This window comes from uncultured Oceanisphaera sp., assembly GCF_947495715.1.
GTDB classification, from domain to species: Bacteria; Pseudomonadota; Gammaproteobacteria; order Enterobacterales; family Aeromonadaceae; genus Oceanimonas; species Oceanimonas sediminis.
Genome location: NZ_CANLZU010000006.1, coordinates 1 through 115,343, shown reverse-complemented (window position 1 = coordinate 115,343; position 115,343 = coordinate 1). Strand labels below are relative to the sequence as shown.

Below are 115,343 nucleotides of genomic sequence, written 5' to 3'. Positions count from 1 at the left end.
TCGCCGTTCCAGGGTGCTGATGATCTCGAAATGCTCGCGAATTTCCTCGGCCGTGATGGTGGCCACCCAGGCGCCCCGATTGGGCTCTATGGTGACCATGCCTTCGGAATGGAGTACCTTCAGCGCCTCGCGCAGGGGGGTGCGAGAAATATCCAGCCGCTGACACAGCTCGGGCTCGTTGATGCGCTGGCCTTCTTTCAGCTCGCCTTCGATGATCATGGTGCGTACGCAATCGGCCACTTCCTCATGAAGGGAGCGACGACGCAGAGAATTTCTACCGTAACTATTAATAGGTGTAACCACAGTGCCCGCCTTTTTTATAATTTGTGTGCGGCTTACAACTTGTCAGCCGGGCAGCATAATACCTGCTGCATAAAAGCGCCATCTTCGGCCGTAGCCAGCGTGATCCCGATCGCGCCACGACCTCAGGCACCAAAGCCCCGGTGTACCGGGGCTTTAAATTACATAATATATAATTATGGCTTAATTGAAAAAATACTGCCCCAGTTTTTAATTTTGCTCGGGTCGGCGTCGGCCAGCAGCATGCCCTTCCACACTCCGGTAGAGACAGTGTCGTAGATGGGAATACCCAGTTCCTTTTCCAGTCTGGCTGCCACTCGGGCACCGCGCAGGTTGGTGCAGAAAATGGTGATGGCATCACATTGCTGCTCGGCGGCCACGGCACGTACCATTTCCTCAAGCGTTTCCTCGCTCACCTCGGAGAAGGAGAAGTTGCCCTTGTCGTTGAGATGACGCTCGGCCACACATTCGAAGCCGGCGGCGGCATAGGTGGCAATCACCTTGCTCTGCACATCGTGCAGGTAAGGGGTGACGAGGCCGAAGCGTTTAACCCCGGTCAGGTCGAACAGCTCGTTCAGCGCCAGCACCGAGGTGGTGGCCGGAATGCCGGTTTCCCGGGTGATGGCGTCACACAGAATCTCGTCATCCTGAAAACCGCGCCAGCCGGAGGAAGTGCCGCTCCAGGTGATGGACTGCACCTTGGCATCCGCCAGCAGCCGGGACGCCTGCAGGAAAGGCTCGTTGTCGAACTGGCTCAGGGCCTGCTCGGTCAGCGAAATCTCGGTCACCTTGAGGCGGCCGAAGTGGGCGCTGGTGTTGTCCACACCGTGCAGAATATCGGCAGTCACCGGCTCCAGACTGGTATTGGAAGACGGGGTCAGCACACCTAACAAAGTACGATCAGTCATCTTTTTCTCCTTGGAAAAATTTTCGATTTTTCAGTTAACAATCAATAACCCAGGGCATGCGGCAGGGCCGTCACGATTTCCGGGAAAAACCAGCACAACATCAACACCAGGTATTGCAGGGCAATAAAGGGCCAGACATAGCGCAACAGTTGGGACATGGGGATCTTGGCGATACCACACATCACGAACAGCAGCACCCCGACCGGCGGCGTCATCATGCCGATGACCAGGTTGAACACGAACAGAAAGCCGAAGTAGAGCGGGTCTATGCCGTAGGCCAGGGCGATGGGCGCAAACAGCGGCACCAGCATGATGTAGGCGGCGTTAGACTCCAGAAACATGCCCACTATCAGCAGCATCACCATCACCATGGCGAGGAACACCTCGGGGTTACTGGTAAAGCCCTGGATGAACTCCGACAACCGCAGCGGCAACAACTCTATGGTGAACAGAAAGGTCAGTGGCGTGGCAAAGGCGATCAGCGCACCGACGACCGCCGAGGTCAGCGCGGCGCGGAACATACAGCCCGGCAGCTCGCTCCAGCTCAGCTTGCGAGTGACCCACTTGCCGACGATAAAGGCATAGATCACCGCGATGGCCGCCCCTTCCGTGGCGGTGAAGACACCCCCGACGATACCGCCGATCACCACTACCGGCATCAGAATGATGGCCCCTGCCCGCTTGCCCTGGATCAGCAGATTCTGCCAGCTGAAGGGTTCACCGGTGGGCGCATACCCCTTGCGGTGCGCGATATAGCTGGCCAGGCCCATCATGCCGACCACCAGCAGAATTCCGGGCACCACACCGGCCATGAAGAGGCCGCCGACCGACACCGAAGATCCTGCCATCAGCGCGTAGACGATCATCGCCGCGCTGGGCGGAATAATGGGACCCAGGTTGGAGGCCGAGGCCACCACCGCCGAGCCAAAGCCCACGTCGTAATGCTTTTTCATCGACGGCATCATGGTGGTGCCCAGCGCACTGGCACCCGCCACGGCCGCCCCGGTCACCGAGGCCAGCCCCAGACCGGACAGCAGGGTGACATGGGCCAGTCCGCCCTTGACCCGCCCCACCACGGCGTTGGCGAAGTCGATGGTGCGCTGCATCACCTGACCGCCCACCATCAACTCGCCCGCCAGCATGAACAGCGGAATCGCCATCAGCGGAAAGGAGTTGACCGCGTGCATCATTCGCTGCGGCAATACCGACAGCTCGATACCGCTGTAGGCCAGGCCACCCAATGCCGCCAGACCGAGCGAAAACGCCAGCGGCATGCCGAGCAAGGCCAATATCAGAAACAACACTATGGCCAATGTAGTCATGAGACCTCCTCCTCGTTATCCGGCTCGCGCCAGGTGTCGGTACCCTGCCAGGCCATGAACAGCAGATGCAGCAAGGCATGGCCGCAGCTGAGCATCACCGGGAAATAGAACACCGAGGCGGTGACCGGCAGCGTTGGCATCAGCTCTTCCCAGGTGTCGATGGAGACCATTACCGCCTGGTAGCAGACCACCACCATCAGCACGCCACTGATCAACAACATGAGACGCGCCAGTCGCTCCTGCCATTGGGCCGGCAGCCGGTTGGTCAGCACATCGATGCCCACATGCACCCCCTGCTTGAGACCGTGGGGAATGGCCAGAAAGATGGCCCAGACGAAGGCCAGACGAGATCCTTCATCGGCCCAGTCGATGGACTCCGACAGCAGATAACGGCTGAACACCTGAGACGACACCAGCAGCACCATCACCGCCATGGTGGCCTGGATCAGCAGCATGGAGGCCCTGTCCACCCCCAGCAGACAGCGCCGTACAGACGCTGCCAGGGATGAGCTTGCTCCCGGCCCGGCAAGCATATCGGCATGCTCACTGTGGCCGGCTTTCATGACTTGGCTCCATCCAGTACCGCGTCAACCAGCTCGGCGCCGAGACGATCTTTCAGCTCTTCGACGATACCGGCGGTCTTGTCCTGCATGGCCTGATGCAGCTCGGGCGTCACCGCATTGAACTTCATGCCGGCGGCAATCAGCTCGTCCCGGGACAGGCTGTCTTCTTCGGCCGCCTTTTCACGCTGCCAGGCCACGGCCTTGGTCATGGCATCGCGCAGTACCTGTTGCTCGTCGTCCGACATGCGGTCGAACTTTCTCTTGTTGGCCACCACCACGATAAAGTCGAAGAAGTGGTTGGTATCGGTGAGATACTGCTGCACTTCGCCGAAGTTGTTCTTGCGAATGATGCTGAAGGGGTTTTCCTGACCGTCGATCACCTTCTGCTGCAGCGCCGAATACACCTCGTTGATACCCATGGACACCGGGCTGGCTCCCAGAGCACGGAAGCTCTTCAGGTGGGTTTCATTCGGCTGCAGGCGGATCTTGAGGCCGTCGAAGTCTTCGATGGACTCGATGGGCCGCACGCTGTTGGTGATATGACGCGCGCCCAGCTCCATGAAGCCGAGGGCGACGAAGCCTTTTTCGGCCAGTTTGTCGTTGAGCAGATCCCCGACCTCGCCGTCAATCACGCGAAAGGCGGTTTCCCGGTCTTTCAGTACAAACGGCAAACTGACCGCTTCCAGCTCGGGCACGGTGCGCGACAGGAAAGACACCCCAATCCAGGTCATGCTCAGCACGCCGGAGCGCACCTGATCGACATTTTCGGAGGCCCCGCCCAGCTGCATGGCCGGAAACAGATGCACCTTGATGTCGTTATCGGTCGCGGTCTCCACCTCCTGCTTGAACACTTCCATCGCCAGGCTGCTGGAATGGTCGGTGGCGAAGTTGCCGGCGACCCTCAGGGTGTCGGCGAGCACTGGTCCGCTGGCCAGTGCCGTGCCCAGCATGATCCCCAGCAGGCTTTTCTGAAAACGCTTTCCAAAAGGTTGTATATTGCTATCCATGGCTTACTCCCTTGGCTGTTAGTGTGGGTACGGCTAGATATTATTATGGATACATAATTATATATACATAAAATTAACAACCCTTCCTTCTGCATCCTGCCTCCCCAGACCATAAAAACACACAAGAAACTGATTTTATTGGTAATAAACTCAAACATCGCCATTTTTGGCAATATTAAAAAGTGAGATCCATGTTACATTTTTCGCCTGGCGATCCTGACTCGACTCATTTTTGACCTCCCCTGCTCGAATAACGCCGCTTTATTGATCTGTATCAGGTCTCAATATGAACCGGCTTATAAACTTATATATGAAATACAGCTTTTGATTTCTACGGTCATCATACACAGCGCCTCGCGCAGGGAGCATTCTATGAAACTGAGCAATATCGTTACCGCCTTGGGTTTTACTTTCGCCCTTTCCGCCCAGGCCGCCAGCCTGCCGGTAATAGACGCCGTCATGACCTCTCCGCCCATGGTGCCGCCGCCCATTCAGCGGGATCACGCCGCCAAACTGGTGGTGAAGATGGAAACCGTGGAAAAGGTGATGGAGATTGCCGACGGGGTGGAATACATGTTCTGGACCTTCGGCGGCTCGGTGCCGGGTCAGTTTCTGCGGGTGCGCGAGGGCGATGAAGTAGAGTTTCACCTGTCCAACCACCCCAGCTCCAAGATGCCTCACAATATCGACCTGCACGCGGTCACCGGCCCGGGTGGTGGCGCCGCCTCGTCCTTTACCGCCCCCGGCCATACCTCGGTATTCAACTTCAAGGCGCTCAACCCCGGGCTCTATGTGTATCACTGCGCCACCGCGCCGGTGGGCATGCACATCGCCAACGGCATGTATGGCCTGATCCTGGTGGAGCCGAAGGAAGGATTGCCGCCGGTAGACAGGGAATATTATGTGATGCAGGGCGACTTCTATACCAAGGGCGCCTATGGCGAACAGGGCCTGCAGTCGTTTGACATGGACAAGGTCATCAAGGAGCAGCCGGACTATGTGGTGTTCAACGGCGCCGTGGGTGCGCTGAATGGTGACAAGGCACTCACCGCCAACGTGGGCGAAACCGTGCGCCTTTTTGTAGGCAACGGCGGGCCTAACCTGGTGTCGTCTTTCCATGTCATCGGCGAGATTTTCGACAAGGTAAGCGTGGAAGGCGGCAATCTGCAGAACGAAAACGTGCAGACCACCCTGGTGCCTGCCGGTGGCGCCGCCATGGCCGAATTCAAGCTGGAGGTGCCCGGCAACTTCATTCTGGTGGATCACTCCATCTTTCGGGCTTTCAACAAGGGCGCGCTCGGTATGATGGCGGTAGACGGCCCCGAAGATAAAATCGTCTACTCCGGCAAGGTGGCTGAAAACGTCTACCTGCCCGAAGGCTCGGCGGTGCAGAGCATTCCCAACGGGCATCCCAAACTGGTTGCCAACAACAAGGACGACCAGTTGCTGTACGGCAAGCGCGTGTATGAGGCCAACTGTCAGGCCTGTCACCAGGCCGAAGGCCAGGGTATTCCCGGCGCCTTTCCTCCGCTGGCAGGCTCCGATTTTCTCAACGCCGATCCCACCCGCGCCATCGACGTGGTGCTGCACGGCCTGAAAGGTCCGATCAAGGTCAACGGCCAGGCCTTCGACAGCATAATGCCGGCCATGCGTCTCTCCGATGAAGATACCGCCAACGTGCTGACCTATGTGCTGAACAGCTGGGACAACAATGGCGGCGTCGTCACGCCGGATGAGGTGGCCAAACGCCGCGACGAAGGCAAGGCCATCATCATGGACGGGAGCGCCCACTGATGAGCCCGGTGCGGCTGTTGAGTCTGGCGGCGGTATCGATAACGGGTTTGTCGATGGCCGCCAGTCCGGTAACGGCGCCACAGATGGTCGAACTGCCCGGCGGGCTGGTTCGGCCGCTGTACCTTACCAAAGACAGCCCGCTCACTCCGGTGGCGCCATTTTGGCTGGACACCACCCCGGTCACCAATCGCCAGTTTGCCGACTTTGTACGCAGGCATCCGCGCTGGCAGCGCAATCGAGCAGTGGCGCTGTTTGTAGAGCCACAATACCTGAGTCACTGGGGGCCGGACGGCCCTCGGCCCGAGCAATTCGAACAACCGGTGACCCATGTGTCCTGGTATGCGGCCGGCGCCTATTGCCAGGCCCGGGGCAAGCGATTACCGACGGTGGCAGAGTGGGAGTTTGCCGCTCAGGCCTCACAGCGGGCCGCCAACGGCAGCCGTGAGCCGGGCTACACCCGGCGCATTCTGTCCTGGTATGCCCGCCCGGCCACGGCGACCCTGCCGAAGGTGGGGCAAAGCCCGGCCAACCACTGGCACATACAGGACTTGCACGGTCTGGTGTGGGAATGGACTCGGGACTTCAACTCCGGCCTGGTTACCGGCGAGTCCCGCGGTGACAGCGCCCTGGACCAGGGACTGTTCTGCGGCTCGGCTGCCGCCGGCAGCGCCGATCCGTCCGACTATGCCGCCTTCATGCGCTTCGGCTTTAGCTCCAGCCTGAAGGCGCCTTACACCCTGGGCAACCTGGGTTTTCGTTGTGCACAGGAGAGACCCGATGAGAGCACCGATGCTGTCGTTGAAATTGAAATTGAAGTTGACGTTAATAACGACGCTGTTGCTGACCGCCTTTAATGTTCAGGCCGCCCTGCCCGGCGACTCTATTTACCAGCTCAACAGCGATTGGCAAAACCGCCAGGGAAACAGCCTGAACATTCGGCAACTGGCGGGCAAGAAGCGGATAGTGGCGATGATCTATACCGACTGCATCACCGCCTGCCCGGTGATCGTGTCCGATCTCAAGTCGATACAGGCCGCCCTCGGCACCGAGCAGCAACAAGGGCTGGGCTTTGTACTGGTGTCGCTGACCCCGGCAAAGGACACGCCCAAAATCATGCGTCATTTCGCCAAAAAGAGAAAACTGGATGAGCACTGGACCCTGCTCAGCGGCAACGATGAACAGGTACGCACCCTGGCCATGGCGCTGAACATTCGCTACATGGGGCTGGCCGACGGTGAAGTCGCTCATTCCAACGCTATTACCGTGCTGGACGAACAGGGCCGGGTGCAACTTCAGCAAACCGGCCTGCCCGGCGGGCCCGAAGCGCTTATCGATAAACTGGGGCTTTAAACAAAGCGGTAAGCCTGTCTCTTGGTCACAAATCGTTGAGAATGACCGCCATGCGAAGCAGCAGCGCGGTTGCACTCCGCCGACACGCTTCAAGCCCATCCATGGGACGCTCGGCAAATGTCATCCCTAACATTTGGCGGTCGGCTTCGGCAATCCCCGCTGCTGCTTCGTGAAGCTGAGGTGCAGTCTGTCGAATACTGACAGCCAACCCGATGCTCAACACGGAGGGGGTTGTCAGTGGTGCTCACCGACGACTCCGAGCCTAAAAAGAGGCGGCTGGGATAGACTCAGCCGACCATCACATGACAGGTCAACAACGGCTCCTGCAATGCTGACACTCCCGCCATCCTTGGCGGTCGGACGTCATGTGCTGAGCGTCGCAGGGATGCGGTTTAGCGTGTCGGAAGAGGCTACCCAGTTGCCTCTGAGCATATTTTATGGACTGACAGACTTGTGACCAAGAGGCAGGCCACAAGCTTGCTTTTAGCCTTCCAGCTCGGCAATGCGCGCCTGTAGCCGGGCCACTTCCGCTTCCAGCTCGGTGATCCGCGCCTGCAGCTCTGCCTTCGGCTGATGTGAACCGGCACCGGCCGGTACGGCGGCTTCCAGTGAATAGTCGGTATCGCCAAACAGATGACCGTAACGCGAGTCGCGCTTGCCGGGCTGGCGTGGCAGCTTGATCACGAAGGGTCCCTTCTCGATCAGGCTTTGCAGGCAGTCGTCCACCTGCGACACATCCTTGAACTGATGCAGGCGCGGGGTACGACTGCGCAGCTCGCCCGGCGTCTGGGGTCCGCGCAGCAGCAGTTCGCTGACGATGGCCAGCTCGCCGGGGCCGAAGTGCAGATCCCCAAACTCGGTATTACAGAAGCGGTGCTGATATTTGGCGGCGCGGGCATTGAAGCCGGCGGTATTGTTGACCAGCCGCCGGGCAATCAGGGTATTGAGTACCGACTGTACCTCTTCTTCGTTGAGGCTCAGCACCGGATCGCGGTTGCTTTTCTGGTTGCAGGCGTTGACCAGTGAATTCAGGGTCAGAGGATACACTTCGGGCGTGGATACCTGTTTTTCGATCAGACAGCCGATAACCCGTTGTTCCAGAAGCGAAAGCTGTTCCATGTACAGACTCCTTTGTTTTGCTTTCCAGACTACCGGACAAACCCCGAAACACCAACGACTACCGAGGCACGGGCCTCGATGAGTTGCGATACCAGTGCTGGTGGGAGGACCGATTAGCCCGGCCAGAAAAACCGGAAAACTGTGCACCAGCGCAGATTCTGAAAAAAAATCAGGCTACTCAGTACGTTGCCCCAGGCGATAAGACTAAAGTAGACGCCGTTTCAGACAAGATCATCACTAAGGGACCTAGTTGTATGAAAATCGCCCACAAGGTCGGCTTTGCCGCCGCCGCCGTGCTGCTGCTGACCGTCAGCATACTGTCATGGATGCAGCTTTCGCAGGTGCGTGACGCCCTGCGTAGCCAGACCGCCGCTTCCATCAATGAAACCAGCTCCACCCTCGCCAGCCAGATAGAAAACTGGCTCAACGCCAAACTCAAGCTCATCGACATGATGGCCCAGAATATCGACGGCCAGTTCAGCCCCGAGCAGGTACAACAGGTATTCGACACCCCGCTGTTGAAGGATGAATTTCTGCTGATATTCGGTGGTCTGGAAAGCGAGAACGGCCGCCGTATCACCAACGACCCTGGCTGGAACCCTACCGGTTGGGATGCGCGCCAGCGCCCCTGGTATTCGGTGGCCATGCAGGCCGAACGGGCCGTGCTGACCGAACCCTATGCCGATGCCGCTACCGGCGAGATTCTGATCTCGGCGGTATCCAGAATCAGCGCCAACGGCCGGCCCCGCGGCGCCTTTGGCGGCGATCTCAGCCTGCAATCGGTGGCCGATGCCATTAATGTCATCGACTTCAACGGTGCCGGCTATGCCTTTCTGGTGGCCGACAACGGCCACATCATTTCTCATCCCGATGCCGAGCTGAACGGTCAGTCACTCGAAACATTGTTTGAAGGACAGCGCCCGGCCTTTACCCCTTCCATCAGCAACTATTCACTGAACGGCGAGCCGCACTGGGTGTCTTTTACCCCGCTGACCCACTTGCAGGGTGCCAATTGGTACATAGGTGTGGTGCTGGATGAAGCCACGGTGATGGCCAAGGCCGACAGCCTGCAATGGCAGGCACTGCTGATTTCGGTACTGGGCGTGCTGATAAGCCTGGTGCTGCTGATCCTGCTGATGACCAAGCTGCTCAAGCCGCTCAATGGCCTGCACCAGTCGCTGAAAGACATCAACGGCGGCCAGGGCGATCTGACCAAGCGTCTTCCCATTATGCATCGTGATGACTTTGGTCTGGTGGCCGGCGAATTCAACGGTTTTCTGGCGCACTTGCAGAAGCTGATCGGTGAGGTGATGGACAGCTCGCACAAGCTGAAAGCCAGCATCAACGACACCTCGGGCCAGTCGGAACAGGCCGAAAACCAGTTGCAGGTGCAACTGCAGGAGCTGGATCAATTGGCCACCGCCATGCATGAAATGGCCGCCACCGCCACCGAAGTGGCGCAGCATGCCCAGCACGCGGCCGAAGCCGCCAATGCCGCCAATCAGGAAACCGAGCAGGGCGCCCTGGTGGTGTCTCGCTCCACCCAGGCGGTAGATAGGCTGGCCGCCGACATGGAAGACACCATGGCCTCGGTGAACGAGCTGGCTCAATTGAGCCGTAATATCGAGTCCATTCTGTCAGTGATCTCCGGCATTGCCGAGCAAACCAATCTGCTGGCACTGAATGCCGCCATTGAAGCGGCCCGGGCCGGCGAGTCGGGCCGCGGCTTTGCGGTGGTAGCGGATGAAGTGCGCTCGCTCGCGTCACGCACCCAGCAGTCCACCCAGGAAATCGGCAACATGATAGAGCAACTGCAGAACGGGGTGCGGCTGGCGGAAAACAAGATGAAGCAGAGCCAGACGCTGGCGGCACAGACCTCGGTGGATGCCGCCGAAGCCAACGAGGTGCTGGCCCGCATTCGCGACGCCATCGGCCGCATCAACGACATGAATCTGCAAATCGCCACCGCGGCAGAAGAACAAAGCGCCACCAGCGAAGAGATCAACCAGAACACCACCAACATCCGCGACATCAGCCAGCACGTGGCCACTGGTGCCGTGGCGCAGGTAAAACACTGCCAGGGCATGCTTGAACAGATGCAAAAGCAGAATAACCTGCTGGGCGAGTTCAAGGTCTGATCCCACCTGCTATCCACCGGTTATAAAGGCGCCTGCGGGCGCCTTTTTCTTTCCCCGGCAAAAACGGCATACTGGGCGCAAGCCTAATCATCGAGGAGCATGAAATGTTAATGGAGTCTGGTAAAGCGGCGCTGATGGTGGTGGATGTGCAGGAAAAACTGCTGCCGGCCATTGATGAAAGCGAACGCCTCGGCGCCCGTATTGAATGGCTGATCTCGGCCTGTCATACCCTGAATACCCCGATACTGTTTACCGAGCAGTATCCGCGCGGTCTGGGCCACACCCTGCCCGCCCTCACCGCACTGGTGGAGCAGCCCGAAGTGGTGGAGAAAATGCACTTTTCGGTGGTGGCCGCCAACTGTCGGCCCGCGCACTGGCAGCAGTATCAGCAGGTGATTGTGTGCGGCATGGAAACCCATGTCTGCGTGCTGCAAACCGTGCTGGAACTGCTGAAGGAAGGCAAGGAAGTGTTTGTGGTGGCCGACGCCGTGGGCAGCCGCAGCGAAGAAAACCGCCAACTGGGGCTGCAACGCATGCGCGATGCCGGCGCCCAAATCGTCAGCCGGGAAATGGTAATTTTCGAGCTGATGCACCAGGCCGGCACCGAGGCGTTCAAAACGGTCAGTAAACAGTTTCTGCGCGGCGAGCAGCCTTAACTTATTGTGAGGGGTGAGACGTAAGGCGTGAGGAGTCATACACTTTCCTCCTCACCCCTCACTCCTAACGCTTTACGCTTTTTTGTCCCAAATCCCTTCTTCCAGCTGGCGATGCAGCTCGGGATACTTGCTGGCATCGAAAGAGGGCACCTTGCCCAGCTTGCGCTGGTCGTTATAATCCCGCGCCAGCTTCACCACCACCCCCGACAGCAACAGAATCGCCGCCAGGTTGGTCAGTGCCATCAGGCCCATGGAGGCATCGGCCATGGCCCAGATGGTGGGCAGTTCGCCCATGGCACCGAACATTACCATGCCCAGCACGAACAGGCGGAAAATCAGCAGGCCGCCCTTGTGACTGTGCTCCAGGAAGATCAGGTTGTTTTCCGCATAGGCGTAGTTGGCTACGATGCTGGTGAAGGCGAAAAACAGAATCGCGATGGCGATAAAGGTATTACCCCAGTCACCCACCTCGTGGGACAGCGCCCGCTGGGTCAGCTCGATACCGGTAATGCCGGAGCCGGGCTCGAACTGGCCGGACAGCAGAATGATCGAAGCGGTACAGGTACAGATAACGATGGTATCGGTAAAGACCCCCAGCATCTGCACATAACCCTGAGACGCCGGGTGCGGCGGATACGGCGTGGCCGAGGCCGCGGCGTTGGGCGCAGAGCCCATACCGGCTTCGTTCGAGAACAGACCGCGCTTGATGCCGTTCATCATCGCCTGGGAAATGGCATAACCGATGGCGCCGCCACCAGCCTGATCCAGACCGAAGGCCGACTTGACGATAAGGCTGAACACGCCCGGCAGCTCGGTGATATTCATCGCCACCACCACCAGGGCAATCAGCAGATAAGCCAGTGCCATGACCGGCACCACCAGCTCGGCAAAGCGAGCGATGGAGCGCAGCCCCCCGAAGATGATCACCCCGGCCATCAACACCAGCGCGACCCCGGTAGCCCAGTCGGGAATACCGAACGCCACGTCCATGGCGGCACTGATGGAGTTGGCCTGTACCGCATTGAATACCAGACCGAAGGCGATGATCAGGAAGATGGCGAACAGCACGCCCATCCAGCGCATCCCCAGGCCTTTTTCCATGTAATAGGCAGGGCCGCCGCGATAGTTGCCGTCTTCATCCTTGACCTTGTACAGCTGGGCCAGGGCACTTTCCGCAAAGGCGGTGGACATGCCGATCAGCGCAATCAGCCACATCCAGAAAATCGCGCCCGGACCGCCCAGATACAGGGCAACGGCTACCCCGGCCAGGTTACCGGTGCCGACTCGGGCCGCCAGACTGGTACAGAGTGCCTGAAAGGAGGAAATACCCGCCGCATCGGATTTGCGGCTGTGCTTGAGCACGGAAAACATGTGACCGAAATGGCGAAACTGAATAAAGCCCAGCCGCAGGGTAAAGAAGATTCCCGCCCCCAACAGCAGGTAAATCAGTATGGTGCCCCAGAGCAGGTCGTTGATAAAACCGATAATTGCGTCCATTAATATGTCTCTGCTTGCTTCAAATGATGAACCCCGCCCGACCGTTAGTCCGGGCCCCGGATCCGCAGCGCACGGAATCTAGCACAGGCAGGAAAAATAGCCATGTGATCCCGATCACACCAAAACATTACCGAGGGCAAAAAAGCGATTAAAACAGCAATAAATACACATAAAAACGAAGTTAATAAAACAAAAAACCAACATTAAGTTGTTTTTTAAAACATAAACCTACTATAAAAATGAACACAAAAACAAGATTCATACAAACCCCGTTCTTGGTGCCGATCGCGGTTGCCGACTTGAAGAGTAAGGCATCCGTTCTGCCGGCTTGATCCCCTGCTTTATTTTGGTGCCCCGAATAAGGGATACTGTGGCACTCTTTCTACAAGCCGACCAGACAAAGGATCCTTTCCCATGGCCGATAAACTGACTCAACTGAGAGCCTTGACTACCGTGGTTGCCGACACCGGCGACATCGAAGCCATCCGCAAGTACCAGCCCCAGGATGCCACCACCAATCCTTCACTGATCCTGAAGGCCGCCCAGATCCAGGAATATCAGCCGCTGCTGACCGAAGCCGTCGCCTGGGCCAAGTCCCAGAGCCGGGATGCCGAACAACAGCTGCTTGATGCCTCCGACAAGCTGGCGGTAAACATCGGTTGCGAGATTCTCAAGCTGATCCCCGGCCGCATGTCTACCGAAGTGGATGCTCGGCTGTCGTTTGATACCGAGGCCAGCATTCAGAAAGCCCGCCACCTGATTGAGCTGTACCAACAGGCCGGTGTGGGTCGCGAGCGCATCCTGATCAAGCTGGCGTCCACCTGGGAAGGCATTCGTGCCGCCGAAGTGCTGGAAAAGGAAGGCATCAACTGTAACCTGACCCTGCTGTTCAGCTTTGCCCAGGCCCGCGCCTGTGCCGAAGCCGGCGCCTATCTGATCTCGCCGTTCGTGGGCCGCATCCTCGACTGGTACAAGCAGAACACCGCTCAGAAAGAATACACTGCCGAGCAGGATCCGGGCGTGCTGTCGGTGACCCAAATCTATGACTATTACAAGGCGCACGGCTACAGCACCGTGGTAATGGGCGCCAGCTTCCGCAACATCGACGAAATCCTGGAACTGGCCGGCTGCGACCGCCTGACCATAGGCCCCAACCTGCTGGAAGAACTGAGCCAGGCAGAAGGTGAAGTGGTTGCCAAGCTGCAGGACAAGGGCGCCACTCAGCCCCGCCCCACACCCATGACCGAAGCCGAATTCCGCTGGGAACAGAACCAGGACGCCATGGCCACCGAAAAACTGGCCGAAGGCATCCGCAACTTCGCCATCGACCAGGGCAAACTCGAGACCATGCTCAAGGCCATGCTGTAAGGCATGAGCTAAAACATGCGTTAAAACAGGGCTCGGCTGCGTAGTTCGCACCGACAACCATGAGCTGAACAGCAAGAGACCGGCGTTAATTGACGCCGGTCTCTTTTTTGTAATCGCAGTGTAACAACAGGATTCTATTTTATAACTGCATGTGATATATCCGAATGTGACTACAACTGATAGCCAACAGGAGGGAGCCCCATGGAAAGGAGCAGCTTCGATCAGGAATTTGTGGTTGAACGGTCCTCACGTAAATCACGTGAGCCTGCCAAAAAGCGCAAGTGGCGGGAAATAGAAGCATTACAGGACCAAAAGCGCTTACAACAAGAACTTCAGCAACTCGACTGTACCTTCGAATTCGAAGACATGGCGGCAGAGCTTGAACTGTAGAACACGGTAAATAAGTCATAATGATTCGTCAGGCGCCCTCGGGCGCCTTTTTGCGTTTGGCCCCCCTGAAATATTCTGCAACAAACCTGCACCGAGCCTGCTTTTGCCCCTCCCCCTTGACAGCAGAGATACAGGCACAACAGCGGATCTTCGCCAGGGGGAGGTTGGGAGGGGGTGTCATGCCGAGATTCTGCAGAAACCCCTCCCTGCCCTCCCCTTGCCTTGCACCCCACAGTGGCTCTGCCAAATTCGAGGCTAAGGGGAGGAAGCAAAGCGGCGCCGGCTTTCAAGTTCGGCGCCGCTCTGCCCCTCCCCCTGACTGCGGAGATACAGGCACAACAGCGGATCTTCGCCAGGGGGAGATTGGGAGGGGGTGTTGGTTACGGCTGTTCGACCGTTGCGGGCAGGCACCAGTCGATGGGTGATTTGCCCTGTTCTCGCAACAGTTCATTGGTACGGGAAAAATGCCGGCAACCGAAAAAGCCCCGATAGGCAGACAGCGGGCTGGGGTGAGCGGCGGTCAGTACATGATGGCGGCTACGGTCAATCATGGCGCCTTTTTTCTGGGCGTGGCTGCCCCACAGCAGAAACACCACCCCTTCCCCCTCATCGTTGACCGCTTTGATCACCTTGTCGGTAAAGGTTTCCCAACCCAGTTTGGCATGGGAGTGGGCCTTGCCCTCCTCCACCGTCAGCACCGTATTGAGCATCAACACCCCCTGCTCGGCCCAGGACTCCAGGTAACCGTGTTCGGGCGCCTGAAAGCCGGGAATGTCGCTGGCCAGCTCTTTATACATGTTGCGCAACGACGGCGGCACCCGCACGCCGGGCAGTACCGAGAAGCACAGACCATGAGCCTGATTGGGTCCGTGGTAGGGATCCTGCCCCAGCATCACCACCTTGACGCTGCCCGGTTCGGTATAGTGAAAGGCGTGAAAAATATGCTGCTGCGACGGATAGACAGCCTTGCCGGCGGCTCGTTCCTGCTCGACAAAAGACATCGCCTGCTGAAAATAAGGCTGCTGTTGCTCATGATCGATGAGCTGGTTCCAGGTCTGGGGCATGGGAATTCCGTTAACGACAAATTTGTAAGGCCGAATTTATTCGACCCCAGCGGCAGAAGCAAGCCGGGGCTGGTCGATTCAAATCGAGCCGGGACACCCATCTCTCGACGGAATAATCGAGCTGGGACACCCATCTCTCGACGGAATCAATTGAGCCTCAAATTATCCAAATTTGGGATGGGTGTCTCGTTTCGCCATCCAGATTTGAGATGGGTGTCCCTTTTCACCCCCCCTCACACTTCAATGCGCGGCCGAATAAGCCCTTCCTGCATCGCCGTGGCGACCAGGGTACCGTCCCGGGTGTAAAAATGCCCCTGCACCAGGCCGCGGCCGGCAATGGCGCGCGGGCTTTCCATAACATAAAGCACCCAGTCATCGAAGCGAAAGTCCTGATGAAACCACATGGAGTGATCGATGGTGGCCACCTGCAGTTCGCGTTCCCAGAACGAGTGGCCATGGGGCATGAGCGCCGTGGGCAGAAAGTTGAAGTCCGAGGCATAGGCCAGCAGGTATTTGTGAATGCGGGGATCGTCCGGCAAGCGGCCGTTGGCCTTGAGCCAGATATGGCGCACCGGCTCGGTTTTTTCCGGCTGCATCGGATTGACGTAATTAACTTGCCGCATCTCTATCGGCTTTTCGGCCAACAGCTTGTCTTTGAGTCGATCCGGAATAAAACGGGACAGGGCCTGGATGCGTTCACTCTCGGGTGTCAGCCCCTCGGGCCCGGCCACGTCGGGCATGGCGGCCTGATGCTCGAAACCGGCCACCGGTTGCTGAAACGAGGCGGTCATGTAGAAAATAGGCTTGCCGTATTGCAGCGCCTGCACCCGGCGGGTAGAGGTGGTTTTGCCGTCGCGGATATTTTCCACGTCGTAGATAATCGGCTTGTTGACGTCGCCCGGGCGCAAGAAGTAGGAGTGAAACGAGTGCACCGGCCGCTCCGGCTCCAGGGTATATTTGGCCGCCGCCAACGCCTGGCCCATCACCTGACCGCCAAACACGGCACCAAAGCCCAGATCCATGCTCTGGCCACGATAGAGGCCATCGTCCAGCGGCTCCAGCGCCAGCAGCGTCAATAAATTATCCAGTGCCTGACTCATGGTCTGTAACCTGTTAATTCTACGGGGCTTATACGTTAGCACAGGCAGATAATACCAGGGTAGCGGCCTCGACTACACGTACGGCTGGTGAAGAAAAGTAACAAGAAAAAAGGGCAGCCAATGATTGGCTGCCCTTCAAGGTGTCGTCGGTTTGCTCCTTAAACCTGATTGCTCCCTGCATTCCCTGACCTGACGCTTCCCGTGTCTTCCCCTTCCCGTTCCATCGGGCTGTTCCTGCATCATCCTGATATGGTGGCATCCTGCTACCAGCGCCTCCTTCCGGGAGGTATTCCCTGCCGCATCCTGCGGTTGTCCTCTTGGCCATCCGGGCCGGGTCCTGGTGCCATCCTGGCTGTCTGGCGTTCCTCGCCATCCTTTGCCGCGTTACTCCTGTAACCGCAACGTCCCTGCTCCCTGTTCCGGCTTCTTGCCGGTGATCCCTGAAGGCTTCCTGCCAGTCCACTTCCTGTGTGCCAGCTGCCTTGCTGTTGATAAACATAATACGAGATCCGCCGCCAGGCTCAATGCGCCCGGCAGTAACTTCCACTGCACACAAAACAAACAAAAAATAAAAATTCATTTCTATCAATATCTTGCATTTAATCATGAGCCGAAGCCGGTAACACAAACCGCCTTATCCTAGCGCTGATTGAGAGATCTCTTACAAGATGTAGGGGAAATGGCGTTTCGGCCGTAACAAGGGGATCGCGTCTAGTCGCACCGGCCACTCGGTTTACTGTACCGATGACACCAATCCGGATTACCGCCTGCTCGGGAATGACGGCAAAAGAGAGCCTAGAGAGCTTGGTGGGACACCCATCTTTCAACTCGCTGTCACAACCAGATTTGGGATGGGTGTCCTTTTTCATTTGGCTGCTGCGGGTGAATTTGAGGTGGGTGTCCCTTTTCGGTTTTCAGTCGTCCAAAATGAAACATGCCGGGACAAGCCCGGCATGACATACAGAGTACTGAGAGAGTACCGAGTGACGCTTTACTTCATCATCTTCGCCTTGAGGGCGGCGAAGTCGGCGGGGATGGTACCGTTGAGGGGCTCCATGGCCAGGTGCTTGGCCAGCGGACCCGGCAGCGGAATGTCCTGCCCCAGGATCTCGTCGACGTTTTCCTTGAACTTGGCCGGATGGGCGGTACAGAGGAAGATACCCACTTCGTCCTTGCCGCGTTCCTTGTTCAGCAGATCCCAGCCGATGGCACCGTGGGGCTCGCACAGATAACCCTGTTCGAACAGGCGCTTGAGGGCGTCTTTGGTCTGCTCGTCGTTAAGCGCACCGGAGGCGATGTCGGCCAGATTCCAGCCCTTGACCCGGCACAGCTCTTCCACTCGCGGCCAGTTGTTGGGACGGCTCACGTCCATGGCATTGGACAGGGTCGCCACGGTGTTTTTCGGATCCCAGCTGCCGCTTTCGAGGTAACGCGGCACCGTGTCGTTGGCGTTGGTAGCGGCCATGAAGCGTTTGACCGGCAGGCCCAGCGCCTTGGCAATCAGACCCGCGGTCAGGTTGCCGAAGTTACCGGACGGCACGGCAATCACCGCCTTGTGACGCTGCTCGGCGGGCAACTGCGCCACCGCTTCGAAGTAGTAGCAGACCTGGGCCACCAGGCGGCTGATGTTGATGGAGTTGGCGGAGTTGAGGCCGACGGCGGCTTTCAGCTCTTCGTCGTCAAACGCCTGCTTCACCAGCGCCTGACAGTCATCGAAGTCGCCCTGCACCGCATAGGTGCTGATGTTGTCACCCAGGGTGGTGAACAGTTTTTCCTGCAGCGGGCTGATCTTGCCCTCGGGATACAGGATCACCACTTCTATGTTGGGCAGACCATAGAAGGCATGGGCCACGGCGGCACCGGTGTCGCCGGAGGTGGCGGTCAGAATGGTGATCTTCTTGCCGTCTTTGCTCAGGGTCGCCAGGCACTGGGCCATGAAGCGACCGCCGAAGTCCTTGAACGCCAGGGTGGGGCCATGGAACAGTTCCAGGGCGTAGGTGTGGTCGTCTACCTTGACCAGCGGCGCCGGGAAGGTAAAGGCGTGCTCCACCATGGCGGTGAGGGTGGACTCGGGAATTTCATCGCCGATCAGATGCTGCAACACGGCCACCGATCGCGGCACCAGTGGCAGCTCCAGCAGGGCGTCGATGTTGGCGATGGGGGTCAGGTTTTCCGGAAAAAACAATCCCTGACCACGACCCAGCCCCTGCTTTACCGCACCGGCAAAATCGATGGTTTCCGCGTTATCCTTGATGTTGTACAACTTCATAATTCTGTTCCTGTTACCCGAGCGCCTTCGGCATCGATTTTACAAATATGGCAGAAGCCATCCTGATTCTGAATAAAGTGTTCGGCCAGCCAGCCTTTCAGTTTTTCGGCCTGGCTCAAGTCCTTGAGCACGCAGAACACGGTGGGGCCGCTGCCGGAGATACCGGTGGCCAGCGCGCCCATGGACGCGGCCTGCTCGCGTACCGCATCAAAGCCGGGGATGAGCTGAGCCCGATAGGGTTCGGCAATCACGTCCTTGAGCATGGCGGCGGCCACCGGCTCCTGGCCGGTGTGGCTGGCATGCACAAAGCCCGCCAGCCGACGACCGTAGGTCAGGCAGTCCTGGCGGCGATATTGCGTCGGCAGTATGCTGCGCGCCGCCGAGGTAGACACGCTGATGCCCGGGTAGCACAGCACCCAGTACCAGTCGTCGAAGCTGGGCAGGGTCTGGCTGACCACGCCGGCATCGTCCAGCACCAGCTGCATGCCGCCAAAGTGGCAGGGGGCCACGTTGTCGTAATGAATGGATCCGGAGATCTGCCCTTCCAGCTCGCCCATCAGCAGCATCAGTTCATGCTCGCTCAGCGCCTCATCGTAAAAGGCGTTCAGGGCCACGAAGGCCGCCACTATGCTGGTGGCACTGGAGCCGAGGCCCGAGCCTACCGGCATGTTTTTTTCCAGCGTCATCACCAGCGGCTTGGGGCTGACGCCCTTCTGCGCCAGCGCTTTTTCATAGGCCAGATAGCAGTCGTAGACGATATTCTGTTTGAAATCGTCCGGCAGCTTGTGGGCAAAGGCGCCAATATTGTTCAGCGCAAAGTCGCCCTCGGTGTCGGCCACCAGTACCCGGTCACCCAGCAGGGTGCCGTCCAGCGGGGCCATGGCGGCCCCCAATATATCAAAACCCACGCTCACATTGGCGGTAGAGGCAGGGGCAAACGCAACAACACTCATTTAAATCTCCTGCTTCCAGTTATGGGTGCGTAACAGGTCGGCAAACACGCCGGCGGCGGTGACATCGGCACCGGCGCCGTAGCCACGCAGTACCAGCGGAATCGGCTGATAATACTGGGTGTAGAACGCCAGCGCATTTTCACCGTCTTTTACCTTGAACAGGGGATCATCCCCGTCCACCGCCTTGATGACCACCTTGCACCGGCCATTGTCTATTTCACCCACATAACGCAGCACCTTGCCGTCGGCGGCGGCCTGGGCCACCCGCGCCTCGAAGTAACCGTTGGCTTCGGGCAAACGAGCCATGAACTGTTCGATATCGCCGCTGGCATCAAATTCCGGCGGCAGCGAGGCTTCCACTTCGATGTCTTCCAGACTCAGGTTCATACCGGCCTCGCGGGCCAGGATCAGCAGCTTGCGCGCCACATCCATGCCGCTGAGATCGTCTCGCGGATCCGGCTCGGTAAAGCCGTTTTCACGGGCAACGCGAGTGGCATCGGCAAAGCTCATGCCTTCGTCCAGCTTGCCGAAGATGTACGACATGGAGCCGGACAGAATGCCACCAAACGCCTTGAGCTGATCGCCGGCGCGGATCAGGTTTTGCAGATTTTCGATCACCGGCAGGCCGGCACCCACGTTGGTTTCGTACAGAAACTTGCGATGGGTACGCTGGGCGGCCCGGCGCAGCTGGCGGTAGTAATCCAGGCTGGCGGTGTTGGCTTTCTTATTGGGAGTGACCACGTGGAAACCGGCCGCCAGAAAATCGGCGTACTGATCGGCCACGCCGTCGCTGGAGGTACAGTCCACCAGCACCGGGTTGATCAGGTGGCTGTCTTCCACCATGCGCTGCAGACGCGGCAGGTTAAAGGTCTCGGTGGCCTGCTCCAGGCTATCGCGCCACTCGTTCAGGTTGAGGCCATCGCGGTTCAGCGCCATCTTGCGGGAGTTGGCGATACCGACCACCCGAATGCCGATATCCTGCGCTTCCAGCACCGGCTGCTGGCGACGGATTTGCTCCAAAAGCGCCGCACCCACACCGCCACAGCCCACCAGGAACACATCGATAAAGCGACGGCTGGAGAAGAAGTTCTGATGACAGGCCTTGATGGCTTCGGTGGTCTTGTTTTTGTGGATGACCGCCGAGATGGAGCGCTCGCTGGACCCCTGGGCGATGGCCACTATGTTGATGGAAGCTTCGGCCAGTGCATTGAAGAAGCGCGCCGACACGCCCTTGACGGTGCGCATGCGATCGCCCACCAAAGAGATAATCGCCAGCTCTTCGATGATGTCCAGCGGCTCCAGTAACTTGTTCTTGAACTCGAGCGCAAATTCGTCGGCGATGGCTTTTTGCGCCTTCAGCTGATCGAAACTGTGAATACATAAGCTGACGCTGTATTCCGACGAGCTCTGGGTGATCAGCACTATGCTGACCCCGGCGCGGGACACGCAAGAGAACAAACGACCGGCCATGCCGACCATGCCCTTCATGCCCGGGCCCGAGATGTTGATCATGGTCATGCCGACCAGATCGGAGATGCCCTTGACCTGCTGATCGTCGTCACTGCACTCGGGGCCAATCAGCGAGCCTTCGCCCTGGGGGTTACCGGTGTTCTTGATCAGACAGGGAATATGAAACTGGGCGATGGGCGCTATGGTCTTGGGATGCAGCACCTTGGCGCCGAAGTAGGACAGCTCCATCGCTTCTTTGTAAGACAGTTGCTTGAGCAACTTGGCATCCGGCACCAGACGCGGGTCGCAGTTGTAGACGCCGTCTACGTCGGTCCAGATTTCGCAGCATTCGGCATCCACACAGGCGGCCAGCACGGCGGCGGAGTAGTCGGAGCCGTTACGGCCCAGAATGACGGTTTCGCCCTTATCGTTACCGGCGGTGAAGCCCGGCATCAGGTAGACGCAATCGTCACGCAGGCCCTGGTCGGCAAAACGCCGGCGGGAGACTTCGATATTGACGTGGGCTTCGAGGAAGCTGCCCTCGCCCAGCAGCATGGTCTGGGGCGTAATCACTTCCACCTGCTCGCCGCGCGCCTTGAGCAGCTCGGCCATGGTGGCAATGGACAGTGCCTCGCCCCGGCTCAGAATGTGCGCCTGAGTATTGTCCGGGCATTGCTGCAACAGGCTGACGCCCTGCAGCAGGCGCGCCAGCTGACCCAGCTCGCGATCGACCCGGGCCTTGAGTTCCTGATCGTCCAGTGACGCAAAGCGTGCCTTGAGACCGTCGATAATGGCATGAAAAATCTGTTCGATTTCCTGCAGTACCGGCGCCGGATCCAGACCGCGAATGGTCTGCTCTACGACCGCCACCAGATGATTGGTTACCTTGGCCGGAGCCGACAGAACCAGTGCCACCTGCGACTGCTGCTGGTTGTTGACCACGATATCGGCGACGTTGGTAAATCGCTCGCTGTTGGCCAAAGAGGTGCCGCCAAACTTCAAGACACGCATTCATTACTCCCTGTGTAAAACTAAAAAGCGTAAAACGAAAAAGCCCGCATCGGATGGGGACGCGGGCTTTATGATTCTAATCGATTTATCGTCAGCGCATCAGCCCGCCCCAGTGCCACCAGTGGTGGTACCGGTAATAATAATGGTGGTAATGCGGCTTGCACTCGGCAACATGACGAACAACCTCTAAAAGCGAATGGCATAGCAATACCGCGCGCGCCCTGGCTTGTCAACTTTCATCTTTGGCAGACAAGGCCCGTTCCAGGTCTTTATAAAGCAGATGCAACAGATTGAGGTCCCGCTGTTCCAGCATAGGCAGCCGGTCACCCACCCACTCAGCCAGTTTTTCCTGCTGAGAAACACCGATATTTTCAAATAATTGTTCTGTTTTTTGCTGCAACACCCTTAACTGAGTGTTTTCGGTCTGAAGGTCGGATTTTTCTTCGTTTTGTTCACTCAGGCCCTGACTGAATTCATAGGCATAAAGCATGATGGCCTGGCCCAGATTCAGCGAAGGATAACTCACTTTCAGCGGCAGATAGCTGATGATATCGGCCAATGCCAGATCCTCGTTACTTAAGCCGGATTCCTCGCAGCCGAACAGCAGCGCCACTTTTTGTACGCTTTTACTGTTTACCTGGGCGATGGCCTGCTTGGGCGTCAGGTAGTAGCGATACCGTCCCCGATTTCGGGCCGTGGTGGCAATGACCAGATCCATGTCGGCCAGCGCCGGTGCCAGCTCGTCGAAATATTCGGCCTGCTCCAACACCTCCTGCGCCCCATGCGCAACCCAGTGCGCCTTGTCCTGCTCATGCACCCGGCTGTTGACCAGCCGCATTCGGCCAAAGCCCATGGTCTTCATCGCCCGCGCCGCGGCCCCGACGTTTTCGGCTCGCGCCGGCGATTTAAGTACAAAATAAAGCTGCATGCCCATCTCCCAACAAAACGGAGCATATTGTCCCACAAATCCCCCCAGGGTGGGACACCCATCTTTCAGACCCGAAACCCGCTCCCACCATGGGACACCCACTTCGAACGCTGCGCCCCCGCCATGGGACACCCACCTTAAATTGCTCGTTTTTTAATCTAAATCTATATTTAAGTTCTGCTCTCGAAATGGATAATCGCATTATGACCCGCCCACGATCCGAGCTGGTATCACCCGATGAAACACCTTATTACCACTGTATCTGCCGCTGCGTACGACGCGCCTACCTGTTCGGTGAAGACCAGCAGACCGGCCAGAATTACAGCCATCGCAAACAATGGGTACTGGATCGCCTGCGCCAGCTGCAGTCCGTGTTCACCATCGATCTGTGTGCTTATGCGGTAATGGCCAATCACTATCATCTGGTTGTTCATGTAGATACCCAGGCGGCTCTGGCACTGGATGAGACTGCGGTCGTAAGCAGGTGGCGCAAATTATTTCGTCTGCCGGTATTGGTTGAACGCTATGTAGCGGGCTCGAAGGGTTCGAACGCGGAACAAGAGGCGGCAAAAGGTATTATCGCGCTGTGGCGTGAACGCCTGGCCGATTTATCCTGGTATATGCGATGCCTGAACGAGCACATTGCCCGCAAGGCCAACCTCGAAGACGAATGCACAGGGCGGTTCTGGGAAGGCCGCTTTCATTCGCAGGCGATTCTGGATGACGCCGGCTTGCTGACCTGCATGACCTATGTCGACCTCAACCCGTTACGCGCCGGTATCGTCAAACAGCCTGAGGCGTCCGCCGATGTCTCTTTACACCAGCGGCTACAGCAATACAAAGCAAACAGTGCTTCGACATCGGCTCCCCAAAAGGCGACTTCACAACCTCATTTACTCCCATTTGTCCGCGACCTTAAAGAGGACAAACGCAAGGGGATTCCCTTCGCTCTCGGCGATTACCTGGCCATGATTGATTGGGTAGGCCGGGTTCAATGCGAGGAACAACAAGGCTACATTCACTCCGATGTACCTCCCCTACTGGACAGAATGGGGCTTGATGCCGACAGGTTTCTGACCGCAGTGAAACCACATCAACTGTCACATGGCACCGTTATCGGCCATGCCTCGGCCAGAATCGCCTACGCACAACTGCATCATCGACGATGTGTTATCGGTCCCGTTATTTCCACCTGAGTTACCAGGTTACTGTTCGGTGATGACAACCAAGTACAGCCTTGCGACCTGTACCATCTCTGCTTCCTATCCAGCCCTTCGCCCTCCCATCATTCGCCATTTATCCGACTAAATTTCGGGATTGACGGTACAGAACCGCTGTTTCCAGCAGACGGTCGATCCAGACCGTCAAAAGTGAGCCAACAAGAGCAACAAAGGGCCACAAAAGGACAGCCACTTTTCAGAGATGGGTGTCCTTTTTCACTTTTTCATTGCTGATTAATTTGAAAGCAGCACCCACCGCTCAAAATCCAGTCATCCTCAACGACTCACCGGGCTACTTGTTGTAACGTTTGAAGTGGCTGTCCTTCTTCACTTTGTCCTTTTCACTCTTCTCACAATACAGGAGTACGCATGAGCAACAATGCCAGGGACATGGCCCGAATCATCATGATTCGGTTTAATGACTTTTATCGCTGCTTTCTCGATATCACTCAGGGAGCCCAGGCCAGATTCGAGCGCAAAGACTGGCCAGGCGTTCAGCAGGCCGGGCGACAGCGTATTCGTCTGTACGACCAGCATGTGAATGAGGCTGTGCAGGCCATTCGCCATCATAACGGCGGTGGCCCCTTGAGCCAGCACCAGCTAAAAGCCATCAAACAGGCATTTAATGATCTGCTGACCGAACATGCCAATCCGGAAATTGCCGAGTCTTTTTACAACTCGGTATATCGCCGCTCCTTTCGCCATCAGAACATTCGGGCAGAAAACCTGTATGTGCACGGCTTTGTTCATCGTTCGCCTTCGCCGGATCTCAGCCCTTGTTGTAGTACCTACCCCATCAAAGCGGGGGATGTGAACAAGACCTTGCGCCAGGTGCTGCAGGCACTGCAGCTCGACGTTCCGTTTCGGGATCTGGAGCAGGACTTACAGTACCTCGACCGCTATCTGCAGCAGTTTGGTCCGGCCGAGTTAAGTCACGGCAACGCCAGCTTGACTTTTATCAAGCACCTGTTTTTTCGCAACAAGGGCGCCTACCTCATCGGCCGGCTGGAATGCGGCAACAGCTGCCTGCCCTTTATTCTGCCCATACTGCATCATGAAGAAGGCGGCCTTTATCTCGACACGCTAATCCTCTCTAACGACGACGCTTCCATTCTGTTCGGCTTCGCCCGCGCCTACTTTATGGTGTGGTGCCCGGTACCGGCGCTACTGGTGCATTTTTTGCGGCCGCTGTTGCCCAACAAGGCCGATTACGAAATCTACAACGCCATCGGCTGTCAGAAGCACGGCAAAACCGAGTTTTACCGGAGTTTTCTGCAGCAGCTGCACCACTCGCGCGATCAGTTTGTGGCGGCGCCGGGAATAAAAGGCATGGTGATGCATGTGTTCACCCTGCCCTCTTATGATGTGGTGTTCAAAATCATCAAGGACAAGTTCACGCCGCCCAAAGATGTCAGCCACGACACGGTGCGCGCCAAATACCGGCTGGTAAAACAGCACGATCGGGTGGGCCGCATGGCCGACACCATGGAATTCACCAACTTCGAGCTGCCGTTGCATCGCATCAGCCCCGAATTGCTGGCCGAGCTGCAGCAGGTCGCGCCCTCCTTGCTCACCATCAAGGACGATACCCTGATAATCCGTCATCTTTACACCGAGCGGCGCATGACCCCACTCAACATTTATCTGGAGCATGCCACCGATCAACAGGTGGTTGATGCCATCGATGAATACGCCAACGCCATCAAGCAGCTGGCGACCGCCAATATCTTTCCCGGCGACATGCTGTTCAAGAACTTCGGCGTGACCCGTCACGGCCGGGTGATTTTTTACGACTACGACGAAATTGCCTACATGACCGAGTGCAACTTTCGCGACATTCCCGAGGCCCGCTACCCGGAAGACGAGTTCAGCGCCGAGCCCTGGTATTCGGTGGCCCCCAACGACATTTTTCCCGAAGAGTTCGCCACTTTTCTGCTCAGCAGCCCGCGCATTCGCGAGGCCTTCAAGCAGCAGCACAACGATCTGTTTACCGCCGGCTACTGGCGCCAGCTACAACAGAACATCAGCGACGGAATATTCGGCGACGTTTTCCCCTACCGGCGCAAGCGTCGCTTCCGGTATTTGTACTCATAAATGAAAAAGGACACCCATCTTTGAAAGATGGGTGTCCTGTCTAAGCTGAAAGATGGGTGTCCTACGTCAGGGCTCTACGTCAGGGCTCTGAAAGATGGGTGTCCCACGTCAGTGAGGGAATGGCGGCATATCACCATTCCCTATTCCTTAATCCCCTGTCCCAGTCTTTATAATTGCGGGTGACTCAGAGCCTCGCGGGCTACCAGGATGCCGTTGATATCGGCATAGAGGTAATCACCGGGATAGATAGTAACGCCGGCAAAGGTGACCGGCACATCCACATCCCCCAGGCCGCGCTTTTCGGTCTTCATCGGGCAGGTACCCAGCGCCTTGACGCCCAGGGCCATGCTGCCGATGGCACCGGCATCGCGAATCGCACCGTTAATTACCACCCCTTCCCAGCCATTTTCTACCGCCAGCTCGGCCAACTGGTCACCCATCAACGCCCGGCGCTGCATGCCGCCGCCATCCACCACCAATACCTTGCCGGTACCCGGCGTGGCCACCAGCTCCCGCACTCGGGAGTTATCCTCGTAGCAACGCACCGTGACCACCTGACCCCAGAACACATCCTCGGCACCATAATCTCTGAACAAGAGGTCCAGTATCTTTACCTTGTCGCCGTGTTCGTCACATAAATCCGGTAATAAATCCAACATCTTGCGCTCCTTAACGTTGTAATATCGCCCATTCGCTCCCGTTTTGCCCCACATCCTAGACAAGTGCAAAGCCGGGACTTTGCCTCAGACTAGCTCACCCTCGCGCCAGCCGAAAGACAGTCGCGTTATCAGCCTTCTTTATAACATTTGGCGGTATTTGTTAAAACTTTGCTTGACCTGGATCAGACAGCCCCCTAAAACTATTTAACATTATCGACTGCAAGCTGTTGTTATGCCCCTGTTAACTGTTAAAATAAGGCAACGTTAGGTAATGGACCTCTGTTCGTCCCGTCTGTCTATTTTTTGGGCGTGAAGCAGTAACTGCATGGGATGCAAATAAAAACGGCTCAAAGAAACAGGGCCACCGGGCCTTTGTCTTACCTCCCTAAGACGGTAGCGCAAGGCAAGGAAATGATGCGGTAGCGTGAACAAGCGACACCTCCCTTCCAACGCCGGTAACTGTTGAAACTGAATTCTATTTACATCTAAAAAACAGGTAGGCTCATGCAGACTCCTCACATTCTGATCGTCGAAGACGAATTGGTTACCCGCAATACCCTGAAAGGCATTTTCGAGGCCGAAGGCTACGCCGTACTGGAAGCCACCGACGGCGAAGAAATGCACAAGGCGCTGTCAGGTAACAAGATCAATCTGGTGATCATGGACATCAACCTGCCCGGCAAAAACGGCCTGCTGCTGGCGCGCGAACTGCGTGAACAACACAACCTGGCGTTGATGTTTCTGACCGGCCGCGACAACGAAGTCGACAAGATCCTGGGCCTGGAAATCGGCGCCGACGACTACATCACCAAGCCGTTCAACCCGCGCGAACTGACCATTCGAGCCCGCAATCTGCTGAGCCGTACCATGCAGACTCCGGAAGCACAGGAAGAAGAAAAGCAGGTAGAAGCCTACCGCTTCAACGGCTGGACCCTGGACATCAACAGCCGCGCCCTGGTCAGCCCCAACGGTGAAATGTTCAAGCTGCCGCGCAGCGAATTCCGCGCCATGGTGCACTTCTGCGAAAACCCGGGTCAGATCCAGAGCCGCGCCGAGCTGTTGAAAAAAATGACCGGCCGCGAGCTCAAGCCCCACGATCGCACCGTGGACGTAACCATTCGTCGCATTCGCAAGCACTTCGAGTCCATTCCCGACACCCCGGAAATCATCGCCACCATCCACGGCGAAGGCTACCGCTTCTGCGGCGACCTGGAAGGCTGATATAAAAACCCGCTTCGGCGGGTTTTTTTATATTCTGACCGTATAGCGATCGTTAAAGACCGCCAGATTTTACCTTGCCAGCCCGTCTGAAAATCACCCATACCTCCGTTAAGGTTTTCACTCAAATCATGGTATTATCCGCGCAATTTTTTGTATTGCAGGTTTACCCTATGCCAGTCATGCCCGTTTTTGTTATCAGCCTGAAAAGAAGCCAGGATCGCAGAGACTACATTGCTACCCAGTTACAGCAGCAGGGTATCGACTTTTCTTTTTTCGATGCAGTGGATGGCAGTGACAAAAGCAACCCGCTGCTGAAGCGTTACAATTACGCCAAACGCTTGTGGCTGACCAGCGGCAAAATGCCCACCAATGGTGAAATAGGTTGTTACGCCAGTCATTACTCGCTGTGGCAAAAATGTGTAGACATGAATCAGCCGCTGGTGGTGGTGGAAGATGACGCAAAAATCTGCCCCAACGCAGAACAAACTCTGAAGAGGGTGGCCGAAAAAATTGAACAGTATGGTTGCTTACGGCTAGAAACCGTGATCAGAGGCGAAACCATCCCCATGGAGGAAGCCGATCATTACCGCATCAGCTGGATGAGTGACAACTTCGGTGGTCTACGCGCCTATGCCCTTGCACCTTGGGCGGCAAAAAAACTGCTGAATGGCTCAAAGAGCTGGTCGCTACCGGTAGACAACTACTTGGGTGCCCCTTATTTTCACGGCATGGAGTCCTACCACCTGCATCCGGATTTTGCCGAAGATACCCGTCCGTTCGAAACAACTATCCAGTTTTATGACGAGGATAAAGTACCGTTTTATCGTAAACCCAGTCGAGAATTTTATTCCGCCTATCGAAAGCTAAGGCTTTACTTACACAATAAAAAATTCAAAAAAAACCTTAACCGCACGGGCTGATTGCATGTTTAATTTTAACAAAAGCACATTGTTTACCTGGCTGGAAACTCTCTTTTTGCTGAGCCCCTTAATCTGGACGATGTTCGGATTGTTCAATGTGCCAGATGGTAAGTCGGTACTCAGCCGGCTTATACCTCTAGTTGCAATATATTGTCTGTTTCGCTTCAAAGGCGAGTGGCGTAAAAACGTCGCCATCCCCGGCTTCAAAGTGTTCAGCCTGGCCAATATCGCCTTGTTTGTATTGTTCAGCCTGCAGCATCTGCTGGGCGGAGAAGAGTTCAGTTTTGCCCGAACCCTGCTGTTGGTTCAGCTTTACTTAACTGTGCTGCCCTGGCGTAACATCGCTATGAGCCACATAACAGCTATTGTAGCTCTGGGCGCCATGTTAACCGGCGCGGGATCGGCATATGAAGTAATGGTATTGAACATAGGTAGAGCCGGAGCCTTGGCATCCAACCCTATTCCCTATGCAACATTTGCTTCTGTATTGCTGATTAGTTGCCTGTTTTTCTTGTTCACCCTTAATAACGGTAAACGCCTTAGCACCCTATATATTGCAGGTGTTGCAGGTGCCACCACCGCCATTGTTTTCAGCGGTACTCGTGGCGCCTGGCTGGCGGTACTTGTTACCTTGCTGATGCTGGCCCTGCCCTTGGCCCGCAGGGCCACACCAAAGACATTACTCGCCACCCTGATAGCCAGCAGTTTACTGGCCAGCGGAAGTATTTACGCATTGGGGGACAAGCTGGAAAGACGATACCAGCAAACCAGTGCCGAATTTACCAACATCGCCAACAATAATATGAATACCTCCATCGGCATTCGACTGCAGTTATGGCAACGAGGCTGGAGCTACATCACACAGTCTCCACTGCTGGGCACCGGTACTGCCGGTTACCTTCATAAAATAGGACAGGACAAAAACGCCGGCCTTATCACTCCGTCTGCGGCATATCAGGCAAATGCTCATTTCCATAACCAGTATATCGACACCCTGGTGCGCACCGGTGCCCTTGGTCTACTTGCTCTGCTGGCTTGGATGCTACTGCCAGCCTGGCTGTTACATAAACAAGGGCACGGCGGCTTAAGAAACTGGGCCCTGGCCAGCACCGCCATAGTGTTGATTGCCGGCCTCACCGACGTACCCTTTCATCACACCCACATCATTTACTTCTACAGCATGCTGATGGGAGTAATATTGCTAACAGCACGTAAAAACAATGTGAGGTGTGAGGTGTGAGGTGTGAGGTGTGAGGTGTGAGGTGTGAGGTGTATTATAGGGTCGCATCCTTTCGACCATAGTGCCCTTACCGCCACGCTTTAATCTGTGCCAACAGCCCATTGGTAGCACCATCATGCGTGGTCGTTACCTCATCAGAGGACAAGTCGGTTATCAAACGGGCGGCCAGTTTTTTGCCCAGCTCCACGCCCCACTGATCGAAGCTGTTAATGTTCCAGAGCACGCCCTGCACAAAGGTTTTGTGCTCATACATGGCAATTAATGCGCCCAGATTATAGGGGGTCAGCTCGTCGCACAAAATCACCGTGCTGGGGCGGTTGCCGGGCATTACCTTGTACGGCGCCAAGTGAGCAATAGCCTCGGCGCTGTGCCCTTCCACAGCCAATTCAGCTTCTACCTGCTCACGAGACTTGCCAAAGGCCATGGCCTGAGCCTGGGCCAGCATATTGGCCAGCAGCTTGCGCTGGTGCTCGGGGTACGGGTAGGCAGAGCGGGCAAAGCCAATAAACTCTGCCGGCACCACTACACTGCCCTGGTGCAGCAACTGAAAAAACGCATGCTGGCCATTGGTGCCCACCTCGCCCCACACTACCGGGCCTGAGGCATGATCAACCGGCGAGCCGGCGTTGGTTACGCCCTTGCCGTTCGACTCCATGTTCAGCTGCTGCAAAAAGGCAGGAAAACGCTTTAACTGCTGGCTGTAAGGGAATACCCCTTCGCTCTGCAGCCCCAGCACATTGATGTTCCAGATGCTGAGCAGTGCCAGCTGCACCGGAATGTTGTGTTCAAACGGCGTGGTGCGCAGGTGTTCATCCATGGCGTGAGCGCCTGCCAACAATTGCTGAAAACGCTCAAACCCCACCGCCAGTGCAATAGGAAGGCCAATGGCGGACCACAATGAAAAGCGGCCACCCACCCAGTCCCAGAAACGGAACATGTTCGCTTCATCAATACCAAAAGCCGTAACCGCCTCGGTGTTGGTGGATACCGCCACAAAATGCCGGGCAATGTGCGCCTCACAGCCACAGGCCGACAGCAGCCAAGCCCGTGCAGCGCGCGCATTGGTCATGGTTTCGTCGGTGGTAAAGGTTTTGGATGAGATCACAAACAAGGTAGTGGTCGGGTCAAGATCAGCCAGCACACTACCCAGCTGGGCGCCGTCCATATTCGATACAAAGTGCGCGCGAAGGGCCAAACCCTGATAAGGCGCCAGCGCCTCCGTGACCATAGCAGGGCCAAGATCGGAGCCGCCAATGCCAATGTTTACCACATCCGTAATGGGCTGGTCACCAAAGCCGCGCCACTCGCCCGTATGCACCCGCTCGCAAAAAGCCCGTAACCGGGCCTGCTCCGCATGCACCTGGGGCACCACGTTCTCTCCGTCCAGAATCGCACTGGCACCCTCTGGCATACGCAACGCCGTGTGCAGTGCCGCCCGCCCTTCGGTATGGTTGAACAGGTTGTCGCCAAACAAAGCCGCTATGGCCGACTCCAGCTTCATGTCTCGCGCCAGCTCGCACAACAGAGCCTGCACCTCGCTCGACCAGTGCTGGCGAGACAAGTCCACCCTCATGTGTTCGCCAAAGGCGAAACAAAAACGCGAAAACCGTGCAGGATCCTCGTCAAAGCGCTGCGCCAGGCTTATCGCCTGCTCCTGCTGTTTAAGCTCCTGTAGCGCCATAAACCGTGGCTGCCGAATTAAAGACGTCATCCCAATCCCGTTATTTATTATTAAATTTTCATTGTGAGGAGTGAGGCGTGAGGCTTGGCGTAGGGTCGAACTCATTCGACCAGCAATGTGGCAATTAGGTTGGTCCAATAAATTGGACCTTACGCCAAGCCTCACCTCTCACTCGCTATCACCACCTCCGTCCCCGGCAGCAATTCACTCAACCTGGCCTGCAACGCCGCCTTGGCACCGGCCTCACCATGGATCAACCTTATCTGTTTCGGCGCTGGCACAATACCGGTGGCGAAGTTTATCAAATCCTGCTGGCCGGCGTGGGCCGAATAACCACTCACCTGGTGCACTTGCGCGCGAATGGTGAAACGTTCGCCGTCAAGCTCCACCCAGCCTTCTTTCGGCCCGTATTCCAGAATGTCCCGCCCCGGCGTGCCCTCGGCCTGGTAACCCACAAACAGCACATCGTTGCGCGGATCATTAAGCAACGCTTTCAGATAATTCACCACCCGGCCGCCGGCGCACATGCCGGAGCCCGCCAGCACAACGCAGGGCCTGTGGGAGCGGGCCAGGTAACCCACGGCATTAAGATGATCGTTATGGGAATTCACCACGGTTAACTGCTCAAACGACAGCGGATGCCGCCCCTCGCTTACCCGCTCCCGGGCCTCTTCATTCCAGAACGGCTTAAGCTCGCGGTAAAGCTGGGTAAAATTGGCCGCCAGGGGCGAGTCTACCACCACCTCCAGCTCGTTCCAGGGCAGCCCCGGCGCCGCCTGCTCGCCACCGAATTCGGCAATCAGGCTTTCCAGCTCATAAAGCAGGTCTTGCGTGCGCCCCAGGCTAAAGGCAGGAATAAGCAAGGTGCCGCCGTCTTCTAAAGCGTGCTCCACCGCCGCCTTCAGTCGCAGGCGGCGATCAATCCGGCTTTCGTGGTTTTTATCACCATAGGTGCTTTCCAGTACCAGAACATCGCAGGCTTGTGGCGGTGCCGGTGGCACCAGCAGCGGCGAATGAGGCGCGCCCAAGTCGCCGCTGAACACCACCTGCTGCCCAGCCACCTCGCACTCCACATAGGCCGAGCCCAGAATATGCCCGGCCCGCTGCAGCCGAATAGCAATGTTACTGCCTTCCACTTGCTGCCACTGGTCGTAGGGCAAAGGCCGCAGCTTTGAAGCCAGCAGCTTGAGCACCCGGTTAACAAGCTGCTCATTACGGGTAAAACCGATTTTAAGCGCATCTTCCAGCATGGCCGGCAGCAGCAGCGCCGAAGGCTGCGAGCAATATATGGGCCCCTTGAACCCCGCCCCCAGCAAATAGGGCAAGCGGCCTACGTGATCGATATGCACATGAGTAACCACCAGCGCCTTTATATGGTCAATATCAAAGTCGATGGCCAAATCATCCCGCCGTTCGGTGCCCTGAAAAAGACCGCAGTCGATAAGAATACCGGCACCATTCACCCGCAGCTCGTGGCAAGAGCCGGTGACACTATTTACCGCTCCGTGATGCAACAGCTCAATCCCTTGCTCGCTCATCAAATCACTCCTTTACCCTGAACTTGTTCCACGCACCAGTAGGGTCCAATTTATTGGACCAACTGTAGCGGCATACCGCACTATCGGTCGAATAAATTCGACCCTACAAAATGTCACCTCACGTTTTTAGAACCCTGGCCCGCCAAATACAAAAATGCCCGCAGCTGGTTCACAACAACGGGCATCAGGTATATGAGTGAACTAAATTACAGCTCCGCACCATGCTTACACCCGGCACCATACCAGTCTCCTCCCCTTTACCTCGCGCCAGCAGAATAACAGCGGAGTGCAACGCAAGGGGAGGGTTAGGGAGGGGTTACCGCACCAAGGCCACTACCGGTTTAACGTTATCGGCTTCAGCCGCTATCGGTACCGAAGAAGCAGCCGAAAAACTCGTCTGGCTCTCCTGCCACACCAAATCGCAAATACCGTCTTGCGGATTAAACGCCGTGGGCGCATTCAGCAGCAACTGACGAATTCGAGCCTGGTTGTAGTCTTCGCAGGCAGCATCCAAATCTTTCAGCAAAATGGCCATTTCATCCCAAGGTAAATGTACCTCGTTGGCAGTACGAATACGCGGGTGCGTCGTGGGCTGCTCATTACCGCCGATCAGCAGCTCTTCATACAGTTTCTCGCCGGGGCGCAGGCCGGTAACCTGTATTTCTATATCGCCATCCGGGTGCAGCTCGTCTTTTACATCGAACCCCATCAACCGGATCATCTTGCGAGCCAGCTCGATAATGCGCACCGGCTCGCCCATATCCAGCACAAACACATCGCCGCCCCTGCCCATGGCGCCGGCCTGGATCACCAGCTGGGCCGCCTCGGGAATGGTCATGAAATAGCGGGTAATGTCTTCATGAGTAAGGGTAATAGGCCCGCCGGCGCGGATCTGCCGCTTAAACAGTGGTACCACAGAGCCAGAAGATCCCAGCACATTGCCAAAGCGCACCATGCAAAAGCGGGTGTTACTCTGGCGCAACGCCAGCCCCTGCAACACCAGCTCGGCCAGACGCTTGCTGGTGCCCATGACATTGGTGGGGCGCACGGCCTTGTCGGTGGAGATAAGCACAAAGGTTTCCACCCCGCAGTTAATGGCCGCTTCCGCCGCCCGCCAGGTGCCGAACACATTGTTGCGCACCCCTTCCACCACGTTGTATTCCACCAGCGGCACATGCTTGCAGGCGGCAGCGTGATACACGGTGTGTACGCCAAAGGCCTGCATTACCGCCTCCAGCCGGTTTTGTCGCTGCACCGAGGCCATAATGGGCACAATGCGCACATCATAACCAGCATCTCGGCACATACCGTTCAGCTCCTGATCAATTTGATACAGGGCATATTCCGACATTTCAAACAGCACCAGGGTGGCTGGGCCCTGTTGCACTATTTGCCGGCACAGCTCGGAGCCAATGGAACCACCCGCGCCGGTAACCATTATCACCTTGCTGCGAATGTTGGCGCCAATCAACTCGGGAAAAGGCTCCACCGGGTCCCGCCCGAGCAAGTCTTCCACATTCACTTCGTGCAGCTCACTCAGCTTGGCCTTGCCACTGACCAGATCGGCCATGCCGGGAATGGTGAGCATATCCACTGGCAGGGATTCAAGGCTGTCTACAATTTCGCGGCGGCGCTGGCGGCTGATGCTTGGCATGGCCAACAACAGCTTGTGAGCACCAAAGCGCTCCACCAGCCAGGGCAGTTCGGCCGGGGAATAAACCGTTAACCCCTGCAACAGGGCCTTTTGCAGGCCGGGGTTGTCGTCCACAAAGGCCACGGCGCGATATTCGCTGCCATGGCTAAGCGAAGTATTCAGCTGCCGGCCGGAAGCGCCGGCACCGTAAATAATGACGGGGGTTTTCTGCTTTTTGGTGCTCTGGTTATAGAGCGCCCGGGCCGTGGTGCGGGCACCGCCACACAGCAGCAATGCCAGAGAGGCATAAATAACCGGCACAGAGCGGGGCAAAAAGGCGTTGAAGTAATAAGCCGCCAGCACCATGGTAACGGCCGACACCGCCACCCCGCCCATCATCACCACAGTAGCGTGATGCCCCAGGTAGCGCAGCACCGCCCGGTAAAGACCAAAGCGCACAAAACACAACAGCGTAACCGGCACCATGGTTGCCAGCACCAGCCAGTGCCGGAACGAGCCCAGCAGGCTGGAGCTGTCCAGCCGCAGCAGGTAAGCCGCCCAAAACGCCAGTGAAATAAACAGCGTATCCAGCAACAAGCTGATAATGCGCTTTACCGAGCGAGGCTGTTGAAACAACCAGTGAATGGCGTTATTCATATAACTCGAACCTCGTTAGTGTTGAGTGCTGAGTGCTGAGTTTTTAGTGTTGAGTAAGCTCATTTCTTAGAGCTCGATCTTAAGTTCATTTGAGTGTTTTTTACTATGGCAGTAAGCATCTTGATAAGCTCTTCACTCTGCTCAAGCAAACTCACAACATGTGGTTGGCTTTTATCTAAATAACCTGTTTCACAAAGCAAGTTCAGCCAATATTTTGTTTCTCTGGCTTCTTTGCTGGCAATGCTCATTTTGGCAACAAAATCAGCCCTGGACTGCCCAGCCTGAGCCTCGTTCACATTAGCACCAATAGAGGTGCCAGAGCGCAACAACTGCTTGGAAAGTACATACTCTCTCTGTTCTTTCGATAAATGCTGATACAACTTAACGATGCGAACAGCAAAAACAAACGATTTATCAAGCACATTGTTCACACCACCCCCCGAGTTTGAGTTATGAATGTTGAGTGATGAGTGATGAGTGATGAGTGTTTATTTTTCACTCAATATTCACAACTAAAAACTCAACACTAATATAACTCAACACTCAACATTAAAAATTCAACACTCACCGCCGAACCCGATCGCCACTGCCCTTGCCGGACACGGTAAGCAGTATGTAACGAAAATAATCCTTAACCGACAGCGACTGGATCATTTTTTGATCCGTCTCGGCCAGCAGCTCGGGGGTGGACATGTCAATTTCATTCACCTGTGCCAGGCCGGTAATGCCGGGGCGCACATCATACACACCGTGAGCAGCTCGGGCTCTCGTCAGCTCTTCCTGATTAAACAGGCCAGGCCGTGGCCCCACCAGACTCATTTCGCCTTTCAGCACATTCCACAGCTGAGGCAGTTCATCCAGCTTGGTACGACGCAAAAAATGACCAAAGGGCGTGATGGATGATGCACTTGCCAGGTGAGACGCCACAGAAGCGGTGTCTACTTTCATGGTGCGAAACTTAACCAAAGTAAACGGCTTTTGGTGCCGCCCTACCCGCACCTGACGAAAAATGGGGGAACCAGTATCAAACAGGCCGATAAGGGTTAGCAACACCAGCACCGGAAAGCCGCATACCAACCCCAGCAATGAAAACACAATATCAAACAACCGAATCATCAAAACACCTCTTTAATCCTTGCTCCACCGACAGCGGTGGCGTCCAGCCCAATACATTACGAGCCTTTGAAATATCAACCTGCAGCGAACCCAGCAAACGCTGAGCCATGGCTTTTTTACCCAGCATGGTAGCCCCCAACTGCAGCAAACCAGCCGGCACCGGCAACAACCGGCACGGTTTGCCAGCCGCCTGGGCAACGCCACGCAACAGCTCGCTGGTAGACACATCTTCCCCGTCGCCGGCCAGAAACACCTGATTGGCCGCTGCAGGATGATCAATGCAGGAGATAATGAGGTCAACCAGATTATCTAGCGCCACCAGCGAACGCCGGTTGTGAATGGCACCCAGAGGCAAAGGCAAGCCCTTTTCAACCCAGCGCATTAAACTGCCAAAATTACCTGGTGCATTGGGGCCATAGACCAATGGCGGGCGGATAATGATAATTTCTATCTCCGTTTCACGCTGAATCTCCCACAACCCCTGCTCTGCCTCCCACTTGGACTGAGCATAAGGGTCTGCCGGATTAGACTCATCATTCTCGGTGAAAGGGCGTGTATTAAGGTTTCCATTTACACCAATAGAGCTGATAAATATAAAGCGCTTCACGCTTGAAGCAGCTGCCTGACTCGCAAGGTTGAGCGTACCGTCCACATTGACACGGCGGTATTCCGCCAGCGGGTTAGCCACTTCGTCTTTCACGATATGGGCACGAGCAGCAACATGGATGACAACTTGTTGATTGGTCAAGGCGGTTGACCAGTCAGTAGCGTTGGTAATATCACCCACTACATTTGCCGCGCAACGATCAAAACCACTGGCAGCCCGTAATGCCGCAGTAACTTTGTACTCCCCATTCTCAAGCAACTGTCCCAACAATGCTTGCCCCACAAATCCCGTTGCCCCTGTCACCAAAATATTTGTTTGTACTGTCATGGTTCAAGTAGCTCCTGATAGATATCCATATGCTGCTCCACGATTTTTTCAATTGCAAAGGCTTCCACCGCCAGCACTCTGCCAGCGAGTCCCATTTTATTGCGAAGCTCAGGATCTTCAATTAATGCCTGAATAGCATCGGCCAACGCTACAGCATCTTTTACAGGTACAAGCAAACCGGTTACGTCTGGCGTGATCGCATCTCGGCAACCTGGTACATCAGTGGTGACCACAGCACGGCCACAGGCGGCGGCTTCAACCAAACTCTTGGGCAACCCTTCACGATAGGATGGAAGGCAAATAATATTGGCCGCTGCATATTGCGCTGCAATATCCTTACGATATCCCAACAGTTCGACCGCCCCCTCAGCCGCCCACTGGTCTAATTCCTGCTGGGTCACACTGGTTGGATTACCCGGATCAGGCGAACCAATGAGGCGCATTTCAACCGACAGGCCACGCTGTTTCAATAGTCTTGCTGCATTAACAAATTCAAGCACGCCTTTATCCTTGAGCAACCTCGCGGCCATAACTACAGTAGGATTACCTTTAGGTTCAGGCACAACCGGGTACTTATCTAGAATAACGCCAGATCCGCGGATTAGGCGTGCTTGTTGTGGCGTTAACACACCAATTTCACTCAGAAAATCTTTATCATCTGGATTCTGAAATATAACTAACGAATGTTTACCTGAAAGACCAAATTTAAGCATGCGCACTACGAGCGCCTTTCTGATCTTAGCAAAAAAAGACTGTGCTAAAAAAATGGTTCCTAACCCAGCTATTGCTGCAACAATATTATTTTTACCTGCCACTCTTGCAGCAATAGAGCCATATAAGGCAGGCTTTATAGTTACCAAGTGTATTAGAACGGGTGACAATACTTTAATTAACCTATAACAACAGACTATACTGTAGGCTTCATGTATAGGGTTTTCACCACCTCTTTTGATTGGTAACTCATGATATTCAAAGCCACATTCTTTTATTATAGAAACAGCTTCTTGATCTACCTCAGTTGTTATTGAAGACGCAACATGAATTTTAAAACCAGCGTCACAAGCCTTTTTAGCAATATGAAATCGATGCGACACAAAGTACTCAGGGGCATTAACTATAAAAAGTATAATATCTGTTTTTTCAATCAAGAGGCATTTACCCCACATTCTCAATATACCAGGGCATGGCTTTGGCGATGCCGTCCATAATGCGGTATTGCGGCGCATAGCCTAGCTTGCTGACGGCCTTGCCGATATCCGCCTGCGAATGGCGCACATCACCGGCACGAAAGTCCCGGTATACCGCCCTGGCTTCATAAGGCTTGCCATTTTCAGCCAGGGCAGACTGCAGTGCGTGAAACAAATCATTCAGTGTGGTGCGGTCGCCTACGGCCACATTATACACTTCGTTTTTAGCGTCACTCGGGGCAGTGGCTGCCAGCAGGTTCATCTGTACCGTGTTTTCAATAAAGCAAAAATCACGGCTGGTTTCACCATCGCCGTTGATGAATACCTCTTCCCCTTGGATCATGCTGGCAGTCCACTTGGGGATAACCGCAGCATAGGCACCGTTGGGATCTTGCCGTTTGCCAAACACATTGAAATAACGCAGACCAATGGTATTGAAACCATAGGTTTTGGCGAACACATCCGCATACAGCTCATTCACGTATTTAGTGACCGCATAGGGAGACAACGGCTTGCCGATGTTCTCTTCCACCTTGGGCAGTGCCGGATGATCACCATAAGTTGAGCTGCTGGCGGCGTAGGTAAAACTCTTAACTTTCGCATCGCGTGCAGCCACCAGCATGTTGAGAAAACCGCTGATGTTAGTGCCATTGGTAGTGATGGGATCATTGATGGAGCGCGGCACCGAGCCGAGCGCGGCCTGATGCAGCACATAATCCACCCCGGCACAGGCCTGGTGGCAATCATCCAGGTTACGGATATCTCCCTCAATAAAGCTAAAACCAGCCCACTGCTCCGGGGTAACCAGCTGCTGCACTTCATCCAAGTTGTGTTGGTGACCGGTGGCGAAGTTGTCAAGCCCCACGACCCGCTGATTAAGCTTGAGCAGGTGTTCAAGCAGGTTGGAGCCAATAAAACCGGCAACACCGGTAATCAACCAGGTTTTGGGGCTGGCAGGGAGAGTTTCAAGCAGTTGTGAATAGGCAGTCATCATTCATGCGCCCGCTTTTTTGTTGGAAATCGGGCGTCCTTATCAGGTTTACAGAAGAGATAGTTACAGGCGCAAATCGCTGGCATCAGCAGGCAAAATATACTTCAGATCATAAATTACATGTGTGGGCTTGCACAGGTCGCGGAGCTGCCCCACACCCATTTCGGCAAACTGCTTATGCGCAACCGCCATAATCACGGCATCGTACTCCGCCGCCTTGGGCTCAGTAATGGGCTTAATGCCATATTCGTGCTCGGCTTCCTGCGGGTTGATCCAGGGATCGTAGCAGTCCACCTGTACACCATAGTCCTGCAGCTCAGCGATAATGTCTACCACCTTGGTATTGCGCAGATCCGGGCAGTTTTCCTTGAAGGTTAAACCCATTACCAACACGCGGGCACCTTCCACATGAATACGCTTTTTAAGCATGGCCTTCACCAGCTGGCTGGCCACATAGGCCCCCATGCCATCGTTCAGGCGGCGACCCGCCAGAATGATCTCAGGATGATAGCCCACAGATTGCGCCTTGTGTGTAAGGTAGTAAGGATCCACTCCAATGCAGTGGCCACCCACCAGGCCTGGGCGAAACGGCAGGAAGTTCCACTTGGTGCCGGCGGCCTTGAGCACTTCTTCAGTGTCAATACCCAGCTTGTTGAAGATCAGTGCCAGTTCGTTGATAAGACCGATGTTCACATCGCGTTGGGTGTTCTCGATCACCTTGGCCGCTTCTGCCACTCTGATGGAGCTGGCCTTGTAGGTGCCGGCGGTGATGATGGAGCTGTAAAGTTTATCAACCGTTTCAGCGACTTCCGGCGTAGAGCCAGACGTTACCTTAAGAATAGTGGTCACTCTGTGCTCTTTATCACCCGGGTTAATGCGCTCAGGGCTGTAACCACAGAAAAAATCGCGATTGAACTTGAGGCCAGAAACCGCTTCAAGCACCGGCACACAGTCTTCCTCGGTGGCCCCCGGATAAACGGTGGATTCGTAAATCACGATATCGCCCTGCTTGAGCACTTTGCCGATGGTTTCACTGGCCTTGATCAGCGGGGTGAGATCGGGTTGCTTGTGCTCATTGATGGGCGTGGGAACGGTCACGATAAACACGTTGCAGGCTTTGAGGTCATCCAGCGAGCTACTATAGGACAGGTGCTTGGCCTCTGCCAGCTCCTGATCGTCCACTTCCAGCGTGCTGTCGTGGCCCTGTTGGAGCTCAGCCAGGCGGGCGGTATTGATATCAAAGCCCAAGGTGGGGTATTGCTTGCCGAATTCTACAGCAAGGGGGAGGCCTACGTAGCCTAGACCGATGATGGCGATGTGTGTGTTTTGCATAAATTTTAAATCCAAGCGCGAGAATGAATCTGAGTTGAAGAGTTATTTGGCGTCAATCAGCGAAACATACAGAGCGTAATAACGGCGACTGATCACATCCATGGTGAAATGTTCACGAATACGGCTGGCTGCAGTCTGCCCTAGTGCCTCTCTTTCTGCAGCAGGCAGGGATACCATGGCATCAAGCTTATCAGCGAATTTGTCAGGGGATGCAGCAGGCACCACCCATTCAGGGCTGTCCAACAGATAGGCGGCATCGCCCACATCTGTGGTGATACAGGGCAAACCCACAGCCATGGCCTCGCCCAGTACGTTGGGGAAGCCTTCGGTAACGGAATGCAGGCAAAAAATATCACTGGCTTGCAGGCAAGCGGGCACATCATTGCGCTCACCCAGCAGATAAAACGCATTTGCTTGCCCGGTTGCATCGATCAAGGCCATCAGCTGCGGGTTAGAGTGCTCAAGGTCACGCCCCACCAGCATAAACCTGACATCATTGTGCTGTGCCGCGACCTTGCCTGCCGCCTCAATAAACGTTTTATGGTCTTTGACCGGGTTATACCGACCAACGGATACCATCAGCGTGCAATCGTTGCTTATACCCAGCTCACCCCGAATGCGGGAACCGTTACTGCCTATGGGCAACAATTTATCAAGCTCGAACCCGTTGGGTATCACCTGCATTTTATTCGGTGCATAGCCAACGGTTTCATGCACCTTGCGGGATGCATCTGCCGCACACACAATCACACGCGGCAATCGCCCCGACAGCCAGGCACAGAGTTTACGGATCAGCAAAGTGACCTTACTGCCGCCTTTACGAATATCGGTACTGCGGATACACCAAACAAGATTACGAATGCCAATGCTGCGGGCCGCAAGGCCACCCAACAAATCGGCATGATACATCCAGGTATGCACAACATCGGGCCGCAGCGTCTGCAGCAATTTGCGCAATTTGAAAAAAGTTGCAGGGCCTTTACTAATCGAGGACATACCCAAGCAATGAACCGCTACACCCTGCTTGGCCAACTGATCTCCCAACACTCCTTTGTCGGTCAGCGAAATTACACTATGCTCGATGCCCGGCTGTTCACGGTGCGACTCGACCAAGCGCTTGAGCATCAACTCAGCGCCGCCGACATTCAAGCCTATGATAACGTGAACAACTTTCACTGCTTTTCCAGCCACGCCTGAAACATCAAGATACTCCATAGCTTACGCGCATGATCGCGTTTACCCTGTAGGTGCTCTGACCAAACACGTCGTACAACACTAGGGGCGAAGTAGCCTTCCTGTACCAAACGCTGTTCACTCAGCAGTGCTTCAGCCCAATCCCTTAATGGACCACGTAACCACTGCCCCAGCGGGACTGAAAAGCCTTTTTTGGGGCGTTCAATCATTTCACGCGGCACGTGGCGATACAGCACTTCGCGCAGTATCCATTTACCCACGCCATCACGTATTTTCATATGTTGAGGTATTTGCCAGGCCAATTCCACAACACGGTGATCCAACAAAGGAACACGAGTCTCCAGGCTGTTGGCCATGGCTGCACGGTCAACTTTTACCAGAATGTCATCGGTCATGTACTGGCCGGCATCCATTGCCATCATCCAGTGTTCGAAGCTATCGGTTTGCGGCCATTGCTCGGGGCTACTGATCCGTGTCGGGTGTGCTTGTCCACCGATAACCAATTGATCAGGGTTATCCCAGTGACTCATTAGAACGTGATAAAACTGCTCTTTGTCTTTAGCAGGCAAAACGCGCAAAAGCTTGGCGAGCTTATCCGGTAGCGGTAACCCGGATAGCAAGCGAAATGCAATTTGCCTGAGCGGAAAAGGCAGAACCTTTAATTTTCTCCATACACGCGGCGCAAATTGATAGGGGTTGTAGCCGCCAAAGAGTTCATCGCCACCATCGCCACTGAGCGCAACCGTGACATGCTGCTTTGCCATACGGCTGACCAGAAAAGTCGGCAACTGAGAGCTATCAGCAAAAGGCTCGCAATAGATATCAGGCAAACGCGGGACCAAATCCAGGGCATCCTGCGCACTGACATACAGCTCGGAGTGATCTGTTCCCAAATGCCGCGCCACTTCTTTGGCGTAGTCTGCTTCATTGTAACCCGGCTCATCAAAGCCAATCGCAAAGGTGCGAACAGGCTGCCTGGATTGCTGCTGCATCAGTGACACGACGGTACTGCTATCCACTCCCCCACTGAGGAACGCGCCCAAAGGCACATCGGCCAGCATCTGCCCGCTTACCGCTTGGCTAATTGCTTGCTCTAACAGATCCGTTGCTTGTGCATCTGTACCGCTGAACGAATTAGCCAACCCATTCTCAACAACCTGATTCAGCCGCCAATATTCCTTGGGTTGAACGTTCGCACGCAGCTGCCCTTTTTTGATTTGCACATACTGGCCAGCAGGTAATTTCTCAATACCCTGATAAATTGTATAAGGCGCAGGAATATAGTTATGACGCAACAACAGCGACAAAGCACCACGATCAATGTCCGCATTAAAATCAGGATGCGCTTTGAGTGCTTTTAGTTCAGAACCAAACAGTAAAGTATCACCACACCAGCCCCAGTACAGCGGTTTTTCCCCTAAGCGATCGCGCGCCAGCGTCAGTTGCTGTTCTTGCTTATCCCAAAGCGCCAGGGCGAACATACCCACCGTCGCCTGCAGTGTTTGCTCGATACCCCAGGTACTGAAGCAAGCCAGAAGCGTTTCAGTATCGGAATGACCACGCCAACTTGGTACGAAGCCTTGCGCCTCAAGCTGAGCACGCAATTCAAGGTGATTGTAGATTTCACCGTTGAACGCTATGACAAAACGGTCACAAACTGATGCCATGGGCTGATGTCCAGCGCGGGATAGATCGACTATGGCAAGTCGTGTGTGTGTAAGACCAACCCCCCGAACTTCATCCGACCAGTCGCCTCGTTCATTAGGACCACGGTGATTTAATGAAGATTCCATCCTATCAAGTATAAGACTTGTTTTGTGTGGATAATTTTCTTTCTTAGATAACAAAAAATAACCAGAAAAACCACACATCTAATTAACCTTTAAGCTTTTAATAGAGTTCAAAACACCACACTCCCTAGCAGGGCAAGATTACGAAAGCCCCAGCCCTGACAGGACTTGCGACAGGTAATCGGTATTGCGACTGGCCCGCTTCTGTTTGCGTTTGATGCCAGCCTTGAAGCTGGTATCACTGTTCAGGGCGTTGAATGCCATGTGACGAATGGCTGCCATGTTTTCACCTGCCTGCTCTCGGCGAATGCGGCAGTCATCTTCCCGCATGCCCACGTCCAGCCGCCAGTGCAACTGCGACTCGATTGACCAGTGTGAGCGAGTAGCCTCCAGCATTTCCTTCGGCGACAGCTGCGCCGAGCTAATGTAGTAGCGCACCGTAATATCCAGCTCTTTCAACGGCTGGCCACGCTCTTCCCGGATTGTCCCTACTATTCCCAGCGTTTTCAGTGCTGGCCACTCATATTCGAGATCACCCAGGATGGACAAATCTTCCACCACCAGGCTCAGCCGGGTTTCCTTCCGACCATGGCCGACTTCCTGAATGCTGTAACCGTTGGCGTCTTCCTGCTGGAACATGTCCATACGGAAGTAATCGTTGAAGGCAGCTTCCAAGCTGGGTTGATTACCTTTCACGGCCAGCAGGTAGTCAGCCCCCTTGTCGAGGATCTTTTTGGCTATCGCACGCTGACAGCCCATGGCATCGATGGTGACCAGGCAGCCACGAATGCTCAGCAGCCCCAGTAACTCAGGAATCGCGGTGATCTCATTGGACTTCTCACTGGTTTTCACCTGCCCCAGCACCACCTGATTGGCTGCACTGAAGGCAGACACCATGTGAATGGCCCCTTTACGTTTGCCCTTGTCATAGCTGCGCCGCAGGGTTTTGCCATCGATGGCAATCACTTCGCCCTCGGTCACGTCGTAGCAAGCCTGCATCCAGGACGCAAAGCTCTTCTGCAACTGCTTGGCCGACAGCATGCCCATCACTCGGGCAATGGTGTCATGCACCGGCACACCGTTCTCAAAATCACCATACTGGCGCAGCCAGTCGAGATGATCATGCCCGAAATCCTCGATGTCTTCCCAACCTTCTGCGCCGCCGATAACCGCCGCGACAGTCAGAAACAGGATATCCGCGAGCTTGTGCTCGATTTTCCACTGCTGACGTGGGTCTCTGATGATGGAAAGGTGGTCCAAAAGGCTGAGTTCATTCATGGCGATGATCTGCTGTTGAAAAGACAGCATATGATCACAGGGAGATCGGATCGTCAAAGCGATCCTTGAAAATCGACATTTTTCTTCAAAAAACGTGCGTTCCAGTGTACAAAGTGGTAGCTAGTATTCTAATTTTTACCCATCCGAGAGCCTTGCCACGCAAGAATTTTTCATGGTCTTCCCCTGGATCAACAACGCTCGTATCAAGCCATTCTGAGTGAACAGATGCATAATAATCATCCCATTGGGACTCGGCCTATAATCTTTGCTGGATTACCAGCGACAATCATATTATTTTCAACATCTTTAGTCACAACAGCACCCGCAGCTACTATTGCTCTATTGCCAATTGAAACTCCTGGCAATATAACAGCTCTAGCTCCAATCCATACATCATCACCAATAAAAACACTTTTTACACTTTGATTTTGCTCTCTCAGTAAAACATTTGGATCTTTATATTCATGCCCTCCCGTTAGTATCATAACTTGGGGACCAATCATAACATCATCACCGATTATCACCTCACCAAGTGTTGTAATATATGTACCCTCCCCCAGTCCTGAGTTTTTCCCTATGCTTACATTAGCACCACGACCGAAGTGAACACCTTTTGCTATATTTACATTACAACCTTGACTTCTAAATATATACCCACAGCAAAACCGCCTTAATGAAACACCAAGCTTTGTAAACGAAGCAGATGGCAATTTATTTGCAACGCCATAATAAAAAAATAAAGCCATATATCTAAACAATATCATCAGACGCACCATATAGAAATACTAACAAACCTTATAAAATTTCAATCGGCCAGAAAACACCATAAATAAGAAAAGAATTATATAAACAAGACTCCATTGAACAAACAAAGCCGGATCACTGTTTAAAAATAAAAATGGCATATATAATAAAAAAACAACACTAATAGCTATTGTAAATGGTGACTTAGAATAAGACATTGTGTTTGTTATCGTGGAGTCTATAAATTTAACTAAAAACCCGAGAAAAAAACCATAAACCAACAGAAATAAAACCCCGCCCTGATACAAAGAAAAAGCGATAACCCCTGGTGGCACCTCACTATCCCAAACCCCTCTTATTAAATATGTATTATAATAAGAGATGGAATCAACACCATCCATACCAATAAGTTTAAAAGGTTTTAAAATCCATAATAACAAGTCGGAAAAATAACGGCTTCCTATAGCATTACTATCAAGAATTACTTTCACACTCATATACTGGTGCGAGTACTCTTTAACAATTCCATCAAGAAAACTAATCTTACCTAAAGCTTCAGAAAAACTAAGGCCATTATCATTAAAAATTTGAAACAAAAAAACCTTACCAAACAAGCCTATAAAAATAGAAACAAAAAAAACAACTATCGAAATCTTAACTGGAAATTTATCATTCACCAAGTTATAGGAAAAAAGAAACAACATTAAAAACATTATAAGCCCCCCTCTGCCACCATCAACAAACAATTTGAAGAGGGTAAAAACCAATAAAATAAAAAAACAAACTTTAACAAAAAATATTTTTTTACCCCGCCCCTTGCCCATATTAATTAAAGCATAAAGAGCAGCTAAAACAATAAGACTATAATATGAAAACATGTTAATGAACGAAGCGAGATAACTTTTATTCTCTACATAACCACTTCTTATTCTTGAACTGTTCTCTAAAACAAATTGAATCCCACCATACATAGCAATAAATATGAAAAAACAAACCAACATAATAAAAGTCAAACCGACATAATATTTTACTTCAGCATTACGATAAAAAGAAAAATAAATAGATGACGATGTGGTAAACTTATAGCCAGAAATAAAAGAAACAAAAAAAACAAAAAAAATCAGGAAACTCTCAAAATAAAAAGTTCCCAAAAGTTCATAACTGAAGGCGCTAGAAATACCTAAATGATTGGTTTCAATATATAACGGCACAAACACATAAACAAAAGAAAGCTTAAGTAACATATGTTCGTACAGAAGAAGCTTCTTCCTAAGAGCAACTCTTTTATAAATATAAAAAGCTATAACAAAGAGAAATAGGACTCCAAAGATCCAATATGCCATATATTAAATCAACCCAACTTATGCATGATGATATTAAATATCACAAAAGGATTATTTTTTAATGAAGAAAATAACAACTCAAAAAATCTGACCATCTTATTATTTATCAAAGCCTGCTTTGCCATTAAAAGTTCATCCTCGGCCAGTTTACTATCTACTTCCTTTTTGAATTTACAAGCCGTTAACAAGTTAACCCCTTTATAAAGAGCATAGGTATTACGAAGATAACTTTCAAAACAAAGCCTTGTCTTGGTAACACCTCCATCATGCTCTCTATAAACCCCCATAGCCTCATCTGAAAAAAAACACAACCCTTTGCTAGCATTAAATAACGCTATAGCTTTATCACCACTTCTAATTGGACCATCAAAATAGTCTAAAAAATCAACAAATTCATTTCTGCAAAATATACTTAGTGTAGGTATAAATTGATTCTTCAGAACACTTTTAAAATCATGAGTCCCAAATCTCACTTTACTATATTTAGATTTAGCTTTTTTATTACATGTTGAATCAAGAATATCTACCAAATGTGTGTGCATCTGATATTCCAGATTATTTTCTAAAAAAGAATATTGCTTCTGCAGTTTATTGCAATCAGTCCAGAAGTCATCGCCTTCACACAATGCTATATATTTACCTTTTGATATAGGAAAAAGAAACCTAGGCGCTATAAGTCGAACTCCTTTAGAATATTGATTTTCCTCTTGAACTATCAATCTAATTATCTTCGGATATTTTTCCGCATACATCCTTATCACATCAATTGCACCATCAATTGAGGCATCATCATGTATTAACACCTCAAATGGAAATTCAGTTTTTTGCATTAGGAAACTACTAATTGCTTGACCTACATAATCTTTATGGTTGTAAGTAATGCAGCAAATACTAACTATAGGCTTATTTATATCACCTTTCCAGTTAGAAATTATTTCATCTTCGGTTGGCGAGGAACACAAATGAGCCCCCTCTAAATAAAGCTGAGCATTGTTAAACAAGGACTTTCCTCCTAATAACATCGCGCATGGATACGCCCATCGCTAAGCTTACGGCCATCAAGGTTGTTCCTACAAGCCATGCAAACTGAACAAATCGTGAACTATCGGCTGCTGGAAAATTGAAACTGGTTAAAGCCCAGACGGCTACCGCTGCGAAGATAACCCCAGGTAACACATCCTGTATCAGCCATTTAAAATGAAGCCCTGGTGCAAATCTGTGGTGAATGAAAGGTACCCATGCTACTAATGATAATATTCTGAAGCCCATCCAGATCCACGCTACGCCGATCGCACCATATTCAAAGGCCGCATAAAAAATAAGGGGAATGTTAATAATAATAGACGCCGTGTTATAGGCCACATGGTACTTAAGTAAACCGTAGGCGTATTGGAGGTAATACTGAAAGGAAATAATCGTCAGCAGACCACTACCAATAACAAACAGAGGTAAGATAGGTGCCGTCCATTTGGCAGCCTCCATATCTCCGGTCCAGACATACACGACTGTCTTGGGCAGCATGGCGATCACCAGTGTCACTGGCGCAATAACCGATATAACAAAACGGGTTGATCCCCTGTATAGCTCGAGCATGACCTCATCCTTTCCATCAGCCAGCAACGCAGTCATTCTTGGTAATATGGCTTTACTTACAGGGCCAGCAAGTAGTATTACTCCCGATGAGATAGTCGCTATAAGCGTGAAATAGCCGTATTCCCCTAACGTCAGCACCTTGGAGAGCAGAAGCTTATCCAACTGGGAAAGCAGCACCCAGATAACACCAGTGTAGCCGATACTTAGTGCAAACGGGGCAATTCTTTTCAGCTCCTTCCAAGAAAACCGTGCACTATTTAATACGCCGCAAGGCATTAACCGCCGAAGCTTTCTACGGATGAGAAAAACCTCAATAAGCACTACAGAGAGTTGAAAGTAGAAAAAGATCAGGATGTCGCCTTTTGTCCAGATCATCAGTAACAAAGAACCCGGGAAACGCAGGGTATTAATAAAAACATCTACCAGGCTCATCCAAACCTGCATCTCGTAGGCGTTTATTCCACTACGGTTTATTGATGACACCCAGCGGACACTAACAATCACGGCTATAATACCAATAGCCGTTGAAACCATAGAAGCTTCAAGTACTTCAAACGTCAACCAGTCAGAAGCTACCCATTCTCGTGACATAAAAAGTCCTGCCCCGACCAGTAACGCCATGAAAATAAAGGTAACTTCAAGGCTATTAACCACGGTTACTAGCCGAGCACCTTCTGATGGCTCACCTTTAAGCCGTGCAATTTCCCTAGACAGCGTTGGAGTCATCCCAAGATCCAGTAAGCTCATCCAGGCCTGAATCAACGTGAAGAAACCGACTAATCCATAAGCCTCTGCCCCCATGTGCTGAAGGTAAAAGGGAAGAATGAGAATGCCGATAAGACTTGTATATAACTGGCCGATATAATTGAATATTATATTTTTTTTTACTGAGGACACTTTAACTACCAACTTTAAAAGTTAATTTCCCGTCAAATATATTATGTATTTTCTTATTTTTCATATATCTCTACCTAAATAGCTACTTCTAATTCTGCTACATCGACCAGGGCAAGATTACACGCCCCCAGTCCTGACAGGACTTGTGACAGGTAGTCGGTATTACGACTCGCCCGTTTCTGTTTACGCTTAATGCCAGCCTTGAAGCTGGTATCACTGTTCAGGGTGTTGAACGCCATGTGAAGTATCGCTACCATGTTTTCACCGGCCTGTTCACGGCGAATACGGCAATCATCTTCCCGCATGCCTACGTCCAGCAGCCAGTGCAACTTAGACTCGATTGACCAGTACGAGTGGGTGGCTTCCAGCATTTCCTTGGGAGACAGCTATGCTGAGCTGATGTAGTAACGCACTTTCATATCCAGTTCTTTCACTGGTTGGTTACGCTCTTCCCGGATCGCAGCCACAATCCCCAAGGTTTTCAGCTCCGGCCACTCATAGGCCCCCAGGATAGAAAGATCTTCCACCACCAAGCTCAGCCGGGTTTCCTTCCGACCATGGCCAACTTCCTGGATGCTATAGCCGTTGGTGTCTTCCTGCTGGAACATTTCCAGCCGGAAGTAATCGTTGAAGGCGGCTTCCAGGCTGGGCTGATTACCTTTCACGACAAGCATGTAGTCAGCACCCTTGTCGAGCACCTTTTTAGCTATCGCTCGCTGACAGCCCATGGTATCGATGGTGATCAGACAACCCCGAATGCTCAACAGCTCCAGCAATCCAGGATTGGCGGTGATCTCATTAGTATTCTGTTTCAATCAAAATACATCCACGGGATCAGCCCGCACACCACGATCCCATAAACCAGCGCCAGTGGTAACCCGGTGCGCATATAGTCCATATAACGGTAATTACCGGCGCTGTATACCATCAGGTTGGTCTGGTAGCCGTAAGGAGTCAGAAATGATGCACTGGCGGCAAACGCAGTGGCCAGCAGCAGGGGTTTGGCATCTACCTGATATTGCTCGGCTATGGCTATGCCGATGGGGAATGCCAGTGCAGCGGCGGCATTATTGGTAATCAGCTCAGTCAGCAGCCAGGTGGTGAAATACAGCCCTACCAGAGCACCCCATACTCCCCATTGTTCAAACAGCGCCACAATATATGTGGCCATGCTGTTTGCCAGCCCGGAGTTCAGCATGGCCTGAGCGACACCTAGGGCACAGCCAATGATGAGCGCAAGCTCTACCGGTGCTCGCCGGCGAATTTCCGATGCAGATAATACGCCAAATGCAAGATAGGCCAACAACAGCAGCAACATGGCGTCCAAGAGGCTGAGTACATTGGCAGCAGCCAGCAACAGTGCTGAAAAGAACCCCGCTACTGTACAAGCACCACGCCATCCATTGCTCTGCTTGTTATCTGCCACACCACTGACCATAACAAAGTTGCGGGCAATATTGGGCCTGGCATTAAAGTCGTCTCCAACCGCCAGCACCAATACATCCCCCGGGCGTAATGCCAGATTGCCCAACCCTCCTGCCAGCCGTTGGCTGCCCCGGCGCACCGCCACCACGGCGGCGTCGAACTGGCTGCGAAAGGCCGCATCCCGAATGGTGCCGTTAACCAGAGTTGAAGACGGGCTTAACACCACTTCTACCAGATTACGCTGCAGCAAGCGGGATGGAGTATGAGCAAGTTCAAGGCCGGGTAGTGCCAGCAGTTTATGCACTTCGGCCATATTGCCGGAAAACACCAGTCGGTCTTCCGCCTGCAATATTTCGGTGGGCTTTACGGGTGAGATCAGGCTTCCGTTTCGCACCAGTTCAACCAGAAACAAGTCTTCAAGTTGTCTTAGCCCGGCCTCGGCCACGGTTTTTCCTGCCACGGGTGCGCCGGCGCACAGTCTGAACTCGGTAAAGTAATGCGCCTTGCTGCTGTGCTCCGATACACCATTTTCAGGCAGCAGCTTGTAGCACAGCAGCACCGCCAGCAGGCCGGCCACAAATACCGGAGCACCCACCAGAGTAAAATCAAAAAACGAAAATCCCGGCAGGCCGGCATTTCTGGCCAGGCCATCAATAATCAGGTTGGTTGAGGTGCCCACCAGTGTCAGCACACCGCCCAGAATGGCGGCATAAGACAGCGGGATCAACAAGCGGCTGGGTGCTATTGCCTTGTTACGCTTTATCGGCCCCATCAGGGTAGCCACCACGGCCGTGTTGTTGGTAACGGAAGACAACAGCCCAGCCCCGCTCATCAGCTTTAGCAGCACAGTGCGTTCACTGCCCTTCAGCAGCCAGCCGGCCAGGCCATGCACCAGACTGGTTTTCTCCAGTGCCAGTGAAGCGATCAACAGCAGAAAGAGGCTGGCCAGTGATTCATTCACAAAGTTCAGCAACAGCTGCTCTTTGCTGAGCAGACCACCGAAGTAAAAAATCAGCACGGCACCGCCAAAGGCATACAGCGGCCTGATGCGGGTAAACACCAGCGTACCAATCAGGCCGGTCAGCACACAGGCAACAACAGCTGCATTCATTCAGCAACAAAGCCCGACAAAATCCCCTTTTCTCTCAGTAAATTGATCACCGCGTCGGCGGCCTCATCGGCACTCAGACTGGTGGTGTCGAGGCGAATTTCCGGGTTTTCGGGCTGCTCATAGGCAGAGTCGATGCCGGTGAAGTTCTTCAGCTCGCCGCGGCGGGCTTTTTTATACAGCCCTTTCACATCGCGCTCTTCCGCCACATTGAGCGGGGTATCCACGTGCACTTCAATGAATTCACCGTCATCCAGCATTTCCCGGGCCAGGCGGCGCTCGGCGCGGAACGGTGAGATAAAGGCAGTGAGTACCAGCAGGCCGGCGTCGACCATCAGCTTCGATACTTCCGCCACCCGGCGAATGTTCTCCACCCGGTCGGCATCGGTAAAGCCCAGATCCTTGTTCAGGCCGTGGCGCACGTTGTCGCCGTCCAGCAGGTAGGTGTGGTTACCCTGAGCGTGCAGCTTTTTCTCCACCAGGTTGGCAATGGTGGACTTGCCGGCACCAGACAGGCCGGTAAACCACAGCACCGCCGGCTTCTGGTTTTTGGCAAGGGCGCGGGCGTCCTTGTTCACATCCACATGCTGCATGTGAATGTTCTGGCTGCGGCGCAGGGAGAAATTCAGCATGCCGGCGGCCACGGTATTGTTGCTCAGGCGGTCAATCAGAATAAAGCCGCCGGTGTCTTTGTTGCTCTGATAGTCATCAAAGGCAATGGCCCGGTCCAGACTGATGTTGCACACTGCAATGCCGTTCAAATCCAGCTTCTTGGCGGCCACATGCTCCAGAGTGTTCACGTTGACCTGATATTTAATATCGGTAATAGACGCGGTGACCGTTTTGGTGCCGATTTTCAGCAGATAGGGGCGGCCCGGCAGCATGGCGTCTTCGTGCATCCACACCAGGGTGGATTCAAACTGATCGGCGGTTTCCACCGGCACCTCGGCGGTGGAGATCACATCCCCCCGGGAGATGTCGATTTCATCTTTCAGGGTCAGGGTCACCGACTGACCGGCCACCGCTTCGGGCAGCTCGCCGCCGTGCACTACGATGCGGTCGACGGTGCTTTCCTTGCCGGAAGGCAGCACGCGAATGCGATCGCCGGGCTTGACCACGCCGCTGGCGATGGTGCCGGCAAAGCCGCGGAAGTCCAGGTTGGGGCGGTTTACCCACTGCACCGGCAGACGGAACGGCGCGCGCTGCATGCGGGTGTCGTCCACTTCCACGGTTTCCAGATAGCCCATCAGGGTGGTGCCGTGGTACCAGGTCATGTTCGGGCTGGGCTCAACGATGTTGTCGCCCTTGAAGGCGGACAGCGGAATGTAGGTGATGCTCTCCAGGTTCAGCTGTTCAGCGAACTGGGCGTAGTCTTCCTTGATGCTGTTGAAGGTGTCTTCGGAGTAATCCACCAGGTCCATCTTGTTGATGGCCACCACCACGTGGCGAATACCCAGCAGAGACATCAGGTAGCTGTGGCGACGGGTCTGGGTGAGGATGCCCTTGCGCGCGTCGACCATCAGAATGGCGGCATCGGCGGTAGAAGCACCGGTCACCATGTTGCGGGTGTACTGCTCGTGTCCGGGGGTGTCGGCCACGATGAACTTGCGCTTGTCGGTGGAGAAGAAACGGTAGGCCACGTCGATGGTGATGCCCTGCTCGCGCTCGGCGGCCAGGCCGTCGACCAGCAGCGCGAAGTCGATGTCTTCACCCTGAGTGCCGTACTTTTTCGAGTCGGCTTCCATGGCGGCGAGCTGATCTTCAAACAGCATCTTGGATTCAAACAGCAGGCGGCCGATCAGGGTGCTCTTGCCGTCGTCCACGCTGCCGCAGGTGATGAAGCGCAGCAGGCTCTTGTGCTCGTGTTGTTGCAGGTATTGCTCGATATCGGAGGCGATGAGATCGGATTGGTGCGCCATCAGAAGTAGCCCTCTTGTTTTTTCTTTTCCATGGATGCGGCGGAGTCGTGGTCGATCATGCGGCCCTGACGCTCCGAGGTCTTGGTCAGCAGCATCTCCTGAATAATGGCGGGCAGGGTATCGGCCTCGGACTCGACGGCGCCGGTGAGCGGGTAGCAGCCGAGGGTACGGAAGCGCACGTGCTTCATCATGGGCACTTCGCCGTCTTTCAGCGGCATGCGCTCGTCATCCACCATGATGAGGGTACCGTCGCGCTCGACCACCGGACGCTGGGCGGCGTAGTACAGGGGCACGATGGGAATGTTTTCCAGGTGAATGTACTGCCAGATGTCGAGCTCGGTCCAGTTGGACAGCGGGAACACGCGAATGGACTCGCCCTTGTGCTTGCGGGCGTTGTACTGCTTCCACAGCTCGGGACGCTGGTTTTTCGGATCCCAGCGGTGCTGCTCGGTACGGAAGGAGAAAATACGCTCCTTGGCGCGGGACTTTTCCTCGTCGCGGCGGGCACCGCCAAAGGCGGCGTCAAAGCCGTACTTGTCGAGGGCCTGCTTGAGGCCTTCGGTCTTGGTGATGTCGGTATGAATGGCGGAGCCGTGGGTGAAGGGGTTGATGTCCTTCTCAATGGCTTCCGGGTTGACGTGCACCAGCAGCTCCATGCCCAGCTTCTTGGCCATGTGATCGCGGAACTCGTACATTTCACGGAATTTCCAGCGGGTGTCCACATGCAGCAGCGGAAAGGGCGGTACCGAGGGGTAGAAGGCCTTCATCGCCAGGTGCAGCATGACCGCGCTGTCCTTGCCGATGGAGTAGAGCATGACCGGGTTGTCGGCCTCGGCCACCACTTCCCGCATGATGTGAATACTTTCGGCTTCCAGCCGTTGCAGGTGCGTCAGATTCATAACAGAAATCCAGATTAAAAAACAAAAGAAAAATTAAAAGCTAAACCTCAAGATATCTTTTTATAGCAAACTTAAAAACTTAGCAAAACTAGACTGGCTGACAGCATAAATAAGGTACAGACTCCTCTACTCATAAACACACTGGCAACATTTCAGAAAACACCAACACCTATTTCATTATTTAAAAAACTCATTTAATGCTGTAACTCGCAGTTTATATCAAAGTAAAAGAGAGTTAGCTCTCCCATTTGTGATATGCCCGTTCAGCTTCTGCCTGCGTGTATTCTTTCAAGCGCCAGCGGTTGGTGCTGGAGAAGCTTGCTTCACCTGTATATGCAGGGATCTTATCTTCGCTTATTCCACCCTGTTCAACCAGGCGGCGGGTAATTTCGTTGTAGTAGTGTTCAGGGCGCTGACAGAAGTCCTCATATTGCACCACCACCTTTTTATGCTCTGATAAGTCAAAGATAATCTGCTCTACCGAACGATGGATAATTTCTATTATTCTTTTAAATATTATAATTAAGAATAACTTCCCGGGTGCTTTTTATCTACAAATTGCTTTTATAAGTAAACTTACTTGAGCATCAGGGCAAGATTACGAAGAACCGGGCCAAATAAGGGCTTTCAGCTACTTCCTGACAACCAAATCATGTTGAAAGTGTTCTTTTTAGAGCTTTTTCTGTCCATAAACTGCTCATAACGGTGAATCGCAAGGAATTCTAAAACTTTTGCCCCTTTGGGGTCCTAATTTGGAAGCGATATTTCTCGCAAACCCAGTAAATCCGCAGGCTTTCGTAATCTTGCCCTGACTTGAGCATCCATGCTCAAGTAAGTCATTCAAGAAATTATGAAGTCTACAATTTTTTTCGGTGTATCCAGCTCATCGGCCTGATCATCCGAGATTGTCACTTCCGCTGCTTCGGCTACATCCATGATCAACAACATAAGCTCTAATGAATCAACCCCCAGGTCGACTAATTTTTGGTCCATTTTACTTTCGGACATCTGTAGCCCTAAAACATTTTTCTCCAGTTTAGAGTTAACAATCTTTATAGCTTCTTCACGGTTCATATTTTTACCTTTTATTTTTCATTTTACATATTTATAAATTGCTGTGCCCCAGGACAACCCCACGCCAAACCCTGACATAAGAATCACCTGTGGCAAATTATCAATCTCTTGTTCCAACAGCAACGGGATAGATGAAGAAACTGTATTACCTGTTTCAGACAGTTTTATAGGGGCTTTTTCAGCTGGAATTCCTGCTCTCTGGATGGTGTTTTCCAACATAAAACGACTTCCCTGATGCAGAAGAAAAAGCTCAATATCATCTGCCTCCAACTCTGCACTTTCCAGCACCTTCTTAATCTGTTTAGGTACGTCTTGCAAAGCAAAATTAAAAACAGCTCTACCATTCATTTCAAGAAGGTTATTATTTTTCTTCAGTGCCTCACTACCCGCTCCTTTGGTAGAGAACTTGGCGCTAGACAAGGTATAGCGAGGCGTATCACTGACCAGTGTCACTGAAGCCGCATCGCCGAAGAGCAAGCAGGTGTTTTTATCTTCTGGATTCAGAATTCGGGAGTAAGGATCACAAGTGAAAAGCAGACCTTTTTTCATACCATTTACTGCCATAAAAGACTGGATAACACTCAACCCATACACGTATCCAGAACAGCCCAAGCCAATATCGAAACAAGCACAGTCTTCAGATAAGTCTAGCTCAGCATGAATCAGCGCAGAGTTATGAGGTAATCCGCCTTTATCCGGATTTTGGGTACATAAAACCACACATTCAATTTCGGCCGGATCAATGTTTTCTTTTTCACATAATCTCTTGAAAGCTGCCACGCTTGCACTGACGACTGAATCCTCAGCCTCAAACCTCGGCAGTGTAGAGACTCCAATTTTCTGCTCCACAAACTCGCGCTCTGTCTCAAATTTCTCCGCTTGCAGCAAGTTGTCAACCCGCCCCCTCGGAAGATAACTGGCGACAGACTGGATTCCTAGCATAGCTGTTCGTCTGGGTGCTGAGTTTGTCATGAGAAGTACATATCTCCAATTTTCTGGTCATTAACCAGTACATCACTGCATGTCAGGCGAGCTCCTACCTGTTTGGTAATACGAAGCTCTACCTTATGTGGGACAGGAATGGGAAAACAACCATCATATCGAGAGAACACCCATTTTTTTGTATCATCAATACATGCCTGGTGCATCTTTTTACAGAGTGACACCAACAGTTCAATTAGATCCCCGTGATGAGGGTTTTCTTGCACAATACTCTTTTCCCCCAACACTGCCCCTCTGAAAACTTCTTTCTCATCAAACTCTTGCCGATCTGCTATCTCAACATCTGTCGCTTCATTAACACATAACGTAATAGTAACACCATTACTGCTGGTAATTTCTCCAATTACAGAGTCTTCTGTAGTTGGTATTCGTTCCTCCAAGGTACAGAGAGGGTTATGAATCATCTTTTTAAAATAAACATTGATCTTACCTTCAGCCAGGCCTCGTTGATCTGCCGACTGCACCAGCGCATTAAACAGACTAGTGCCCTGGACATAACTTCTGCTGCCTTTAAAAACAAACTTCAGCATTTCAGACATGAAGACTCCTAAATTATCGCTTTGGACCGGTTTTCAAGCCAACCATTCGCTTGGCGGGGTTCCCGAACATCGCATGCCTTGCATCGACACTTTTGACCACGACACTCCCCATGCCCAGTGAAGCTTTTTCTCCAATCACCAGGTTATCGCGAATAGTCACCCCCATCGCTATGGTGGCACCGGCATTAACCGTCGTGTGCCCGCCCAGCAAAGTACCAACCGACATCCAAACACCATCGTCCACCACCGCACCGTGACCAATGTTACACAGGTTGCCAATAATAACCTCATTGCCAATAAATGTTGGCGTCAAGATACCTCCAGCAACGACGGCATTAGCCCCTATCTCGGTATGATCACCAATAAATACTCCCGCCACATGTGGAAATTTAAGTAGCCGACCATCTTCGGCCCGGTAGACAGTGACACCATCACTGCCAATCACCACATTTTCCCGAACGACTGTATTTTCGCCTATACGAGTCCCCGCTTTCAAAACAGCACCAGCACAGATGATACTACCGGCTCCGACTTCGACTCCCGGCTCAATGACTGCGCTGCTTGCCACCTGAGCATCGTTTGATATAGTTGCTACTTTAGTGAAACCACGGCGATGGGCATCGAAACCTTCGGACTCAACCAGCCATTCCAATACTTCTATGAACGCAGCTCTTGGGTCAGGCACCTTGCAGAACTGATTAGATCCCTGAACCGTCTCATTCGGAATCTCGTCAATCAGGACTAACGACTCACTCAATGGCTTGCTTTTAGAAAACAGTTCCTGTGTAGAAAAAACTAACTGCCTACGGCCCCCGCTGCGCGAATCACAAGTACCTTCTAATAACACTTCGAGAAAACCGGCAAGTTTTGCTTCAAAAGAATACTTTTTCTCAAGGAAAGAAATTATTTGAGAAGAGGAAACTGGATTCCTGAAGAAGGCACCAAACGATGAAGCTTTCATTTATATACCCTCCATAACTTTTTCTGAAATACCGTCAACCTCTTTAGTGCTCAACCCAAAGTAAATCGGCAGGCATAATATCCGGCTGGCAATATCTTTTGAAATAGGTTGTTCTTGTTTACTCTCCAAGAAACCCATCGAATCCAGTGACGGATAAAAATATCGTCTGGCGAGCACACCATTTTCTTTTAGTGTGTCAGCCACACACATGCTCTGCTCTTCACTTTCAAACACGGTCGGAAAGTAGGCGTAGTTGTAATCCAGCGCATCTGGCCTGGCTTGAAGTTGCAGGCTGCTGGCTAGGGCTTGTTCATAGCGGTGCCACACTTTTTCACGGGCTGCCAGGTTTTCTTCTATTTCATCCAGTACGCACAGGCCCATGGCGGCTTGCAGCTCGTTCATTTTGGCGTTAATACCCAACTCTTCAATGGATTCCGGCCCGGACATGCCGAAATTGATCATCTTTTTGGCCCGCTCCAGATCTTCCTTGCGCTTGAAGATAATGGCTCCGCCCTCACCGGTGTGGAACAGCTTGGTGGCATGAAAACTGAGCGTGGCGGCATCGCCGTGCTTGAGCAGGCTCTCACCCTTGTACTTTACGCCAAAGGCATGAGCAGCATCGTAAATCACCTTGAGATTATGCTTTTGCGCAATGGCGTGGATGGCTTTCACATTACAGGCGTTGCCAAACACATGCACGGGCACAATCGCCTTGGTGTTAGGTGTAATGGCCGCTTCAATATTGGCTGGGTCCAGGCACCAGGTGTGTGGGTCTATGTCTGCGAATACTGGCTCTATTCCTTCCCACTTCAGCGAGCTGGCCGTGGCGATAAAGGTGAAAGGCGTGGTGATGGCTTCCGGGCGGTGTTCAGTGCTCTCACACAGGCCAAGGGCACGATAGGCAATTTGCAGTGCCAATGTGCCGTTAGAAACCAGCAGCAGGTTTTCCACCCCCAGGTAGCTTTCCAGCCGACGGGTAAGTTCCTGCACCAGCTCACCGTTGTTGGTGAGCCACTGGCGCTCATAAATGCCGTCGATATATTTATTGAGTTTTTCTCGGCTGGGAAAATAAGGCTTGGTAACAGGGATCATACATGCTCTCCGGCCAGTTCCAATAGATATTGGCCATAGCCATTCTTTTTCAGATATTCGGCCTGTCCAAGTAATTGCTCTTTACTCAACCAACCATTGTTAAGACCAATTTCTTCCAGACAGGCAATTTTATATCCCTGGCGCTTTTCAATGGTTTCCACAAACTGGGCGGCTTCCAGCAGGCTTTCGTGAGTGCCTGTGTCCAGCCAGGCAAAGCCACGACCTAGCAGCTCTACGTTCAGTTCGCCACGTTCAAGATATGCCTGGTTAATGCTGGTTATTTCCAGCTCACCGCGCTGCGAGGGCTGAACGTCTTTGGCAATACGCACCACATTATTATCGTAAAAATACAAGCCGGTTACCGCAAAGTGAGACTTGGGCTTCAGGGGTTTTTCCTCGATGGAAATGGCACGCTTGTTTTCATCAAACTCCACTACCCCGAAGCGTTCGGGATCTTTTACCTGATATCCAAATACCGTGGCGCCGGCAGGCCGAGCAGCCGCAGCACGCAGCATAGGAGTGAAACCCTGACCGTAGAAAATATTGTCACCCAGTACCAGGCAGACATTGCTGTCGCCAATAAACTCTTCACCAATGATAAAGGCTTGGGCCAGACCATCCGGGCTGGGCTGCACTGCGTAGCTGAGTTCAATACCAAAGCGGCTACCGTCACCCAGCAGCCGCTTGAAGCTGTCACTGTCTTCGGGGGTAGTGATGATCAGCACTTCACGAATTCCCGCCAGCATCAGCACAGACAGCGGATAATAGATCATGGGTTTGTCGTAAACCGGCAGCAGCTGCTTGGACACACCCATGGTAATGGGATAAAGGCGGGTGCCGCTTCCTCCGGCAAGAATAATTCCCTTCATTACATCACTCCCAAGCGTTCACGTTGATAGCTACCATTCTGCACCCGTTGGCACCACTCTTGATTATTGAGATACCACTGCACGGTTTTGCGAATGCCGGATTCGAAGGTCTCAACCGGCTTCCAGCCCAGTTCTTGTTCGATTTTACGGGCGTCTATGGCGTAACGGCGATCATGGCCGGGACGATCACTCACATGAGTGATCAACTGCTTGTAGGAAGATTCCGCATCAAATGCGGAATGACCCGCCTTGGGAGCCAATTCATCCAGCAGGGTGCAGATGGTTTGTACAACTTCCAGGTTGGTTTTTTCGTTGTGACCGCCGATGTTGTAGGTCTCGCCCACCTTGCCTTCGGTCACTACTTTGTAGAGCGCACGTGCGTGATCTTCTACATAGAGCCAGTCGCGGATCTGGTCACCTTTGCCGTAAATGGGCAGCGGCTTGCCTTCTAGGGCATTGAGGATCACCAACGGAATGAGCTTTTCCGGAAAATGGTAGGGGCCGTAGTTGTTGGAGCAGTTGGTCACCAGGGTTGGCAGGCCGTAGGTACGTTGCCAGGCTCGCACCAAGTGATCGGAACTGGCCTTACTAGCGGAGTAAGGGCTGCTGGGCGCGTAAGCGGTGTTTTCAGTAAACAACGCTTGGTGCGCGTTCTCGTCTTCATCAGGGTGCGGCAGGTCACCGTACACTTCGTCGGTAGAAATGTGATGAAAACGAAATGCCTGTTTACGCTCTATGCTTAGGCGGTTCCAGTAATTACGCGCCACTTCCAGCAGGGTGTAGGTGCCTACTATGTTGGTTTGAATAAACTCGGCGGGGCCGTCGATGGATCTGTCTACATGGCTTTCTGCTGCCAGGTGCATAATGGCATCCGGCTGGTGCTTGGCAAACACGCGCCCAAGTTCGGTGCGGTTGCAGATGTCTACCTGCTCAAAAGCGTAACAGTCGCTTTCACTGATTTCTGCCAGACTTTCCAGATTGCCGGCGTAAGTGAGCTTGTCTGCGTTCACCACACTGTCAGCGGTATGCTGGATAATATAGCGAATTACGGCCGTGCCGATAAAGCCGGCGCCACCGGTAACAAGGATTTTCATATTTTCAATCGTTTCCAATGCGTATGAACTTTTGCCGTACTTAAGCCACGGCCTAGATTTTTTATTCTTCCTGCAAACTCGCACACAGCTGGCTAATAAACTCCCGCACAAACACGGCCATTACCGCCAGCATGGCGCCCAGCACCAAGCCCAGCGCCAGCACCAGTTTTTTGCTGGTGCCTTGGGGTTGCAGGCTCTGGTTGGCAATGGCGGAGATGCTGCCAGGTTGAAAGCTGTTGGCCTGGGCCTGCAGGTCGTTAATGGTGCTGGTGTAGCTGGCAATCAGCTCACCGGCTTTGGCCAGTTCGGCGTTTTTCACCAGATCAATCTGCGCTCTGGCAGCATCTATTTGTTGCTGCAGCAGCTCAGTGCGGCGGTAGATGTTGGCGTTTTGCTCCGCCTTCAGCCGTTTGGCTATGGCACCGTGCAGCTCCTGCACCAGGGGCTCTGCGTCTTCTGTTGTCTGGCTGGTGATGGAAATCAGACTGGAGCCTCTGGGGTTACTAATGCTTAAAGCGAAGGGCACGGCTTCAAGCTGGTGGCGCGGTAAAAACTCGCGCACCACGGCAGGAATGTAAAGGCTGTTTACCTTGGTCTGCAGGCCGGCGGCGCTTTCCAGCGGATGCTCGGCATCGGCCTGGGCAATGGTGTAAATGGTGGTGTATTCGTATTTTTGCGACAGCATAAAGGCCACTAAAGTAGCGGCAGCCACGGTGAGCACAAACACCAGCGCCATCAGCCGGCGGCGTTTGATCAAGGTTTTGGCTATATCGACGAGGGAGATTTCATCGTCCCGGTAGGAATAGGATGGCACAGGTTGACTAAAATGCGCGTCTTGCGGGAGTGATCGTTGGCTCATATTGCTTCTTCTGATTATCTTGTTGTATTTATGATGTTTTTTTGCTGTAGGCACGCTACCGCCCGTGGGGTTCAATTGGCCATTCCCCCACGGCACATGTCTGCATTGGTGTTTCTGCTCTATCTGTTTGTCAAAGCGCCAAAAAATTGCATTCTGCAAACCACTGGCACCTTGCAAATAACGGCGACCAAGTCTACTGGATTTGGCGAGGGGATAAAACCTTTCTAATAACATGGGTATGGGGGCGTTGATCCGGAGTGTGTAGCAACACCCCCTCCCTGCCTCCCCCTGGGGATAATCTGCGGTTATGCCTGTGGCTCCGCTGCCAGGGGGGAGGAGAAGTTCGGCGTCGTTCCGAAGTATGCAGCAGCCCGCTGGTATTCTGGCAGCCTGAAGGTAAAAGGAGGGGCACCCTGGTCGAATGAATTCGACCCTTGCAGCCGGGCATTACCCCGATTTCATTCGATCTTCTGCCATGCCTTGTGCAGAATAAGGTCAGCTTCTTTTTCTGACTTAAGGACTTGTCTTATGCGTCTTCTCGGGGTTTCTCTGCTGGCGGTTACGTTATCGGGTTGTGCGGGCTGGGGCTTTAACAGCAATGTGTCGCCGGATGGTATCAAGGATTACTACAAGGGCGATGGCGTGCGGCTGTACAGCAAGGCTGAGCTGGAAGGCGTGAATTATGTCACCCTGGGCTCGGTGGAAGGCGAAGCCTGCCAGATTAAAGCCGACGAGGCGCCACCGAAAGAAGCGGATGCCCGCGCCAGCGTGCGTCGCCGGGCGGCGGACATGGGTGCCAACGGTATTCTGATGGATCGCTGTATTCGCTTCGATGACATGCCCGGTTGCCTGGAGCAGGTGCTGTGCAGTGGTCAGGCGTTGAAGGTTGGGGAGTAATTATTGTGAGGGGTGAATCGTGAGGGGTGAGGAAAAGATGTGAGGGGTGAGGGGTGAAAAGACGCGAGGTGTTAGGGGTGAGGTGACTCGCCTCCCCGCCGGAGCGTCGCAACCATATAGACTCCGCTTCAAGAAAGGCAGCTAAGCCCATCAATACATGATTGGCCCTGAATACATCCGGGCCTGTAACTGGAAGTTCATTATGTCCGCCATCAATCTGGATCCCATCGGTGTTATTCGCTCGCCTTATAAAGAGAAGTTTGCGGTGCCGCGCCAGCCGGGGCTGGTGACCAGTGCCCGGGCCCGGCTGGAAATGCTGCCGCCCTATAACGAGCCCAGCGCCTTTCGCGGCCTGGCCGAGTTCAGCCACCTGTGGCTGGTATTCGTGTTTCACCAGACGCAGGACAAGGGCTGGAATCCTACTGTGCGACCGCCGCGCCTGGGCGGTAACGAGCGGGTGGGCGTCTTTGCCACCCGCTCCACCTTTAGGCCCAATCCGCTCGGGCTCTCTGTGGTGAAGCTGCACGACATGTGCAAGGAAGGCAACAAGGTATGGCTGGAGCTGGGCGGCGTCGATCTGGTCGACGGCACGCCCATCGTCGACATTAAACCCTATCTGCCCTGGGCCGACTGTGTGCAAAATGCCCACGGCGGCTTTGCGCCGGCGCCGCCGGATATCAGCATGGAAGTACATTTCAGTCCCGCCGCCGAGCAGGCCTGCGCCCGCTCCGACATTCCCGACCTGCAGCAATTTATTACCGAAGTGCTGGTGCAGGATCCGCGCCCGGCCTACAAGCGCAACGGTGAACAGTGGCAGCAATATGGGGTACGGCTCTATCACTACAATGTGCGTTACGAAGTGCTGGGCCAACTGACGCGGGTGCTTGAGATTGAACGTGAGGGGTGAGGAAAAGATGTGAGGGGTGAGGGGTGAGGGGTAAAACAAATATCTGAACGATCGGAAGTGGCTATACTCTTCGTGATATATGCCATTTCATGGGGTTCGTATGCGCTGTCATCAAAAACTGGAGGTATGGCAAGGCGCCATGCAATTGGTCACTGATATTTACCGGTTAACGGCTGATTTTCCTGATAATGAACGTTTCGGATTAATCAGTCAGATGCGGCGGGCTGCGGTCTCTGTACCCAGTAATATCGCCGAAGGTGCGGCCAGAGGCAGTACAGCTGACTTCATACGCTTTCTGTATATTGCTCGTGGCTCATTGAGTGAGCTAGAAACACAGGTTTTACTCACAGCTCAACTGAACTTTACCGATGATATTTATCAGATTCTTGAAGATATCAACAAGGTGTTTACCCGCCTGGGTGGCTTGATCAGGCATCTGAAGTCAAAAAACAACCGATGAGGCACAAGTTGGAATAAACTCACCCCTCACCCCTCACCCCTCACCCCTCACCCCTCACCCCTCACCCCTCACCCCTCACCCCTCACCCCTCACTATTCACTATTCACCCCTCACGCTGCCTGCTCCTCACCCCTCACATGTTAAGCGCCGCGCTTCACGCTCTCCGCCCCCCCTGCTACAATCGCCTTCTTTAACGGATTTTAAAAATCAACAAGGTTTAAGCGCATGCGTACCACTCAATACTTGCTTTCCACCCTCAAAGAGACCCCGAGCGATGCCGAGGTGATCAGCCACCAGCTGATGCTGCGTGCGGGCATGATCCGCCGGCTGGCGTCCGGCCTGTACACCTGGCTGCCCAGTGGCCTGCGGGTATTGAACAAGGTCGCCGCCATAGTGCGGGAAGAAATGAACCGCGCCGGTGCGGTAGAAATGCTGATGCCGGTGGTGCAACCCGCCGAGCTGTGGCATGAAACCGGCCGTTGGGACAAATTCGGCCCCGAGCTGCTGCGTATTAAAGACCGTCACGATCGCGGCTTTGTGCTGGGCCCGACCCATGAAGAAGTGATTACCTCCATGGTGCGCAACGAAGTCTCTTCCTACAAGCAGTTGCCGCTGAATCTGTATCAGGTTCAGACCAAGTTCCGTGATGAAGTGCGCCCCCGTTTCGGCGTAATGCGCTCGCGCGAATTCATCATGAAGGATGCCTATTCCTTCCACACCAGCCTGCAGAGTCTGGAGCAGACCTACGACGACATGTATCAGGCTTATAGCCGAATCTTCGAACGCATGGGTCTGGACTTCCGTGCCGTGCTGGCCGACACCGGTGCCATCGGCGGCAGCGCCTCGCACGAATTCCACGTGCTGGCCCAGAGCGGTGAAGATGATATCGCCTTCTCTACCGAGTCCGATTACGCCGCCAACATCGAAATGGCCGAAGCCGTTGCGCCCAAGGCCAGCGCCGATGCCGCCACTCAGGAACTGAGCCTGGTCGATACTCCCAATGCCAAGACCATCGCCGAGCTGGTCGAGCAATTCGGACTGGCTATCGAAAGCACCGTCAAGACCCTGCTGGTGAAAGCTGCCGACGATCAGGATGCCCCGCTGGTGGCATTGATGGTACGTGGTGATCACGAGCTGAACGAAATCAAGGCCGAGAAGCTGCCGATGGTGGCCAGCCCGCTGACCTTCGCCACCGAAGAAGAAATTCGCGCCCTCGTCGGCGCCGGCCCGGGCTCGCTGGGCCCGCTGAACATGCCGCTGCCGGTGGTAGTTGATCGCGCCGTCGCGGTAATGAACGACTTTGGCGCCGGTGCCAATATCGAAGACAAGCACTACTTTGGCATCAACTGGGGCCGGGATCTGCCCCTGCCGGACGTGGCCGATCTACGTAACGTCAAGGAAGGCGACCCCAGCCCCTGCGGCAAGGGCGTGCTGCAAATCAAGCGCGGCATCGAAGTGGGCCACATCTTCCAGCTGGGCAACAACTACTCCAGCAAGATGAACGCCACCGTGCTGAACGAAGCAGGCAAGTCCACCGTACTGGAAATGGGTTGCTACGGCATCGGCGTATCACGCATCGTGGCCGCTGCCATCGAGCAGAACCACGACGACCGCGGCATTATCTGGCCGGAGGCCCTGGCGCCGTTCCAGGTCGCCATCATTCCGATGAACATGCACAAGTCTGCCCGGGTGAAGGAAGTGGCCGAGCAGTTGTATAACGAGCTGACCGCCGCCGGTATCGAAGTGCTGTTCGACGATCGCAAAGAGCGCCCCGGCGTGATGTTTGCCGACATGGAACTGCTGGGCGTGCCCCACAGCATCGTCATCGGCGAGCGCAGCCTGGACAACGGCGTGGTGGAATACAAGACCCGCCGCGGTGGCGAAAAGTCAGAATTGGCTATCGACGATGTAGTCGCCAAGCTGACCCAGGCCATTAAAGCGTAATACCAATCTGTAAAACTAACTGATCAGTTTGGCTGCCCCGAAAAGGTCGAACGAAGGGTCGACTCCACCGACACGCTGAACCGCATCCCTGCGACGCTCAGCACATGACGTCCTGTCATGTGATGGTCGGTAGAGTTGAACCCTTCATCCGCCCCTCTGCTGCGGAGTCGCCTGTGGGAGCTTCCTGCAGACAACTCGGTGCTTAAGGAGAGGCAACAGAGATCGGCTCCCACGACCGTGAAATGCCAGGGATGGCATTTTCCGAGCCCCCATGGATGGGTTTATGGCGTGTCGCGGGAGGTGACTCTGTTTCCTCGAGTATTCAGTTTTAAACTAGATCATATTTTTACTTAGATTGGTATAAGGGGTGAGGGGTGAGGGGTGAGGGGTGAGGGGTGAGGGGTGAGGAGTAAAACCCGGTAACTCGGCTTCTGCTTCCGATGACAGTAAAACGGCGCCGAGTTTAAAGCTCGGCGCCGTTTTTTTTGTTCAGCCTCTCCCCCTTGGCAGCCGGGTTACAGACAAAACAGGGGGGCTTCGCCAGGGGGAGGCTGGGTGGGGGGTCACTTCGACCAAGACATCAGGCCTGTGGAACATGTGAACATTCTGCAGTAACCCCTCCCCAACCCTCCCCTTGCGTTGCACCCCGTCGTCATCCAGCCAAATTCGAGGCTAAGGGGAGGGAGCAAACCGGCGCCTCTCATCTCACACTTCTCTGTGACTTCCCTTCCTGCCCGGAAACCGGCCACTTATACTGAGCAAAAAGGGAGAGGTATTTATGGAGCAAGAAGAAAGCAACGCCTGCGCCATGGTATTGACCGGCGGTGGCGCCCGGGCGGCCTATCAGGTGGGCGTGCTCAAGGCCATTTCCGAGTGTTATCCCCGTGGCCAGCCCATTCCCTTCCCCATTCTGTGCGGCACCTCGGCCGGTGCCATCAACGCCACTGCCCTCGCCTGCTACGCCTCCTGTTTTCATCTTGGGGTGCGCAAGCTGGAATACGTTTGGCGCCATTTGCATACCGAAGACGTATTGCGGTTGCAGGTTGGCAGAATCGTTCGCCACTCCCTGAAAAGCCTGGTTTCCGGACTGCTGGGCCGCCCCACCCAGATGGCCCTGCCGCTGTTCGACAACAGCCCGCTGGAGCGCTTGCTGGAAAAGCTGATCGACTTTCAGCGCATCGACAACAACCTGCTCTACGGCGCGCTGGAAGTGCTGGCCGTCACCGCCTCCAACTACAATACCGGCGACTCCACCACCTTTTTTCAGGGCCGGCCCTATCATCAGCCCTGGGCCCGGGCCGGCCGTTCCGGTCGCTCGGCCATTATTACACCACCGCACCTGTTGGCCAGCAGCGCCCTGCCCTTTATCTTTCAGCCCAGTCAACTACAAAACCACCACTATGGCGACGGCTCCATTCACCAGCTCAATCCGCTGAGCCCGGCTATTCATCTGGGCGCCAACCGCATTCTGATCATCAGCCTGGCACCGGACGAAACCGACTCCGGTACCCTGCCCAGCGATCCCAGCAGCTCGGACATTGCCGGTCATTTACTTGATACCGTATTCACCGACGCACTCACCTCGGATATTGAACGACTGCAGCGTATCAACAGCACCATACGGCTGGTGCCGGAGCGCAAGCGGGCGCAACTGTCGCTGCGCCATATCGACAATCTGGTGCTGAAACCCAGCCTTAACCTGGACGATCTGACCCACAAGCACTTTCACAAGCTGCCGTTCAATATTCGCGCCCTGCTGCGGTTGTTTGGCGTCGACGCCGGTGACGCCACCGGTCTGGCCAGCTTTCTGCTGTTCGAGCAGGATTATTGCCGCGAGCTGATAGAGCTCGGCTATCAGGACACCCTGCCCCGGCTGGAAGAGATCTGCCATTTTCTGGCGGTAGAGCCGAGATTGAAAAAGACCGGGTGAGTTCAGTAACCCCTCCCCTGGCATTGCACCCCGCTGCCGTTCTGCAAATTCGAAGTCAAGGGGAGGGAGCAAGCCCGTGCCGTGCTTGAAAGTCGTCGCCAGACTGCCCCTCCCCCTGACTGCGGGAATGCAGGCTCGGCGGCGGCTTCTCTCCAGGGGGAGGCTGGGAGGGGGTGTTACTTCGCTTCAGGCATCGAACCAGCGGAACATGTAAACATTCTGCAGTAACCCCTCCCCAACCCTCCCCTTGCGTTGCACCCCGCTGGCGTTCTGCAAATTTGAAGTTAAGGGGGAGGGAGCAAACCGGTGGCGGCTTCTCGCCAGGGGGAGGAAGGGTGGGGGTGTTGCTTCGCTTCAGGCATCGAACCTGAGGAACATGTGAATATTCTGCAGAAACCCCTCACCAACCCTCCCCTTGCGTTGCACCGCGCTGGCGTTCTGCAAATTTGAAGTCAAGGGGAGGGAGTAACTGGTGCAGATCATGGTATATCGCGGATATGTGAGAGGATCACCGCCAATACGCCATCGATGTTGGTCATCACCTCTCGATTGGTAAAGCGTAACACCCGGATATTCAGCGAGTAAAAATAATCATCACGTTGCCGATCGTGCCTGAGGGCATCAACGTCAGCAAAGTGGCTGTCACCGTCTATTTCTATTACCAGCTTCAACCGGGCGCAGTAAAAATCCGCGATATAAGAGCCGATACCATGCTGACGACGAAATTTGATGCCAAGCTGCCCGGCCCTCAGGCGACACCAGAGCCTTTGTTCGGGCGCGGTAGGTTCTCGTCGCAAGCTACGTCTAAATGCCTTCTGTCCTGAACGATTAAATATACGCCCCATACATTTTCACTCCGCCTGCCACTCCAGCTTCCAACCAGGTTGCTCGGGATCCGGTGTATAGGCCTGGCACACGAACAGGCCGATCGCGGCGACCAGTTCACTGCCCTGCATCAGCAACGGTATATTGGGACGTTGCCAGGGCGGAATGCCGTATTCCTGCAACAGTTTTTTCAGCGGTCGAGAGCCGGAGCGGCCCGCCGGGCGAGCACGCAGGCCCGGCAGCTGAAAGGCGATGTGCAATTGCTCCGGCTCCAGCCCGGCGATGAGGTCCGCGCCCTCTGTCACCGGACTGAGTCGCAGCCGGCCTACGCCACAATGCAACCATTCGCCGGCATTCAGGCTGACCAGCGGCAGGGACTGTGCTTGCTCGTTCGGCAGGTAGAGACTTCCCTGATAACGACGAATGCTGTGTTGACCAAGGCGAACTTCCGGATCGGCATCGGGCCGGGCCAGCGCCAGCTCCTGCCAGATCGCCTGCAGCTGACTGCGGCTGCTGTGAATATGATGCCGCTGCAGCCAGTGGCGCAGCACGTTATTTCGCCGGGCACGACTCAATGACTGCAGACCGGTAATCGACAGGCCACCGGCCGGGTTCAGCAGCCCGGGCAGATCCTGCTCGGCCAGCTCCAGCGCCAGCTCCACCTGCTCGGCGCACAGCTCGGCGCTACGGGCCAGAGTACGGTTGAAGGAAGGCCATTGCTGCAGCAAGGGTGGCAGAATGCGGTTGCGCAAGAAGTTGCGGTCAAAATCATCATCGGCGTTGCTGGGATCTTCCACCCAGCTCAAGCCTTGCTCACGCGCAAAGGTTTCCAGCTGTTGCCGAGAACAGGCCAGCAGAGGCCGCCATTGTTGGCCCGGGCCAAACGACTTGCGCATAGGCATGGCCGACAGCCCCGCCACGCCGGCACCCCGCTTCAGCGCCAGCAGCAGGGTTTCGGCCTGATCGTCCAGGTGATGGCCGGTCAGCAGGATCTCGCCGGGCTGCATGGCCTCGGCCAGCGCTTTATAACGGGCCTCACGCGCCGCCGCTTCCAGGCTGACTCTGGGCCCCAGCGCCACCTGCACCCTGATGGTTTGACAGGGAATGCCGAATGACGCGGCCACCTGCACACAGTGGGCCGGCCAGTCTTCTGCCGCCGCCTGCAGACCGTGGGCAATGTGCAGCGCCCGCACCGCTCTGCCCTGCTCCCGGGCCTGGCGTGCGGCCAGCGCCAGCAGCACCGTTGAGTCCAGCCCACCGCTAAAGGCCACCAGCAGGCCGGTGTCGGGTGTCAGGTCGGCGGTATGTCGGCAAAACTCGGTGTACAAGTTCATGATCAGGCTCTGAAGAAAACGGTAAATAGAGAATAAGCTGAAAGTGCGGTGCAGTAACCCCTCCCCAACCCTCCCCTTGCGTTGCACCCCGCTGGCGTTCTGCAAATTCTAAGTCAAGGGGAGGGAGCAAACCGGCGCCCAGTTTGAAGCTCGGCGCCGATCTGCCCCTCCCCCTGACTGCGGGGATGCAGGCTTAACCGCGGGTTCTCGCCAGGGGGAAGTTGGGAGGGGGTGTCATTTCGGCCAAGGCATCGAACCGGCGCAACATGCAAATACTCTGCAGTAACCCCTCCCCAGCCCTCCCCTTGCCTTGCACCCCGCCACGGTTCTGCCAACGACGAAGTCAAGGGGAGGGTGCAAACCGGCGAGTGTTTTACCCCTCACTCCTCACGTTTTACCCCTCACTCCTCACGCCTTTCTCCTCACCCTTTTCCCCTCACACCTCACCCCTCACGCTGTTACCGACAGCTGGAGTTTGCCGCCGCTTCCCGGGCCAGTTCGATACGCTTGGCGGTGGACGGATGGCTGGAGAAAAGGCCGCCGCCGCTACCGGCATGCTTCATCAGTACTTGTTGCGCGCGCATGGCGGCGTAAGGATCCATCTTCAGCTGGCACAGCACTTCTACGCCATAGGCATCAGACTCGAGCTCGTCTTTCTGGGAGAACTGGGCGCTGAGGAACTTGGTGCCGATATCGCCATACTGGGAGGCCGCCAGCGCGCCTACGGTGCCACCAGCGGCCGCTGCCGCCTGACGCGCGGCGCTGGTCAGATAGGCGTTTTTGTACTGGTTCAGCGAATGATCAAACTTGATATGACCAATTTCGTGACCAATCACCGCCATCAGTTCGTCATCTTTCATCACGTCCATCAGGCCGGAATACACCCGCACCGTGCCGTCGGGCATGGCAAAGGCGTTGATTTCGTCGGCCAGATAGACCTGAAAATTCAGCGGCGTGCCGTCGATACTGGTCAGGCCACGGGTCAACCTGGCCAGTCGCTGGCTGTAGGCATTGCCGGCCGGAGCCAGCCGGTTTTCTTCATCCATCTGTTTGGCGGACAGGCTGGCCTCGGCCTGCAGCTGACTCTTGCTCAGGGTAAATCCCTGTAGTGCCGTCAGCCCGGCGCCGAGCAGAGCACCGCTATCGCCGGACGCACAACCACTCAGACCCAGGCCGGCCAGTAGCGCGGCTATCAGTGTTTTTTTCATGTTGATCCCGATAAGTACATTCACAATGGCAATATCAGAAAGGAAAAAGGGGTCGGAGTCAATTAAGGGTTAATTGACTCCGACCCCTTTTATGCTTTTATGTTGAAACACCACCACCTGGTTTCGGCCCTGATTTTTGGCCTGATACAGCGCCTTGTCTGCCTGAAACAGCAGACTTTCTTCCGCAAAGAGATCGGCCTGTACCAGCCCCATGCTCACGGTCAGGCTCAACCCCGGCGCGATATGCCGGCAGTCGCACTCGGCAATGGCCAGACGCACCCGTTCGCACAGTGTAAACGCATCGGCGGCATCGGTATCGGGCAATAGCAGGGTGAATTCTTCTCCTCCCCAGCGCGCCGGCGTATCGGTCACGCGCAACTGTTGCCGAAGGGTGTCGGCAATCAGTTTAATCGCCTCATCACCGACCGCATGCGACCAGGTATCGTTCACCCGCTTGAAGTGGTCGATATCGACGATCACCAGGCTTAACGGCTGCCCGCTTCTTCTGGCGCGAGCCAGTGCGTCGAATAGCGCCTCATCAAAGGCACGGCGATTGGGCAGGCCGGTCAGTTTGTCTTCCCGCGCCTGACGTTCAAACGCCAGGGCCTGACGCCTCAGCTCATCGGTTTTTTCGGCCACCTGCCGTTGCAGCTCAACGGCTCGGGATTTCAACAGCCGTACCCGCAGTCGCATCAGCAGCCACAGCCCCAGCAACGCCAGGCTGCCAATCCCGACCCAGAACAGCGGCCGCTGCCACACAAAAGGCGCTATGGTCAGCGTCAGGCTCGCTTCCTGTTCGCTCCAGTCACCGTAGGGATAAGCTGCCGTCACCCGAAACACATAGTCTCCCGGCGGTAAATTGGTATATTCGGCCAGGTTTTGCCGACCACGCTCGACCCAGTCCTGATCAAAACCTTGCAGCAGGGTACGGTACTGAATGCGCTCCGGCATCACAAACCCCAGCCCCGCAAAATGCAGCAACAGCCGATTACTGCCCGGTGCCAGCGAGAGCAAATCGCTAATGGCAACGGCTTCTCCATTGACTTCCAGTGACTCCAGTACCACCGGCAGATCATTATCGGAAAATTCAACCAGGCGCCGTGGCTGGGTTCGGGCCACCCCTCGCGCCGTGGCTATCCACACGCTGCCATCCTTCGCCAGTGTGGCCGCCGGGCCGGAGCCACCGTTGGCCTGACTGCTGACCATGCCGTCTCCCTCGCCAAAGAGTTCGAAGTCAATCTTTGAGCGCGTTCCATCGGCCACCAGGTGCGCCTGTGCCAGACTGATCCGGATCACGCCCCGATTGGTGGTCAGCCACATGCCACCCAGGTGGTCCACCACCGGCTGAAACATTTTTTCGATAGGCAGGCCGTGCTTTTTCCCCACCGATGCCAGGCTGCCATCCGCATAGCGGTAACGCAGCAGCCCCCGGTCGGTCGTCAGCCACACATAACGATCGTCCTCGGGATCCTGATAAAAACCAAAGGCATATTCGGCATTGTCCTGGCTGTTCAGATACACGGGTATGATACGGCCCTGTCGCACTATGGCCGCGCCAACACCGGTCCCCACCCAGATATCGCCGTTGCTCGCTTCAAACAAGTTCATCACAAAAGAGCCCGGCAGCCCGTCCTGCTGGGTAAAGGTCCGAAAATACCCATTATCAAAGAGACTGAGCCCTTCCGACGTTCCCACCCAGAGGCGACCGTCGCCGGCCGGCAATACCGCTCGCACTTCGTTGGCCGCCAGCCCCTGCTCCCGCTCGTAACGCGCAATCATGTTGCCATTCATCAGCCGTAACAGGCCATGAGTGTAGGTGCCGACCCACAGCTCACCGGTCCTCCCTTCCGCCAGGCTCAGTACCGAGGGGGCAAGTCCACCGGGCATGGTCAATGGCAGAGTGCCGATCTGTTGCTCCCGAATATGGCCCAGACCATTACTGGTACCCACCCATAAGGAACCATCGCTGTGCGCCAGCACGGTACGCACATAGTCACCCACCAGACCATCCTGCTCGGTATAACTGCTGAAGGGAGCATCGCGCAGCCGCATCAGGCCGCCATTGGTGCCGACCCAGATGCTGTGCTCGGCATCCTGCAGCAACGACACCACCCGCTGATCCGGTAACCCCTCGGCCAGCCCCATGCGTTCTATGCCAAAGCGGCTGATGCGGATAAGGCCTCGATCTATGGTGCCCAGCCACAGGTCACCGGCATCATCCTGCAGCAGGCTGCTGATGGACTCCCCGGCCAGCTTCGGATACAGAGTGCGAACCTCTGGTTGTTTGCCAGAAGATTCGGTCACCGGCTCGGCCACATACATGCCTCGCTCCGAGCCTATCAGCACCCGCCCGCGGTTATCGCGCAGCAAGGCCAGCACCGGCACCGCCGGCACTTGGTCAACCGAATGTATCTGCCCCTGGTCAATCCATACCAGGCCATGACTGGTACCGGCCCAGATTCGGCCGCTATCATCCTGCAGCAATCGATATACCCCGGCACCGGGCAGGCCGTCCTCCTCGTCGTAATGGGCCACGGTCAGTTCGCCGTCACGCACATAAATGCCGTCGTCCTGAGTGGCCAGCCAGAGTCGGTCGTTGCGGTCACGCAAAACGTGATTGATCATCGCCGGCGCATCGGGCTGTGGCGCCCAGCCTTGATGTTGATAACGGCTGAGCCCGCCTCGCGCCCCGGCGACCAAGAGCCCTTTACCATCACTGACCAGGCTGCGTATTCCCGAGTCGGGCAGGCCGGTTTCTTCGCCGCGGCTAAAAACGCGAAACGTCTGCCCGTTGTAGCGGGACACCCCTTCCCAGGAGGCAAACCAGAGGTAACCTTCTTCCGTCTGCGCCATGGCATTGATGGAGTTGTGCGGCAACCCGTCGCGGGTAGACCAGTGATCCTGATAAAAATGCGCCAGCGGCGCCTGAGCGGCCCACAGTGGCGGGCAGCACATCAGCAGCATGGCAATCCCGAAAATTCGCCATCCGTCATGCTGGCGTAAGCGGTTAAATAGCGCGTTCATCCGTGTGGTTGGCCTTTATGATGTGAGGCGTAACAATGGTACCCAATTGAGAAGCGACAGATCCTGCCATAGCCGGTTTAAAAAACAAACAGCTAAAAAATGTGAGGAGTGAGATGTTAGGGGTGAGGGGTGAGGGGTGAGGGGTGAGGGGTGAGGAGTGAGACGCCTTGCCCCTCACCCCTCACAACAGAATCAGCAGTAACCGTAGTTCATCAAACGCTGGTAGCGCTGTTCCAGCAGGGTGTCGGTATCCAGCTGCTCCAGATCGTTCAGATCGGTAATCAGCCGCGCTTTCAGGTTTTCGGCCATCAGCAACGGATTGCTGTGCGCACCGCCCATCGGCTCTTCCACCACGTTGTCAATCAGCTTCAGCTCGTGTATACGGCTTGCGGTAATGCCCATGGCTTCGGCGGCCAATGAGGCCTTGTCGGCGCTCTTCCACAGAATGGAGGCGCAACCTTCGGGCGAGATCACCGAATAGGTGGAATACTGCAGCATGTTAACCCGGTCGCCCACGCCAATGGCCAGGGCGCCGCCGGAGCCGCCTTCACCAATCACGGTACAGATGATGGGGGTCTTGAGACCGGCCATGACTTTCAGGTTACGGGCAATGGCTTCAGACTGGCCACGCTCTTCGGCACCCACACCCGGGTAGGCGCCGGGGGTGTCGATAAAGGTCAGGATCGGCATCTTGAAACGCTCGGCCATTTCCATCAGCCGCAGCGCCTTGCGGTAACCCTCGGGGCGCGGCATACCGAAGTTGCGCTTGATCTTCTCTTTGGTTTCACGGCCTTTCTGCTGGCCAATCACCATCACGGGGCGACCTTCGAAGCGGGCAACGCCACCGACAATGGCCTTGTCATCCGCATAGGCGCGGTCACCGGCCAGCTCGTCGAACTCGCCAAACATCATCTCGAGATAATCGAGGGTGTAGGGGCGACGCGGATGGCGGGCCAGCTGGGAGATCTGCCAGGGGCCCAGGTTGTTGAAGACCTTTTTGGTGAGCTCGTCGCGCTTGATTTCAAGACGCTTGATATCTTCACCCAGGTCGATCTCCATTTCGCCTTCACTGACATGGCGAAGTTCTTCAATCTGGGCCTGCAGCTCGGCAATCGGTTGTTCAAAATCCAGGAAATGGTGGCTCATCAAAGATACCTTCTATTCAAAAATTAGTTCGACTTTATCCTGACCCAGCAACTGCTTTAACGACGCCAGCATCTGGTCGGTGGGGGTTACCCGCCACTCGGTGCCCAGAGTCAGCTGCGCCCGCGCTCCTGGTCGGCAATAGGTCACTCGAACAGGACAGACTCCCGCCCGCACGGGGGTGAGTATGTCCAGCAATTGGGTAAAAAAGTCCTGATCTACCTGACTTTTATCGATGTTCAACGCCAAACCACGAGCAAAGCGCTCGCGGGCGTCACTGATATCAAGCACTTCTCGTGCCGACATTTTAAGGCCGCCGGAGAAGTCATCAAAGCTGACCTGTCCGCTGATGACCAGGATTTTATCCTTTTCCAGCAAAGACTCATAGCGTTCCAGTGCTTCCGAGAACAGGGTCACGTCCAGGCGGCCGGATCTGTCATCCAGGGTGAGTATGCCCATGCGGTTGCCCCGCTTGGTGGTCATCACCCGGGCGGCAATCACCAGGCCGGCGGCGGTGGTGGTTTTATCGCGGCTGGTGGCCTGCAATTCTATCAGCCGCCCCGTGGTGTAATGGCGCAGCTCTTTCGCATACTGGTTGATCGGGTGCCCGGTCAGATACAACCCCAGGGTGTCCCGTTCGCCGTCCAGCCAGACGTTGTCGGGCCAGGCCGGCACATCCACGAAGGCATGCTCTATGTGCGCTTCTTCCACCAGCACGCCGAACATGTCGCTCTGACCCAACGACTCGGCCCTGGCATGCTGTTCCGCCGCCTTCATCGCCTCGGTCAGGGTCGCCATCAGCGAGGCCCTATGCGGGCCGAGTCGGTCCATGGCGCCGGACAGGATCAGCTTTTCCATCACCCTTTTGTTCAGCTTTTTCAGATCGACCCGGTTGCAGAAGTCGAACAGATCCCGGAAGGGGCCGCCCTGCTCTCTCGCCGCCAGAATCGAGTCTATCGGTGCCTCACCCACGCCCTTGATGGCGCCGATGCCGTAGACGATATGGCCGTCTTCGTTGACGGTGAAGCGATAACGGCCGGAATTGACGTCCGGCGGCAGCAAATTCAGCCCCATGCGCTGACATTCGTCGACCAGGGTCACCACCTTGTCGGTGTTGTCCATGTCGGCGGTCATCACCGCCGCCATAAACTCGGCCGGGTAGTGGGTTTTCAGCCACAGGGTCTGGTACGACACCAGGGCGTAGGCGGCGGAGTGGGATTTGTTGAAGCCGTAGCCGGCAAACTTTTCCACCAGATCGAAGATCTTGATCGCCAGTTCGCCATCGATACCGTTTTCTGTCGCCCCGGCCTCGAAACCGGCACGCTGCTTGGCCATTTCTTCCGGCTTTTTCTTGCCCATGGCCCGGCGCAACAGATCCGCGCCGCCGAGCGAATAGCCCGCCAGCACCTGGGCGATTTGCATCACCTGCTCTTGATAGAGAATGATGCCGTAGGTGGGCTCCAGAATGGGTTTGAGCGACTCGTGTTGCCAGGTGGCATCCGGGTAGGACACCGCCTCGCGACCGTGCTTACGGTCAATGAAGTTGTCCACCATGCCCGACTGCAGCGGCCCGGGCCGGAACAAGGCCACCAGGGCGATCATGTCTTCGAACGAGTCGGGCTGCAGCCGCTTGATCAGATCCTTCATGCCGCGGGATTCGAGCTGGAACACCGCCGTGGTCTCGAACCGCTTCAGTACCTTGAACGAAGCCTGATCCGTCATGGGAATGGCGGCAATATCGACCGGCGGCTTGCCTTCTTTCGCCAGCCTGGGGTTAATCATGCCCAGGGCCCAGTCGATGATGGTCAGGGTGCGCAGGCCGAGGAAGTCGAACTTCACCAAGCCCGCTTCTTCCACATCGTTCTTGTCGAACTGGGTCACCGGGTTGCGGCCGTGTTCGTCACAATAGAGCGGCGAGAAATCGGTGATGCGGGTGGGCGCGATGACCACGCCCCCGGCGTGCTTGCCGGCGTTACGGGTCACCCCTTCCAGCGCCCGCGCCATGTCGATCAGCGCCTTGACCTCTTCGTCCTGATCGTACATTTCGGGCAGCTTGGGCTCGACCTCGAAGGCCTTGGCCAGGGTCATGCCCGGATCCGGCGGTATCAGCTTGGAGATACGGTCGACAAACCCGTAAGGATGCCCCAGCACCCGACCCACGTCGCGTACCACCGCCTTGGCGGCCATGGTACCGAAGGTGATGATCTGGCTTACCGCATCCCGGCCGTATAGCTCGGCCACGTGGTCGATCACCTCGTCACGGCGGTCCATGCAGAAGTCGATATCGAAGTCGGGCATCGACACCCGCTCCGGGTTCAGGAAGCGTTCGAACAGCAGATCGAATTCGAGCGGGTCCAGGTCGGTGATCTTGAGCGCATAGGCCACCAGGGATCCGGCGCCCGAGCCCCGGCCGGGGCCGACCGGAATACCGTTATCCTTGGACCACTGGATAAACTCCATCACGATCAGGAAGTAACCGGGAAAGCCCATCTGGTTGATCACTTCCAGCTCAATCTTCAGGCGCTCGTCGTACTCGCCCCGTTTTTCAGCGCGCACGGCCGGATCGGGAAACAGAAACGCCAGTCGCTCTTCCAGCCCGTCTTGCGAGCATTTGACCAGAAAGTCTTCGATGCTCATGTCGCCGGTAGGAAAGTCCGGCAAAAAGTACTCACCCAGCCGCACCGTCACGTTACAGCGCTTGGCGATCTCCACGCTGTTTTCCAGCGCCTCGGGAATGTCGGCAAACAGCTCGGCCATCTCGGCCGGGCTTTTCAGGTACTGTTCCGGGCTGTAACGCCGGGGGCGGCGCTTGTCGTCCAGGGTGTAACCGTCGTGAATGGCCACCCGGATCTCATGGGCGTCAAAGTCGCTTTTATCGAGAAACACCACCTCGTTGGTGGCCACCACCGGCAGGCCGCCGCGCTCGGCCACCGCCACCGCCATGTGCAGGTAGCTTTCTTCGTCCGGTCGCTCGGTACGCTGCAGCTCCAGATAATAACGATCCGGAAAGTGCTGCCGGTAAAAACCGAGGCACTGGCTGACCAACACCTCGTTGCCCTTGAGCAGACCGATGCCCACATCGCCTTCGCGTCCGCCGGACAGCACGATAATGCCTTCGCTGAACTCCGCCAGCCAGGCCTTGTCCACCAGCGGCCTGTGCTGTACGTGACCGCGCTCGTAGGCCTTGGAAATGATGCGGGTAATACTCTGGTAGCCGGTATTATCCATCGCCAGCAGGGTGAGGCGAAACAGCTGCTCGCCCAGCTCGTCGCTCTGTACCCAGATGTCGGTGCCGACGATGGGCTTGAGCCCCTTGCGGTGCGCATCGCCGTAAAAGCGGACCAGGCCGCAGAGGTTCATCTGATCGGTCAGCGCCAGCGCCGGATAGCCCAGCTCGCTCGCACGCTTGTTGATGGGGCCTATCTTGGCCACCCCATCCACCATGGAAAAGTCCGAGTGAATACGCAGATGAACGAAGGAGGTACTCATTTGCCTGCCGCCTCGGACGCCGAGGCCAGCAGCGCCGCCACCGGCTTGAAGCTGCAACGGTATTCCGGCAGCACGCCATGCTCGGCCAACGCCGCCAGGTGATCCCTGGTCGGATAGCCTTTGTGGCGGGCAAAGCCGTACTGGGGGTGCAGGGCATCCAGCGCGATCATCTCCTGATCCCGCGCCACCTTGGCCAGAATGGAGGCGGCACTGATTTCGGCCACCCGGCTGTCGCCCTTGACCACCGGCTGAGATGGCATCGGCAGGCTGGGGCAGCGATTACCGTCGATAAACACGAAGCCGGGTTGCACGGCGAGTGCCGCAACGGCCCGGCTCATGGCCAGCATGGTGGCCTGCAGAATATTCAGCTCATCGATTTCGGCCGGGGAGCAGCGACCGATGGCCCAGGCCAGGGCGCGTTCGCGAATAAGCGGCGCCAGTAACTCGCGTTTTTTCTCGCTCAGTTTCTTGGAATCATTGAGGCCGGGAATGGGATTATTAGGGTCCAGGATCACCGCGGCGGTGACCACATCACCGACCAGCGGGCCGCGGCCCACTTCATCGACGCCCGCCACCAGCACGCCCTGGGGATAAACAATGTCTGTCATATTCTATTGGCCAGTTCCAGCACCGCCAGTGCCGCCTGCTCGTCGGCGTTGCAGCGGATTTTTTTATGCAGTTGGGTAAATTGCGCTACCAGCCCGCTGGTGTCGTTATCCAGCAGCTTGCCCACTTCGTCCACGATATGGCTGGGGGTACAATCGTGCTGAATAAGCTCGCTCACCAGCATTTGATCCGCCAGTAGGTTGGGCAGCGAGGCATAGGCCGTGTTCACCAGCTTGTTGGCCAGCCAGTAACTGAGCGGCTTGAACTTGTAGCCCACCACCATCGGCTTCTTGGCCAGCATGGCCTCCAGGGTGGCGGTGCCGGAGGCCAGCAGAATCACATCCGCGGCGGTCATCACTTCCCGCCCCCGGCCTTCGATCAGGGTGATATCGAGATGGGGCGCCACCTGCAGCTTGATGGCCATAAACTCTTCGCGCCGTTTGGCACTGACCAATGGCACCACAAATTCCAGCTCGGGGTGGCGCACCTTGAGCTGTTTACAGGCTTCCAGATACACGGGGCTGAGCAGGGTCACTTCCGCATGGCGGCTGCCGGGCAACAGCGCCAGGTAACGGCCATCGGGCTTTAGCCCTAACCGCTCACGGGCGCCCTGAGTGTCGGGCACCAGCGGCATTTGATCGGCCAGGGTATGACCGATGAAGCGACAAGGGGCATCGAAGCGGTCGTAGAAAGCTTTTTCAAACGGCAGAAAGGCCAGCACCATGTCGGTGGCGGCCTTGATCTTGTGAATTCGGTTTTGCCGCCAGGCCCATACCGAGGGGCTGACGTAATGCAGGGTGGCAATGCCACTCTTGCGTAATTTAAGTTCGACACCGATGTTGAAGTCCGGGGCGTCGATGCCCACGAACACGTCGGGCGGATTCTCGATGAAGTGGCGGATGATCTGCTTGCGAATGGTCAGAATGCGCGGCAGTCGGCCCAACACCTCGACCAGCCCCATCACCGCCAGCTCATCCATCTCGAACAGGGCGGTACAGCCCTCGGCCACCATCTGGGGGCCGGCAATGCCTTCGAACACCGCATTCGGATGGCGCGCCCGCAGCTCGCGAATCAGGCCGGCACCCAGGGTGTCGCCGGACACTTCGCCGGCGACGATACCGATACGCAGGGGCCTAGCCTCAGGCACGAATGATACCGCGCTCGTTTTGCTTGAGAAACTCGATCATGATGCCCACTTCCGGCTGCTGCTGGTTCAGCGCTTCCAGCTCGGGAATCACTTCGTCCACGGTTTTTCCGCTTCTGAAGATGATCTTGTAGGCTTTCTTGATGGCCGAAATACCCTCGGGGGAAAAGCCCCGGCGGCGCAGGCCTTCGGAGTTGACGCCAAAGGGCTTGGCGTAGAGACCGGCGGCCATGACATAGGGCGGCACGTCCTTGTTAAGCGCGGCGCAGCCGGCGATAAAGGCGTGGCTGCCAACCCGGCCAAACTGGTGAATGGCGGCATGACCGCCGAAAATCACGTGAGAGCCGATGTGCACATGGCCCGCCAGAGTGGCGTTGTTGGCGAAGATGCAATCGTCACCGATGCGGCAGTCGTGCGCCACGTGCACGTTTACCATGAACAGGTTACGGCTGCCGACCCGGGTCAGGCTTTCATCCTGAGAAGTACCCCGATGAAAAGTGCAGGACTCGCGAATCACGTTATCGTCGCCGATTTCCAGCACGGTACGCTCGCCGGCGTATTTCTTGTCCTGGCAGTCTTCTCCGATGGAGCAAAACTGAAAGATGCGATTACGCTGGCCGATACGGGTGGGCCCCTTGATCACCACATGGGGGCCTATCCAGCAGTCGTCGCCGATTTCCACTTCCGGGCCAATCAGGGTCCAGGGGCCGATTTCGACCCCCTTGCCTATTTTGGCGTCCGGATGGACGATGGCGGTTTCATGAATTACTGCACTTGGTTCTGTCACACTCAACCCTCGCGTTTGGCACACATCAGTTCGGCGGTACAAACCACTTCGCCGTCGACGGTGGCAACACCGGTAAATTTGGCGATGCCACGACGTTCTTTAAGATAGACCACGTCCAGCACCAGCTGGTCTCCCGGCACCACGGGGCGCTTGAAGCGGGCGTTGTCGATGGAGGCGAAATAATACAGCTCGTTGGGCTTGGGCTTGCCCACCATCTTGAATGCCAGAATGCCGGTGGCCTGGGCCATGGCTTCCAGGATCAATACCCCCGGAAACACCGGCTTGTTCGGAAAATGGCCGGTGAACATCGGCTCATTGAAAGACACATTCTTGATGCCTCTCAGGGTCTTGCGCTCAGGGCTAATTTCATAATGTGCCACCTTGTCTACCATCAAAAACGGGTAGCGGTGCGGCAGCAGTTCCAGAATTTCCTGGATATCCAACTGATTCTGTTCGTTATTCAGTTCATTGTTCAAAATGTAACCCTACCAATTTTGCTTAATTTTTTTTGTCTGACTGCTTTTCAAGCCGGTTTAACCGCTTGTGCATATCGTCGATGCGCATCACCCGCGCCGCCGTTTTACGCCATTCTTTATTGGGCTGCAACGGAATACCGGAAGAATAGAGACCCGGCTCGGTAATGGGCCGCATTACCATGCTCATGCCGGTGATGGTCACTCCATCACAGATCTCGATGTGACCATTGATCACCACGGCGCCGCCAATAATACAATATTTACCGACTTTGAGACTACCCGCCATCACGGTACCACCGGCAATGGCGGTGCCGTAACCGATGCTGACGTTGTGGGCGATCTGGCACAGATTGTCGATTATCACATTATCGGCAATGCAAGTATCGCCCAATGCACCGCGGTCTATGGTCGTGCCGGCACCGATTTCGACCCGGTTACCGATAATCACGGTCCCCAGCTGCGGAATCTTGACCCACTCGCCCTTATTATTTGCATAACCAAAACCGTCGCCGCCGATAACGGCACCCGACTGCACCAGGCAGCGTTCGCCCAGCTCGACTCTATGATACAGAGTCACGTTGGCCCACAGGCGGCTATTGGCCCCAAGTTGAGCGCCTTTACCGATAAAGCAACCGGCGCCAATCACCACGCCATCGCCCAGCACAACACCGGACTCAATCACCGCATTAGCACCGATGGCCACGCCCTCACCCAGAACAACGTCGTCGGCAATCACCGCCGAGGGATGAATGTCCACCGCAGGTTGCGGCGTGGTGTCCAGCGCCTGGGCGGCCAGGGCAAAGCCCAGATACGGGTCGGTCATCACCAGGCTGGCCACCGGGCACAGTGCCTGATCGGCACTCGTGACGATCACCGCCCCGGCCCTGGTGTTTTCCAGCAGGGAGTGATACTTGCTGTCCGACAAAAAGGCCACCTCGTCCGGGCCTGCCTTGTCCAGGGTGTTGACCCGACGAATAACCTGGGTCGGGTCACCCTTGAGTTCGGCATTCAGCTGCCGGGCCAGTTCCTGTAACGTGATCTCTTGCAACCTACTAGTCATAATCAAATACTCATCAAAACCGGGCTTTACTTGCTGACCTTGCCGATCACCTGTTTGGTGATATCGAGGGCCGGTGAAACATAGACGACGGCGCCCCGCTCGATCACCAGATCCAGCCCCTGGGCCCTGGTGATCTCGTCGATGGCGGTTTGAATACGCGCCAGCATTTTCTTGCGCTCTTCACTCTCGCGGCGAGCCTGATCTTCTTCAAGCTTGCGACGCTTCTGCACATAGGCGCTCTGCATCTCGTTCAGCTTTTTCTGGGCCTCGGCCTTTTGCTGATCGTTCATGAACGCCATGTCCTTTTGCTGCTTTTCGATAAAGCTGCGGCCATCGGCTTCCATCTTCTGTACTTCCTTGACCCGGGCACCGAACTCGCTTTCCAGTTTCCTGGCTACCGCCTGACGCTGGGGCATGTTCTGGAATACGGCACCGGTATCCACTACCGCAATCTTGCCACTCTGAGCCTGGGCCAGAGTCGCGGTCAGCATCAGGGCCAGTACGCCCATCATTTTCATCATTTGTTTCAAAATAATCTCCTGTATTAAGTAAATGTGAGGGGTGAGGGGTGAGGGGTGAGGGGTGAGGGGTGAGGGGAAAGCCTCTGACACCCCTACCCAACCTCCCCCTGGCGAGAAGTCGCCGTGATGTCTGCCTTCCCGCAGCCAAGGGGGAGGAGCTTGTGATCCCCTCCCCTTTACCCCCGCATTATCAGAATAACTGCGGGGTGCAACGCAAGGGGAGGGTCAGGGTGGGGTTGCTGTACTTCCCTCACCCCTAACCCCTAACCCCTCACGGTTTTTTAGAATGTCCGGCCGATGTTGAAGTTGAACACTTCGGTACGGTCGCCTTCCACTTCTTTCAGCGGGCTGGCGAGCGAGAACACCAGCGGGCCCAGCGGTGACAGCCACTGCATGCTGACGCCGGCCGAAGCGCGAATGTTGGACGGATCGCCGAAGTCGTAGATCAGGTCGCATTGGCTTACACAGTTAGCGGCATAGTCCGCCGAGAAATTGGTGTTCCACACGCTACCGACGTCCATGAACACGCTGGTCCGCAGCGAGCGCTGCAGATCTTCACCGGCAAACGGCGTGGGCACAATCAGCTCGGCCGAGGCCGCCACCAGGGCGTTGCCGCCGATGGTGCTGTCGTCGCCTTCAAATTTGCCATTTCTTTCATATGCAGCCCGCGGCCCCACCGAGTTGCTCTTGAAGCCACGCAGGGTGCTGAAGCCACCGGCGTAGTAGTTCTCGAAGAAGGGCAAGCCCTGGCTGCCGTTGGTGGCATCGCCATAACCGTCACCGTAAGAGGCGCGAAACTTGCCGGTCAGCACCCAGTTATGCTCCCGATCGAGCGGGAAGTAATGGGCATCGTCGAAACTGGTCTTGTAATACTGCAGATCCGACCCGGGTACCGTGACCTTGAGCGACAGGTTCTGGCGATTACCGGCGGTGGGGAAGTAACCCCGGTTCAGGGTATTGCGGGTCCAGCCGGCGGTCACGTCAAAGGTGTTGAAGCTGATTTCGTCATTGGCCGATACATTCTCGCCATGCAGCCTCCAGAAGTCGTCCAGCTGCACATAGCTGTCGCTCGGCTTGCCCAGGCTGTTGTGCTCGAAGCCGGCACTGAAGTTCAGCCGGTTGTCTTCGTCAATCGGGAAGCCGCTCAGGGCACGCACGCCGTAGAGGGTGCTGTCGTAGTCGGCCAGGTTGGCGTCGTCGGCTTCAAACTGGCGGTAGTAAACCCGGCCTCCGAGGCTGACGCCGTCGACGGTGAAATAAGGGTCGGTGTACTCCAGCGACACATCCTTGGAGTAGTCGTTCATCTGGGAGTTGATGCCCACCCGGTTGCCGGTACCGAGGAAGTTGTCCTGCTGCAGGCCCGCCTGAATGCTGAAACCCGAGTCGGTACCGAAGCCGATGCCGAAGTTGATGGAGCCGGCTGGCTGCTCCTTGACGTTGACGTCCAGATCCACCTGATCGTCTTCACCGGGAATGCGGCGGGTTTCCACCTCGACGGTTTCGAAGAAACCCAATCGGTTCAGGCGGGTACGGGATTGCTCCACGTCTTCGGTTGACAGCCGGGCGCCTTCCATCTGGCGCATTTCACGGCGCAGCACCTCGTCTTTGGTGATGGTGTTACCGCCGAAGTTGATGCGGCGCACATAGACCCGGTTACCGGGATCGATATTGACCACCAGCTCCACTTTCTTGCCGGTTTCATCGATCTGCGGAAAGGTGGCAATCTTGGGGTAGGCGTAGCCGAAGCGGCCGAGGAATTTGGACAGCACCTCTTCCATGTGGGCCACATCGGCGGCGGAATAGAGATCACCGGCACGCAGTGGCACCAGCGCTTCCAGCTCGGACTGGCGGTCGATCAGATTGCCGCGCAGCTTGACGCCAGACACCGTATAGCGTTCCCCTTCGGAAACGTTGAGGGTGATATAGACCCCTTCCTTGTCCGGCGACATGGACACCTGGGTCGAGGTCACCTCGGCCTTGAGATAACCCCGATCCCGGTAGTAGGAGCGCAGGGTTTCGATGTCACCGGCCAGCTTCTGCTTCTGATAGCGCTGATCGGCCATGAAGTTCCACCAGGGCACGCTGTCTGACAGCTGCAGCTGACCCAGCAACTGTTCTTCGCTGAACGCCTTGTTGCCGACGATGTTGATCTGCTTGATCTCCGCCGCCGGACCTTCCACGAATTCGAATTTAAGATCGACCCGATTGCGCGGCAGCGGCGTCAGCACCGCCTTGACCTGGGCCGAGTATTTGCCCACGCCGTAGTAAAAGTCTTCCAGTCCCTGTTCGAGCGAGCTCAGGGTGGTGCGATCCAGTGGCTCGCCAATGCGTACCCCCGCCCCTTCCAGACTCTGCTTTAGCTGCTCTTCCTTGATTTCCTCGTTGCCGCTGAAGCTGATACCGGCAATGGTCGGCCGTTCGGTCACCTGTACCACCAGAATGCCGTTGTCGCGCAGCAGCTGTACATCTTCGAAGTTACCGGAGGCATACAGGCTCTTGATAGCCTCGGCCAGGCGAGCGGAGTCCACTTCTTCACCGACTCGCACCGGCAGGCTGAGCAGGGTCGCCCCCAGGGTGACCCGCTGCAGACCCTTGACCTGAATGTCCTGCACCACAAAGGGGCTTATGCCACCCTGAGCATGGGCCAGCATACTGGCGCCCAGCAGGCAGGACGCCACCAGCGTATTTTGAACCGATCTTTTTTTAATTGCCCTTTCTTTGGCAGACCTTTCTTTAACAGACATGGTGTGACTTTATCCTTGTGTCGGTCGCCCTAGAGGCGAGCAAAATCGTTAAACAGCGCCAGTCCCATCAGCATTATCAAGAGCGCAGCGCCAATCCTGAAACCGATTTCCTGTATTTTTTCCGGTACCGGTCGTCCGGTCACCGCTTCTATCACATAAAACAGCAGGTGCCCGCCGTCGAGCACCGGCAATGGTAACAGGTTGATGATGCCGAGGTTCACGCTGACCAGCGCCATGAAACCGAGAAAATAAACCAGGCCGAACTCGGCGGTCGCGCCGGCGCCCTTGGCAATGGAAATGGGGCCGCTCAGGTTGTCTACCGAGACGATGCCGGTCAGCAGCTTGCCGAGCATCTGGAAGGTCAGCACCGTCAGATCCCAGGTTCGGCTGATACCGGCTCCGATGGCCGCCAACGGGCCATAGGTGAGCTCGAAGCGATACGCTTCGTCTACCGGCAGCACCTCGGGCGCCACGCCCGCATAACCGATGACCCGGTCGCGGCTTTCACGCCGCTCCGGGGTCAGCGTCAGCGTCAGGCTTCGACCCTCACGCATCAGCTGAAGTTCCACAGGAATCTCGGGAGAAGCCTGAACCAGCGACACCAGTTGCCGCCAGTCGGCCAGCGGCTCACCATCGATGGCCTGCAGGGTATCACCTGACTGCACACCGGCCGCGGCGGCGGGGCCATTATTGACCACCTCGGCCACGGTCAGCGTGAGTTCGGGACCGACCGGCTCCAGCCCCAGGGCTCTGATCGGCGACATTTCATCCGGGTCAAACTGCCACTCGGCCAGCGGGATAATGGCCTCTCGCCGTTGCCCGGTGCCGTCGGCTACCTCGAACCGGGTTTCGTCATCACCAATACGCCCAAGCAATGCAAAGTTGACTTCTTCCCAGGTACGCACCGCCTTGCCGTCGATGGCCAGAATTTCCATGCCCGGCGCCAGGCCGCCCTCGGCCGCCGGTGAGGATAGGGTCACGTCGTTCAGCACCGGCTTCACCGCCGGCACGCCAATCAGAAACATCAGCCAGAAGGCGAAAATGGCAAAGGCAAAGTTGGCCATGGGGCCGGCAACCACGATCGCCATGCGCGCCCACACCGACTTGCGGTCGAACGCCTGATCCTGCAAATGGGCCGGCACCTCGTCCACCCGGCCGTCGAGCATCTTGACGTAGCCGCCGAGCGGGATCAGCGCCAGCACATATTCGGTGCCGTCCTTACCCATGCGTCGCCAGATGGCCTTGCCGAAGCCGATGGAAAAGCGCTCCACCTTGACGCCATTGCTCCGCGCCACCCAGAAGTGGCCGTACTCGTGTACCGCCACCAGAATACCGAGGGCGACAATAAAGGCGCCCAGATTCCACAGTATGTCGCCCATCATGTTTTCCTTATTGATTCTGTATCAAAGCGGTGGCACAGCGGCGTGCGGCGCCATCCAGCGCGATGATCTCGTCCAGGCTGGCCGCCCGGGTGCTGCCCAGCTGTTGCATCACAGCGTCGTTGACCGAAGCGATGGCCATAAAATCAAGCGAGCCGGCCAGAAAGGCCGCGACCGCCTCTTCATTGGCCGCATTCAGTGCCGTGGTGGCGCCCTGGCCGCTGGCACAGGCGTCGATGGCCAGCTGCAGACAGGGGTAACGCGCCATGTCCGGCGCCATAAAACTCAGTTCACCCAGCTTGCAGAAGTCCAGAGGTGCCACCCCGGAGGCGATGCGCGCCGGATACGCCAGCGCATGCGCTATGGGGGTCATCATATCCGGCTGGCCGAGCTGGGCCAATACCGAACCGTCCGAATACTGCACCATGGAGTGAATGACCGACTGGGGATGCACCAACACCTCCAGCTGGCTCGGCGCGGCATTGAACAGCCAGCGCGCCTCTATGTATTCCAGCCCCTTGTTCATCATGGTGGCGGAGTCGACCGAAATTTTCGGCCCCATCGACCAGTTGGGGTGCGCCACCGCCTGAGCCGGCGTCACACCGGCCAGCTGGTTCACCGGGGTATAACGGAAGGGACCGCCGGATCCGGTAAGCAGTATCTTGCCGACCCCCGCCTCCGTCAGACTGCCCCGCCCCGGATTTTGCTGCAATTCGGCAGGCAGGCACTGAAAAATGGCGTTGTGCTCGCTGTCGATCGGCAACAGCTCGGCACCGCTGCGGTGCACCAAGTCGATGAACAGCTCGCCACTCATCACCAGCGCTTCCTTGTTGGCCAGCAAGACCCGCTTGCCACTCTTCACCGCCGCCAGAGTAGACAACAGACCGGCAGCCCCGACGATGGCGGCCATCACTGTGGTAACCTCCGGCTCGGCGGCCACCTCGCACAAGGCGTCGGCCCCGCTCAGCACCTGGGTTTTAGCGCCCTGCTCGGCCAGTTGCCGACGCAACTCCCGCGCCGCCGCCTCATCCACCATCACCGCATAACGCGGCGAAAATTCCAGGCAGTCGGCCAGCATGCGCTCAACCTGCCGGTTGGCGGTCAACGCAAAAACGCGAAAACGCTCGGGGTGCCGACGCACCACCGACAGCGTGCTCTGACCGATGGAGCCGGTGGCCCCGAGTATGGTTAACAACTCCACTTGGCACTCCTGGTCGACGCGAAAAAGGTTGAGTATCCCGACAGAAGCAGAGAACGAACACAGACTCGCCATAAACCCATCCATGGGGGCTCCGCCACATCATCCCTGATGTGGAGGGTCTGTTTATCGCCTCTCTGCTTCTGCCCTGGTGGCTGCAGGCTGGGAGTACACCGACTCAGAGCCTGAAAAAAAACAAGATGAGTCATCAGCTCAACACCCGGACGACGACGATAAATACCGGTAGGGCGGCGGTGAGGCTGTCGATGCGGTCCATAATGCCACCATGACCCGGCAGAATACTGCCCGAGTCCTTGATGCCCGCTTCGCGCTTGAACATGCTCTCGACCAGATCGCCCAGCACGGACGCAAACACCGCCACCACGGAGGCCACCAGCAGCACCACGCTCTGTTGCATCGGTAGCGCCATGGTCTGCGTGACCACCAGTGCCAGCAGGCTGGCCGCCACCACACCGCCGATCATGCCTTCTATGGTCTTGCCCGGGCTGACCCGGGGGCACAGCTTGTGCTTGCCGAACGCCTTGCCGGCAAAATAGGCACCGGTGTCGGCCACCCACACCAGCGACATCACGAACAACAGCAACCAGGCACCGAAGAAGGGATTCTGTTCATATTCGTAGCTGCGCAGCGCCAGCAACGCCCAGAAAAAGGGGATCAGGCTGAACAGCGCAAACAGCGCCTTCAGCCACAACCGGCCTTGCCAGAAGGCCGCGCTGCGCGGGTACACCAGCACCAGCACCAGCGAAATCAGCCACCAGGCGGCGCCGGCGCCGAGCACCAGCGCGACGGTATCATTCAGATCCGGACGCCAGACCTGATCGATCGGCACCATGGCCATCAGCCCAATCAATACCAGGGCCAGCGATACCATCACCACATTGGCCTTGCGCGGATCGATAAAACGCCCCCACTCCCGGCCAGCCAACAGAAAGACACCGCCGGCAAAGAGCGAAAAAAACGGCAGCGGCAACAGAAAAATGGCGGCCAGTACCAGGGGGATCAGGCACAGGGCCGTGATGATTCTAAGCTTTAACAAGAAATATCCTCTCTTATTGAAGTGAGGGGTGAAATGTGAGGAGTGAGGGGTAAACACCTGACTCTTCACTCCTTACGCCTCAACGCTCACGTCTTTATATGTACGTAAGGTCGATTTCAATCGACCAAAAAACCTAGTACCGGACCAAAACCGGGAAAGGTACAGCAACCCCTCCCCAACCCTCCCCTTGCGTTGCCCCCCGCCGTCATTCTGTCGGTACAGAGCCCAGCTATTCCCCAGTCCCTATTCCCCGCCCTTCAGCCAAGGCGCGAATTTGTGCGCCGGTGCAGCCGAAGCGGCGTTCCCGTGCCACAAAGGCGGCAATGGCTTCGCTGAAGGCGGCTTCGTCGAAATCGGGCCAGAGTACGGGGGTGAAATGCAGCTCGGCGTAGGCCAGCTGCCACAGCAGAAAGTTGCTGATACGCTGCTCGCCGCCGGTGCGGATCAACAGGTCGACCTGCGCCAGATCGGCCATGTTCATGAGGCTGCCCAGATGGTGCTCTGTGATGTCGGCGGGATTGAGCTCACCGGCAGCAACCTGCTCGGCTGCACGACGGCAGGCCTGGGTGATGTCCCAGCGGCCACCGTAGTTGGCGGCAATATTGAGGGTCAGTCCGGTATTGGCGGCGGTAAGTGCTTCGGCATCGGCAATTTTACGTTGCAGATGATCGCTGAAACCACGGTGATCGCCGATCACCCGCAGACGAATGTTGTTGCGGTGCAGCTTGCGCACTTCCGAACCGAGCACGGCGATGAAGAGGCTCATCAGGGCACTGACTTCATCTTCTGGCCTGCGCCAGTTTTCGCTGGAAAAGGCGAACAGGGTCAGGGCATCCAGCTTGAGCCGATAGGCGAAACTGACGGCGGTGCGCACCGATTTTACACCGGCCTTGTGCCCGCTGACCCGAAACTTGCCCCGTTGTTCGGCCCATCGGCCGTTGCCGTCCATGATGATGGCGACGTGACGGGGTAACTGAGATGGGTCGTCAAATGCTGCCATGGTTTGGCTCGCTGGCATTAAATCACTCCTGCACAAAGACAAACGCCGTGCAGGCAAGCTACACGGCGTCGGCTACTATACCTGATGTAAGTATCAGATTTCCATTAACTCTTTCTCTTTGACGGCGAGGGCTTCGTCTATCTTTTTGATATAGAGATCGGTCAGTTTCTGGATGTCGTCCTGAGCACGACGATCGTCGTCTTCGGAAATTTCCTTTTCTTTCAACAGTGCCTTGAAGTCACCGTTGGCGTCGCGACGGATATTGCGAATGGCCACCCGGCCCTGCTCGGCTTCGTGACGTACTACCTTGATCAGGTCCTTACGACGCTCTTCGGTCAGTGACGGCAGCGGAATGCGGATCATGGTGCCGGTGCTGGACGGGTTAAGACCCAGATCGGAACTCATGATGGCCTTTTCTACCGCCTTGATCATGGTGCGATCGAATACGGTCACCGCCAGGGTACGGGAGTCTTCGGTGGTGATGTTGCCTACCTGCTTCAGCGGGGTAGCCGCACCGTAGTAATCCACATAAATGGTGTCCAGCAGGCTGGGATGCGCCCGGCCGGTACGAACCTTGTTCATCTGGCCCTTGAGTGACTCAAGGCTCTTTTCCATCCGCGTGTTGGCGTCGTTCTTAATCTCGTTAATCACGGTTTATATCCTTGTTTTATCGTAAGGGGTGAGATGTCAGGCGTGAGGAGTAAAACACCTCACCCCTTTTACCCTTCACCCCTCACCTGCTAATTATTTCCGGCTGATGAGGGTGCCTTCGGTTTCCCCCATTACGGCACGGCGCAACGCACCCGGCTTGTTCATGTTGAACACCCGAACCGGCAGGTTATGATCCCGGGCCAGGGTAAAGGCGGCCAGATCCATCACCTTGAGTTCGCGATCCAGTACATCATCATAATCCAGCTGACTATACAGCTCGGCATCCGGATTTTTCATCGGATCTTCACTGTAGACGCCGTCCACCTTGGTGGCCTTCAATACTACGTCGGCTTCAATTTCAATGCCACGCAAACAGGCGGCAGAATCGGTGGTGAAGAAAGGATTGCCGGTACCGGCAGAGAAAATCACCACGCGGCCCTTGCGCAGCAAGCTGATGGCATCGGCCCAGTTATAAGGATCGCACACGCCTTCCAGAGTAATAGCAGACATCAGACGGGCATTCACATAAGCACGGTGCAGGGCATCGCGCATGGCCAGCCCATTCATCACGGTGGCCAACATACCCATGTGGTCGCCCACCACGCGGTTCATACCCGCCTGGGCCAGGCCCGCACCGCGAAACAGGTTGCCGCCGCCAATCACCAGGCCGACCTGAACACCCAGTTCAACCAGTTCCTTGATTTCCTGAGCCATACGTTCGAGTACGGCGGGGTCAATACCAAAGCCTTCTTCACCTTGCAGCGCTTCGCCGCTCAGTTTAAGAAGAATGCGTCTGTATGCGGGTTTAGGATTGGTACTCATGCTTTTCTATTCCTGGTCATAGAAAGACCGCGACACAAGTCGCGGTCTGGATAGCACTAACAACGGCGGGAATTAACCCTTGGAAGCAGCGATTTGTGCCTGAACTTCGGCAGCGAAATCTTCTTCTTTCTTCTCGATGCCTTCACCCACTTCAAAGCGGACAAAACCGATGGCATCGGCGCCGGCCTGCTTGAGGCGCTCGGCTACAGAGATAGAAGGATCTTTAACAAAGGGCTGACCGGTCAGAGAGATTTCACCGGTGAACTTCTTCATGCGACCTTCAACCATCTTCTCGGCAATTTCTTTCGGCTTGCCGGAGTTGATGGCGATGTCGACCTGAATTTCGCGCTCTTTGGCCACGACGTCTTCAGACACATCTTCGGGCTTGACGAACTGCGGGTTGGAAGCGGCAACGTGCATTGCCACGTCTTTGGCCACTTCTTCGTCACCGCCTTTCAGGTTGGCGATAACGCCGATGCGGGTGCCGTGCAGGTAAGTGGTCAGGTTGTCACCTTCCACCAGCACGATACGACGCAGACTCATGTTTTCACCGATCTTGGCGATCAGGTTGGTCAGGGTCAGCTCGATGCTTTCGCCGTTCTCGTACTCGGCCGCCTTCAGGGCGTCCAGGTCGTTGATTTTGTTTGCCAGCGCAATGTCGACAATCTTGTCACCGAAGGCGCGGAAACCGGCGTCTTTGGCGACAAAGTCGGTTTCGCTGTTCAGCTCGATCATCACGGCGGTGTTGCCGGCCTGACGCTGCAGGATGATACCTTCGGCGGCAATACGGCCGGCTTTCTTGGCGGCTTTGGCCTGACCGGACTTGCGCATCTCTTCGATGGCCAGTTCAATGTCACCATTGGCTTCGGTCAGGGCTTTTTTACAATCCATCATGCCAGCGCCAGTGCGCTCACGCAGTTCTTTTACCAGGGCGGCGGTAATCGTTGCCATGTCTAATTTCCTCGATCTTGGTCTACAAGAAAACAGGGGCACAAGGCCCCTGTTAACCCATTACTTTCGTATGGTTAATAAAGGCTGAAGCCTAGGCTTCGACTTTATTACTCTTCTACGACGTAGTTGTCTTCGGCTTGCACGGCCAAGTCTTGCGCACGGGCAGCAATCACGGCGTCGGCAGCGGCATTCAGGTACAGCTGGACGGCACGGATGGCGTCATCGTTACCGGGAATGATGTAATCGATGTTGTCCGGGTTAGAGTTGGTGTCAACAATCGATACTACCGGAATGCCCAGGTTGTTGGCTTCCTTGATAGCGATGTGCTCGTGGTCAGCGTCTACTACGAACAATACGTCGGGCAGACCGCCCATGTCCTTGATACCGCCCAGGGACTTCTCCAGCTTTTCCATTTCGCGAGTACGCATCAGCGCCTCTTTCTTGGTCAGCTTGTCGAAGGTACCGTCTTGAGCCTGGCTTTCCAGCTCTTTCAGGCGGCTGATGGATTGACGTACAGTCTTCCAGTTGGTCAGCATGCCACCCAACCAGCGATGGTTGACGTAGAACTGATCACACTTGGTAGCGGCTTCTTTGACGGCTTCAGAGGCTGCGCGCTTGGTACCAACAAACAGGATTTTACCCTTCTTGGAAGCCACGTTGCCCAGATAGTTCAACGCATCGTTGAACATGGGAACGGTTTTTTCCAGGTTGATGATGTGAACCCGGTTGCTGGCGCCGAAAATGAACGGCTTCATCTTGGGGTTCCAGTAACGAGTCTGGTGACCAAAGTGAACGCCGGCTTTCAGCATGTCGCGCATAGATACTTGTGCCATGATTTCCTCAAATAAGTGTATTGGGTTAGGCCTCCACACATCCCATGACTCCGACCCGAAGGCACCCTGGAGCATGTGCCGATGTGTGTGTGTATTAAGAAGGTGAATGTGTGTGATGGAAAAATCTGCAGGCATGCCCGCAGATGCAACTATCACGGCGCGCTTTATACCATAAAACCGGCCCCTGCACCAGCGTTGCCGTTATTCGTCTGCAGCCTGACTACGGCTTGACTACTGGTGGAACTTAGCGGCACTTGGCGTTACACTTTTTGTCCTTTTGTCGGCCATCCTTATCGGCCTTCCTTATTGGCATAGCCGATAGCCGCCCTGCAAGACAACGCAGCCCTGAACCGGACGCCCACCCACAGAGACGAGTTTGATGAGCATAGTCATAAAAACCCCGGAAGAAATAGAAAAAATGCGCGTAGCCGGTCGCCTGGCCGCCGACGTGCTGGAAATGATTGAACCGCACGTGCAAGCCGGCGTGACCACCGACCAGCTGAACCAGATCTGCCATGACTATATCGTGAACGAGCAGCAGGCGATTCCGGCGCCGCTGAACTATCACGGTTTTCCCAAGTCGATCTGTACCTCGGTAAACCACGTGATCTGCCACGGCATTCCGGCGGACAAGAAGCTCAAGGAAGGCGACATCATCAATATCGATATCACGGTGATCAAGGATGGCTACCACGGTGATACTTCAAAAATGTTCATGGTCGGCAAGTCCGGCATCATGGCCGAACGCCTGTGCCGGGTAACCCAGGAATGCCTGGAGCTGGGCATAAAGATGGTGAAGCACGGAGTACACCTGGGCGACATCGGTGCCGCCATTCAGCAGCACGCCGAGGCGCACAACTACTCGGTAGTGCGGGAATATTGCGGCCACGGCATCGGCGCCGAGTTCCACGAAGAGCCGCAGGTACTGCATTACGGCAAACCGGGCACCGGTGAAGTACTGCAAGCAGGCATGTGCCTGACCATAGAGCCGATGATCAACGCCGGCAAGCGCCAGAGCAAGATGCTGGGCGACGGCTGGACCGTAGTCACCAAGGATCGCAGCCTGTCGGCCCAGTACGAGCACACCCTGCTGGTAACCGAAGACGGCTGCGAAGTACTGACCCTGCGCAAAGACGACAGGCTGCCGCGGGTTATCAAGGCTGGCAGCTAAACTCCGGCAAGCTGTCGCGGCACCTTCCGTCGGCAGACCCCGCGCAGCAGAATAAAAAACGGCGCTGTTTGATACAGCGCCGTTTTTGTTGGTATTGCATTATCTATGGGATTGCGCCGTATAAATGGGCGCTTACATACGTCGTAGGGTCAAATTTATTTGACCGGTGGTGTAACAGTTCTCACTTATGAGTTTTTGTATTCGTAGTTGTAGTAACCGTAGTTACCATAACCGTAGGTGGAGGCTTTGCGCTCTACTGCGTTGAATACAATGCCTTTTACATTAATGCCGTTTTGCTGGTAGCGACGCATGGCGATTTCTACTTCTTTAAGCGGGTTTTTGGCGAAGCGGCTTATCATCAGCGTGGTGCCGGCCTGGGCACTGATAATTACCGGATCTGTTACTGCCAGTACCGGTGGGGTGTCGATAATTACCAGGTCGTATTGCTTGCCAGCCTCTTCTACCAACTTGCTGAAGTTACTGTGCATCAACAACTCGGAGGGGTTCGGCGGTATCTGGCCTCTGGCTATAAAGTGCAGGTTGTCTACTTCTGTGCTCTGCACTACTTGCTGCAGGCTGTGTTTACCGCTCAGCAGGCCGGACAGGCCTTGTTCAAGACTCACGTTAAGCAGCGTGTGCATATAGCCTTTACGCATGTCGGCGTCTATTAGCAGCACTTTTTGCCCCGCCTGGGCACAAATGGCTGCCAGGTTGGAGCTTACAAACGACTTGCCTATGGCCGGGCTTGGGCCACCAATGGCCAGTACGTTGTTGTTGGCCTCAATCATGGCAAAGTGCAGGCTGGTGCGAAGCGCCCGTAACGATTCTATTGCCAAATCGGCTGGATTATAGGCCGCCAGCAGTTGGCTGCCCTGATTTGGTTGTTTTTTGCGTTTGCTCAGCAACTGGGTTTTCTTCTGATGCACCTCGCTCAAGGGCACACTGGCATACACACTCATGCCGGCCTGTTCAAAGTCTTCCGGGTTTTCTACACCTCGGTTGAGCAGGCCACGCATCAGCACCAGGCCCACACTGAGCATGCCGCCCAGCAAGGTGGCCAACACCACTATCAGCGGCTTTTTGGGTTTGACCGCATGGGGCTCGGTAACGGCATCGTCAATGATGCGCACATTGCCTACAGTACCCGCCTTGACGATGTTCAGCTCTTGTACCTTGTTCAGCAGCTGAATATAAATCTCCTGGCTTACCTGCATGTCTCGGGTCAGGCGCAGCACTTCTTGTTGCGTAGTCGGCAGGTTTTCTACCTGATCGGCCAACTGTTTTTTGTCTTTGGCCAGAGCCTGCTTTTTCTCCAGCAGGGCCTGGTAGCTGGGGTGAGCCCGGGTATAAAGCCGGCTTAGCTCCGACTCTTTGAACGACAGTTCGTTGAGTTGTTTTTCCAGTTCCACCATCTGCGTCAGCACGCTCTGGGTTTCCAGCCCCAGATCCACCGATTTATGCTGCTGGCGATATTCGTTCAGGCGCTCTTCGGCCTGGTCCAGTTTCGCTTTAAGCTCTGGCTGTTGTTCGGTTAAAAAGGACAGACTTTTTTCGGCCTCGGCAGACATGCGCTGAATATTCTGCAACAGATACTGGCGCGCCACCGCATTAAGGGTCGCGGCAATGTCGGCCTGGTTGGTGCCGGTAAGGCTAAGAGAGAGAATACCGCTGGCCTTGCCTTTTTCGCTCACATTCAGGTTTTGGCTCAAGTCGGCAATGGCCTTTAGCCGACTGGCCTTGGTCAGCACAAACTCGGTACCCGGACGAGCCACCAGATCGGTAAGCAGCAAACGGATGCCGTCTTGTTCGGCAAGCTTGCCTGCCTGGCCGCGCAGCAGTTCGGTGCCGTCATTATTCAACAGCACAAAGCCCTGTTCGGTGGCGCGCAGGGTAAGCGGCTTGTCCAGCAGGTAGCTTGGCACCATCAGCTGGCTCACTTTTATTTGCTCACCGCCCCAGGCATAACTGTCAAACAGGCTGGCCTCGGCCGGTTGCTCGCCCTGGTAGCGGCTGGCCATAAACTTGCCGAGCAGCGGAAAATAATAGGGCTCAACAATAATGTCACGCTTGCGCTCGTCTACCGCCGCGCCCAGCACCATGCGAGAGCTGATAATTTCCAACTCCGCCCCGGCATTGCTTTGTTGCGAAAACAGGTCCCCCATTTCACCCAGGGCGGGCATGCCACTGGACTTTTCTTCTACCTGCAACAGGGCATTGGCCTTGTATACCGGGGTGGACAGCAAGGCATAGGTCACGCCGATGATCATGGCAAGGGTGGTTATGCCGATAATCAGCCATTTGCCGTCCAGCAGCAGGCCAAACAGGCGACCCAGGTCTATTTCGTCGTCTTGGGGCTGGTTGTTGATTGTGGTTTGCTGTGTCATGCGTTTTCTCTTATTTATTCAGCTTATCGGCCCAGAGCGTACAGTTGTGCTCTATTAGCCCGTATACATGCTCGAATGCCTCGGTGCTTTTCTTGTAGGGGTCTGGAATTTCCTGATTTTGCTGCCATTGGCCCAGCAAAAAGGTTTTGCCCCGCACTTCGGGCGCCAGCCGGCTTACCCCTTCTTTGTGCTTGTTTTCCATGACCAATATCACGTCTGCCTGCCGGCACAGTTCTTTGGTTAACTGGCGGGCCGCATGAAGGGGGCAGTCAATATCATGGTTTTCGGCTATGCTGCGGGCCGTGGCATCCATGTCTTTATCTACCAGGGCGCCAAGGCCGGCGGAGTGTACGGTTTTGCCGGGCAGTGCCGCCTTCAGCAAAAACTCGGCGGTAGGGCTGCGGCAAATATTGCCCACACACACTACCAGAATATTGTTAAACATCAGTTTCCACTCACAGAGTCGGACGCATCACTAACAACGTTAAGGCCGGATATGGTCGGTAATAACTGACTTAGCACCCGGTTCCAGCGGGTAATGGGCGCTGCGGTTACATACACAATGTCACGCTCTTGCAGATGAAAGCTGTCGGCCAGCACCAGGGCGGCAGCGTTTTTGGCATTCAGCTGATACACATCGGCGATGCGACCACTGTTTGCTGGCGCCTTGCGCAGCACAAACACGCCGGTAGCGTCTGCGGTTATCTGATTAATGCCGTTGGCATCAGATAATGCCTCGGCTAGGGTTTTGCCGTTGCGCCCCATTGGCAAGGTTTGAGCGCGGTTCACCTCACCCAGCACAAATACCTTGCTGTCGTCGTTGCGGTTAATGTTGATCACGTCGTTGGGCTGCAACAGAATGTTCTGGCTTACATCACCGTCTTTATAGAGGTCGCGCAGCGAAAAACGAAAGCGTTGCTCGCCACGGTTCAGTATCACGGTTTGCCAGTCGGCAAACTCGGTTACGCCGCCCGCCTTGCTTACCGCATCAATCAGCGTTAATGGAATATTGGTAATCGGCAGGGTGCCGGGGTTTTCTACTTCGCCGGTTACATATACCCATTTGGAGCGAAATGCCGCTATGGTTACGTCTACTTGCGGGCTTTCTACGTAACGGGCCAGACGGCTGCTGATAAGGTCGCGAATTTCACTGACTTTTAGCCCTGCTACCTGAATATTACCAATGTAGGGATAAAACATGGTGCCGTCGGTATGTACCCAGTTGCCGGCTTCTTCCGAGCTGCGATACTGCCCCGCCGGGGTGGTCAGTTCGGGGTGGTCCCATACGGTTACACTCAAAACATCGCCCGGGCCAACCAGATAGTCGTATTGTGCAATTTGCTGGCGCAGTGGCAGATCAGAGCTAGCAACGGTCTCTCCTGGCGCCTGTGCGGCCAACACAGAGGCGGCGCTGATAGGATAAATATCTACCAACTCGGTCAGATCGTCGTCTTGATCATGGTACTGATCTACCACAGTGCCGTAAGAACTGGAGAAATGAGAGCCGGGTATCAGGGTGCAGCCCCCCAACAAAACCGTGGTCAACACTAAACAAGGTAGTTGGTAAACGTGTTTCATTTAATTAGTCTGCTTATTAATTAAGAATATAACGATATACAAATAGCCAGGCTCAAAAAGCATCCAAAACACGGCAGGGGCCGTTGTGAGCAATAAAAAGGTACGCTACCGCCCCAGGGTTACAGCCCCCGATGCTGAACGCCGTTATTTATGCTCTTGTTTTAATTGAGCTTTATATGAGAACTGATATCTGGTTCAGCTTTGTCGCAAAATGCAATAAGCGACCATGAAAAATTGCGCCGTATCGTAACACAAAACATGGCGTGTGTAGCGCGGTGCGACTATGTAGCTGCTGCACTACAACGACCCAAATTCAAAGAAAGATGAATGATTTGGCTAACTTTAATTTATTAAGTTTCGTTATCTAACGCCGTCTTAAGTGGTAAATTACCGCTCTAGTGGTGAAAATGAGGTTATTTTATCGCAATGGCGTATATTGTTGCGATGCTTACATGGTTCACAAATTGATTGCAAGGAGAATCCTGATGAAAAAAACAGCATTTGCTTTATTGATAGGGGCTGCACTGGCACTGCCAGTGCAGGCTCAAACCGAAACCGGTGCTGCTGCCGCAGGTAGCGGTGCAGGTGCCGGCACAACCGGTACCGCCGCTGCTGGAGCTGGAACCGGCGCAGCTGGTGCAGGGGCTACCAGTGCAGGCGTTGGTGCTGCTGGTGCCGGCGTGGGTGCCGGTGCCGCTGCTGGTGGCATTGCCGCTGGCACCGCCGTGGGTCTGGGTACCGCTGCCGTGGCCGCCGCTGCAACCGTGGCCGTAGCCGCCGCCGTAGCCGTGGGTGTATCCGGCAGCGACAGCAACAATGGTGCGGTTACTCCTGGTTCCACCCCTGGTTCTTCCACTCCAGGATCTACCTCTGGTTCTAACTAAGCTGCACATTTTTTTATGGCAGATTGTTCACCAAGGGGCCATGGCCCCTTTTTATTTATTGTTGAACTCAAATGATAAAACTTTCCTGTTCAGGCTTATGGCTGGCCACCCTGCTGGCCCTTGTTGGCTGCAGCCAAAAGGTGCAAGACATAAGCGATACCCTACGTGTGGCCGCCCTGGGCTATAACGATGTACCGCTCACCCGGCAACAGATAACCGCCCTGCCCTATGCCGCTATTCAACTGAAATGGGGCCATGGCCCACGGGTGCTTTCTGTGCTGGCACTGGCAGAAGGTGACAAGCTTAAGTGGGTAACCCAGGATAAAAAAATGCTGGTTACCCAACATGGGCGCCTGATCAAGACCCTGGGCTTTGAGCAGAATCTCGTTTACACCGGCAACCTGGCCGCCGATCCCCTGCCTCACCTTCTGACCTTGCTGCAACAGCGCCAGGATATGCGCTGGGCCAGCGAGCAAGACTGGCAACCGGGTTATATTAGCGGTTATGCCTCGCTTTCGCGTTTTGAATACCAGGGTGAAGAGTCGCAGAATATTCTGGGCCAACCCGTCACGCTGATTAAATTTACCGAGCAGGTGCGCTACGCCAAATTTGATCGTCAGTTACAAAACACATTCTGGCTGTCGCCCGACAGCGGTGAAGTCATAAAAAGCCGCCAGTTTATTGGCCCGGGTCTGCCCGAGGTAGAAATCACCCTAATCAAGCCGTATCAATCATGAAGTCACTATTTTTTGTGTTTTTAGCCTTATTTTCTGCCACTGCTTATAGCCAGGTAAAAATAACGGTATTACCCAACAGCGCCCTCAATCAGCAATATACGCAACCGGTACGCTGGCAGCAGGTGCTGGCCTCGCTGCATGCGGCCGGAGTTGACCCTCGCTGGTCTGTGCTTACCCGTCAGTCAGAAGATAAGCTGGCAGAGCTGACCGAATTGCACCGCCAGGTAACAGACCGGCTTGAACGGCTGGGGCAGTACTGGGCACGCCAGGGTAACCAGGGCGGCCTGCGCAGTGCCTATGAGCTGCTGGCCCAGTTGCATGCCCTACCGCTTGCAGCCTATCAACCCGTCAGCATGGATTATGATCTGGTGCGCCTGCAGCCGGAGCAGAACCCCCTGCTGGATGGCAATTACACCATCACCCTGCGCGACAGGCCCGACTTTGTGTGGGCCCAGGGGTTGATACGCCTGCCGGGCAAGCGGCCCTTTGTGGGGGGCGCCTTCGCTTATGACTACGGCAAACGGCTAAGTACCCTGCCGGAAGCAGACTCGAATAATATATGGGTGATACAGCCGGACGGCGTTGTCATGACCAGCGGCGTAGACCCCTTTGCCCCCGAATTTGTTGGCGTGGCGCCCGGTGCCACCCTTTACGTGGGCTTCAAGCAGTTGCCCGCCGCTTTTACCGGGCTAAACCGGCAAATAATGACTCTTTTAGCGAACAGACAGCCATGAACCAGCCTTTTCACTTTGTTAACTATGCCACCCTGGCCGCCGCCGTTGCCTTGATATTGCACGCACCCACCCGGGCCGACGAGCTTACGCCCTTTGTGCCCATGCCGTCTCAGTCCGACTTTGGGGGGACCGGTTTGTTGCAAATGCCCTCTGCCCGCATGAACAAAGAGGGCGAGTTCAGCATCAACTACTTTGACACCGACCAATACCGTCGTTACTCGCTGTCTTTGCAGCTGTTTCCCTGGCTGGAAACCACGGTGCGCTATGTGGATGTGCGTACCCGGCTTTACAGCCAGAATACCGAGTTTAGTGGTGATCAAACGCTGAAAGACAAGGGCATAGACGCCAAGTTTCGGTTGCTGAAAGAACGCCAGTGGCTGCCGGAACTGAGTGTAGGCGCCCGGGATATGGGCGGCACCGGCTTGTTTGCTTCCGAATTTGTCGCGGCCAGCAAACGGATAGGCCCGTTGGACTTGACGCTCGGCATGGGCTGGGGCTATTTAGGTACCCGTGGCAACATCAGCAACCCGTTTTGTGAGGTGGCCGGCGGCTTTTGCGAACGCCCGCAAGGCACCCTGGGCAGCGGCGGCAAATTTGATGTCAATAAAATGTTTCGGGGTCCGGCCGCCTTGTTTGGCGGGGTGGAATATCAAACGCCCTGGCAGCCATTGCGGTTGAAGCTGGAATACGACAGCAACGATTATGTAAACGATGTTGCCGGCACCCTGAAGGTAGACACGCCCATGAACGTGGGTGCCGTATACCGGGCCTTTGACTGGCTGGATGTACATGCGGGGTGGGAGCGTGGTAACACCATGAACCTGGGTGTGACCATGCGTACCAACTTCAATGAATTAACCCCTAGCTGGAACGACCTGCCCCACCCCCAGTATCAGCCGGACGCTTTACCGAATGCTGGGCAGGAGGACTGGGGCACGTTACAGGGTGATTTGGCCAATAACGCCGGTTATCGCAACGCCACTGTACTGCGCCAGGACAATACGGTCATAGTGACCGCCGAACAGGCCAAATACCGCGACAGAGCCGAAGCCAACGCCCGTGCCGGCATGCTGTTTGCCAACCAGCTGCCGGCCGATATAGAGCAGGTGCGGCTGGTGGAAACCAAGAAGAACCTGCCGCTTACCGAGCAACAGTTTGATATGACCGCCCTGCGCCAGGCGGCAGACAACGCCTATATTGGCGCCAGCCTCAACGACGCCATGATCCAGGCCGAGCCGGGCGATTATAGTGATGCCACCGAGGTGGCCGCTGTAGATAGCCGTTACCGTTTTGGTGTATCACCTGTGCTGCAACAGTCGTTTGGCGGCCCGGAGTCATTTTATATTTATCAAATTGGTCTGCTGGGCGATCTGGAAACCAACCTTGCCGATCACTGGCTGGCCTCTACCGCCGCCTATGTAAACCTGGTGGATAACTACGACAAGCTGGATGAAACCTATAACGGTTATGCCGACAACGACAATCCTACTTTGCCGCAAGTACGTACTCTGGTGCGCAAATACATAAAAGACAGCCCGGTACGGCTGCAAAACCTGCAACTTACCTGGATGGACCGGCTGGCCCCCAACTGGTATGCCCAGGCCTATGGCGGTTATTTAGAGCTGATGTTTGCCGGTGCCGGTGGCGAGGTGCTGTATCGGCCGCAAAATACCAACTGGGCACTAGGTGCCAACCTCAATTGGGTGAAACAGCGGGATTTCGACTCTCAATTCGGCATGCTGGATTATGCGGTGACCACCGGTCATCTGGGCGCCTATTACGAACTGCCCTGGCTGGACGACACCCTGCTGCAACTGCAATCGGGCCAGTACCTGGCCGGTGACAAGGGGGCGACCTTTGAGCTTTCGCACAAGTTCGACAGCGGTGTAGTGGCCGGCGCCTTTGCCACTTTCACCAATGTGTCGAGTGAAGATTATGGCGAAGGCAGCTTCACCAAAGGCTTTTATGTGTCTATTCCGTTCGACCTGCTGACGGTTAGCCCCAGCACCACCAGTTCGACCATCAGTTGGGTCCCCCTTACCCGCGACGGCGGCCAAATGCTGGGCCGACGCTACGGCTTGTATGGGTTAACCGACGCCCGTTCGCCTTATTTCGGGTTGTGAAGCTGAAAGCTGAAAGCTGAAAGCTGAAAGCTGAAAAATTCTAGTTGGCTGGTTCTGTGTAGCAAGGTAAAAAACGGCGCTGTTGATACAGCGCCGTTTTTGTTGGCTGCAGATCGGCGCCGGATTACTCGTTCGTCATACCGGGCTTGCCCCGGTATCTTTCTGTAAACGACTCGGGTTCATGCAGACAACGCAAGATCCTGACTTTCGTCAGGATGACGGCGGAGTGCGTAAATTGAGATAGGGTGCGACACCGAACGGCCCCCCTGGCTGCCACTTCAGTTGGCAGTGCGTAGGGTCGAATTTATTCGACCGTTTTGGCCCCGAGCCGGAGCGCTGGTCGATTGAAATCGACCCTACGATCGTTTGACGAACATTGAGCCTTTTACATCTGGGTCACTATGTCTTCGGCAAATTCGGAACAGCTGCGCAGGGTGGCGCCGGTCATTTGTCGCTCGAAGTCGTAGGTGACCGTCTTGTTGGCGATCGTCCCTTCCATGCCCTTGACGATAAGATCCGCCGCCTCGGTCCAGCCCAGGTGGCGCAGCATCATTTCGGCGGAGAGAATAAGTGACCCCGGGTTGACCTTGTCCTGCCCGGCATACTTGGGCGCGGTGCCGTGGGTGGCTTCGAACAATGCCACACCGTCGCCGATGTTGGCGCCGGGGGCGATACCGATGCCGCCCACCTGAGCCGCCAGGGCATCGGAGATGTAGTCGCCGTTCAGGTTCATGCAGGCAATGACGTCGTATTCCGCCGGGCGCAGCAGTATCTGCTGCAGAAAGGCGTCGGCAATCACGTCCTTGACGATGATCTCCTTGCCGGTGTTGGGGTTCTTGAACGAACACCAGGGGCCACCGTCAATCAATTCGGCACCGAACTCTTCCCGCGCCAACTCATAGCCCCAGTCCTTGAAAGCACCTTCGGTGAACTTCATGATGTTGCCCTTGTGCACCAGAGTCAGGGAGTCACGGTCGTTATCGATGGCATACTGCAGCGCGGCGCGCACCAAGCGCTGGGTACCGGCTTTGGAGGTCGGCTTGATGCCGATGCCGCAGTCTTCGGGAAAGCGGATTTTCTGCACCCCCATGTCGTTACGCAAAAAGTCGATTACCTTCTGCGCTTCGGCGCTGCCGGCCTGCCATTCGATACCCGCGTAGATGTCTTCGCTGTTCTCGCGGAAGATCACCATGTCGGTCAGTTCGGGCTGCTTCACCGGGCTGGGTGTACCCTGGTAATAACGCACCGGACGCAGACACACATACAGATCAAGCTGCTGGCGCAGCGCCACGTTGAGCGAACGAATGCCGCCCCCCACCGGGGTAGTGAGCGGGCCCTTGATGGCCACATGGTAATCACGAATCAGTTCGAGCGTTTCTTCCGGCAACCAGGTGTTTTCACCGTAAACATGAGTCGACTTCTCGCCGGTATAGATTTCCATCCAGCTTACCTGCCGCTCGCCCTGATAGGCCTTGGCCACGGCGGCATCCACCACCAGCTTCATCGCCGGGGTCACATCCACACCGATGCCGTCGCCTTCAATAAAGGGAATAATGGGGTGATTGGGCACCTGCAGCTTGCCGGTGTTATCCAGGGTGATTTTTTGCCCTTCTGCCGGCACCATTACCTGTGAAGTCATCGTGTTCTCCTGCTTGTTATTGATGGCGGTGTTCTACGCACAGCTTGCCCTCTTCCTCAGGCAGCCTCGGCAGCATAGGACAAAAAAACGGCGATAGATATTGAGCCGATCACAGTTCGACCGTGCTGCCCGTTAGCCGACAACAGCGGATTTTGTTATGCTGAAGCCCCTGTTTATCAAGACGTTTCGCATGAAAGCCAGAAAACCACGGCCCGCATCAGGTCCCAGGCCCAAGCCGGCCAGAGTTAAACCCAAACCGACGCCCGCCGGGCCACCGACCACGCTGCTGTTCAACAAGCCCTATATGGTGCTGTGCCAGTTTACCGACGGCGATGGCCGCCAGACCCTGGCCGACTTCGTGAAGGTGCCCGGCGTTTATGCCGCCGGCCGGCTGGATCGGGACAGTGAAGGCCTGCTGCTACTGACCAACGATGGTGCCCTCAATGCCCGCCTGACCCAGCCCGGCCGCAAAACCGCCAAGACCTACTGGGTGCAGGTAGAAGGCGCCCCCACCGAGGCGGAGCTGGAGCCGCTGCGCCGGGGCGTAACGCTGAAGGATGGCCCTACCCTGCCCGCTCGGGTACGGCTGATGGAGGCACCGACTGTCTGGCCGCGCACCCCGCCCATTCGCGAGCGGCAGAATATTCCGACCTGCTGGCTGGAAATCCAGATCATCGAGGGGCGCAATCGTCAGGTACGGCGCATGACCGCCCATATCGGCTTTCCGACCCTGCGGCTGATCCGCTATGCCATCGGTGACTGGACCCTGGATAACCTGCCCTCGGGCCAATGGAGAAAGCTATGAGCCATCATCCCTTTGCGGTGACCCTGGCGGTGATCGTGCGTGCCGGTGATCGCTTTTTAATGGTGGAGGAATGGCAACAGGGCCGGGTGATGTTCAACCAGCCCGCCGGCCATCTTGAACCCGGCGAAAGCCTGCTCGACGGCGCCCAGCGCGAACTGCAGGAAGAAACCGGCCTGACCCTGCCGCTGGAGCAGGCGGTGGCCATCTATCAATTTGAGGCGCCGGACAACGGCACCCATTTTGTGCGCTTCACCTTCTGCACCGAGGTACCGGCGCCGCTGGCCACGAATCCACAGGATCCGGACGGCGACATCATCCGCTGTCACTGGCTGACTCTTCCCGAAATAGAGGCATTGGGCGACCGGTTGCGCAGCCCGCTGATTCTGGCCTCGTTCCGCGATTACCTGGCCGGACAGCGTTTTCCGTTAAGTGCGTTGAAGCAACAAGGTTAGAAGCGGGAAACGGAAGAAAAAGGGGTCGGAGTCATTTATTACTTTGCGTGAAAATGACTCCGACCCCTTTTTCCTTTTTCTTGGCATGGCTTATGGTCTGCAGGTTTGGCGTTGTCGTTATTGCCCTGCTTCGCAGAGCCTGCCAGCTGAAGCGGCAGCTACAAGTGACTCCGACGATCGTAGGGTCGATTTCAATCGACCAAGGGGCACGACACAGGACCACAACTACAAAAACCACAAATTGGCCCGCCTCGTAGGGTCCAATTTATTGGACCAACCCAACCTGACTGCAACACCGCCGGTCGAATAAATTCGACCCTACGAAAAACAGCTCCGCAACGCACCCGGAATTTTCTTCCGGCTTCCAACTTCCCGCTTATGGCTTTCTTTCCCTCCCGCTGGCGGCATTTGTCTGGTAAAATGCTGGCCGTTTTGCATACAGGTAACGGCGAGTGATGAGCGATAACAGTCAGCTAAAAGTGATTGTCGGCATGTCCGGCGGTGTGGATTCTTCGGTTTCGGCCTGGTTGCTGCAGCAGCAGGGCTATCAGGTGGAAGGCCTGTTCATGAAAAACTGGGAAGAAGATGACACCGACGAGTATTGCTCCGCCGCCGAGGATCTGCGTGACGCCCAGGCGGTGTGTGACAAGCTCGGCATCGAGCTTCACACTATCAACTTTGCCGCCGAATACTGGGACAATGTGTTCGAGCATTTTCTGGCGGAATACAAGGCCGGGCGCACGCCTAATCCCGATATCCTGTGCAACAAGGAAATCAAGTTCAAGGCCTTCCTGGAGTTTGCCGCCGAAGATCTGGGCGCCGACTATATTGCCACCGGTCACTACGTGCGCCGCAGCTTCGACGAGCAGCCCCGCATGCTTCGCGGCCTGGACGGCAACAAGGATCAGAGCTACTTCCTTTACACCCTGAGTTCGCAGCAGGTGGCCAAGAGCCTGTTTCCGGTCGGCGAGCTGGAAAAACCCGAGGTGCGCCGCATCGCCGAGCAGCTGGAACTGGTCACCGCCAAGAAGAAAGATTCTACCGGCATCTGCTTTATCGGCGAGCGCAAGTTCACCGATTTTCTGGCCCGCTACCTGCCCGCCCAGCCCGGCAAAATTGAAACGGTGGATGGCGTGGTCATCGGTGAACACCAGGGGCTGATGTATCACACCCTGGGTCAGCGCAAGGGCCTCGGCATCGGCGGCCTGAAAAATGCCAGCGACGAGCCCTGGTACGTGGTCGATAAAGAGCTGGATCGCAATGTGCTGGTGGTGGCCCAGGGCGATCACCCGCGCCTGTATTCCAACGGTCTGATTGCCCGCCAGTTGCACTGGGTGGATCGCATGCCCGTCAAGGACGCCTTTCGCTGTACCATCAAGACCCGTTATCGTCAGACCGATATCCCCTGCCTGGTCGAGCCGCTGGATGACGAGACCATCAAGGTCACCTTCGACCAGCCGCAGGCGGCGGTCACACCGGGCCAGTCAGCCGTCTTCTACCAGGGCGACATCTGCCTCGGCGGCGGTATTATCGAAACCCGTTTCAGTCAGGAGCAAGCGTGAGTCACAGCCTCGAAAACCAAACCCTGGCCTTTGCCGGCATCTGCCAGGCCGCCAGTCTGGTGCAGCAGGTCGCCCGTGAGGGCAGCATCAACGATAAAAGCCTGTTCGAAGCCACCCTCAACAGCATTCTGGTCACCGACGCCGAACAATCGGTAGATATTTACGGTGGCCATGAAAAGCTCGGTCTGGGCTATCAGACACTGATCGATCAGCTCGACAACAACAGCAACCGCAAGAACGCCGAACTGACCCGCTATCTGGTCGGCATTGTCGCGCTGGAGCGCAAGCTGGCCAAGCGCCGCGACCTGATGTCGATGCTGGGCGAGCGCATCAATCAGGTAAAGCGCCAGCTGCACCACTTCGAGCTGCTCGACGAGCAGGTACTGGCCAACCTGGCCAGCGTGTACAGCGATATTGTCAGCCCCATAGGGCCGCGTATTCAGGTAGCCGGTAACCCGAGCTACCTGCAGCAGCCGCTGGTGCAGCACCAGATTCGGGCGTTATTGCTGGCCGGTATTCGCAGCGCCGTACTCTGGCGTCAGCTCGGCGGCAAACGCCGTCATATTCTGTTTTCTCGCAAGCGGCTGGTGGCTCAGGCCCAGGCGGCATTGCGGTATTAATTGTTCTGTTACCCCCCCAACGTTCAGGAGTCCTTGTTCATGGAATTGTCAGCATTAACGGCTATTTCTCCGGTTGATGGCCGTTACGGCACCAAAACCCAGGAGCTGCGCGCCATTTTTTCCGAATTTGGTTTATTGCGCTTTCGTGTAGAAGTCGAGGTACGCTGGCTACAGGCGCTGGCCGCCCATGCTGAAATTACCGAGGTGCCCGCCCTGTCCGCCGAGGCCAACGCCCTGCTGGACGCCATTGTCGCCGACTTCAACGAAGCCGATGGCCAGCGAATCAAGGATATCGAGCGCACCACCAACCACGACGTGAAAGCGGTGGAATACTTCCTGAAGGAAAAGGTGGAAGTGCTGCCCGAGCTGGCGGCCGTCAGCGAGTTCATTCACTTCGCCTGCACCAGCGAAGACATCAACAACAATGCCCATGCGCTGATGCTGAACGCCGGCCGGGACCAGGTGGTGGTACCCTATTGCCAGCAGCTGGTTGATGAAATCAAGCGCCTGGCCGCCCAGTATCGCGACGTGCCCATGCTGAGCCGCACCCACGGTCAGCCCGCCTCGCCCACCACTCTGGGCAAGGAAATGGCCAACGTGGCCTACCGTCTGGAGCGTCAGCTCAAGCAAATCAAGTCGGTAGAAATGCTGGCCAAGATCAATGGCGCCGTGGGCAACTACAACGCGCACCTGTCTGCCTATCCGGAAGTGGACTGGGCCGGTTTTGCCGAGCGCTTCGTCACCGGTCTGGGGCTGACCTTCAACCCCTACACCACCCAGATTGAACCGCACGACTACATTGCCGAGCTGTTCGACGCCATCGCTCGCTTCAACACCATACTGCTGGATTTTGACCGCGACATCTGGGGTTATATCTCGGTCGGTTACTTCAAACAGAGAACCGTGGCCGGCGAAATCGGCTCCAGCACCATGCCGCACAAGGTCAACCCGATCGACTTCGAAAACTCCGAAGGCAATCTGGGCCTGGCCAACGCCATCTTCAACCACCTGGCCGCCAAGCTGCCGGTGTCTCGCTGGCAGCGCGATCTGACCGACAGCACTGTGCTGCGCAACCTGGGCGTGGCCGTGGGCTATTCGGTGATCGCCTATCAGGCAACCCTGAAAGGCATCAGCAAGCTGGAAGCCAACCCGACCGCTCTGGCCGCCGATCTGGATCAGAACTGGGAAGTACTGGCCGAGCCGGTACAAACCGTGATGCGTCGCTACGGTATCGAGAAGCCCTACGAGAAGCTGAAAGAGCTGACCCGTGGCAAGCGCGTGGATGCCGACGGCATGCGCACCTTCATCGACGGTCTGGAACTGCCCGAGTCGGTGAAGGATCAGCTCAAGCTACTGACCCCCGCCAACTACATAGGCCAAGCCATCCAGCTGACCGACGAGCTGTAAACCCAGCCGGAAGCGTTAAGCTGGAAGCTGGAAGTTAAAGACAAAACACCGAGCCGGTTGGCTCGGTGTTTTTGTTTATGCCGGGGAAGGAGCTGTTTGCTCCTCCCCCTTGGCAGCGGCGTTACAAGCATAACTGCGGCTTTTCGCCAGGGGGAGGCTGGGTGGGGGTGTCATTTCACCCTCCATACAGAAACCCCTCCCCAACCCTCCCCTTGCGTTACACCCCGCTGTCATCCTGTGGCCCACGAGTTCAGGGGAGGGAGCAGAACGGCGCCAAGCCTACGCCTCACCCCTCACCCCTCACTATCTATCATTCTCCACTTCGGCTAGGCATAATAGCCCGCTATTCTTAACGCATTATCCCCATCATTACAGGTTCCCATGCACAGCGCTCTGAAACTGGATATCGACGACTTTCTGGCCAATTACTGGCAACGCAAGCCCTTGCTGATCAAGGCCGGTTTTCCCGGTTTTGAAGATCCGCTCAGCCCGGACGAACTGGCCGGCCTGGCGCTGGAACCGCACATCGAATCCCGCCGGGTCTGGCGAGAAAACCAACGCTGGAACGCGGAAACCGGTCCCTTCGAGAGCTACGATCATCTGGGCGAAACCGACTGGACCCTGCTGGTGCAGGCCGTCAACCAGTGGCACCCGGCAGTACAAGATGTGGCGGAAGCCTTTCGCTTCATTCCCGGCTGGCGCTTCGATGATGTGATGGTCAGCTTCTCCACTCCCGGTGGTGGCGTGGGCCCTCATATCGATCAGTATGGGGTCTTTATCATTCAGGGCGACGGTCGCCGCCGCTGGCGGGTGGGTCTGCCACAAAGCCTGAAGCAGTTTGCCGCCCACGGGGCCCTGCGCCACTGCGAGGCCTTCGAGGCGGAAATAGACGAAGTGCTGGAGCCCGGCGATGTACTCTATATTCCACCCGGCTGTCCGCACGAAGGCTATGCCGAGACCCCGGCACTCAATTATTCCATCGGCTTTCGCGCCCCGGATGCACGCGATCTGATTTCCGGCTTTGCCGATCACATGCTGGCGCACGAGTCGGACAGCCGTCGCTTTGACGATGCCGCCATGGCGCCCTGCTCGGCCCACGGTCGCATCGACCACCAGGCGATGCTGCAGGTGAAGGCGCTGATGGTCGAACTGCTGGACGATCCGGTACGAATGGCCGACTGGTTTGGCGAGATGATCTCGGAAGCCAAGCACGACCTGGATCTGGAGCCGGTAGAGCCGCTCTACAGCCTGGAAGAGCTGGTATTGCGCCTGGATCATGGTGACCATCTGTATCGGCTGGCCGGTGCCCGCTGCTTCTATATGGAAGGCAGCGAAGAGGTGTTTTATCTGGACGGGGATCGCTACCAGCTTGACGAGCCGGATGCCGACGCCATCGCGCTGCTGTGTGATCAGGCCCGCATCTGCGGCCCCGAAGTGGCCTGCCTGAAGCAGCCCGAGGCGCTACTGGAAGTGCTGCTGCCACTGGTCAATCAGGGCTACTGGTACTTTGAAGAAGACGAATAATAAAACGGAAAATCAGGGATTAGGGATTGGGGATTGGGGATTGGGGATTGGGGATTGGGGCCGTCATACCGGTACTGAATCTTTGTCATGCTGAACTTGATTCAGTATCTTCCTGCACACAGCACCAAACCCAAGATCCTGACGTTCGTCATGAATGACGGCATAAACGCCGTGGTCGAATAAATTCGACCCTTGTAAACCACGCTCCTGATAACAGGGTACGATCTTGTAGGGTCCAATTCATTGGACCAACCCAACCTATAATGCAACACCACCGGTCAAATTCTCTTGCCTAAAATAATTCGATCTACGTCAGCTCATCAAACGCCGGATGGTATCTGACCAGACCGGTGGGAGCCGGTTGCTTGAGTGCCAGCGCCATGAAGGCATCACCCGCGTCGGGATAGGTGCACTCCAGGCCCAGCTCGCTGGCGGGGCGAAAGCCGAAGCGCCGATAGAGCGCCGGCTCGCCCAGTACCACCACTCCGGCCCAGTCGAGTTCGTTGGCGCTGTCGAGCGCTTCCCGAATCATCGCCGAGGCCACGCCCTGTTGCTGACAGTCGGGCCAGACACTGACCGGCGCCAGTCCCAGCCAGCCGATATCCTCGCCGTTCACCAACACCGGACTCATCACCAGATGGCCGACGATGGCGCCTTCGTATTCGGCGACCTGGCTCAGGCTGATGGCGCCCTGCTCGCGCAGGGCCCATACCAGATCCGCTTCGTCGTCCCGACCGAAGGCGGCACAGACCACCTCGTCGATGTCGTCGCCGTCACCCGGCCGCTCGGTTCTGCATATCAGCATGATGACAGGTCCTATGGCGCCAGGCGATCGATGGTCCAGCCGTCGGCGCCTTCACGCTGATACAGAAAACGGTCGTGCAGACGGTTGGCGCCACCCTGCCAGAATTCGACGGTCTCGAACTTGACTCTGAAACCGCCCCAGAAGCTCGGCAGCGGCACCTCGCCACTGGCAAACTTCTGTTTCATTTCCAGAAATTTGGCTTCCAGCAGGCCGCGAGCGGAAATGCGCGATGACTGCTGCGAGACCCAGGCGCCAATCTGGCTGTCTTTGGGACGACTACTGAAATATTTCATTACTTCCAGTGCCGACAGACGCTCCACCTGACCGGTGACGTGCACCTGGCGTTCCAGCGTATGCCAGGGAAACAGCAGGCTGATACGCGGATTGCCCGCCAGCTGGCCGGCCTTGCGGCTGCCCATGTTGGTGTAAAACACGAAGCCACGCTCGTCGGTATGCTTGAGCAGCACGATGCGCTGATACGGCTGCCCGCGCTCATCTACCGTGCCCACCACCATGGCGGTGGGATCGGCCAGGTTGGCGGCAATCGCCTGCTGCATCCAGGTTTCAAACAGAGACAAAGGGTTATCCGGCAAATCCTTGCGGCGCAAGCCGCCTCGCAGGTATTCCCGCCGGTAGTCGGCCAGTTCCATAGACAGGTCTCTCATAGTTCGGGGAGTGGCTATTGTGCGTTGAGCGTGGATGATTGGCAAGAAGGCTGCCGCCAGAGCGGGATCACGAAAACTGAGAATACCGGGCAGTGGTGATATAATTCGGCCCTGAACCGTTTTTTCGTCCTGCCCGTTACTGCGAGTACTTTAATGGCCCTGCTGATCACCGACAAATGCATCAACTGCGACATGTGTGAACCCGAATGCCCGAACGGTGCCATCACCTTTGGCGCCGAGATCTACGAAATAGCGCCGGATTTATGCACCGAGTGTGTGGGCCATTACGACAAGCCCACCTGCATCAGCGTCTGTCCCATCGACTGCATCATCGATCACCCCGAACATAGGGAAACCGAAGAGCAACTGTGGGACAAATACGTGATTTTGCATCATCAGGGTTGAGGTAGTAGCGACAAAAACCGCGAATCTGCCCGCCGCGTAGGGTCCATTTCAATGGGCCCGCCCAACCGCCGTGGTACGCCATTGGTCGAATGAATTCGACCCTTGTATGTTTAAGTTAGATGAGTTGATAGAGTATTTCACAGTTACTGGGGAGGCCGTTCGACCCTGG

At 55.6% G+C, this 115,343-nt stretch carries 96 protein-coding genes and 3 pseudogenes (1 of these 99 running past the window's edge); 29 read left to right on the top strand and 70 right to left on the bottom strand.

From position 1 onward, the window contains the following. From Q0753_RS05590 to Q0753_RS05570, 5 genes are all read right to left on the bottom strand, one after another. Nucleotides 1-303, bottom strand: partial view of a GntR family transcriptional regulator gene (locus Q0753_RS05590; protein ID WP_298718332.1) — the 5' portion only. The gene continues 390 nt to the left of window position 1, outside the view; 303 of the gene's 693 nt are visible here — the first part of the coding sequence; its start codon is at nt 301-303; its stop codon lies beyond the left edge, outside the window. A 173-nt stretch (nt 304-476) separates the two neighbouring features. Beyond that, on the bottom strand, nt 477-1,208 hold the full coding sequence (locus Q0753_RS05585; protein ID WP_298718330.1) for an aspartate/glutamate racemase family protein: 732 nt from the start codon (nt 1,206-1,208) through the stop codon (nt 477-479). 41 nt (nt 1,209-1,249) lie between these two features. Further along, the gene (locus Q0753_RS05580) at nt 1,250-2,530 is read right to left on the bottom strand and encodes a TRAP transporter large permease (RefSeq protein ID WP_298718328.1); all 1,281 of its coding nucleotides are present in this window, start codon (nt 2,528-2,530) and stop codon (nt 1,250-1,252) included. Next, nucleotides 2,527-3,093, bottom strand: a complete 567-nt coding sequence (locus Q0753_RS05575) for a TRAP transporter small permease (protein ID WP_298718326.1) — start codon at nt 3,091-3,093, stop codon at nt 2,527-2,529. Before Q0753_RS05575 ends, Q0753_RS05580 begins: the two co-directional genes overlap by 4 nt. Next, the gene (locus Q0753_RS05570) at nt 3,090-4,100 is read right to left on the bottom strand and encodes a TRAP transporter substrate-binding protein (RefSeq protein ID WP_298718324.1); all 1,011 of its coding nucleotides are present in this window, start codon (nt 4,098-4,100) and stop codon (nt 3,090-3,092) included. The genes Q0753_RS05575 and Q0753_RS05570 overlap by 4 nt, the downstream gene beginning before the upstream one ends. Nucleotides 4,101-4,472: 372 nt before the next feature. Between Q0753_RS05570 and nirK the strand changes: the two genes are divergently transcribed. The 3 genes from nirK to Q0753_RS05555 are packed head-to-tail and all read left to right on the top strand — an operon-like array spanning nt 4,473 to nt 7,244. After that, the gene (gene nirK / locus Q0753_RS05565; protein WP_298718321.1) at nt 4,473-5,894 is read left to right on the top strand and encodes a copper-containing nitrite reductase; all 1,422 of its coding nucleotides are present in this window, start codon (nt 4,473-4,475) and stop codon (nt 5,892-5,894) included. Further along, nucleotides 5,894-6,748: a formylglycine-generating enzyme family protein gene (locus Q0753_RS05560; protein WP_298718319.1), complete on the top strand. Its 855-nt coding sequence runs from the start codon at nt 5,894-5,896 to the stop codon at nt 6,746-6,748. Before nirK ends, Q0753_RS05560 begins: the two co-directional genes overlap by 1 nt. Then, a complete protein-coding gene (locus tag Q0753_RS05555) occupies nt 6,711-7,244 on the top strand; it encodes an SCO family protein (protein WP_298718317.1) in 534 nt (177 codons plus the stop codon). Before Q0753_RS05560 ends, Q0753_RS05555 begins: the two co-directional genes overlap by 38 nt. Before the next feature lie 483 nt (nt 7,245-7,727). On the opposite strand, the gene Q0753_RS05550 is transcribed toward Q0753_RS05555, so the two are convergent. Further along, nucleotides 7,728-8,363 carry a DUF480 domain-containing protein gene (locus Q0753_RS05550; RefSeq protein ID WP_298718315.1) on the bottom strand — a complete coding sequence of 212 codons (636 nt, stop codon included), beginning with the start codon at nt 8,361-8,363 and terminating at the stop codon, nt 7,728-7,730. Nucleotides 8,364-8,617: 254 nt separating this feature from the next. On the opposite strand from Q0753_RS05550, the gene Q0753_RS05545 reads away from it, so the two are divergent. Next, nucleotides 8,618-10,501: a methyl-accepting chemotaxis protein gene (locus tag Q0753_RS05545; protein ID WP_298718313.1), complete on the top strand. Its 1,884-nt coding sequence runs from the start codon at nt 8,618-8,620 to the stop codon at nt 10,499-10,501. A 104-nt stretch (nt 10,502-10,605) separates the two neighbouring features. After that, nucleotides 10,606-11,157: a hydrolase gene (locus Q0753_RS05540; protein WP_298718311.1), complete on the top strand. Its 552-nt coding sequence runs from the start codon at nt 10,606-10,608 to the stop codon at nt 11,155-11,157. Nucleotides 11,158-11,229: 72 nt separating this feature from the next. On the opposite strand, the gene Q0753_RS05535 is transcribed toward Q0753_RS05540, so the two are convergent. Beyond that, on the bottom strand, nt 11,230-12,654 hold the full coding sequence (locus Q0753_RS05535; protein WP_298718309.1) for a sodium:alanine symporter family protein: 1,425 nt from the start codon (nt 12,652-12,654) through the stop codon (nt 11,230-11,232). 414 nt (nt 12,655-13,068) lie between these two features. Here Q0753_RS05535 and tal point away from each other — a divergent pair, with 414 nt between their 5' ends. Both tal and Q0753_RS05525 read left to right on the top strand, forming a co-directional pair. Further along, nucleotides 13,069-14,022, top strand: coding sequence for a transaldolase (gene tal / locus Q0753_RS05530; RefSeq protein ID WP_298718307.1), 954 nt, complete (start codon nt 13,069-13,071; stop codon nt 14,020-14,022). Between the two features lie 201 nt (nt 14,023-14,223). After that, the gene (locus tag Q0753_RS05525; protein ID WP_298718305.1) at nt 14,224-14,412 is read left to right on the top strand and encodes a DUF3545 family protein; all 189 of its coding nucleotides are present in this window, start codon (nt 14,224-14,226) and stop codon (nt 14,410-14,412) included. A 380-nt stretch (nt 14,413-14,792) separates the two neighbouring features. Here the strand turns inward: Q0753_RS05525 and ung are convergent, their stop codons facing one another. From ung to Q0753_RS05495, 6 genes are all read right to left on the bottom strand, one after another. After that, nucleotides 14,793-15,476 carry a uracil-DNA glycosylase gene (gene ung / locus Q0753_RS05520; protein WP_298718303.1) on the bottom strand — a complete coding sequence of 228 codons (684 nt, stop codon included), beginning with the start codon at nt 15,474-15,476 and terminating at the stop codon, nt 14,793-14,795. Between the two features lie 233 nt (nt 15,477-15,709). Beyond that, nucleotides 15,710-16,576, bottom strand: coding sequence for an acyl-CoA thioesterase II (tesB, locus tag Q0753_RS05515; RefSeq protein ID WP_298718301.1), 867 nt, complete (start codon nt 16,574-16,576; stop codon nt 15,710-15,712). Nucleotides 16,577-17,567: 991 nt separating this feature from the next. Continuing rightward, nucleotides 17,568-18,845, bottom strand: a complete 1,278-nt coding sequence (gene thrC / locus Q0753_RS05510; protein WP_298718299.1) for a threonine synthase — start codon at nt 18,843-18,845, stop codon at nt 17,568-17,570. Further along, a complete protein-coding gene (gene thrB / locus Q0753_RS05505; protein WP_298718297.1) occupies nt 18,842-19,798 on the bottom strand; it encodes a homoserine kinase in 957 nt (318 codons plus the stop codon). Before thrB ends, thrC begins: the two co-directional genes overlap by 4 nt. Beyond that, on the bottom strand, nt 19,799-22,258 hold the full coding sequence (gene thrA, locus Q0753_RS05500) for a bifunctional aspartate kinase/homoserine dehydrogenase I (protein WP_298718295.1): 2,460 nt from the start codon (nt 22,256-22,258) through the stop codon (nt 19,799-19,801). It lies immediately after the preceding gene. Nucleotides 22,259-22,487: 229 nt separating this feature from the next. After that, the gene (locus tag Q0753_RS05495) at nt 22,488-23,186 is read right to left on the bottom strand and encodes a tRNA/rRNA methyltransferase (protein ID WP_298718293.1); all 699 of its coding nucleotides are present in this window, start codon (nt 23,184-23,186) and stop codon (nt 22,488-22,490) included. A 203-nt stretch (nt 23,187-23,389) separates the two neighbouring features. On the opposite strand from Q0753_RS05495, the gene Q0753_RS05490 reads away from it, so the two are divergent. Continuing rightward, on the top strand, nt 23,390-24,382 hold the full coding sequence (locus Q0753_RS05490; protein WP_298718291.1) for a transposase: 993 nt from the start codon (nt 23,390-23,392) through the stop codon (nt 24,380-24,382). 393 nt (nt 24,383-24,775) lie between these two features. Next, the gene (aceK, locus tag Q0753_RS05485) at nt 24,776-26,500 is read left to right on the top strand and encodes a bifunctional isocitrate dehydrogenase kinase/phosphatase (RefSeq protein WP_298718289.1); all 1,725 of its coding nucleotides are present in this window, start codon (nt 24,776-24,778) and stop codon (nt 26,498-26,500) included. A 167-nt stretch (nt 26,501-26,667) separates the two neighbouring features. On the opposite strand, the gene Q0753_RS05480 is transcribed toward aceK, so the two are convergent. Further along, nucleotides 26,668-27,159 (bottom strand): putative 4-hydroxy-4-methyl-2-oxoglutarate aldolase, encoded by a 492-nt coding sequence (locus Q0753_RS05480; protein ID WP_298718287.1) that lies wholly within the window; start codon nt 27,157-27,159, stop codon nt 26,668-26,670. A 504-nt stretch (nt 27,160-27,663) separates the two neighbouring features. On the opposite strand from Q0753_RS05480, the gene arcA reads away from it, so the two are divergent. From arcA to Q0753_RS05465, 3 genes are all read left to right on the top strand, one after another. After that, nucleotides 27,664-28,380 carry a two-component system response regulator ArcA gene (gene arcA / locus Q0753_RS05475; RefSeq protein WP_298718284.1) on the top strand — a complete coding sequence of 239 codons (717 nt, stop codon included), beginning with the start codon at nt 27,664-27,666 and terminating at the stop codon, nt 28,378-28,380. A 74-nt stretch (nt 28,381-28,454) separates the two neighbouring features. Continuing rightward, on the top strand, nt 28,455-29,300 hold the full coding sequence (locus tag Q0753_RS05470) for a glycosyltransferase family 25 protein (RefSeq protein WP_298718282.1): 846 nt from the start codon (nt 28,455-28,457) through the stop codon (nt 29,298-29,300). Nucleotides 29,301-29,304: 4 nt separating this feature from the next. After that, the gene (locus tag Q0753_RS05465; RefSeq protein ID WP_298718280.1) at nt 29,305-30,540 is read left to right on the top strand and encodes an O-antigen ligase family protein; all 1,236 of its coding nucleotides are present in this window, start codon (nt 29,305-29,307) and stop codon (nt 30,538-30,540) included. Nucleotides 30,541-30,607: 67 nt separating this feature from the next. Here the strand turns inward: Q0753_RS05465 and pgi are convergent, their stop codons facing one another. The 29 genes and pseudogenes from pgi to Q0753_RS05320 form a co-directional block, all read right to left on the bottom strand. Next, a complete protein-coding gene (pgi, locus tag Q0753_RS05460; protein WP_298718278.1) occupies nt 30,608-32,251 on the bottom strand; it encodes a glucose-6-phosphate isomerase in 1,644 nt (547 codons plus the stop codon). A 131-nt stretch (nt 32,252-32,382) separates the two neighbouring features. After that, entirely contained in the window at nt 32,383-33,759 is a 1,377-nt protein-coding gene (locus tag Q0753_RS05455) for an MBL fold metallo-hydrolase (protein WP_298718276.1), read from the bottom strand. Between the two features lie 316 nt (nt 33,760-34,075). Beyond that, nucleotides 34,076-36,049, bottom strand: a complete 1,974-nt coding sequence (locus Q0753_RS05450) for a nucleoside-diphosphate sugar epimerase/dehydratase (protein WP_298718274.1) — start codon at nt 36,047-36,049, stop codon at nt 34,076-34,078. Between the two features lie 59 nt (nt 36,050-36,108). Next, entirely contained in the window at nt 36,109-36,480 is a 372-nt protein-coding gene (locus tag Q0753_RS05445; protein WP_298718272.1) for a four helix bundle protein, read from the bottom strand. 133 nt (nt 36,481-36,613) lie between these two features. Then, nucleotides 36,614-37,165 (bottom strand): sugar transferase, encoded by a 552-nt coding sequence (locus Q0753_RS05440; RefSeq protein WP_298718270.1) that lies wholly within the window; start codon nt 37,163-37,165, stop codon nt 36,614-36,616. Then, complete coding sequence (locus Q0753_RS05435; RefSeq protein ID WP_298718268.1) at nt 37,149-38,099, bottom strand: SDR family oxidoreductase; 951 nt, start codon at nt 38,097-38,099, stop codon at nt 37,149-37,151. The genes Q0753_RS05440 and Q0753_RS05435 overlap by 17 nt, the downstream gene beginning before the upstream one ends. Continuing rightward, nucleotides 38,096-39,325 (bottom strand): glycosyltransferase family 4 protein, encoded by a 1,230-nt coding sequence (locus Q0753_RS05430; RefSeq protein ID WP_298718267.1) that lies wholly within the window; start codon nt 39,323-39,325, stop codon nt 38,096-38,098. The genes Q0753_RS05435 and Q0753_RS05430 overlap by 4 nt, the downstream gene beginning before the upstream one ends. After that, a complete protein-coding gene (locus Q0753_RS05425) occupies nt 39,255-40,280 on the bottom strand; it encodes an NAD-dependent epimerase/dehydratase family protein (protein WP_298718265.1) in 1,026 nt (341 codons plus the stop codon). Before Q0753_RS05425 ends, Q0753_RS05430 begins: the two co-directional genes overlap by 71 nt. A gap of 60 nt (nt 40,281-40,340) precedes the next feature. Next, a complete protein-coding gene (gene tviB / locus Q0753_RS05420) occupies nt 40,341-41,609 on the bottom strand; it encodes a Vi polysaccharide biosynthesis UDP-N-acetylglucosamine C-6 dehydrogenase TviB (protein ID WP_298718263.1) in 1,269 nt (422 codons plus the stop codon). Nucleotides 41,610-41,651: 42 nt separating this feature from the next. Further along, entirely contained in the window at nt 41,652-42,824 is a 1,173-nt protein-coding gene (locus Q0753_RS05415; protein WP_298718260.1) for a glycosyltransferase, read from the bottom strand. Then, the gene (gene asnB, locus Q0753_RS05410) at nt 42,782-44,674 is read right to left on the bottom strand and encodes an asparagine synthase (glutamine-hydrolyzing) (protein ID WP_298718258.1); all 1,893 of its coding nucleotides are present in this window, start codon (nt 44,672-44,674) and stop codon (nt 42,782-42,784) included. Before asnB ends, Q0753_RS05415 begins: the two co-directional genes overlap by 43 nt. Nucleotides 44,675-44,734: 60 nt before the next feature. Then, nucleotides 44,735-45,871: an ISAs1 family transposase gene (locus Q0753_RS05405; protein WP_298718394.1), complete on the bottom strand. Its 1,137-nt coding sequence runs from the start codon at nt 45,869-45,871 to the stop codon at nt 44,735-44,737. 236 nt (nt 45,872-46,107) lie between these two features. Then, nucleotides 46,108-46,635: a DapH/DapD/GlmU-related protein gene (locus tag Q0753_RS05400; protein ID WP_298718256.1), complete on the bottom strand. Its 528-nt coding sequence runs from the start codon at nt 46,633-46,635 to the stop codon at nt 46,108-46,110. A 21-nt stretch (nt 46,636-46,656) separates the two neighbouring features. After that, nucleotides 46,657-47,859 carry an O-antigen polymerase gene (locus Q0753_RS05395; protein WP_298718254.1) on the bottom strand — a complete coding sequence of 401 codons (1,203 nt, stop codon included), beginning with the start codon at nt 47,857-47,859 and terminating at the stop codon, nt 46,657-46,659. 107 nt (nt 47,860-47,966) lie between these two features. Then, nucleotides 47,967-48,959: a glycosyltransferase gene (locus Q0753_RS05390; protein WP_298718252.1), complete on the bottom strand. Its 993-nt coding sequence runs from the start codon at nt 48,957-48,959 to the stop codon at nt 47,967-47,969. Continuing rightward, entirely contained in the window at nt 48,952-50,448 is a 1,497-nt protein-coding gene (locus Q0753_RS05385; RefSeq protein ID WP_298718250.1) for a hypothetical protein, read from the bottom strand. The genes Q0753_RS05390 and Q0753_RS05385 overlap by 8 nt, the downstream gene beginning before the upstream one ends. Nucleotides 50,449-50,522: 74 nt before the next feature. Beyond that, nucleotides 50,523-51,287, bottom strand: a pseudogene (locus Q0753_RS05380) (ISAs1 family transposase); the annotation flags it as partial. A gap of 158 nt (nt 51,288-51,445) precedes the next feature. Then, nucleotides 51,446-52,984, bottom strand: a pseudogene (locus tag Q0753_RS05375) (SLC13 family permease); the annotation flags it as partial. Continuing rightward, nucleotides 52,981-54,900, bottom strand: coding sequence for a sulfate adenylyltransferase subunit CysN (gene cysN / locus Q0753_RS05370; RefSeq protein WP_298718248.1), 1,920 nt, complete (start codon nt 54,898-54,900; stop codon nt 52,981-52,983). The pseudogene Q0753_RS05375 and the gene cysN, both read right to left, overlap by 4 nt. After that, on the bottom strand, nt 54,900-55,799 hold the full coding sequence (gene cysD / locus Q0753_RS05365; protein ID WP_298718245.1) for a sulfate adenylyltransferase subunit CysD: 900 nt from the start codon (nt 55,797-55,799) through the stop codon (nt 54,900-54,902). Before cysD ends, cysN begins: the two co-directional genes overlap by 1 nt. Before the next feature lie 235 nt (nt 55,800-56,034). Beyond that, complete coding sequence (locus Q0753_RS05360) at nt 56,035-56,235, bottom strand: hypothetical protein (RefSeq protein WP_298718243.1); 201 nt, start codon at nt 56,233-56,235, stop codon at nt 56,035-56,037. A gap of 404 nt (nt 56,236-56,639) precedes the next feature. Further along, complete coding sequence (locus Q0753_RS05355) at nt 56,640-56,873, bottom strand: phosphopantetheine-binding protein (protein ID WP_298718241.1); 234 nt, start codon at nt 56,871-56,873, stop codon at nt 56,640-56,642. An 18-nt stretch (nt 56,874-56,891) separates the two neighbouring features. Then, the gene (locus Q0753_RS05350; protein WP_298718239.1) at nt 56,892-57,761 is read right to left on the bottom strand and encodes a ketoacyl-ACP synthase III; all 870 of its coding nucleotides are present in this window, start codon (nt 57,759-57,761) and stop codon (nt 56,892-56,894) included. An 80-nt stretch (nt 57,762-57,841) separates the two neighbouring features. Then, nucleotides 57,842-58,414, bottom strand: coding sequence for a hypothetical protein (locus tag Q0753_RS05345; protein ID WP_298718237.1), 573 nt, complete (start codon nt 58,412-58,414; stop codon nt 57,842-57,844). Between the two features lie 13 nt (nt 58,415-58,427). Further along, complete coding sequence (locus Q0753_RS05340) at nt 58,428-59,375, bottom strand: hypothetical protein (protein WP_298718236.1); 948 nt, start codon at nt 59,373-59,375, stop codon at nt 58,428-58,430. Then, entirely contained in the window at nt 59,376-60,467 is a 1,092-nt protein-coding gene (locus tag Q0753_RS05335; protein ID WP_298718234.1) for a DegT/DnrJ/EryC1/StrS aminotransferase family protein, read from the bottom strand. Continuing rightward, nucleotides 60,464-61,336, bottom strand: coding sequence for a glucose-1-phosphate thymidylyltransferase RfbA (gene rfbA / locus Q0753_RS05330; protein WP_298718232.1), 873 nt, complete (start codon nt 61,334-61,336; stop codon nt 60,464-60,466). The genes Q0753_RS05335 and rfbA overlap by 4 nt, the downstream gene beginning before the upstream one ends. Beyond that, a complete protein-coding gene (gene rfbB, locus Q0753_RS05325) occupies nt 61,336-62,430 on the bottom strand; it encodes a dTDP-glucose 4,6-dehydratase (RefSeq protein WP_298718230.1) in 1,095 nt (364 codons plus the stop codon). Before rfbB ends, rfbA begins: the two co-directional genes overlap by 1 nt. A gap of 61 nt (nt 62,431-62,491) precedes the next feature. After that, complete coding sequence (locus tag Q0753_RS05320; RefSeq protein WP_298718228.1) at nt 62,492-63,289, bottom strand: Wzz/FepE/Etk N-terminal domain-containing protein; 798 nt, start codon at nt 63,287-63,289, stop codon at nt 62,492-62,494. Nucleotides 63,290-63,817: 528 nt separating this feature from the next. Here Q0753_RS05320 and rcsF point away from each other — a divergent pair. The 5 genes from rcsF (at nt 63,818) to Q0753_RS05295 (ending at nt 69,427) form a co-directional block, all read left to right on the top strand. Beyond that, nucleotides 63,818-64,186 carry an Rcs stress response system protein RcsF gene (gene rcsF / locus Q0753_RS05315; protein ID WP_298718226.1) on the top strand — a complete coding sequence of 123 codons (369 nt, stop codon included), beginning with the start codon at nt 63,818-63,820 and terminating at the stop codon, nt 64,184-64,186. 202 nt (nt 64,187-64,388) lie between these two features. After that, on the top strand, nt 64,389-65,093 hold the full coding sequence (tsaA, locus tag Q0753_RS05310; protein WP_298718225.1) for a tRNA (N6-threonylcarbamoyladenosine(37)-N6)-methyltransferase TrmO: 705 nt from the start codon (nt 64,389-64,391) through the stop codon (nt 65,091-65,093). Between the two features lie 100 nt (nt 65,094-65,193). Then, on the top strand, nt 65,194-65,553 hold the full coding sequence (locus Q0753_RS05305) for a four helix bundle protein (protein WP_298718224.1): 360 nt from the start codon (nt 65,194-65,196) through the stop codon (nt 65,551-65,553). Between the two features lie 225 nt (nt 65,554-65,778). Continuing rightward, nucleotides 65,779-67,497 (top strand): proline--tRNA ligase, encoded by a 1,719-nt coding sequence (locus Q0753_RS05300; protein ID WP_298718223.1) that lies wholly within the window; start codon nt 65,779-65,781, stop codon nt 67,495-67,497. Between the two features lie 778 nt (nt 67,498-68,275). After that, nucleotides 68,276-69,427, top strand: a complete 1,152-nt coding sequence (locus Q0753_RS05295; RefSeq protein WP_298718222.1) for a patatin-like phospholipase family protein — start codon at nt 68,276-68,278, stop codon at nt 69,425-69,427. A gap of 479 nt (nt 69,428-69,906) precedes the next feature. Here the strand turns inward: Q0753_RS05295 and Q0753_RS05290 are convergent, their stop codons facing one another. The 21 genes from Q0753_RS05290 to rpsB form a co-directional block, all read right to left on the bottom strand. Beyond that, on the bottom strand, nt 69,907-70,272 hold the full coding sequence (locus Q0753_RS05290; RefSeq protein WP_298718221.1) for an endonuclease domain-containing protein: 366 nt from the start codon (nt 70,270-70,272) through the stop codon (nt 69,907-69,909). A gap of 6 nt (nt 70,273-70,278) precedes the next feature. Beyond that, nucleotides 70,279-71,586, bottom strand: a complete 1,308-nt coding sequence (tilS, locus tag Q0753_RS05285; RefSeq protein ID WP_298718219.1) for a tRNA lysidine(34) synthetase TilS — start codon at nt 71,584-71,586, stop codon at nt 70,279-70,281. A gap of 458 nt (nt 71,587-72,044) precedes the next feature. Next, nucleotides 72,045-72,794, bottom strand: a complete 750-nt coding sequence (locus Q0753_RS05280; RefSeq protein ID WP_298718217.1) for a M48 family metalloprotease — start codon at nt 72,792-72,794, stop codon at nt 72,045-72,047. Between the two features lie 69 nt (nt 72,795-72,863). Then, a complete protein-coding gene (locus tag Q0753_RS05275; protein ID WP_298718215.1) occupies nt 72,864-75,818 on the bottom strand; it encodes a ligand-binding sensor domain-containing diguanylate cyclase in 2,955 nt (984 codons plus the stop codon). Nucleotides 75,819-76,010: 192 nt separating this feature from the next. Further along, complete coding sequence (gene accA, locus Q0753_RS05270; protein WP_298718213.1) at nt 76,011-76,964, bottom strand: acetyl-CoA carboxylase carboxyl transferase subunit alpha; 954 nt, start codon at nt 76,962-76,964, stop codon at nt 76,011-76,013. 12 nt (nt 76,965-76,976) lie between these two features. After that, nucleotides 76,977-80,450, bottom strand: coding sequence for a DNA polymerase III subunit alpha (gene dnaE / locus Q0753_RS05265; RefSeq protein WP_298718211.1), 3,474 nt, complete (start codon nt 80,448-80,450; stop codon nt 76,977-76,979). Next, nucleotides 80,447-81,058: a ribonuclease HII gene (gene rnhB, locus Q0753_RS05260; RefSeq protein ID WP_298718210.1), complete on the bottom strand. Its 612-nt coding sequence runs from the start codon at nt 81,056-81,058 to the stop codon at nt 80,447-80,449. The genes dnaE and rnhB overlap by 4 nt, the downstream gene beginning before the upstream one ends. Then, a complete protein-coding gene (gene lpxB, locus Q0753_RS05255) occupies nt 81,055-82,203 on the bottom strand; it encodes a lipid-A-disaccharide synthase (protein WP_298718208.1) in 1,149 nt (382 codons plus the stop codon). The genes rnhB and lpxB overlap by 4 nt, the downstream gene beginning before the upstream one ends. After that, nucleotides 82,196-82,987, bottom strand: a complete 792-nt coding sequence (gene lpxA, locus Q0753_RS05250; RefSeq protein ID WP_298718207.1) for an acyl-ACP--UDP-N-acetylglucosamine O-acyltransferase — start codon at nt 82,985-82,987, stop codon at nt 82,196-82,198. Before lpxA ends, lpxB begins: the two co-directional genes overlap by 8 nt. A 2-nt stretch (nt 82,988-82,989) precedes the next feature. After that, a complete protein-coding gene (fabZ, locus tag Q0753_RS05245; RefSeq protein WP_298718392.1) occupies nt 82,990-83,430 on the bottom strand; it encodes a 3-hydroxyacyl-ACP dehydratase FabZ in 441 nt (146 codons plus the stop codon). Nucleotides 83,431-83,485: 55 nt separating this feature from the next. Further along, nucleotides 83,486-84,511 (bottom strand): UDP-3-O-(3-hydroxymyristoyl)glucosamine N-acyltransferase, encoded by a 1,026-nt coding sequence (lpxD, locus tag Q0753_RS05240; protein ID WP_298718390.1) that lies wholly within the window; start codon nt 84,509-84,511, stop codon nt 83,486-83,488. Nucleotides 84,512-84,549: 38 nt separating this feature from the next. Further along, nucleotides 84,550-85,044 (bottom strand): OmpH family outer membrane protein, encoded by a 495-nt coding sequence (locus tag Q0753_RS05235; RefSeq protein ID WP_298718388.1) that lies wholly within the window; start codon nt 85,042-85,044, stop codon nt 84,550-84,552. A gap of 281 nt (nt 85,045-85,325) precedes the next feature. Beyond that, nucleotides 85,326-87,788, bottom strand: coding sequence for an outer membrane protein assembly factor BamA (gene bamA, locus Q0753_RS05230; protein ID WP_367179490.1), 2,463 nt, complete (start codon nt 87,786-87,788; stop codon nt 85,326-85,328). Between the two features lie 29 nt (nt 87,789-87,817). Then, nucleotides 87,818-89,167, bottom strand: coding sequence for a sigma E protease regulator RseP (gene rseP / locus Q0753_RS05225; RefSeq protein ID WP_298718385.1), 1,350 nt, complete (start codon nt 89,165-89,167; stop codon nt 87,818-87,820). A gap of 10 nt (nt 89,168-89,177) precedes the next feature. Continuing rightward, a complete protein-coding gene (ispC, locus tag Q0753_RS05220) occupies nt 89,178-90,368 on the bottom strand; it encodes a 1-deoxy-D-xylulose-5-phosphate reductoisomerase (protein WP_298718205.1) in 1,191 nt (396 codons plus the stop codon). A 205-nt stretch (nt 90,369-90,573) separates the two neighbouring features. Beyond that, the gene (locus tag Q0753_RS05215) at nt 90,574-91,422 is read right to left on the bottom strand and encodes a phosphatidate cytidylyltransferase (protein WP_298718203.1); all 849 of its coding nucleotides are present in this window, start codon (nt 91,420-91,422) and stop codon (nt 90,574-90,576) included. 229 nt (nt 91,423-91,651) lie between these two features. Then, on the bottom strand, nt 91,652-92,422 hold the full coding sequence (gene uppS / locus Q0753_RS05210) for a polyprenyl diphosphate synthase (RefSeq protein ID WP_298718383.1): 771 nt from the start codon (nt 92,420-92,422) through the stop codon (nt 91,652-91,654). 93 nt (nt 92,423-92,515) lie between these two features. After that, nucleotides 92,516-93,073: a ribosome recycling factor gene (frr, locus tag Q0753_RS05205; RefSeq protein ID WP_298718201.1), complete on the bottom strand. Its 558-nt coding sequence runs from the start codon at nt 93,071-93,073 to the stop codon at nt 92,516-92,518. A gap of 93 nt (nt 93,074-93,166) precedes the next feature. Next, nucleotides 93,167-93,895 carry a UMP kinase gene (gene pyrH / locus Q0753_RS05200; protein WP_204794428.1) on the bottom strand — a complete coding sequence of 243 codons (729 nt, stop codon included), beginning with the start codon at nt 93,893-93,895 and terminating at the stop codon, nt 93,167-93,169. 72 nt (nt 93,896-93,967) lie between these two features. Further along, nucleotides 93,968-94,846 carry a translation elongation factor Ts gene (gene tsf / locus Q0753_RS05195; RefSeq protein WP_298718197.1) on the bottom strand — a complete coding sequence of 293 codons (879 nt, stop codon included), beginning with the start codon at nt 94,844-94,846 and terminating at the stop codon, nt 93,968-93,970. 107 nt (nt 94,847-94,953) lie between these two features. Continuing rightward, nucleotides 94,954-95,679: a 30S ribosomal protein S2 gene (rpsB, locus tag Q0753_RS05190; protein WP_204794426.1), complete on the bottom strand. Its 726-nt coding sequence runs from the start codon at nt 95,677-95,679 to the stop codon at nt 94,954-94,956. Nucleotides 95,680-96,058: 379 nt separating this feature from the next. Between rpsB and map the strand changes: the two genes are divergently transcribed. After that, nucleotides 96,059-96,850, top strand: coding sequence for a type I methionyl aminopeptidase (map, locus tag Q0753_RS05185; protein ID WP_298718192.1), 792 nt, complete (start codon nt 96,059-96,061; stop codon nt 96,848-96,850). Nucleotides 96,851-97,035: 185 nt separating this feature from the next. Here map and Q0753_RS05180 read toward each other — a convergent pair whose 3' ends face one another. Genes Q0753_RS05180 through Q0753_RS05170 form a run of 3 tightly spaced genes read right to left on the bottom strand, consistent with a single transcriptional unit; the run spans nt 97,036 to nt 100,812 of the window. Beyond that, complete coding sequence (locus Q0753_RS05180; RefSeq protein WP_298718190.1) at nt 97,036-99,234, bottom strand: polysaccharide biosynthesis tyrosine autokinase; 2,199 nt, start codon at nt 99,232-99,234, stop codon at nt 97,036-97,038. A gap of 10 nt (nt 99,235-99,244) precedes the next feature. Further along, entirely contained in the window at nt 99,245-99,679 is a 435-nt protein-coding gene (locus Q0753_RS05175; protein WP_298718188.1) for a protein tyrosine phosphatase, read from the bottom strand. Then, entirely contained in the window at nt 99,679-100,812 is a 1,134-nt protein-coding gene (locus tag Q0753_RS05170) for a polysaccharide export protein (RefSeq protein WP_298718186.1), read from the bottom strand. The genes Q0753_RS05175 and Q0753_RS05170 overlap by 1 nt, the downstream gene beginning before the upstream one ends. Nucleotides 100,813-101,397: 585 nt before the next feature. On the opposite strand from Q0753_RS05170, the gene Q0753_RS05165 reads away from it, so the two are divergent. The 4 genes from Q0753_RS05165 to Q0753_RS05150 all read left to right on the top strand — a co-directional run bounded on the left by Q0753_RS05165 (nt 101,398) and on the right by Q0753_RS05150 (nt 105,290). Beyond that, nucleotides 101,398-101,586: a hypothetical protein gene (locus Q0753_RS05165; RefSeq protein ID WP_298718184.1), complete on the top strand. Its 189-nt coding sequence runs from the start codon at nt 101,398-101,400 to the stop codon at nt 101,584-101,586. 250 nt (nt 101,587-101,836) lie between these two features. After that, a complete protein-coding gene (locus tag Q0753_RS05160) occupies nt 101,837-102,433 on the top strand; it encodes a YjbF family lipoprotein (RefSeq protein WP_298718183.1) in 597 nt (198 codons plus the stop codon). After that, complete coding sequence (locus tag Q0753_RS05155) at nt 102,430-103,167, top strand: capsule biosynthesis GfcC family protein (RefSeq protein ID WP_298718181.1); 738 nt, start codon at nt 102,430-102,432, stop codon at nt 103,165-103,167. The genes Q0753_RS05160 and Q0753_RS05155 overlap by 4 nt, the downstream gene beginning before the upstream one ends. Then, the gene (locus Q0753_RS05150) at nt 103,164-105,290 is read left to right on the top strand and encodes a YjbH domain-containing protein (RefSeq protein ID WP_298718180.1); all 2,127 of its coding nucleotides are present in this window, start codon (nt 103,164-103,166) and stop codon (nt 105,288-105,290) included. The genes Q0753_RS05155 and Q0753_RS05150 overlap by 4 nt, the downstream gene beginning before the upstream one ends. 385 nt (nt 105,291-105,675) lie before the next feature. Here Q0753_RS05150 and icd read toward each other — a convergent pair whose 3' ends face one another. Next, nucleotides 105,676-106,929 carry an NADP-dependent isocitrate dehydrogenase gene (icd, locus tag Q0753_RS05145; RefSeq protein WP_298718178.1) on the bottom strand — a complete coding sequence of 418 codons (1,254 nt, stop codon included), beginning with the start codon at nt 106,927-106,929 and terminating at the stop codon, nt 105,676-105,678. 175 nt (nt 106,930-107,104) lie between these two features. Between icd and rluE the strand changes: the two are divergent. The 6 genes and pseudogenes from rluE to Q0753_RS05115 form a co-directional block, all read left to right on the top strand. Next, nucleotides 107,105-107,731: pseudogene (gene rluE / locus Q0753_RS05140) on the top strand (23S rRNA pseudouridine(2457) synthase RluE); the annotation flags it as partial. Then, nucleotides 107,731-108,186, top strand: a complete 456-nt coding sequence (locus tag Q0753_RS05135) for an NUDIX hydrolase (RefSeq protein ID WP_298718176.1) — start codon at nt 107,731-107,733, stop codon at nt 108,184-108,186. The pseudogene rluE and the gene Q0753_RS05135, both read left to right, overlap by 1 nt. Before the next feature lie 455 nt (nt 108,187-108,641). Further along, nucleotides 108,642-109,748, top strand: coding sequence for a tRNA 2-thiouridine(34) synthase MnmA (mnmA, locus tag Q0753_RS05130; protein WP_298718174.1), 1,107 nt, complete (start codon nt 108,642-108,644; stop codon nt 109,746-109,748). Next, nucleotides 109,745-110,368, top strand: a complete 624-nt coding sequence (hflD, locus tag Q0753_RS05125) for a high frequency lysogenization protein HflD (protein WP_298718172.1) — start codon at nt 109,745-109,747, stop codon at nt 110,366-110,368. Before mnmA ends, hflD begins: the two co-directional genes overlap by 4 nt. 39 nt (nt 110,369-110,407) lie before the next feature. Then, a complete protein-coding gene (gene purB, locus Q0753_RS05120) occupies nt 110,408-111,775 on the top strand; it encodes an adenylosuccinate lyase (protein ID WP_298718170.1) in 1,368 nt (455 codons plus the stop codon). 381 nt (nt 111,776-112,156) lie between these two features. After that, nucleotides 112,157-113,299, top strand: a complete 1,143-nt coding sequence (locus Q0753_RS05115; protein ID WP_298718168.1) for a cupin domain-containing protein — start codon at nt 112,157-112,159, stop codon at nt 113,297-113,299. Between the two features lie 307 nt (nt 113,300-113,606). Here the strand turns inward: Q0753_RS05115 and Q0753_RS05110 are convergent, their stop codons facing one another. Both Q0753_RS05110 and pdxH read right to left on the bottom strand, forming a co-directional pair. After that, the gene (locus tag Q0753_RS05110; RefSeq protein ID WP_298718381.1) at nt 113,607-114,098 is read right to left on the bottom strand and encodes a GNAT family N-acetyltransferase; all 492 of its coding nucleotides are present in this window, start codon (nt 114,096-114,098) and stop codon (nt 113,607-113,609) included. A gap of 17 nt (nt 114,099-114,115) precedes the next feature. Further along, complete coding sequence (gene pdxH / locus Q0753_RS05105; RefSeq protein WP_298718166.1) at nt 114,116-114,754, bottom strand: pyridoxamine 5'-phosphate oxidase; 639 nt, start codon at nt 114,752-114,754, stop codon at nt 114,116-114,118. 168 nt (nt 114,755-114,922) lie between these two features. Between pdxH and Q0753_RS05100 the strand changes: the two genes are divergently transcribed. Continuing rightward, nucleotides 114,923-115,174, top strand: coding sequence for a YfhL family 4Fe-4S dicluster ferredoxin (locus Q0753_RS05100; RefSeq protein WP_298718164.1), 252 nt, complete (start codon nt 114,923-114,925; stop codon nt 115,172-115,174). The last annotated feature ends 169 nt before the right edge of the window (nt 115,175-115,343 follow it).

Bases quoted from the DNA above. Each gene is read 5' to 3' on its own strand.
- Q0753_RS05305 (WP_298718224.1), top strand. From the start codon at position 65,194: ATGCGCTGTCATCAAAAACTGGAGGTATGGCAAGGCGCCATGCAATTG.
- purB (WP_298718170.1), top strand. From the start codon at position 110,408: ATGGAATTGTCAGCATTAACGGCTATTTCTCCGGTTGATGGCCGTTAC.
- Q0753_RS05235 (WP_298718388.1), bottom strand. From the start codon at position 85,044: ATGATGAAAATGATGGGCGTACTGGCCCTGATGCTGACCGCGACTCTG.
- Q0753_RS05435 (WP_298718268.1), bottom strand. From the start codon at position 38,099: ATGACAGTACAAACAAATATTTTGGTGACAGGGGCAACGGGATTTGTG.
- tal (WP_298718307.1), top strand. From the start codon at position 13,069: ATGGCCGATAAACTGACTCAACTGAGAGCCTTGACTACCGTGGTTGCC.
- rfbA (WP_298718232.1), bottom strand. From the start codon at position 61,336: ATGAAGGGAATTATTCTTGCCGGAGGAAGCGGCACCCGCCTTTATCCC.
- mnmA (WP_298718174.1), top strand. From the start codon at position 108,642: ATGAGCGATAACAGTCAGCTAAAAGTGATTGTCGGCATGTCCGGCGGT.
- Q0753_RS05345 (WP_298718237.1), bottom strand. From the start codon at position 58,414: ATGTCTGAAATGCTGAAGTTTGTTTTTAAAGGCAGCAGAAGTTATGTC.
- Q0753_RS05535 (WP_298718309.1), bottom strand. From the start codon at position 12,654: ATGGACGCAATTATCGGTTTTATCAACGACCTGCTCTGGGGCACCATA.
- pgi (WP_298718278.1), bottom strand. From the start codon at position 32,251: ATGACGTCTTTAATTCGGCAGCCACGGTTTATGGCGCTACAGGAGCTT.
- Q0753_RS05550 (WP_298718315.1), bottom strand. From the start codon at position 8,363: ATGGAACAGCTTTCGCTTCTGGAACAACGGGTTATCGGCTGTCTGATC.
- thrB (WP_298718297.1), bottom strand. From the start codon at position 19,798: ATGAGTGTTGTTGCGTTTGCCCCTGCCTCTACCGCCAATGTGAGCGTG.
- arcA (WP_298718284.1), top strand. From the start codon at position 27,664: ATGCAGACTCCTCACATTCTGATCGTCGAAGACGAATTGGTTACCCGC.
- tilS (WP_298718219.1), bottom strand. From the start codon at position 71,586: ATGAACTTGTACACCGAGTTTTGCCGACATACCGCCGACCTGACACCC.
- icd (WP_298718178.1), bottom strand. From the start codon at position 106,929: ATGACTTCACAGGTAATGGTGCCGGCAGAAGGGCAAAAAATCACCCTG.
- Q0753_RS05585 (WP_298718330.1), bottom strand. From the start codon at position 1,208: ATGACTGATCGTACTTTGTTAGGTGTGCTGACCCCGTCTTCCAATACC.
- Q0753_RS05335 (WP_298718234.1), bottom strand. From the start codon at position 60,467: ATGATCCCTGTTACCAAGCCTTATTTTCCCAGCCGAGAAAAACTCAAT.
- thrC (WP_298718299.1), bottom strand. From the start codon at position 18,845: ATGAAGTTGTACAACATCAAGGATAACGCGGAAACCATCGATTTTGCC.
- Q0753_RS05300 (WP_298718223.1), top strand. From the start codon at position 65,779: ATGCGTACCACTCAATACTTGCTTTCCACCCTCAAAGAGACCCCGAGC.
- Q0753_RS05355 (WP_298718241.1), bottom strand. From the start codon at position 56,873: ATGAACCGTGAAGAAGCTATAAAGATTGTTAACTCTAAACTGGAGAAA.
- tesB (WP_298718301.1), bottom strand. From the start codon at position 16,576: ATGAGTCAGGCACTGGATAATTTATTGACGCTGCTGGCGCTGGAGCCG.
- rnhB (WP_298718210.1), bottom strand. From the start codon at position 81,058: ATGACAGACATTGTTTATCCCCAGGGCGTGCTGGTGGCGGGCGTCGAT.
- Q0753_RS05480 (WP_298718287.1), bottom strand. From the start codon at position 27,159: ATGTTGGATTTATTACCGGATTTATGTGACGAACACGGCGACAAGGTA.
- cysN (WP_298718248.1), bottom strand. From the start codon at position 54,900: ATGGCGCACCAATCCGATCTCATCGCCTCCGATATCGAGCAATACCTG.
- tviB (WP_298718263.1), bottom strand. From the start codon at position 41,609: ATGCAAAACACACACATCGCCATCATCGGTCTAGGCTACGTAGGCCTC.
- uppS (WP_298718383.1), bottom strand. From the start codon at position 92,422: ATGGCAGCATTTGACGACCCATCTCAGTTACCCCGTCACGTCGCCATC.
- tsf (WP_298718197.1), bottom strand. From the start codon at position 94,846: ATGGCAACGATTACCGCCGCCCTGGTAAAAGAACTGCGTGAGCGCACT.
- Q0753_RS05115 (WP_298718168.1), top strand. From the start codon at position 112,157: ATGCACAGCGCTCTGAAACTGGATATCGACGACTTTCTGGCCAATTAC.
- map (WP_298718192.1), top strand. From the start codon at position 96,059: ATGAGCATAGTCATAAAAACCCCGGAAGAAATAGAAAAAATGCGCGTA.
- Q0753_RS05175 (WP_298718188.1), bottom strand. From the start codon at position 99,679: ATGTTTAACAATATTCTGGTAGTGTGTGTGGGCAATATTTGCCGCAGC.
- bamA (WP_367179490.1), bottom strand. From the start codon at position 87,788: ATGTCTGTTAAAGAAAGGTCTGCCAAAGAAAGGGCAATTAAAAAAAGA.
- Q0753_RS05465 (WP_298718280.1), top strand. From the start codon at position 29,305: ATGTTTAATTTTAACAAAAGCACATTGTTTACCTGGCTGGAAACTCTC.
- rpsB (WP_204794426.1), bottom strand. From the start codon at position 95,679: ATGGCACAAGTATCTATGCGCGACATGCTGAAAGCCGGCGTTCACTTT.
- Q0753_RS05575 (WP_298718326.1), bottom strand. From the start codon at position 3,093: ATGAAAGCCGGCCACAGTGAGCATGCCGATATGCTTGCCGGGCCGGGA.
- tsaA (WP_298718225.1), top strand. From the start codon at position 64,389: ATGTCCGCCATCAATCTGGATCCCATCGGTGTTATTCGCTCGCCTTAT.
- thrA (WP_298718295.1), bottom strand. From the start codon at position 22,258: ATGCGTGTCTTGAAGTTTGGCGGCACCTCTTTGGCCAACAGCGAGCGA.
- Q0753_RS05280 (WP_298718217.1), bottom strand. From the start codon at position 72,794: ATGAAAAAAACACTGATAGCCGCGCTACTGGCCGGCCTGGGTCTGAGT.
- pyrH (WP_204794428.1), bottom strand. From the start codon at position 93,895: ATGAGTACCAATCCTAAACCCGCATACAGACGCATTCTTCTTAAACTG.
- Q0753_RS05540 (WP_298718311.1), top strand. From the start codon at position 10,606: ATGTTAATGGAGTCTGGTAAAGCGGCGCTGATGGTGGTGGATGTGCAG.
- Q0753_RS05170 (WP_298718186.1), bottom strand. From the start codon at position 100,812: ATGAAACACGTTTACCAACTACCTTGTTTAGTGTTGACCACGGTTTTG.
- accA (WP_298718213.1), bottom strand. From the start codon at position 76,964: ATGAGCCACCATTTCCTGGATTTTGAACAACCGATTGCCGAGCTGCAG.
- Q0753_RS05560 (WP_298718319.1), top strand. From the start codon at position 5,894: ATGAGCCCGGTGCGGCTGTTGAGTCTGGCGGCGGTATCGATAACGGGT.
- Q0753_RS05525 (WP_298718305.1), top strand. From the start codon at position 14,224: ATGGAAAGGAGCAGCTTCGATCAGGAATTTGTGGTTGAACGGTCCTCA.
- Q0753_RS05275 (WP_298718215.1), bottom strand. From the start codon at position 75,818: ATGAACGCGCTATTTAACCGCTTACGCCAGCATGACGGATGGCGAATT.
- cysD (WP_298718245.1), bottom strand. From the start codon at position 55,799: ATGAATCTGACGCACCTGCAACGGCTGGAAGCCGAAAGTATTCACATC.
- Q0753_RS05100 (WP_298718164.1), top strand. From the start codon at position 114,923: ATGGCCCTGCTGATCACCGACAAATGCATCAACTGCGACATGTGTGAA.
- nirK (WP_298718321.1), top strand. From the start codon at position 4,473: ATGAAACTGAGCAATATCGTTACCGCCTTGGGTTTTACTTTCGCCCTT.
- Q0753_RS05405 (WP_298718394.1), bottom strand. From the start codon at position 45,871: ATGAATGAACTCAGCCTTTTGGACCACCTTTCCATCATCAGAGACCCA.
- Q0753_RS05135 (WP_298718176.1), top strand. From the start codon at position 107,731: ATGAGCCATCATCCCTTTGCGGTGACCCTGGCGGTGATCGTGCGTGCC.
- Q0753_RS05400 (WP_298718256.1), bottom strand. From the start codon at position 46,635: ATGATATTGTTTAGATATATGGCTTTATTTTTTTATTATGGCGTTGCA.
- Q0753_RS05430 (WP_298718267.1), bottom strand. From the start codon at position 39,325: ATGCGCCGCAATACCGCATTATGGACGGCATCGCCAAAGCCATGCCCT.
- rseP (WP_298718385.1), bottom strand. From the start codon at position 89,167: ATGGGCGACATACTGTGGAATCTGGGCGCCTTTATTGTCGCCCTCGGT.
- Q0753_RS05450 (WP_298718274.1), bottom strand. From the start codon at position 36,049: ATGAATAACGCCATTCACTGGTTGTTTCAACAGCCTCGCTCGGTAAAG.
- Q0753_RS05155 (WP_298718181.1), top strand. From the start codon at position 102,430: ATGAAGTCACTATTTTTTGTGTTTTTAGCCTTATTTTCTGCCACTGCT.
- asnB (WP_298718258.1), bottom strand. From the start codon at position 44,674: ATGTGTGGTTTTTCTGGTTATTTTTTGTTATCTAAGAAAGAAAATTAT.
- Q0753_RS05490 (WP_298718291.1), top strand. From the start codon at position 23,390: ATGACCCGCCCACGATCCGAGCTGGTATCACCCGATGAAACACCTTAT.
- Q0753_RS05570 (WP_298718324.1), bottom strand. From the start codon at position 4,100: ATGGATAGCAATATACAACCTTTTGGAAAGCGTTTTCAGAAAAGCCTG.
- Q0753_RS05545 (WP_298718313.1), top strand. From the start codon at position 8,618: ATGAAAATCGCCCACAAGGTCGGCTTTGCCGCCGCCGCCGTGCTGCTG.
- Q0753_RS05295 (WP_298718222.1), top strand. From the start codon at position 68,276: ATGGAGCAAGAAGAAAGCAACGCCTGCGCCATGGTATTGACCGGCGGT.
- Q0753_RS05395 (WP_298718254.1), bottom strand. From the start codon at position 47,859: ATGTTACTTAAGCTTTCTTTTGTTTATGTGTTTGTGCCGTTATATATT.
- rfbB (WP_298718230.1), bottom strand. From the start codon at position 62,430: ATGAAAATCCTTGTTACCGGTGGCGCCGGCTTTATCGGCACGGCCGTA.
- dnaE (WP_298718211.1), bottom strand. From the start codon at position 80,450: ATGAGTACCTCCTTCGTTCATCTGCGTATTCACTCGGACTTTTCCATG.
- Q0753_RS05440 (WP_298718270.1), bottom strand. From the start codon at position 37,165: ATGATTCGGTTGTTTGATATTGTGTTTTCATTGCTGGGGTTGGTATGC.
- Q0753_RS05580 (WP_298718328.1), bottom strand. From the start codon at position 2,530: ATGACTACATTGGCCATAGTGTTGTTTCTGATATTGGCCTTGCTCGGC.
- Q0753_RS05180 (WP_298718190.1), bottom strand. From the start codon at position 99,234: ATGACACAGCAAACCACAATCAACAACCAGCCCCAAGACGACGAAATA.
- Q0753_RS05290 (WP_298718221.1), bottom strand. From the start codon at position 70,272: ATGGGGCGTATATTTAATCGTTCAGGACAGAAGGCATTTAGACGTAGC.
- pdxH (WP_298718166.1), bottom strand. From the start codon at position 114,754: ATGGAACTGGCCGACTACCGGCGGGAATACCTGCGAGGCGGCTTGCGC.
- Q0753_RS05340 (WP_298718236.1), bottom strand. From the start codon at position 59,375: ATGAAAGCTTCATCGTTTGGTGCCTTCTTCAGGAATCCAGTTTCCTCT.
- ung (WP_298718303.1), bottom strand. From the start codon at position 15,476: ATGCCCCAGACCTGGAACCAGCTCATCGATCATGAGCAACAGCAGCCT.
- Q0753_RS05320 (WP_298718228.1), bottom strand. From the start codon at position 63,289: ATGAGCCAACGATCACTCCCGCAAGACGCGCATTTTAGTCAACCTGTG.
- Q0753_RS05150 (WP_298718180.1), top strand. From the start codon at position 103,164: ATGAACCAGCCTTTTCACTTTGTTAACTATGCCACCCTGGCCGCCGCC.
- aceK (WP_298718289.1), top strand. From the start codon at position 24,776: ATGAGCAACAATGCCAGGGACATGGCCCGAATCATCATGATTCGGTTT.
- Q0753_RS05425 (WP_298718265.1), bottom strand. From the start codon at position 40,280: ATGATGACTGCCTATTCACAACTGCTTGAAACTCTCCCTGCCAGCCCC.
- Q0753_RS05495 (WP_298718293.1), bottom strand. From the start codon at position 23,186: ATGCAGCTTTATTTTGTACTTAAATCGCCGGCGCGAGCCGAAAACGTC.
- rcsF (WP_298718226.1), top strand. From the start codon at position 63,818: ATGCGTCTTCTCGGGGTTTCTCTGCTGGCGGTTACGTTATCGGGTTGT.
- Q0753_RS05455 (WP_298718276.1), bottom strand. From the start codon at position 33,759: ATGAGCGAGCAAGGGATTGAGCTGTTGCATCACGGAGCGGTAAATAGT.
- Q0753_RS05415 (WP_298718260.1), bottom strand. From the start codon at position 42,824: ATGGAGTATCTTGATGTTTCAGGCGTGGCTGGAAAAGCAGTGAAAGTT.